The sequence below is a fragment of the Williamsia sp. Y721 genome (assembly GCF_059683565.1).
In genome coordinates, this window is the sequence record NZ_JCASNH010000002.1 from 226929 (window position 1) to 341053 (window position 114125).

General features: G+C 64.0%; 114 protein-coding genes, 5 tRNA genes and 1 other RNA gene (1 of these 120 only partly in view). 66 read left to right on the forward strand and 54 right to left on the reverse strand.

Features of this window, described 5'->3' with window-relative positions:
* Positions 1–5: 5 nt before the first annotated feature.
* The 3 genes from AC56PL_RS09765 to ffs form a co-directional block, all read right to left on the reverse strand.
* A complete protein-coding gene (locus AC56PL_RS09765) occupies positions 6–1349 on the reverse strand; it encodes a glycosyltransferase 87 family protein (RefSeq protein ID WP_497153701.1) in 1344 nt (447 codons plus the stop codon).
* A 30-nt stretch (positions 1350–1379) separates the two neighbouring features.
* Positions 1380–2660, reverse strand: coding sequence for an aspartate aminotransferase type Ic (locus AC56PL_RS09770; RefSeq protein ID WP_497153702.1), 1281 nt, complete (start codon positions 2658–2660; stop codon positions 1380–1382).
* Between the two features lie 82 nt (positions 2661–2742).
* An RNA gene (ffs, locus tag AC56PL_RS09775) (signal recognition particle sRNA small type) lies at positions 2743–2839 on the reverse strand.
* A 93-nt stretch (positions 2840–2932) separates the two neighbouring features.
* Here ffs and AC56PL_RS09780 point away from each other — a divergent pair.
* Positions 2933–3021 (forward strand) — tRNA-Ser (locus AC56PL_RS09780).
* A gap of 73 nt (positions 3022–3094) precedes the next feature.
* Here AC56PL_RS09780 and AC56PL_RS09785 read toward each other — a convergent pair.
* Positions 3095–4129: a non-homologous end-joining DNA ligase LigD gene (locus AC56PL_RS09785; RefSeq protein ID WP_495515941.1), complete on the reverse strand. Its 1035-nt coding sequence runs from the start codon at positions 4127–4129 to the stop codon at positions 3095–3097.
* Positions 4126–5166, reverse strand: coding sequence for an ATP-dependent DNA ligase (locus tag AC56PL_RS09790; protein WP_497153703.1), 1041 nt, complete (start codon positions 5164–5166; stop codon positions 4126–4128). The genes AC56PL_RS09785 and AC56PL_RS09790 overlap by 4 nt, the downstream gene beginning before the upstream one ends.
* Before the next feature lie 33 nt (positions 5167–5199).
* Here AC56PL_RS09790 and gluQRS point away from each other — a divergent pair, with 33 nt between their 5' ends.
* Entirely contained in the window at positions 5200–6117 is a 918-nt protein-coding gene (gluQRS, locus tag AC56PL_RS09795; RefSeq protein ID WP_497153704.1) for a tRNA glutamyl-Q(34) synthetase GluQRS, read from the forward strand.
* A gap of 136 nt (positions 6118–6253) precedes the next feature.
* Positions 6254–6919: an RDD family protein gene (locus AC56PL_RS09800; RefSeq protein WP_497153705.1), complete on the forward strand. Its 666-nt coding sequence runs from the start codon at positions 6254–6256 to the stop codon at positions 6917–6919.
* Here the strand turns inward: AC56PL_RS09800 and tgt are convergent, their stop codons facing one another.
* The 4 genes from tgt to AC56PL_RS09820 all read right to left on the reverse strand — a co-directional run bounded on the left by tgt (position 6920) and on the right by AC56PL_RS09820 (position 12159).
* Positions 6920–8182, reverse strand: a complete 1263-nt coding sequence (gene tgt, locus AC56PL_RS09805; protein WP_495513516.1) for a tRNA guanosine(34) transglycosylase Tgt — start codon at positions 8180–8182, stop codon at positions 6920–6922.
* 67 nt (positions 8183–8249) lie between these two features.
* Positions 8250–10595, reverse strand: coding sequence for an MMPL family transporter (locus tag AC56PL_RS09810; RefSeq protein ID WP_495513517.1), 2346 nt, complete (start codon positions 10593–10595; stop codon positions 8250–8252).
* Between the two features lie 49 nt (positions 10596–10644).
* Positions 10645–11268 (reverse strand): TetR family transcriptional regulator, encoded by a 624-nt coding sequence (locus AC56PL_RS09815; RefSeq protein WP_495513518.1) that lies wholly within the window; start codon positions 11266–11268, stop codon positions 10645–10647.
* Positions 11269–11364: 96 nt separating this feature from the next.
* Complete coding sequence (locus tag AC56PL_RS09820) at positions 11365–12159, reverse strand: enoyl-CoA hydratase/isomerase family protein (protein ID WP_497153706.1); 795 nt, start codon at positions 12157–12159, stop codon at positions 11365–11367.
* 125 nt (positions 12160–12284) lie between these two features.
* On the opposite strand from AC56PL_RS09820, the gene AC56PL_RS09825 reads away from it, so the two are divergent.
* The 4 genes from AC56PL_RS09825 to AC56PL_RS09840 all read left to right on the forward strand — a co-directional run bounded on the left by AC56PL_RS09825 (position 12285) and on the right by AC56PL_RS09840 (position 15854).
* A complete protein-coding gene (locus AC56PL_RS09825; RefSeq protein ID WP_495513520.1) occupies positions 12285–12788 on the forward strand; it encodes a hypothetical protein in 504 nt (167 codons plus the stop codon).
* A 137-nt stretch (positions 12789–12925) separates the two neighbouring features.
* A complete protein-coding gene (locus AC56PL_RS09830; protein WP_495513521.1) occupies positions 12926–13372 on the forward strand; it encodes a hypothetical protein in 447 nt (148 codons plus the stop codon).
* Between the two features lie 106 nt (positions 13373–13478).
* Positions 13479–14636, forward strand: coding sequence for an acyl-CoA dehydrogenase family protein (locus AC56PL_RS09835; RefSeq protein ID WP_497153707.1), 1158 nt, complete (start codon positions 13479–13481; stop codon positions 14634–14636).
* Positions 14637–14687: 51 nt separating this feature from the next.
* A complete protein-coding gene (locus tag AC56PL_RS09840; RefSeq protein ID WP_495513523.1) occupies positions 14688–15854 on the forward strand; it encodes an acetyl-CoA C-acyltransferase in 1167 nt (388 codons plus the stop codon).
* A 96-nt stretch (positions 15855–15950) separates the two neighbouring features.
* Here the strand turns inward: AC56PL_RS09840 and AC56PL_RS09845 are convergent, their stop codons facing one another.
* Entirely contained in the window at positions 15951–16760 is an 810-nt protein-coding gene (locus tag AC56PL_RS09845; protein ID WP_495513524.1) for a crotonase/enoyl-CoA hydratase family protein, read from the reverse strand.
* 198 nt (positions 16761–16958) lie between these two features.
* Here AC56PL_RS09845 and AC56PL_RS09850 point away from each other — a divergent pair, with 198 nt between their 5' ends.
* The 18 genes from AC56PL_RS09850 to AC56PL_RS09935 all read left to right on the forward strand — a co-directional run bounded on the left by AC56PL_RS09850 (position 16959) and on the right by AC56PL_RS09935 (position 36920).
* On the forward strand, positions 16959–19121 hold the full coding sequence (locus tag AC56PL_RS09850) for an MMPL family transporter (protein WP_497153708.1): 2163 nt from the start codon (positions 16959–16961) through the stop codon (positions 19119–19121).
* Positions 19122–19159: 38 nt separating this feature from the next.
* Positions 19160–19579, forward strand: coding sequence for a response regulator (locus AC56PL_RS09855; RefSeq protein ID WP_495513526.1), 420 nt, complete (start codon positions 19160–19162; stop codon positions 19577–19579).
* Between the two features lie 268 nt (positions 19580–19847).
* The gene (locus AC56PL_RS09860; RefSeq protein ID WP_482136980.1) at positions 19848–20243 is read left to right on the forward strand and encodes an NADH-quinone oxidoreductase subunit A; all 396 of its coding nucleotides are present in this window, start codon (positions 19848–19850) and stop codon (positions 20241–20243) included.
* A gap of 42 nt (positions 20244–20285) precedes the next feature.
* Positions 20286–20840 carry a NuoB/complex I 20 kDa subunit family protein gene (locus tag AC56PL_RS09865; RefSeq protein WP_482136979.1) on the forward strand — a complete coding sequence of 185 codons (555 nt, stop codon included), beginning with the start codon at positions 20286–20288 and terminating at the stop codon, positions 20838–20840.
* Complete coding sequence (locus AC56PL_RS09870; protein WP_495513527.1) at positions 20837–21532, forward strand: NADH-quinone oxidoreductase subunit C; 696 nt, start codon at positions 20837–20839, stop codon at positions 21530–21532. Before AC56PL_RS09865 ends, AC56PL_RS09870 begins: the two co-directional genes overlap by 4 nt.
* Positions 21532–22815: an NADH dehydrogenase (quinone) subunit D gene (gene nuoD, locus AC56PL_RS09875; protein ID WP_495513528.1), complete on the forward strand. Its 1284-nt coding sequence runs from the start codon at positions 21532–21534 to the stop codon at positions 22813–22815. The genes AC56PL_RS09870 and nuoD overlap by 1 nt, the downstream gene beginning before the upstream one ends.
* Positions 22812–23642, forward strand: a complete 831-nt coding sequence (gene nuoE / locus AC56PL_RS09880; protein ID WP_497153709.1) for an NADH-quinone oxidoreductase subunit NuoE — start codon at positions 22812–22814, stop codon at positions 23640–23642. The genes nuoD and nuoE overlap by 4 nt, the downstream gene beginning before the upstream one ends.
* A 1-nt stretch (position 23643) precedes the next feature.
* Positions 23644–24969 (forward strand): NADH-quinone oxidoreductase subunit NuoF, encoded by a 1326-nt coding sequence (gene nuoF / locus AC56PL_RS09885; RefSeq protein WP_497153710.1) that lies wholly within the window; start codon positions 23644–23646, stop codon positions 24967–24969.
* Entirely contained in the window at positions 24966–27371 is a 2406-nt protein-coding gene (locus AC56PL_RS09890; RefSeq protein WP_497153711.1) for an NADH-quinone oxidoreductase subunit G, read from the forward strand. The genes nuoF and AC56PL_RS09890 overlap by 4 nt, the downstream gene beginning before the upstream one ends.
* On the forward strand, positions 27368–28606 hold the full coding sequence (nuoH, locus tag AC56PL_RS09895) for an NADH-quinone oxidoreductase subunit NuoH (protein ID WP_495513532.1): 1239 nt from the start codon (positions 27368–27370) through the stop codon (positions 28604–28606). The genes AC56PL_RS09890 and nuoH overlap by 4 nt, the downstream gene beginning before the upstream one ends.
* A complete protein-coding gene (gene nuoI / locus AC56PL_RS09900) occupies positions 28599–29132 on the forward strand; it encodes an NADH-quinone oxidoreductase subunit NuoI (protein ID WP_495513533.1) in 534 nt (177 codons plus the stop codon). Before nuoH ends, nuoI begins: the two co-directional genes overlap by 8 nt.
* Before the next feature lie 33 nt (positions 29133–29165).
* The gene (locus tag AC56PL_RS09905) at positions 29166–29951 is read left to right on the forward strand and encodes an NADH-quinone oxidoreductase subunit J (protein ID WP_495513534.1); all 786 of its coding nucleotides are present in this window, start codon (positions 29166–29168) and stop codon (positions 29949–29951) included.
* On the forward strand, positions 29948–30247 hold the full coding sequence (nuoK, locus tag AC56PL_RS09910) for an NADH-quinone oxidoreductase subunit NuoK (protein WP_495513535.1): 300 nt from the start codon (positions 29948–29950) through the stop codon (positions 30245–30247). The genes AC56PL_RS09905 and nuoK overlap by 4 nt, the downstream gene beginning before the upstream one ends.
* Positions 30248–30254: 7 nt before the next feature.
* Positions 30255–32138: an NADH-quinone oxidoreductase subunit L gene (gene nuoL, locus AC56PL_RS09915; protein ID WP_497153712.1), complete on the forward strand. Its 1884-nt coding sequence runs from the start codon at positions 30255–30257 to the stop codon at positions 32136–32138.
* A complete protein-coding gene (locus AC56PL_RS09920; RefSeq protein WP_497153713.1) occupies positions 32135–33700 on the forward strand; it encodes an NADH-quinone oxidoreductase subunit M in 1566 nt (521 codons plus the stop codon). Before nuoL ends, AC56PL_RS09920 begins: the two co-directional genes overlap by 4 nt.
* Positions 33697–35298 carry an NADH-quinone oxidoreductase subunit NuoN gene (gene nuoN, locus AC56PL_RS09925; protein ID WP_497153714.1) on the forward strand — a complete coding sequence of 534 codons (1602 nt, stop codon included), beginning with the start codon at positions 33697–33699 and terminating at the stop codon, positions 35296–35298. Before AC56PL_RS09920 ends, nuoN begins: the two co-directional genes overlap by 4 nt.
* 48 nt (positions 35299–35346) lie before the next feature.
* A complete protein-coding gene (locus tag AC56PL_RS09930; protein WP_497153715.1) occupies positions 35347–36444 on the forward strand; it encodes an NAD(P)H-dependent amine dehydrogenase family protein in 1098 nt (365 codons plus the stop codon).
* Positions 36441–36920, forward strand: coding sequence for a carboxymuconolactone decarboxylase family protein (locus AC56PL_RS09935; RefSeq protein WP_495513540.1), 480 nt, complete (start codon positions 36441–36443; stop codon positions 36918–36920). The genes AC56PL_RS09930 and AC56PL_RS09935 overlap by 4 nt, the downstream gene beginning before the upstream one ends.
* Before the next feature lie 370 nt (positions 36921–37290).
* Here AC56PL_RS09935 and AC56PL_RS09940 read toward each other — a convergent pair whose 3' ends face one another.
* The 7 genes from AC56PL_RS09940 to AC56PL_RS09970 all read right to left on the reverse strand — a co-directional run bounded on the left by AC56PL_RS09940 (position 37291) and on the right by AC56PL_RS09970 (position 43792).
* Positions 37291–38661 (reverse strand): ABC transporter substrate-binding protein, encoded by a 1371-nt coding sequence (locus tag AC56PL_RS09940; protein ID WP_495515942.1) that lies wholly within the window; start codon positions 38659–38661, stop codon positions 37291–37293.
* A gap of 44 nt (positions 38662–38705) precedes the next feature.
* Positions 38706–39461: a 3-oxoacyl-ACP reductase FabG gene (locus AC56PL_RS09945; protein WP_495513542.1), complete on the reverse strand. Its 756-nt coding sequence runs from the start codon at positions 39459–39461 to the stop codon at positions 38706–38708.
* A gap of 41 nt (positions 39462–39502) precedes the next feature.
* Positions 39503–39712, reverse strand: a complete 210-nt coding sequence (locus AC56PL_RS09950; RefSeq protein ID WP_495513543.1) for a ferredoxin — start codon at positions 39710–39712, stop codon at positions 39503–39505.
* Positions 39709–40995: a cytochrome P450 gene (locus AC56PL_RS09955; RefSeq protein ID WP_497153716.1), complete on the reverse strand. Its 1287-nt coding sequence runs from the start codon at positions 40993–40995 to the stop codon at positions 39709–39711. The genes AC56PL_RS09950 and AC56PL_RS09955 overlap by 4 nt, the downstream gene beginning before the upstream one ends.
* Positions 40992–41471, reverse strand: a complete 480-nt coding sequence (locus AC56PL_RS09960; RefSeq protein WP_495515943.1) for a hypothetical protein — start codon at positions 41469–41471, stop codon at positions 40992–40994. The genes AC56PL_RS09955 and AC56PL_RS09960 overlap by 4 nt, the downstream gene beginning before the upstream one ends.
* Before the next feature lie 29 nt (positions 41472–41500).
* Entirely contained in the window at positions 41501–42847 is a 1347-nt protein-coding gene (locus AC56PL_RS09965; protein WP_497153717.1) for an aromatic ring-hydroxylating oxygenase subunit alpha, read from the reverse strand.
* A 330-nt stretch (positions 42848–43177) separates the two neighbouring features.
* Positions 43178–43792 (reverse strand): TetR family transcriptional regulator, encoded by a 615-nt coding sequence (locus tag AC56PL_RS09970; RefSeq protein ID WP_495513546.1) that lies wholly within the window; start codon positions 43790–43792, stop codon positions 43178–43180.
* A gap of 176 nt (positions 43793–43968) precedes the next feature.
* Between AC56PL_RS09970 and AC56PL_RS09975 the strand changes: the two genes are divergently transcribed.
* Complete coding sequence (locus AC56PL_RS09975) at positions 43969–44961, forward strand: NAD-dependent epimerase/dehydratase family protein (RefSeq protein WP_497153718.1); 993 nt, start codon at positions 43969–43971, stop codon at positions 44959–44961.
* 62 nt (positions 44962–45023) lie between these two features.
* Here the strand turns inward: AC56PL_RS09975 and AC56PL_RS09980 are convergent.
* The 4 genes from AC56PL_RS09980 to AC56PL_RS09995 all read right to left on the reverse strand — a co-directional run bounded on the left by AC56PL_RS09980 (position 45024) and on the right by AC56PL_RS09995 (position 46610).
* Positions 45024–45114 (reverse strand) — tRNA-Ser (locus tag AC56PL_RS09980).
* A 77-nt stretch (positions 45115–45191) separates the two neighbouring features.
* Positions 45192–45401 (reverse strand): CsbD family protein, encoded by a 210-nt coding sequence (locus AC56PL_RS09985; RefSeq protein WP_482136958.1) that lies wholly within the window; start codon positions 45399–45401, stop codon positions 45192–45194.
* Positions 45402–45626: 225 nt separating this feature from the next.
* Positions 45627–46085 (reverse strand): nucleoside deaminase, encoded by a 459-nt coding sequence (locus AC56PL_RS09990; RefSeq protein ID WP_497153719.1) that lies wholly within the window; start codon positions 46083–46085, stop codon positions 45627–45629.
* A 15-nt stretch (positions 46086–46100) separates the two neighbouring features.
* The gene (locus tag AC56PL_RS09995; protein ID WP_495513549.1) at positions 46101–46610 is read right to left on the reverse strand and encodes a tRNA adenosine deaminase-associated protein; all 510 of its coding nucleotides are present in this window, start codon (positions 46608–46610) and stop codon (positions 46101–46103) included.
* A gap of 94 nt (positions 46611–46704) precedes the next feature.
* Between AC56PL_RS09995 and AC56PL_RS10000 the strand changes: the two genes are divergently transcribed.
* Positions 46705–47664: a prephenate dehydrogenase gene (locus AC56PL_RS10000; protein ID WP_495513550.1), complete on the forward strand. Its 960-nt coding sequence runs from the start codon at positions 46705–46707 to the stop codon at positions 47662–47664.
* A 30-nt stretch (positions 47665–47694) separates the two neighbouring features.
* Here AC56PL_RS10000 and AC56PL_RS10005 read toward each other — a convergent pair whose 3' ends face one another.
* The 6 genes from AC56PL_RS10005 to AC56PL_RS10030 all read right to left on the reverse strand — a co-directional run bounded on the left by AC56PL_RS10005 (position 47695) and on the right by AC56PL_RS10030 (position 54456).
* Positions 47695–48246, reverse strand: coding sequence for a putative glycolipid-binding domain-containing protein (locus AC56PL_RS10005; RefSeq protein WP_495515944.1), 552 nt, complete (start codon positions 48244–48246; stop codon positions 47695–47697).
* A gap of 243 nt (positions 48247–48489) precedes the next feature.
* Complete coding sequence (locus AC56PL_RS10010) at positions 48490–49242, reverse strand: methyltransferase domain-containing protein (RefSeq protein ID WP_495513551.1); 753 nt, start codon at positions 49240–49242, stop codon at positions 48490–48492.
* A gap of 13 nt (positions 49243–49255) precedes the next feature.
* Positions 49256–50197 carry a hypothetical protein gene (locus AC56PL_RS10015; protein ID WP_497153720.1) on the reverse strand — a complete coding sequence of 314 codons (942 nt, stop codon included), beginning with the start codon at positions 50195–50197 and terminating at the stop codon, positions 49256–49258.
* A gap of 99 nt (positions 50198–50296) precedes the next feature.
* Positions 50297–51550, reverse strand: coding sequence for an alpha/beta fold hydrolase (locus AC56PL_RS10020; RefSeq protein WP_497153721.1), 1254 nt, complete (start codon positions 51548–51550; stop codon positions 50297–50299).
* Between the two features lie 54 nt (positions 51551–51604).
* Positions 51605–53101 (reverse strand): pyridoxal phosphate-dependent decarboxylase family protein, encoded by a 1497-nt coding sequence (locus AC56PL_RS10025; RefSeq protein ID WP_497153722.1) that lies wholly within the window; start codon positions 53099–53101, stop codon positions 51605–51607.
* A complete protein-coding gene (locus AC56PL_RS10030; RefSeq protein ID WP_497153723.1) occupies positions 53098–54456 on the reverse strand; it encodes an MFS transporter in 1359 nt (452 codons plus the stop codon). Before AC56PL_RS10030 ends, AC56PL_RS10025 begins: the two co-directional genes overlap by 4 nt.
* A 132-nt stretch (positions 54457–54588) precedes the next feature.
* On the opposite strand from AC56PL_RS10030, the gene gad reads away from it, so the two are divergent.
* From gad to AC56PL_RS10060, 6 genes are all read left to right on the forward strand, one after another.
* Positions 54589–55959, forward strand: coding sequence for a glutamate decarboxylase (gene gad / locus AC56PL_RS10035; protein ID WP_495513556.1), 1371 nt, complete (start codon positions 54589–54591; stop codon positions 55957–55959).
* Between the two features lie 121 nt (positions 55960–56080).
* On the forward strand, positions 56081–57145 hold the full coding sequence (locus tag AC56PL_RS10040) for a DUF6777 domain-containing protein (RefSeq protein ID WP_497153724.1): 1065 nt from the start codon (positions 56081–56083) through the stop codon (positions 57143–57145).
* A 49-nt stretch (positions 57146–57194) separates the two neighbouring features.
* On the forward strand, positions 57195–58490 hold the full coding sequence (locus AC56PL_RS10045) for a trypsin-like peptidase domain-containing protein (protein WP_497153725.1): 1296 nt from the start codon (positions 57195–57197) through the stop codon (positions 58488–58490).
* A 50-nt stretch (positions 58491–58540) separates the two neighbouring features.
* Positions 58541–59167, forward strand: coding sequence for a response regulator transcription factor (locus tag AC56PL_RS10050; protein WP_482136946.1), 627 nt, complete (start codon positions 58541–58543; stop codon positions 59165–59167).
* 3 nt (positions 59168–59170) lie between these two features.
* Entirely contained in the window at positions 59171–59779 is a 609-nt protein-coding gene (locus tag AC56PL_RS10055; RefSeq protein ID WP_495513559.1) for a Pvc16 family protein, read from the forward strand.
* Positions 59776–61815: an ATP-binding protein gene (locus AC56PL_RS10060; RefSeq protein WP_497153726.1), complete on the forward strand. Its 2040-nt coding sequence runs from the start codon at positions 59776–59778 to the stop codon at positions 61813–61815. The genes AC56PL_RS10055 and AC56PL_RS10060 overlap by 4 nt, the downstream gene beginning before the upstream one ends.
* Before the next feature lie 5 nt (positions 61816–61820).
* On the opposite strand, the gene AC56PL_RS10065 is transcribed toward AC56PL_RS10060, so the two are convergent.
* From AC56PL_RS10065 to AC56PL_RS10085, 5 genes are all read right to left on the reverse strand, one after another.
* Positions 61821–63725 carry a hypothetical protein gene (locus tag AC56PL_RS10065; RefSeq protein WP_497153727.1) on the reverse strand — a complete coding sequence of 635 codons (1905 nt, stop codon included), beginning with the start codon at positions 63723–63725 and terminating at the stop codon, positions 61821–61823.
* A 230-nt stretch (positions 63726–63955) separates the two neighbouring features.
* The gene (locus AC56PL_RS10070) at positions 63956–64348 is read right to left on the reverse strand and encodes an SRPBCC family protein (RefSeq protein ID WP_497153728.1); all 393 of its coding nucleotides are present in this window, start codon (positions 64346–64348) and stop codon (positions 63956–63958) included.
* A 133-nt stretch (positions 64349–64481) separates the two neighbouring features.
* Positions 64482–64838 carry a nuclear transport factor 2 family protein gene (locus tag AC56PL_RS10075; protein WP_495513563.1) on the reverse strand — a complete coding sequence of 119 codons (357 nt, stop codon included), beginning with the start codon at positions 64836–64838 and terminating at the stop codon, positions 64482–64484.
* Between the two features lie 11 nt (positions 64839–64849).
* Entirely contained in the window at positions 64850–65305 is a 456-nt protein-coding gene (locus tag AC56PL_RS10080) for an SRPBCC family protein (RefSeq protein WP_497153729.1), read from the reverse strand.
* Positions 65302–65643: a metalloregulator ArsR/SmtB family transcription factor gene (locus tag AC56PL_RS10085; protein WP_495513565.1), complete on the reverse strand. Its 342-nt coding sequence runs from the start codon at positions 65641–65643 to the stop codon at positions 65302–65304. Before AC56PL_RS10085 ends, AC56PL_RS10080 begins: the two co-directional genes overlap by 4 nt.
* Before the next feature lie 156 nt (positions 65644–65799).
* Here AC56PL_RS10085 and AC56PL_RS10090 point away from each other — a divergent pair, with 156 nt between their 5' ends.
* Positions 65800–66771: a cation diffusion facilitator family transporter gene (locus AC56PL_RS10090; protein ID WP_497153730.1), complete on the forward strand. Its 972-nt coding sequence runs from the start codon at positions 65800–65802 to the stop codon at positions 66769–66771.
* A 5-nt stretch (positions 66772–66776) separates the two neighbouring features.
* Here the strand turns inward: AC56PL_RS10090 and AC56PL_RS10095 are convergent, their stop codons facing one another.
* Positions 66777–67418, reverse strand: coding sequence for an eCIS core domain-containing protein (locus AC56PL_RS10095; RefSeq protein ID WP_497153731.1), 642 nt, complete (start codon positions 67416–67418; stop codon positions 66777–66779).
* A 164-nt stretch (positions 67419–67582) separates the two neighbouring features.
* Here AC56PL_RS10095 and AC56PL_RS10100 point away from each other — a divergent pair, with 164 nt between their 5' ends.
* The 14 genes from AC56PL_RS10100 (at position 67583) to AC56PL_RS10165 (ending at position 79593) form a co-directional block, all read left to right on the forward strand.
* A complete protein-coding gene (locus AC56PL_RS10100) occupies positions 67583–69115 on the forward strand; it encodes a phage tail sheath subtilisin-like domain-containing protein (protein ID WP_497153732.1) in 1533 nt (510 codons plus the stop codon).
* A gap of 34 nt (positions 69116–69149) precedes the next feature.
* Positions 69150–69602 carry a phage tail protein gene (locus AC56PL_RS10105; protein WP_482136936.1) on the forward strand — a complete coding sequence of 151 codons (453 nt, stop codon included), beginning with the start codon at positions 69150–69152 and terminating at the stop codon, positions 69600–69602.
* A complete protein-coding gene (locus tag AC56PL_RS10110) occupies positions 69595–70026 on the forward strand; it encodes a hypothetical protein (RefSeq protein ID WP_497153733.1) in 432 nt (143 codons plus the stop codon). Before AC56PL_RS10105 ends, AC56PL_RS10110 begins: the two co-directional genes overlap by 8 nt.
* An 11-nt stretch (positions 70027–70037) precedes the next feature.
* A complete protein-coding gene (locus AC56PL_RS10115; RefSeq protein WP_497154285.1) occupies positions 70038–70181 on the forward strand; it encodes a DUF6760 family protein in 144 nt (47 codons plus the stop codon).
* Positions 70181–72268, forward strand: a complete 2088-nt coding sequence (locus tag AC56PL_RS10120; protein ID WP_497153734.1) for a hypothetical protein — start codon at positions 70181–70183, stop codon at positions 72266–72268. The genes AC56PL_RS10115 and AC56PL_RS10120 overlap by 1 nt, the downstream gene beginning before the upstream one ends.
* Before the next feature lie 43 nt (positions 72269–72311).
* Positions 72312–72752 carry a phage tail protein gene (locus AC56PL_RS10125; RefSeq protein ID WP_495513571.1) on the forward strand — a complete coding sequence of 147 codons (441 nt, stop codon included), beginning with the start codon at positions 72312–72314 and terminating at the stop codon, positions 72750–72752.
* Positions 72749–73513: a CIS tube protein gene (locus AC56PL_RS10130; RefSeq protein WP_495513572.1), complete on the forward strand. Its 765-nt coding sequence runs from the start codon at positions 72749–72751 to the stop codon at positions 73511–73513. Before AC56PL_RS10125 ends, AC56PL_RS10130 begins: the two co-directional genes overlap by 4 nt.
* Positions 73514–73518: 5 nt before the next feature.
* Positions 73519–75225 carry a VgrG-related protein gene (locus AC56PL_RS10135; RefSeq protein ID WP_497153735.1) on the forward strand — a complete coding sequence of 569 codons (1707 nt, stop codon included), beginning with the start codon at positions 73519–73521 and terminating at the stop codon, positions 75223–75225.
* Between the two features lie 11 nt (positions 75226–75236).
* Positions 75237–75518, forward strand: coding sequence for a PAAR domain-containing protein (locus AC56PL_RS10140; protein WP_495513574.1), 282 nt, complete (start codon positions 75237–75239; stop codon positions 75516–75518).
* 6 nt (positions 75519–75524) lie between these two features.
* On the forward strand, positions 75525–75986 hold the full coding sequence (locus AC56PL_RS10145) for a GPW/gp25 family protein (RefSeq protein ID WP_495513575.1): 462 nt from the start codon (positions 75525–75527) through the stop codon (positions 75984–75986).
* A gap of 5 nt (positions 75987–75991) precedes the next feature.
* Positions 75992–77929 (forward strand): putative baseplate assembly protein, encoded by a 1938-nt coding sequence (locus AC56PL_RS10150; RefSeq protein ID WP_495513576.1) that lies wholly within the window; start codon positions 75992–75994, stop codon positions 77927–77929.
* On the forward strand, positions 77930–78475 hold the full coding sequence (locus tag AC56PL_RS10155; protein WP_497153736.1) for a phage tail protein: 546 nt from the start codon (positions 77930–77932) through the stop codon (positions 78473–78475).
* A gap of 181 nt (positions 78476–78656) precedes the next feature.
* Complete coding sequence (locus AC56PL_RS10160) at positions 78657–78968, forward strand: hypothetical protein (RefSeq protein ID WP_495513578.1); 312 nt, start codon at positions 78657–78659, stop codon at positions 78966–78968.
* 88 nt (positions 78969–79056) lie between these two features.
* Positions 79057–79593 carry a glutathione peroxidase gene (locus tag AC56PL_RS10165; RefSeq protein WP_495513579.1) on the forward strand — a complete coding sequence of 179 codons (537 nt, stop codon included), beginning with the start codon at positions 79057–79059 and terminating at the stop codon, positions 79591–79593.
* Positions 79594–79684: 91 nt separating this feature from the next.
* Here the strand turns inward: AC56PL_RS10165 and AC56PL_RS10170 are convergent, their stop codons facing one another.
* The 3 genes from AC56PL_RS10170 to AC56PL_RS10180 all read right to left on the reverse strand — a co-directional run bounded on the left by AC56PL_RS10170 (position 79685) and on the right by AC56PL_RS10180 (position 80374).
* On the reverse strand, positions 79685–80056 hold the full coding sequence (locus AC56PL_RS10170; RefSeq protein WP_495513580.1) for a hypothetical protein: 372 nt from the start codon (positions 80054–80056) through the stop codon (positions 79685–79687).
* Between the two features lie 98 nt (positions 80057–80154).
* A tRNA-Arg gene (locus AC56PL_RS10175) sits at positions 80155–80227 on the reverse strand.
* 55 nt (positions 80228–80282) lie between these two features.
* Positions 80283–80374 (reverse strand) — tRNA-Ser (locus tag AC56PL_RS10180).
* Between the two features lie 117 nt (positions 80375–80491).
* Between AC56PL_RS10180 and hisC the strand changes: the two genes are divergently transcribed.
* Positions 80492–81556 (forward strand): histidinol-phosphate transaminase, encoded by a 1065-nt coding sequence (hisC, locus tag AC56PL_RS10185; RefSeq protein WP_497153737.1) that lies wholly within the window; start codon positions 80492–80494, stop codon positions 81554–81556.
* 99 nt (positions 81557–81655) lie between these two features.
* On the opposite strand, the gene AC56PL_RS10190 is transcribed toward hisC, so the two are convergent.
* Positions 81656–82639 (reverse strand): alpha/beta hydrolase, encoded by a 984-nt coding sequence (locus tag AC56PL_RS10190; protein ID WP_497153738.1) that lies wholly within the window; start codon positions 82637–82639, stop codon positions 81656–81658.
* A gap of 141 nt (positions 82640–82780) precedes the next feature.
* On the opposite strand from AC56PL_RS10190, the gene AC56PL_RS10195 reads away from it, so the two are divergent.
* On the forward strand, positions 82781–83233 hold the full coding sequence (locus AC56PL_RS10195; protein WP_497153739.1) for an acyl-CoA thioesterase: 453 nt from the start codon (positions 82781–82783) through the stop codon (positions 83231–83233).
* Between the two features lie 15 nt (positions 83234–83248).
* Here the strand turns inward: AC56PL_RS10195 and AC56PL_RS10200 are convergent, their stop codons facing one another.
* From AC56PL_RS10200 to AC56PL_RS10210, 3 genes are read right to left on the reverse strand one after another with little or no spacing between them, the layout of a single operon-like run.
* A complete protein-coding gene (locus AC56PL_RS10200) occupies positions 83249–84502 on the reverse strand; it encodes a hypothetical protein (RefSeq protein ID WP_497153740.1) in 1254 nt (417 codons plus the stop codon).
* Between the two features lie 35 nt (positions 84503–84537).
* Complete coding sequence (locus AC56PL_RS10205) at positions 84538–85653, reverse strand: acyltransferase family protein (RefSeq protein WP_497153741.1); 1116 nt, start codon at positions 85651–85653, stop codon at positions 84538–84540.
* A gap of 10 nt (positions 85654–85663) precedes the next feature.
* Positions 85664–86989 carry a UDP-N-acetylmuramoyl-tripeptide--D-alanyl-D-alanine ligase gene (locus tag AC56PL_RS10210; protein WP_497153742.1) on the reverse strand — a complete coding sequence of 442 codons (1326 nt, stop codon included), beginning with the start codon at positions 86987–86989 and terminating at the stop codon, positions 85664–85666.
* Between the two features lie 79 nt (positions 86990–87068).
* Here AC56PL_RS10210 and AC56PL_RS10215 point away from each other — a divergent pair, with 79 nt between their 5' ends.
* A complete protein-coding gene (locus AC56PL_RS10215; RefSeq protein ID WP_497153743.1) occupies positions 87069–88157 on the forward strand; it encodes a D-alanine--D-alanine ligase family protein in 1089 nt (362 codons plus the stop codon).
* Between the two features lie 18 nt (positions 88158–88175).
* Positions 88176–89177 carry a CorA family divalent cation transporter gene (locus tag AC56PL_RS10220; protein ID WP_495513588.1) on the forward strand — a complete coding sequence of 334 codons (1002 nt, stop codon included), beginning with the start codon at positions 88176–88178 and terminating at the stop codon, positions 89175–89177.
* Between the two features lie 17 nt (positions 89178–89194).
* Here AC56PL_RS10220 and AC56PL_RS10225 read toward each other — a convergent pair whose 3' ends face one another.
* From AC56PL_RS10225 to AC56PL_RS10235, 3 genes are all read right to left on the reverse strand, one after another.
* Entirely contained in the window at positions 89195–89758 is a 564-nt protein-coding gene (locus AC56PL_RS10225; protein ID WP_495513589.1) for a dihydrofolate reductase family protein, read from the reverse strand.
* Between the two features lie 122 nt (positions 89759–89880).
* Entirely contained in the window at positions 89881–90924 is a 1044-nt protein-coding gene (locus AC56PL_RS10230; protein ID WP_497153744.1) for an isopenicillin N synthase family dioxygenase, read from the reverse strand.
* Positions 90925–91007: 83 nt separating this feature from the next.
* Positions 91008–91454, reverse strand: coding sequence for an Hsp20 family protein (locus tag AC56PL_RS10235; RefSeq protein WP_495513591.1), 447 nt, complete (start codon positions 91452–91454; stop codon positions 91008–91010).
* A 242-nt stretch (positions 91455–91696) separates the two neighbouring features.
* On the opposite strand from AC56PL_RS10235, the gene AC56PL_RS10240 reads away from it, so the two are divergent.
* Complete coding sequence (locus tag AC56PL_RS10240) at positions 91697–92413, forward strand: GAF and ANTAR domain-containing protein (protein WP_497153745.1); 717 nt, start codon at positions 91697–91699, stop codon at positions 92411–92413.
* A 15-nt stretch (positions 92414–92428) separates the two neighbouring features.
* Here AC56PL_RS10240 and AC56PL_RS10245 read toward each other — a convergent pair whose 3' ends face one another.
* Positions 92429–93343, reverse strand: a complete 915-nt coding sequence (locus tag AC56PL_RS10245; RefSeq protein WP_497153746.1) for an alpha/beta hydrolase — start codon at positions 93341–93343, stop codon at positions 92429–92431.
* A 96-nt stretch (positions 93344–93439) separates the two neighbouring features.
* On the opposite strand from AC56PL_RS10245, the gene AC56PL_RS10250 reads away from it, so the two are divergent.
* Positions 93440–93769, forward strand: coding sequence for a hypothetical protein (locus tag AC56PL_RS10250; protein WP_497153747.1), 330 nt, complete (start codon positions 93440–93442; stop codon positions 93767–93769).
* A 119-nt stretch (positions 93770–93888) separates the two neighbouring features.
* Positions 93889–95349 carry an aldehyde dehydrogenase family protein gene (locus AC56PL_RS10255; protein WP_495513594.1) on the forward strand — a complete coding sequence of 487 codons (1461 nt, stop codon included), beginning with the start codon at positions 93889–93891 and terminating at the stop codon, positions 95347–95349.
* Positions 95350–95421: 72 nt separating this feature from the next.
* On the opposite strand, the gene AC56PL_RS10260 is transcribed toward AC56PL_RS10255, so the two are convergent.
* Both AC56PL_RS10260 and AC56PL_RS10265 read right to left on the reverse strand, forming a co-directional pair.
* On the reverse strand, positions 95422–96378 hold the full coding sequence (locus AC56PL_RS10260; protein ID WP_495513595.1) for an antibiotic biosynthesis monooxygenase: 957 nt from the start codon (positions 96376–96378) through the stop codon (positions 95422–95424).
* Positions 96379–96386: 8 nt separating this feature from the next.
* Positions 96387–97817 (reverse strand): guanine deaminase, encoded by a 1431-nt coding sequence (locus AC56PL_RS10265; RefSeq protein ID WP_497153748.1) that lies wholly within the window; start codon positions 97815–97817, stop codon positions 96387–96389.
* A gap of 26 nt (positions 97818–97843) precedes the next feature.
* Here AC56PL_RS10265 and AC56PL_RS10270 point away from each other — a divergent pair, with 26 nt between their 5' ends.
* Both AC56PL_RS10270 and AC56PL_RS10275 read left to right on the forward strand, forming a co-directional pair.
* Complete coding sequence (locus AC56PL_RS10270) at positions 97844–98476, forward strand: TetR/AcrR family transcriptional regulator (RefSeq protein WP_497153749.1); 633 nt, start codon at positions 97844–97846, stop codon at positions 98474–98476.
* Between the two features lie 135 nt (positions 98477–98611).
* Positions 98612–99526, forward strand: a complete 915-nt coding sequence (locus AC56PL_RS10275) for an oxygenase MpaB family protein (RefSeq protein WP_497153750.1) — start codon at positions 98612–98614, stop codon at positions 99524–99526.
* 13 nt (positions 99527–99539) lie between these two features.
* Here the strand turns inward: AC56PL_RS10275 and AC56PL_RS10280 are convergent, their stop codons facing one another.
* A complete protein-coding gene (locus tag AC56PL_RS10280; protein ID WP_497153751.1) occupies positions 99540–100565 on the reverse strand; it encodes an alpha/beta hydrolase in 1026 nt (341 codons plus the stop codon).
* A gap of 249 nt (positions 100566–100814) precedes the next feature.
* On the opposite strand from AC56PL_RS10280, the gene AC56PL_RS10285 reads away from it, so the two are divergent.
* On the forward strand, positions 100815–101870 hold the full coding sequence (locus AC56PL_RS10285) for a beta-ketoacyl-ACP synthase 3 (RefSeq protein WP_495513600.1): 1056 nt from the start codon (positions 100815–100817) through the stop codon (positions 101868–101870).
* 37 nt (positions 101871–101907) lie between these two features.
* Here AC56PL_RS10285 and AC56PL_RS10290 read toward each other — a convergent pair whose 3' ends face one another.
* Positions 101908–102579, reverse strand: a complete 672-nt coding sequence (locus AC56PL_RS10290; RefSeq protein WP_497153752.1) for a GntR family transcriptional regulator — start codon at positions 102577–102579, stop codon at positions 101908–101910.
* 194 nt (positions 102580–102773) lie between these two features.
* On the opposite strand from AC56PL_RS10290, the gene AC56PL_RS10295 reads away from it, so the two are divergent.
* Positions 102774–104126 (forward strand): cytosine permease, encoded by a 1353-nt coding sequence (locus tag AC56PL_RS10295; RefSeq protein ID WP_497153753.1) that lies wholly within the window; start codon positions 102774–102776, stop codon positions 104124–104126.
* A 38-nt stretch (positions 104127–104164) separates the two neighbouring features.
* On the forward strand, positions 104165–104890 hold the full coding sequence (gene biuH / locus AC56PL_RS10300; protein WP_497153754.1) for a biuret amidohydrolase: 726 nt from the start codon (positions 104165–104167) through the stop codon (positions 104888–104890).
* A 73-nt stretch (positions 104891–104963) separates the two neighbouring features.
* Here the strand turns inward: biuH and AC56PL_RS10305 are convergent, their stop codons facing one another.
* The gene (locus AC56PL_RS10305; RefSeq protein ID WP_495515947.1) at positions 104964–105335 is read right to left on the reverse strand and encodes a DUF5997 family protein; all 372 of its coding nucleotides are present in this window, start codon (positions 105333–105335) and stop codon (positions 104964–104966) included.
* 47 nt (positions 105336–105382) lie between these two features.
* On the opposite strand from AC56PL_RS10305, the gene AC56PL_RS10310 reads away from it, so the two are divergent.
* The gene (locus AC56PL_RS10310) at positions 105383–106105 is read left to right on the forward strand and encodes a LysR family substrate-binding domain-containing protein (RefSeq protein ID WP_497153755.1); all 723 of its coding nucleotides are present in this window, start codon (positions 105383–105385) and stop codon (positions 106103–106105) included.
* A gap of 36 nt (positions 106106–106141) precedes the next feature.
* Here AC56PL_RS10310 and AC56PL_RS10315 read toward each other — a convergent pair whose 3' ends face one another.
* From AC56PL_RS10315 to AC56PL_RS10325, 3 genes are all read right to left on the reverse strand, one after another.
* Entirely contained in the window at positions 106142–107029 is an 888-nt protein-coding gene (locus AC56PL_RS10315) for an exodeoxyribonuclease III (protein WP_497153756.1), read from the reverse strand.
* Between the two features lie 197 nt (positions 107030–107226).
* Positions 107227–107311, reverse strand: a tRNA-Ser gene (locus AC56PL_RS10320).
* Between the two features lie 13 nt (positions 107312–107324).
* Entirely contained in the window at positions 107325–107810 is a 486-nt protein-coding gene (locus tag AC56PL_RS10325; protein WP_495513606.1) for a MarR family transcriptional regulator, read from the reverse strand.
* Between the two features lie 146 nt (positions 107811–107956).
* Between AC56PL_RS10325 and AC56PL_RS10330 the strand changes: the two genes are divergently transcribed.
* On the forward strand, positions 107957–108925 hold the full coding sequence (locus tag AC56PL_RS10330; protein WP_497154286.1) for an NAD(P)H-quinone oxidoreductase: 969 nt from the start codon (positions 107957–107959) through the stop codon (positions 108923–108925).
* Between the two features lie 87 nt (positions 108926–109012).
* Here AC56PL_RS10330 and AC56PL_RS10335 read toward each other — a convergent pair whose 3' ends face one another.
* Positions 109013–110209, reverse strand: coding sequence for a cysteine desulfurase-like protein (locus tag AC56PL_RS10335; protein WP_495513607.1), 1197 nt, complete (start codon positions 110207–110209; stop codon positions 109013–109015).
* Between the two features lie 92 nt (positions 110210–110301).
* Here AC56PL_RS10335 and AC56PL_RS10340 point away from each other — a divergent pair, with 92 nt between their 5' ends.
* From AC56PL_RS10340 to glfT1, 4 genes are all read left to right on the forward strand, one after another.
* Positions 110302–110844, forward strand: coding sequence for a proteasome activator (locus AC56PL_RS10340; RefSeq protein ID WP_495513608.1), 543 nt, complete (start codon positions 110302–110304; stop codon positions 110842–110844).
* A gap of 82 nt (positions 110845–110926) precedes the next feature.
* The gene (wzm, locus tag AC56PL_RS10345) at positions 110927–111763 is read left to right on the forward strand and encodes a galactan export ABC transporter permease subunit Wzm/RfbD (protein WP_495515949.1); all 837 of its coding nucleotides are present in this window, start codon (positions 110927–110929) and stop codon (positions 111761–111763) included.
* Between the two features lie 4 nt (positions 111764–111767).
* Complete coding sequence (gene wzt, locus AC56PL_RS10350; protein WP_495513609.1) at positions 111768–112565, forward strand: galactan export ABC transporter ATP-binding subunit Wzt/RfbE; 798 nt, start codon at positions 111768–111770, stop codon at positions 112563–112565.
* Positions 112558–113460, forward strand: coding sequence for a galactofuranosyltransferase GlfT1 (gene glfT1 / locus AC56PL_RS10355; RefSeq protein WP_497153757.1), 903 nt, complete (start codon positions 112558–112560; stop codon positions 113458–113460). The genes wzt and glfT1 overlap by 8 nt, the downstream gene beginning before the upstream one ends.
* 110 nt (positions 113461–113570) lie before the next feature.
* On the opposite strand, the gene AC56PL_RS10360 is transcribed toward glfT1, so the two are convergent.
* On the reverse strand, positions 113571–114125 hold the 3' portion of the coding sequence (locus AC56PL_RS10360) for an ester cyclase (protein WP_497153758.1). Its footprint extends 27 nt past the window's final position; only the last 555 of its 582 coding nucleotides appear in the window; the start codon falls outside the window, past its right edge; the stop codon is at positions 113571–113573.

A 114125-nucleotide genomic window follows, 5' to 3' on the forward strand; every position in this document is an offset into this window, starting at 1 on the left:
GAATGTTAGCCCGCTGACACCCGTTCGGCCCTGCGGCTTGCCGTGAGGCAGATGATGCTGACCACAGCGACCACCAGGAACATCCAGTTGTAGGGGTCGTAGGTGAACCACCGGAGCCAGGTGATCCCGAACTTGTGGAACAGTCCGGTGAAGTAGCCATTGGGTAGAACCCGCTCGATCTGAAGCACCGGATGGTCCAGGTAGGTGCGCCAGACGAAGGTGGTGAGCAGCATCGCCAGCGCACCCACCGCGGCGAGGATCCGGAGCGCAGGCGTCCGTGCAGACAGCACCAGGTGCACCACGATCACCAGCATCGGAACCACCCACACCCAGTGATGACCCCACGACATCGGCGACACCACCGTGCCCGTCATCCCGACCAGTGTGATCGCCAGCAGCTCGTGACCGGCGCGATGGGCAAGGGAGGCCGCGACCATGCCGAGTACCAGCGCCGCCAGCGCCAGCGTGCCCCACACGAGGATGTTCGGGCTGTCCGTCTGCCCCAGGTTCGCCAGGGCGCCGCGGATGGACTGATTGCCAACGGTATTGGGCGCGCCCACCCGCTCGGAGTCGATGAACGTCCCACTCCAGTACTTCCACGAGTCACGCGGCATCACGAGAAAGCCGATGACCACGGTGCCGACGAGTCCCGCGCAGGCGACGACCACCGACCGCCAGTTCCGGTTGATCGCCAGATAGAACACGAAGATCAGCGGCGTCAGTTTGATGCCTGCCGCGATCCCGACACCCAGACCGCGCAGCCGACTGTCCTTTTCGCGCAGCAGGTCCCACAGGATCAACAGCATCAGGAACACGTTGATCTGGCCGTACCACATCGTGGTGCGTACCGGCTCCATCAATGTGGAGATCAACACCAGCGACATCGCCATCGTCCGCACCGGCCAGGTGATCCGATAGCCGAGATTCTTGAAGCTGAGCGTCATCACGAAGTACAGCGCGATGAAGATGCCCGCCATCCACACGACCCGGGCCATCTCCACGGTCATCAACGCAAACGGGACGAACACGAACACCGACGCCGGGGCGTACGTGTAGTCCATGACTCCGACGAGCTTGGCCTCGTACAGCCGGTGCCCGTCGATGACGGCCTGGGCACCCTGCCGGTAGACCTCGAGGTCGAGCTGGTTGCCGAACAGGCCCCAATAGGGCTCGTCCAGCGGGACCGCCAGATGCTGAAGCCAGATCGCCAGCAGTCCGAGCACGACAGAGACCACCACGACGGCGGCAGGCCACGGCACGGTCCGTCCAGGATGGGATTTTCCTGCGGTTTTCTCTGCGTGCGACTCTGCGGTGACGGACTCGGAGTCCATCGGATTGTGCTCGCTCAACGACCTGTCCGGTCACCACACGCGTGCATGTCAGCCCTGCTGTTCGAGCAACTGCTCCGCCGACGCGAGCAGGACACAGGTCGCCACACCGTCCATGGCCACACGAAGCTCCTCGAGGCCGGGGAACGTCGGGGCCAACCGGATGTTGCGGTTGTTCGGGTCTTTTTCGTACGGGAACGCCGAGCCGGCACCCGTCAGCGAGATCCCGGCTTCCTTGGCCAGCGTGATGACGCGGGCCGCGGTGCCGTCGATGACGTCGAGGCTGATGAAGTAGCCGCCCTCGGGTTCGGTCCAGGACGCGACCTTGGCGCCGCCGAGCCGTTCTTCGAGGATCTGCAACACCATCGCGAACTTCGGCACCAGCAACTCGCGATGCTTGGCCATGTGGGCCCGGACGCCGTCGGCGTCCTTGAAGAAACGAAGGTGACGCAGCTGATTCAGTTTGTCCGGACCGATGGTCTTGATCGAGACGTGGCGCTGGTACCAGGCCAGGTTCTCCGCCGACGATCCGAAGAACGAGACACCGGCCCCGGCAAAGGTGATCTTGGATGTCGAGGCAAGGACCAACGGCCGGTTCGGGTTACCCGCAGCCGCGGCGAGCCCGAGGACATCGATCGGGGCCGGGGGCTCGTCGACGAGGGTGTGCACGACGTACGCGTTGTCCCAGATGATGCGGAAGTCGGGAGCTGCGCTCTTCATCGACATCAGACCGCGGGCGACCTCGGGACTGTAGGTCGCGCCGGTCGGGTTCGAGTACGTCGGGACGCACCACATGCCCTTGATCTGGGGATCCGATGCGACCAGGTCCGCGCAGAAGGCGACGTCGGGACCGTCGTCGTTCATCGGCACGGTGATCATCTCGATCCCGTAGGACTCGCTGATCGCGAAATGACGGTCGTAGCCGGGCGACGGGCACAGGAACTTGATCGGGCCGCGCCCCCACGGCTCGGCGGAATCGGGAGTGCCGTGCAGAAGGGCGAACACGACGAGGTCGTGCATGATCTCCAGGCTGGCATTGCCGCCTGCCAGGAGATTGTCGGTGGGGATACCGAGCAGTTCACCGAAGATCGCGCGCAGCTCGGGCAGACCGGTGACGCCGCCGTAGTTGCGGGTGTCGGTTCCGTTGCCGTCGCGGTAGTCGTCGGCACCGGGCAGTGACAGCAGTTCGGCCGACAGATCGAGTTGCGCTGGGGCAGGCTTGCCTCGGGTGAGGTCCAACTTGAGGCCGGCATCGACGAGCGCTTGGTACTTCGCACGCAGCTCGGATTGGGTGGCGGTCAGCTGGTCAGCACTCATCGAGTGGAAATTCACTACGGCCTTTCCCGGAACGACCCCGCCCCGGAACTGTGGTTGCGCGGAGGTACGCGCAGAACAGCGGATCTGCTCGGAAACAAAGTAGGGGACCCCGCGCACCCGGCAGAGCCCGCTGACCCTTGCTGCCTTCCGGCCCTGGGGGAGTTCACAGGATGCTCGCCGCGCGGGATCCAGAAACGAGTGTAGCGGGCCGACCGCAGAGAGCGAAAACTTACCCTCTGAGCAGCCCGTTTTTGGCGAGTGCGCCTGGAGCCGGTAAGCTGCCGGACGGAGGATTCGCCTAGTGGCCTATGGCGCTCGCCTGGAACGCGGGTTGGGTTAATAGCCCTCAGGGGTTCGAATCCCCTATCCTCCGCCAGAAGGACGAAATATCGAGATCGCCCCGTATTTCCATACGGGGCGATTTCGTTTTTCAGCTCCCCGCAAACGGGTCAGGTGTCGTCTCTGGCGCGTGATGGCTGCACCCGTTTGGGTTCACCCGGCATCTTCGGATAGCTCGGCGGATACGGCATGTCCCCCAATCCATCCCGTTCATCTCGCGCCACCATTTCGAGGAGCGGTTCGAGACCGCTGCGATGAGAGTCGATGTCGGACATGGGATCACCACGCCTGGCCAACAAGTCCGGGACGGTGGCGATGGTGCAATCCAACGGATCGACGTCAGAGAGCTCTTCCCAGGTGACCGGTGTCGAGACCGTTGCCGTCGGGGTGCGACGGGCCGAGTAGCCGGCGGCCATCGTCCGGTCACGCGCGTTCTGGTTGAAGTCGATGAAGATCCGTTCCCCGCGCTCTTCCTTCCACCACGACGTGGTGATCGCCGAACTGTCGCGGCGTTCGAGCTCTCGGGCCAGTGCGATGACGGCCCGCCGGGTCGAGATGAAGTCCCACTTCGGTTCGATCGGCACGAACACGTGTAGTCCGCGGCCGCCCGAGGTCTTCGGATAGCCGTGCAGCCCCAGCTCGTCGAGTAGCGGATGCAGGACGTCGATCGCCACCCGGCGCGCGTCCGAGAAATCGGTACCTGGTTGCGGGTCCAGGTCGATGCGGAGCTGGTCGGGGTGATCGTTGTCCGGTGCGATGGTGGGCCACGGATGGAACGTGATCGTTCCCAGGTTGGCGGCCCAGACGATATCGGGTGCGCTTTTTGTTCGGATTGCATCGGCCTTACGCCCCGACGGGAACGTGATCGACGTCGACTCCACGTGCTCGGGACGCTTGGCCGCGACCCGCTTCTGGTAGATCTCTTCGCCTTCGATCCCATCGGGGAAGCGCTGCAGGAACGTCGGGCGATCACGTAGTGCGGTCAACAGCGCACCCTGCAGCGCAACGGTGCGGTAGTACCCGACGAGATCGCGTTTGCGGCCACCGTTCTCACCGAGTTCCGGAAAGTAGATCTTGTCCGGATTCGACAGTCGCACAGGCGTTCCGTCGACATCGAGTTCCTCCGCCGGTGATCTGGCCATCAGTTCTGCCCCTCCAGTACGTCGAACAGGTCGTAGGTCAATGGCACCTCGAGTTGGTCGTAGCCGCAGCTCTCCGGTTCGCGATCCGGGCGCCAGCGCACGAACTGAACCGTGTGGCGAAACCGTTGCCCTTCCATCTGGTCATAGCCGACCTCGACCACGAGCTCCGGACGGATCGGAATCCATTGTGCCGAACCCTTTTCCTTCCACCGGCTGGGTTCACCTTCGGCGACGTTGTCCGGGTCCAGCCGCATCGGTTCGAGCAGTTGCTGCAGCTCGATCCGTTTGGCGTCGGAGAACGCTCCGGCCCCACCGACCATCCGCAATTCCCCCTCGTCGTACAGGCCGAGCAGCATCGAACCGAGTCCGGTTCCACTCTTGTGGACGCGATACCCGATCACCACGCAGTCGGCGCTGCGCTTGTGCTTGACCTTGACCATCTCGCGCTTGCCCGGAAGATAGCGGCCATCAAGGCGTTTGCTGACCACACCGTCGAGGCCGGCACCCTCGAACTCGGAGAACCATTGGTGCGCCAACTCGGCATCGGTGGTCACCCGGCTGACCCGGCAGCGACCGGCGCCGGGTATCGCTTCGAGCAGCGCCGCCCGACGGACCGCGAACGCCTCACTTGTCAGGTCCCGGTCCCCCATCGCCAGCGCATCGAAGCCGATGAACATTGCCGGGGTCTGCTCGGCAAGCATCGTCACGCGGGACTTGGCGGGGTGGATCCGGATCGACAACGCATCCCAGCTGAGGCGTCGGACGCCGCCCAGATCTGCCTGGACGCCGATCTCACCGTCGACAACAACCTTGTCGGGCAACTCATCTCGGGCCGCCTCGATCAGCTCCGGAAAGTAGCGGCCCAGGTCTTTGCCGCCGCGCGACCCGATGACCACCTCGTCGCCGTCGCGGAAGATGATGGCGCGAAATCCGTCCCACTTGGGCTCATGCGACCACACCTCGACGCCGGGCTCATCAGGGATCTTTACCGCGGCCTTGGCCAACATCGGCACCACCGGCGGCATCACAGGGAGGTCCATGACCGTCAATACTTCCACTTGTAGGCTCGTGGGGTGGACTATCGCGGGGGTGGACGGTACGCGCCGTCGCCGTCAGGAGACCTGCATGTCGGTAATCTTCGTACCGCCCTGTTGGCCTGGATGTTTGCTCGAACCACCGGCCGCACATTCCGGATGCGGATGGAAGACCTCGATCGGGTGGCCGCCGGATCCGCCGAGCGACAACTCGCTGACCTGGCCGAACTCGGTATCGACTGGGATCCGCCGATCATGTGGCAGTCGCAGCGGCTCGCCAATTACAACAACACGATCGCTGAGCTGCATGATCGCGGCCTGACCTACAACTGCTACTGCACCCGACGCGAGATCTCGGAAGCGCCATCGGCGCCACACGGTCTCGCGGGTGCGTACCCGGGAACCTGCCGGAATCTGACAACCGCTGCGGAGCAGGCCCACATCGACGCCGGACGACGACCGGCGATCCGACTGCGCGCCGACGTCACCGAGTTCACCGTGTCCGATGTGCTCAAGGGTCGGTTCACCGGGCCGGTCGACGATTTCGTGTTACGTCGCGGCGACGGGATCCCGGCCTACAACCTGGCGGTGGTCATCGACGACAACGCCCAAGCCGTCGATCAGGTTGTCCGCGGCGACGACCTGCTGAGTTCGGCGCCCCGGCAGAGTTATCTCGCAACAATGCTCGGGCTGACACCTCCCTCGTACGCACACGTCCCGATGGTCCTGAACACCGAGCGCAAACGGCTTGCCAAACGCGACGGCGCCGTCACCCTGGCCGATCTGGAGGCAGGCGGCGTGGACACACAGCGTGTCCTGTCGCTGATCGCGAACTCGTTGAATCTCGCGGATCCCGGCGAGTCGGTCTCCGCCGACCTGATGCTCGCCCGGTTCGTTCCGGCGAGCCTGCCATCCGAACCGTGGATTCTCGACCCTGCAGACCTCTTGCGCCACTGATACACGCGGGCTGGTCGACGGTCATTCAATCGGGATATCTATCGGTTCGGCTCTCGTTTCAGCCGACACTCCCGGCTTAAGGTCACTCATCAAATCGACAACCGACGGGGCATACCCCCCGCGAGAGGACGTTCCCATGAGTGGTCCCCAGTACCCCGGATCCGAGCCGTATCCCGGCCCCGGCCCGGACGCCAACCCTCCCCCGCTGCAAAAGCCGGGCTCCTACCCGCCGCCATCGAACGGTGGATCTCCCTACGGACAACCCGCGGCCCCCTACGGCGGGCCAGATCCCCAGTACGGTCAGCCCGGTCCCCAGTACGGTCAGCCCGGGCCGCAACCCGGTCCCGGTGCGCCTGCCGATGTGGGAATCCGCCTGGCCGCCAGGGTCATCGACTGGCTCATCGTCGCGATTCCGATGAACATCATCTACACGGCGCTCTTCTGGGTGGCCCCGTGGTTCATCGCACTGATCGTCGGTTTCGTACTGTCCTTCGCGGCGTACGCGTATTTCGTCTACTTCGAGACCCAGCAAGAAGGCGCCACTGTCGCCAAGAAGCTGCTGAAGCTCAAAGTGGTTGGTGCACAAGGCGGCATTCCGACCATCGACGAATCTGCCAAACGGAACGGCTGGATGCTCGTCGGCGTCCTGGCCTGGTTGCCGATATTCTTCCTGCCGCTGTTCCTCGGCTTCATCTGGATCGGTCTGGCCGTCTCCATCGCCGTCACGATCAACAGCGACCCCCGCAACCAGGGGTGGCACGACAAGTTCGCAGGCGGCACCTCGGTCGTCAAGACCGCCTGATCACTTGGCCGCGGCGCCCGCGTAGTACCGGCCGAGGAACTCGTCCCGGAACTCGAAATAGTTGCCGTCGATGATGGCCTGGCGCGCCCGCTCCACCAGCGTCACGATGAAGTGCTCATTGTGAATGGTGCAGAGTGTGGCCGCCAGGCCTTCTTTGGCCTTGAACAGGTGATGAATGTACGCACGCGTGTATTGCGTTGTGTAGTTCTGCATCTCAGGGTCCAGCGGCGTGAAGTCGCGGCGGAACCGGCTGTTGGTCACGTTGTAGCGACCATCGAGTGAATAGATCGCACCGTTGCGTGCCACGCGGGACGGTGAGACGCAGTCGAACGTGTCGATACCGCTTTCGATCGCGGTGAAGATGTCGTCGGGTTCGCTGATACCGAGCAGGTGCCTGGCCTTGTCGACCGGCAATTCCTCGTTGACCCACCGGACGATGGTGCCGAGATTCTGCTTCTCGAGCGCACCGCCGATGCCGTAGCCACCAAATCCGCGGCCGCCTTCGGCGACATCTTTTTCGCTCATCGTCACCAGGTCGCGGGCCGCTTTACGGCGCAGGTCCTCGTACTGCGCACCCTGGATGACACCCCACAGCGACTGCAACGGGCGGTGGCTGCGCTCGGAGGTGAGCCGATTGTGTTCGGCCAGACAGCGAATCGCCCACAGTCGGGTCCGCTCCAGCGAAGTCTCTTGGTAGGCGCGGGTATTCATCAACGTGGTCAGTTCGTCGAACCCGAAGATGATGTCGGCACCGAGCTGATGCTGGATCTGCATCGAGACCTCCGGCGTGAACCGATGGGTCGATCCGTCCAGATGTGACTTGAACGTCACACCGTCATCGTCGACGCGGGCCAGTCGTTCTTTGCCCTCGGCGATGACGTCGTCGTTCTGCATCCCGGTCAGGTCCATCGCGATGACCTTCTTGAACCCGGCACCCAGTGACATGACCTGGAAGCCACCACTGTCGGTGAATGTCGGTCCGGGCCAGTTCATGAACTTTCCGAGACCACCGGCCTCGTCGATGATGTCCGGGCCCGGCTGCAGGTACAGGTGGTAGGCGTTGGCGAGCACCGCCTGCGCACCGAGGTCGCGGACGGCTTCCGGCACAACGGTTTTGACGGTCGCCTTGGTACCAACCGGGACAAACGCCGGCGTCTTGATCTCCCCGTGTGGGGTGCTGATCACACCGGTACGGCCGAGGGTGCCGGGCAGGGTGGCCCCGACCGTGAAAGTACGGTCGGGGCCTTCGTCGATATTGCTCACCGCTGCATCCTCGCAGCCGGTGACCCTGCCCGGCAAAACAGACTCCTGCGCCGGGATCTGACGCGGGTCAGATCTTCACCTCGGCATCCGCCTCGCGGGCGGCCTCCTCGGCAGCCAGCGTCTTGTTCAGCTTTTCGCCTTCGATGTCGACGTCGGGCAGGATCTTGTCCAGCCACTTCGGCAGCGACCAGGCCTTGTCACCGAGTAGTGCGAGCACTGCCGGGATCACGGTCATGCGGATGACAAAGGCGTCGAAGAAGACCGCTGCGGCCAGCGCGAAGCCCATCGCCTTGATGAAGACCATGTCCTGCAGCATGAATGCGGCAAACACCGAGATCATGATCGCGGCTGCCGCAGCCACCACCCGGGCGCTGTGACTGAAGCCGTCAACGATGGAGTCCTTGGCAGACTTCCCGTGCACGTACGCCTCCCGCATACGACTGACCAGGAACACCTGATAGTCCATCGCCAGGCCGAACACGATGCCGATCAGGATGATCGGCAAGAAGCTGACCAGCGGTTGCGGATTGCCCACCAGCCCCAGGTCACCGTCCGTGAAGATCGCCACCGTGGCACCGAAGGTCGCGCCGATGCTGAGAAGGAAGCCCAACGCGGCGGTCAACGGCACCAGGATCGACCGGAAGACGATCATCAGCAAGATGAACGCCAATCCCACGACCACGATCAGATATGGGACGAGCGCCGACGAGAGCTTGTCGGAGACATCGATCTCGATGGCGGTCTGGCCGGTGACGCCATAGGTCAGCCCGGTGCTCTCGGCGACGTCGGACTCCATCCCGCGCAGGTCCTTGACCAGGTCCGTGGTTGCGTCGTCTCCGGCAGCACTGTCCGGGATCACCGAGATGATGGCGGTTTCGGTGTTGCTGCTGATGTCTCCGGGGCTGATCACGGCAGCGGAGACATCGTCTACGCCGCGGATCTGGTCGACCAGACCGTCGAAAGCCTCGATCCGCTGCGATTCACCCTCGATACCGCTGCCGTCGACGACCACCACAAACGGATTGTTCACGCCCGGCCCGAAGCCTTCGGAGACCATGTCGTAGGCCTGGCGCTGTGTGGTGCTCGGATCACCGTTGCCATCGTTCGGCAACCCCAGTTTGAGTCCGGTCATCGGGATCGTGATCAGCGCCAGCAGCACAATGCCACCGATGGCGAAGACCGCCGGGCGCCGGACGACCTGATTGATCCAGCGCTGACCGTTGTGGCGGCGAGCCGGGTCGTGCGGTGTCACATCCGGCGGGTTGAGCGACTTGATGCGTCCGCCGAACACCTTCTCGCCGAAGATGCCGAGGATGGCGGGAAGCAGGGTCAACGCGACGAGAACGGCAACCAGGACGGTGCCTGCCGCGGCCAGACCCATCGCCGTCAGGAACGGGATGTTGACGATGAACAGCGCCGCCAGGGCGATGAACACGGTGGCACCGGCGAACACCACTGCCGATCCGGCCGTGCCGACAGCTTTGCCGGCAGCCTCGGCGCGGGTCTTGGACCGATGAACCTCATGCCGGTACCGCGACAAAATGAACAGTGCGTAATCGATACCCACCGCCAGGCCGATCATCGTGGCCAAGATCGGGGTCTCGGAGCTCAGATCGAAGAAGAACGTTGCTGCGGTGACGCCCATCATGCCGATGCCCACACCGATGATCGCGGTGATCAGAGGCATGCCCCACGCAACCAGCGATGCGAAGGTCAGGATCATCACGATGGCACCTACGGCGACACCGATCAGCTCGGACGTCATACCCATTGCCGACTGGGGCAGTGCGGTGCCCGACATCTCGACGGTCAGACCACTGGCACGGGCCTGATCGGCGATCTCATCCATCTGGGTGTGGGCGGTTTCGCTGACGTCGGCTGCGGCCTCGGCATCAAACGCGGCACCCAACTGGACCATGGTCGCGTCGGCATTGATCGGCGAGGTCACCTGCGCGTCGGTCTGCGCCTCCTGCGCCGGGGTACCAAAGGTCTGCTCGTTGAACTGCACCACCGCGTCACGCCCGGGTCCGGGGTTCTGCTGCGTCCCATAGGTGTCAAACGGGTTCGCGATCGACTCGGGCGCCTTCACGCCGTCGAACTGCTTCATCTGATCAACCATGGTGTTGATCGCAGACTGGTACTGCGGCTCGGTCAGCGTGCTACCGGCAGGCGCCTGCACCACGTAGCTGATCGAGATGTTCTCGGAGAACTTCGGCTTCTCCGGGAAGGCCTCGACCATCTCGTTCTGGGCCGTGACCGACGGGACACCGGGAATGGTGAAACTCTCTGACGTCGGCTTCGAGAGCGTTGCGGCGGCCACGCCCATCCCGACGAGCACAAGCAGCCAGATCGCCACCATCTTGAATTTGTTCAGATAGGCCCATCTGCCTATCCGGTAAAGATATGTAGCCACGTGCGGGGCTTCCTTCCATCGGGATTTTCGTTTCAGGAGGTTTTTGGGGTCAGGGTTTGGCGGGACCCGGCGCCGGTCCGGTAAAACCGGCCTTCGTCACCGCGAACGCCTCACCGAGGAATCGCCGCAGATCGTCGTGCGGAGCGGCTCCCTCGGTCCACATCTCCAGAGCCACGCGCAGAGTGCAGAGTGCGTTGGTGAAGACGAGCCGTTCGACAAGCCCGAGAGCAGTTGTCGGGCCGCGTGCGGTGACGACCTCGGTGAACCGGGCCTTCTGCACATCGGTCATGTCGCTGTGCTCCTTGTGCGCGACCAATGTCGGCTCGGTCTCGAGCAGCCGGATCAGGGTGGCGAACTGGCCCGGTACCGCGTCCGTATCACAGGCAATCTCGGTCAATCCGTATTCGACTGCATCCCACAGGGATTCATCAGCCGGTCGGGATTCGATGTGGTCGGCCATCCGCCCGAGGACAACACCGACAAAGTAGATGAGCGCATCCTCTTTACCGGTGAAGTAGTTGTGGAAGGTCCGCGCCGAGACGCCGACCTCAGCCGCCACGGTGTCGACCGAAACCGATTCCAAACCACCATCAGCGGCGTGACGGAGCACCGCGGTCGCCAAGGCGAGCCGCGTGGCGGCCTTCTTGGATTCACGAAGTCCCATTTGCTCCATGCAACCCACCGTACGGAAATTGCAGTGTTCTGAAAATTTTCTGACGGGTGCAATATTGACGGATCAGTCACACGCCAGGTGCGTTGGTGACCCGCGTCACCGACCGCGGAAGTGGGCCGGTCTCTTCTCCCGGAATGCCGTCACACCCTCGGTGAAATCGTCGCTCTGCCACAGAGCAACGTGATTCTCGACCTCATCGTCGAGAACATCCGACCGATCGCGCGCAGACTTCCCCATCTGCGACTTGATGGCCGCCAGCGCCAGCGGCGGCCCCTGCGCAAGGCGATTCGCATCTGCCAGAGCAGATTCCAGCGACGTTCCGGGATCGACCACCGAGTCGACCAGCCCCAGGCGGCCGGACTCTTCACCACCGATGCGACGCGGCAACATCAGCAACTGTTTCGCTGCAGGCATGCCGATCCGGGCAGGCAAGCTGACGAAGATGCCCATGTCACCGGCGAGGCCGACAGCGGTGAAGGTCGTCCCGAATGAACTGTCACGTGCAGCCACCACCCGATCGCAGGCAAGCGCCAGCGCTGCCCCGGCGCCGAACGCCGGTCCCTCAACCGCTGCCACAACGGGTTTCGAGCCGTTCCAGATCGCCCGGACCACTCGCGCGGCCGCCTGACCACGGCTTCGGGCCTGGTCAGGGGACAACGGACCCATCGTGGAGATGTCCCCGCCCGAACAAAAGAAGCCTCCGGCACCGGTGATCACCACTACCCGGACACCGGAATCGTCCATGGCCGATTCGATGGCCTCGGCCAGTGCGATTCGCAACGGGAGGTCGATGGCGTTGCGGACGTGTGGGCGGTTGAGAGTGATCAACCGGACCGCGTCAAGGTGCTCGACCAGAACCGGTGCACCATCGATCGTCGACGAACCACTCATCGCGTGTTGTCTCCCTGCGTCTTCCGCTTCGGACCTACCTATTGATTCCTAGCAGCGCACGATCTGCGCCGGACCCCGTTCCGGCTTTCGGCGAGCAAGTACCCACGGTTCGCTACGGTTGGCGCATGCGCGCAGCGATCTCCAAACTCCTCGGGGCCACGATTGTTGCCGGAAGCCTGGCACTGGCACTGACCGCCTGCTCCGACGACGACTCCGCACAATCGGATGATTCGCCACCGTCGTCGGCACAGGTTGTCACCACCGACACCTCGGCTGCGATCCCGCCTGCGACCGGCAGTACGGCCGTTCAGAATTCGAACGCGCCTGCCGTCCCGGGGCCGTCGTTGCCCCCGGCAACATCGATCCCGGAATCGAAACTGCTGCCCGACCTCGATGGCACCCGTTGCGACACCGTGAACGGACCGGACGGGGCGTTGCACGTCATCATCCTCGAAGGCAGCTCGATCGACTGCGCCGTGGCGATGCCGATCGCCGACGAATACGCACCCATGATCGCGACCGGTAAACCCCAGCAGGTCCAGGGGTGGGACTGCGGCCCCTCACAAACCCGCGGAGTGCTTTCCAACTGCACCAGTGGCGCCGACACCATCTCGTTTTCGATCGAGTAACCCACGGAGACTCGACCTTCACTCGAAGTCCAGTTCGAATCGGTTTAGAAATCCGATATTTCAGGAAACCCATCTACATCTGGCGTCGTCACGAAGCCCCTGTGCCCGCCAGAACGCACCAGATGAGGAGTATTTCCATGAATCGAATTGCGCGCACGACCACAGGTGTTCTCGCCGCTGTCGCAGGTAGCGCGGCATTGGCCTTTGCCGCTGCACCGGGGGCATCCGCCGCCCCGGTGTCCATCTGCCCGGCCCTACCAGGGCAATCAGCCACAGCCGAGGACTGCTCGGCCGCTTCCGGGCCGACCGGATTGACCCTGGCCATCACGCTTGACGATGGCACCGCCTATGCAATCGGAGACAACTTCGCCGGACCCGCAGCCATCGCCATCGGTCCCGGAGCAGAGGTAAACATGGAAGGCGTGAAACCGGGTCTCGCGATCGGTATCGCCGGCCCCGGTGGCCAGGTCACCGTGGACGGAGTCAACCGTGCCACCTGCACAGATGGCCCCGGCTTCGCGGGGGACTTCCAGACACTGACCGGCTGCTTCAACGACGGGACCATGCAGATCCCGCTGGGCTGACCGTTCACTTAGCCCTATCGCTCCATCCCCAGGTGCTCTATGTTCGAATTCGCCGCTGTGTGCTGTCGGATCTCCCGGAGCACGGGCATCTGGGGATGGAGGCACAGTGCTTCGGACAGTGTTCAACGAAGAACATGAAGCTTTTCGCAAGGTGATTCGCGATTTCATCAATCGCGAGGTCGTTCCGGTGCACCACGAGTGGGAGGTGCAGGGGCATCCGCCCCGCGAGTTCTACAACCGACTCGGCGAGTTGGGCATCCTCGGCATCGAAGCCCCCGAGGAGTTCGGTGGCGGCGGTTCGGACTCGTTCAAGTTCACGGCGATCGTCACCGAGGAGGCCGCCCGCGCCGGCGTCACGTTCGGCTCGTATTCGGTGCACTCCAACCTGATCCTGCCGTACCTGGTCGAATACGCGACCGAGGAGCAGAAGAAGCGTTGGCTCCCCGGATTCATCTCCGGTGAGATCATGACCGCCATCGCGATGACCGAGCCGGGCACCGGATCGGACCTGGCCAACATCGCCACCACTGCCAAACTGTCAGAGGACGGCGAGTACTACACCCTCAGCGGTTCCAAGACGTTCATCACCGGTGGCGCGCTCGCCGACCTCATCCTGGTGGTCTGCCGGACCGCATCCAGCACCTCGGAGAACCGGCGCGCGGGGCTGACCATCCTGTGCGTCGACACCACGTCGGAGGGTTTCTCGGTGGGTCGCAAGCTCGAGAAGATCGGGCTCAAGGCCTCGGACACCGCCGAGCTGTCGTTCGACAACGTCCGGGTGCCGGTCACCGATCGCCTCGGTGAAGAGGGCGAAGGTTTCAACTACCTCACCCACAATCTCGCCCAAGAGCGTCTGACCATCGCGCTACAGGCTTCGGCCTCCGCCCAGGCAGCCCTGCAACACGGCATCAACTACGTCAAGGAACGCACCATTTTCGGTAAGCCGTTGGCGTCGTTCCAGAACTCCAAGTTCGTTCTGGCCGAGTGCGCCACCGACGTCGATGCCATCGTCTTGATGGCCGACCACGCACTCGAATTGCACGACCAGCGACAACTCAGCGTTCCCGACGCCGCGAAAGCCAAGCTCTTCTGCACGGAGGGCGCCGGCCGGGTCATCGACAAGTGCCTGCAGCTGCACGGCGGCTACGGATACGTCACCGAGTACCCCATCGCCCGCCTCTACGCCGACACCCGTGTCTCGCGTATCTACGGCGGAACCAGTGAGGTCATGAAGACCATCATCGCGAAATCCCTTGGTATCTAGCCAACTTCGTTCATCAATCAATAGCCCTCTCACCTCAGGAGACATACGCAGATGCGTGATGCAGTGATCGTCGATGCCGTCCGCAGCCCGGTGGGCAAAAGGAACGGCGGACTGGCCGGAGTCCATCCGGTTGACCTGTCGGCCCAGGTTCTCCAAGCCCTGGCCGCCCGCAACAACCTCGACCCCGCCACCGTCGACGACGTGATCTGGGGTTGTGTCTCGCAGGTCGGCGAACAGGCCGCATGTATCGGCCGATACGCGCTGCTGGCCGCAGGCTGGCCCGAAGAGGTTCCCGGTTTCACCGTCGACCGCCAGTGCGGCTCGTCGCAACAGGCCGTTCACCTCGCGGCGGCCGGTGTCATCGCAGGCCACTACGACATCGCCGTCGCCGGTGGCGTCGAGTCGATGTCACGGGTTGTCATGGGGGCGACGCGTGCGGGCGGACTCCACGGGGAGCCATACGGCCCGATGGTCCGGGCACGGTATGACAACTTCGCGTTCAATCAGGGCACCGGCGCGGAGATGATCGCCGACGAATTCGGGCTCAGCCGTACCGATCTCGACCAGCACGCCCTCGACTCGCACGAGCGTGCGGCCACCGCCATCGACGAAGGTCGTTTCACCGACCAGATCGCGCCGATCACGGTGACGGGCGAAGACGGGACCACCACGGTGGTGACCACCGACGAAGGCGTGCGCCGTGGCGGCACACTCGAAAAGCTCGGTGCGCTCAAGACCCCGTTCAAGGAAGACGGCGTCGTCTCGGCGGGCAATGCCTCGCAGATCTCCGATGGGTCTGCGGCACTGCTGGTGACCACCAGCGAGATCGCGGCGGCCAATGGTTGGACACCGTTGGCACGCGTGCATTCGGTGGCCGTGGTCGGTGCTGATCCGATCACCATGCTCAAGGGCCCGATCCCGGCCACGGCAAAGGTTTTGGCGCGCGCCGGGATGTCGATCGACGACATCGGGACCTTCGAGATCAACGAGGCGTTCGCCTCGGTATCACTCGGATGGCAGCGTGCCACGGGTGCCGACTACAAACTGCTCAATCCCGAAGGTGGCGCGATGGCACTGGGCCATCCGCTCGGCGGATCGGGCGCGCGCTTGATGACGACCATGATCCACCGCATGCGCAGCAACGGAATTCAGTTCGGTCTGCAGTCGATGTGCGAGGGCGGCGGCATGGCCAACGCGACCATCATCGAACTGGTCTGAGTCGTCCCGCATCCCTTGCCCGTGCAGGCTTTTCGTCCGCATACCGGAGTTGCACAGTGCCGGTGAGTGATCGGAAGAGCCTGCACGCCAAGGGGATCATTCTCCGGTGAAGTCCCCCACGCGTCGATCGTTGAAGGCTGCCAGCGCTTCTCGATGATCCTCGGTCGGATGCGACAGGGCCTGCAGGGCCGCCGACAGTTCCAGGAATCCGTCGAAATCCTGCCGACCCGATTCGCGCAGTAGCCGCTTCGTGGCGCGCAGTGCATGCGGCGGGTTCACGGCGACCCGCGCGGCGAGTTCCCGGGCGGTGGTCAGCAGGTCCTCGGGTTCGACGACCCGCGAGACCAGCCCCCAGTCCAATGCGGTCGCGGCATCGACGCGATCGCCGGTGAACGCCATCTCGGCAGCCCGCGCGGCGCCGACAGCCCGCGGCAACAGCCACGCGCCGCCGTCACCCGGGATGATCCCGAGCTTGACGAAACTCTCCGCGAAGAACGCCTTCGTGGAGGCGACGCGCATGTCGCACATCAGCGTCAGGTCACAACCCGCGCCAACCGCCGGGCCGTTGACGGCCGCGATGATCGGCACTTCGCAGGTGTACACCGCACGTGCCAAACGCTGGATCCCACGCCGGTAGCCCTGAAAGATCTGATGCGGCTTTCCGCCGAACATGCCGTTGCGATCGACCATGTCCTTGACATTGCCGCCCGCCGAGAACGCACTGCCCGCACCGGTGAGGATCACCACGCGGGTCTGCGGATCGGTGTTCGCGAGCTGAACCAACTCGACCAGCCGATCCACCACCTCGTCCCCGGAGATCGGGTTGCGGCTCTCCGGCAGGTTCAGCGTCCAGGTGGTGACGTGACCCTCGGTCTGGGCAAGGACAACATCGTTCGCGGCAGTCATCACGCGATCCTATCCACCAGACGATGGTCGGCTACCCGCGCGCAGCCGAATATTCAGTAAGCACACTCGCCGAATTGGAATCACGTTAAAATTGGCCAGCTCTGATGCGTCGTCGCACCGCGCGGCGGGTCGCCTCACCCGGCGGCAACAAGTGGCCACCCGAAAAAGACAGACACGTTGTCAGCGAACAGGATTCGAATGTTTGCATTCATCGCACGCGTCGTTGTCGGTCACCCGTGGCGAGTGATTGCGGGTTGGGCCGTGATCGCGTTGCTCATCATCGTGTTCTCGCCCAGCCTCGGGGATCACACCAGCGGCAACAATCAGGATTTTCTTCCCAAATCGTTCGAGTCGGTGAAGGCGCAAAAACTCGCCGACGAATACTTTCCCGCCTCTGCAGGCGCCACCGGCACGCTGGTGATCTCACGGACCGATGGTGCTCCACTGTCGACCACGGATCAGCAGACCGCCCTCGGACTCGCCACCACGTTGCAGAACGAGAAGATCCCGGGCGTCACCGCGGTCACCGGCAGCGAAGAGTCCTTCTCGCCGGATGGAAAAGTGGCCGTCCTGCAGGTGTCCTTTGCCGGCCAGGCAGGCGCCGACGACGTCGATGACGCGGTGCCAAAGGTGCGCAAAGCCGCCGACAAAGCGCTGGAGGGCACCGGCCTTCGAGCCGGCCTGACGGGCAACGCCTCGATCCTGGTCGACACCGACTCGGCATACGACAATGCCGAGAACATCATCACCATCGCGACCGTCATCGTCATCGTGCTCACCCTGGGTCTGGTCTTCCGCAGCCCGATCATCGCGGTGGTACCCATCGTCGTGATCGGCATCGTCTACCTTGCGGTTCGCGGCGTGACCGCCTTTGCCACCGATCTGTTCGACTTCAAGGTTCCCAACACCCTCGATGCCATATTGCTGGTGGTTCTCTTCGGAGTTGGTACCGACTACATCGTGTTCCTGCTCTTCCGATATCGGGAACATCTGCGACAGGGCGCCAACCACCACGAAGCGCTACTCCAGTCGACCAGGGTGATCGGACGGGTGGTCGCTTCATCCGCCATCACCGTGATCGGCGCGTTCGCCGCCCTGTTCCTGGCCAGGCTCGGCTTGTTGAATTCGCTTGCACCCGGGCTGATCATCGCCGTGGCGCTCATGCTGATGACCGCCCTGACATTGATACCCGCACTCTGCGCCGTGCTGGGCAAGTACCTGTTCTGGCCGCTGGGTCCGGGCACCGAGTCGAAGCGGTCGCCCTATGGTCCCATCAGTCGATTTGTCGGACACCGCCCGGCAATTGTGGTGGTGATCGTCGCCGCCGGGCTGATCGTGTTGACGGTTTTCGCGCCGTCATACAAATCGACATACGACACGCTCAACGAAATGCCTTCTGACACCCCCTCTCTCGAGGCCTACAACACCCTTTCCGCATCTTTCCCCCAAGGTGCACTCAGTCCCACTCAGGTGTACGTCAAGACCGAGGGGCCGGTTCCACAAGACGAATTGGCAACGCTCAGCAGCAATCTCAGCAAGGTCCCCGGTGTGGCATCGGTGTCGGAACCCAGGATCAGTACGGACGGCACAGCAGCGGTGATGGAGGTCATCCTGACCGACGGGCCATATACATCCGGCGCACTCGATCTCGCCAAAGGTCCACTCAACAAGGCCGCCCAGAGCTCGATACCCGATGCCGAAGTACTCGTCGGGGGCGAGTCGGCGACACTCGCGGACGTCCGCTCGCAACTCGATTCGGATAGCAAACGGGTGTTCCCGGTGGCCGTGGTGATCGTGGGCCTCATTCTCGGGTTGCTGCTCCTATCCGTGCTCGCACCACTCAACCTGCTCGTCTGCGTGGGTCTCACCTTCGGTGCCACCCTCGGAGCGGTTGTCATCGTCTTCCTGTTCGCCGCAGGACTCGACGGGATCGACTTCACAACGCCGATCGTCCTCTATCTGTTCGTGGTGGCCATCGGGACCGACTACAACATCCTGCTGAGCGAGCGCATCCGAGAAGAGTTCCTGAACGGCCATCGACCTGCCGAGGCCGCCAGGATCGCCGTCGCGGGCAGCGGACCCACGGCCGCCGCAGCAGGCACCATCCTCGCGTTGACCTTCGCCTCGCTGATCCTCACCGGGCTGGACAATCTGCGGGAACTCGGGACCGGCGTGGCAATCGGTGTACTGCTGGCCTCACTGGTGATGGCGCCGATGTTGGTCCCCGGACTCTCGGTGTTGCAGAGGAGCGCATTCTGGTGGCCGACGAAACGATCCAAACCGCCTGCGGCTGACGCCGATGCAGACGCACCCGGCCCGGGAGGCGACGGACCGAAGTCGCCAGAACCTATTGTTCATTGACCAAATCCGCAGGCTCCCCGACGAGTAGCATCGGCCCCGTGACCGAAACACCGGTACGCACCAACAATCGCCTGGATGCCAAACGTGTACTCGTCTACAGCGACGACGCGAGCACCCGCAGGCAGATCATCGCTGCCCTCGGCGACTTCCCGCCTGACGGCCTCGACCCCTTCCTCTACGTGGAGGTGGCCACCGGCCCCGGAGTGATCCGCGAGATGGACGCCGGGAGCATCGACCTGGTGATCCTCGACGGTGAGGCGGCTCCGGCCGGCGGGATGGGCATCGCGCGGCAACTGAAGGACGAGATCGTCGACTGCCCGCCGATCATCTTGCTCACCGGCCGTGTGGAAGATCGATGGCTGGCGTCGTGGTCGCAGGCCGAGGCCGTGGTTTCCCGCCCGATCGACCCCTTTGCGCTCACGAAAGCCGTGGTTACGGTACTGCGTTCACGCCCGTAGACCCATCTTTTGACCTCTCATCGTTCCCGTTTCCACAGTTCACGCCGTCCGTCCTTTTATGAGCGATCCAGATAACTGCGATTACAAATCAGCACGGCCGTCCCAGCCCGTAACGGTGTCGCCGCAGACCCGGCCGAAGGTAGTGTGTGTCTCAGATCACACACGGTCCCCTGGGTGATCCGAGCACGAACATCGACCCCTGAATCGGCCCTGTCCGAGCGTCGCCGCCACTCCGCAACCACTCGCTGGGAAGGAGCAACTCGCACACGTGAACCTGTATGTGCCGATATTTGTACTCGGTCTGATCGCAGTGGCATTCGCGGTCGGGTCAGCTGTTCTCGCGGGCGTCGTCGGCCCCCGCCGATACAATCGCGCCAAACTAGAAGCGTACGAGTGCGGCATCGAACCTATCCCAAATCCACTGGGCGGCTTGGGAACCGACATCGATTCGGGAAGTGTTACCAGACAGCGCATCCCGGTGAAGTACTACCTGACCGCAATGCTGTTCATCATCTTCGACATCGAGATCGTGTTCCTGTATCCGTGGGCGGTCTACTTCGACTCGCTCGGCGTGTTCGGCCTGATTGCGATGGCGCTGTTCATCTTCAATGTCTCGGTGGCGTACGCCTACGAATGGAGGCGCGGCGGACTGAGTTGGGACTGACCGGCTCGAACCGAGCACGCTGCCCGAAAGAGAGTGTCCATCATGGGTCTTGAAGAAAAGCTCCCCAGCGGATTCCTGCTGAGCACGGTCGAGGGCCTGGCCGGGTACATGCGCAAAGGCTCACTGTGGCCGGCAACATTCGGTTTGGCCTGCTGCGCCATCGAGATGATGGCCACCAGCGGTGGACGTTTCGACATCGCCCGCTTCGGGATGGAAGCCTTCCGCGCCTCGCCCCGCCAAGCAGACCTGATGATCGTCGCCGGCCGGGTCAGTCAGAAGATGGCGCCGGTTCTCCGCCAGATCTACGACCAGATGGCGGAGCCGAAATGGGTTCTGGCCATGGGTGTTTGTGCATCATCGGGTGGGATGTTCAACAACTACGCCATCGTCCAGGGCGTCGACCATGTCGTCCCTGTCGACATCTACCTACCGGGGTGTCCGCCGCGGCCCGAGATGCTGCTGCACGCAATCCTCAAGCTGCACGAAAAGATCCAGGAGATGCCGCTCGGTGTCAATCGCGACGAAGCGATCCGCGCAGCCGAACAGGCCGCACTGTCGGCCACCCCGACCATCGAGATGAAGGGGTTGCTGCGATGACTCCCCCGACACCAGAGAAGGACTCCGGACGCGAGGTGATCGGCACCCGCCGCGGACTGTTCGGTGCGAGTGGCAGTGGTGACACCTCCGGGTACGGCCGCCTGGTCAGCCCGATCTTCATGCCCGAGCGCACATCCCGGCCCTACGGCGGCTACTTCGACGACGTTGTCGACCAACTCGGTCGGACTCTGACCGCACGGGGAGGACCGGATGCCGACGTGGCCATCGAGAAGGTCGTGGTGTTCCGCGACGAACTGACCATCCACGTGCGCCGCGAACATCTACCGGCGATTGCCGGTGCGCTCCGCGACGAACCCGGCCTGAGGTTTGAACTGTGCCTCGGTGTCAGCGGTGTGCATTACCCCGACGAGACCGACCGCGAACTCCATGCCGTCTATCCACTGCTGTCGATCACCCACAACCGCCGGATTCGAATCGAAGTTGCTGTGCCGGACGCCGATCCACACATCCCGTCCCTGTACGCGATCTATCCGACCTGCGATTGGCACGAACGGGAAACCTACGACTTCTTCGGGATCGTCTTCGACGGCCATCCGGCGTTGACCAGGATCCAGATGCCCGACGACTGGGAGGGTCATCCGCAACGCAAGGACTACCCACTCGGAGGTATCCCGGTCGAGTTCAAGGGTGCTCGCATCGCACCGCCCGACCAGCGGAGGTCGTACAACTGATGACCACCTACAACGCGACCGGACAGGATTGGGACGAAATCGTCAGCGCCGCTGCCGGCGCGGGCGAGGAGCGGATCGTCGTCAACATGGGACCGCAACATCCATCGACCCATGGTGTGCTGCGTCTGATCCTCGTGCTCGAAGGCGAGACCGTGATCGAAGCCCGCTGCGGTATCGGCTACCTGCACACGGGGATCGAGAAGAACCTCGAATTCCGCAATTGGACCCAGGGCGTCACGTTTGTCACCCGGATGGACTATCTGTCCCCGTTCTTCAACGAGACCGCCTACTGCCTCGGGGTTGAGAAACTTCTCGATATCACCGACGCGATCCCCGAGCGGGTCAACGTCATCCGGGTGATGCTGATGGAACTGAACCGGGTCTCGTCCCATCTGGTGGCGCTCGCGACCGGTGGCATGGAACTCGGCGCGGTGACCGCAATGCTCTTCGGTTTCCGCGAACGGGAATTGATCCTCGACGTCTTCGAGATGATCACCGGTCTGCGGATGAACCACGCCTACATCCGGCCCGGCGGGCTGGCCCAGGACCTGCCCGACGGGGCGGTCGAGAAAGTCCGCGAGGTGCTCCGCGTACTACCCGGGCGCCTGCGCGACATGGAAGATCTGCTGAGCGAGAACTACATCTGGAAGGCCCGGACCCGCGGCGTCGGCTATCTCGACCTCACCGGATGCATGGCCCTGGGTGTCACCGGACCGATCTTGCGGGCCACGGGACTGGCCCATGACCTGCGTCGGTCCTCTCCGTACTGCGGCTACGAGAAGTACGAGTTCGACGTCATCACCGATACCGCCTGCGACTCGTACGGCCGCTACCAGATCCGGGTCAAGGAGATGAAGGAGTCACTCAAGATCGTCGAGCAATGTCTCGACCGGCTTCGTCCGGGCCCGATCATGGTGGAAGACAAGAAAATAGCGTGGCCTGCCGAGCTCACCGTCGGCGACGACGGTCTGGGAAACTCCCCGAAACACATCTCCGAGATCATGGGTTCGTCCATGGAAGGTTTGATCCACCACTTCAAACTGGTCACCGAAGGGATGCGGATTCCGCCAGGACAGGTCTATATCCCGGTCGAATCTCCCCGCGGCGAACTCGGTGTCCACATGGTTTCCGACGGTGGCACTCGCCCCTATCGGGTTCACTTCCGGGATCCGTCGTTCACGAATCTCCAAGCGGTGGCGGCGATGTGCGAGGGCGGGATGATCTCCGACGTGATCGCCGCCGTGGCCGGGATCGACCCCGTGATGGGGGGTGTGGACCGATGAGCGCCGAACCGGTCTTCATCGACTTCGGTACACCGCGCGATGTTGCCGCCGAATCCCACCGATACCCGGACGATGTGGCCGCTCGCCTGACCGGTGACGCGATGCAGATCATCGCCCGGTATCCCAGCGCGCGGTCGGCCCTGCTTCCGTTGCTCCATCTCGTGCAGAGCGAGGACGGATACATCACACCTGCCGGAATCGGTTTCTGCGCAGACCAACTCGGACTCACCCCCGCCGAGGTCACGGCGGTATCCACCTTCTACTCGATGTATCGGCGCGAAGAGACCGGTGACTACCTCGTCGGGGTCTGCACCAACACGCTGTGCGCCGTGATGGGCGGTGATCAGATCCTTGCCGACCTGCACGAACACCTCGGAGTGGAGATCGGACAGACCACTCCCGACGGCTCGATCACGTTGGAACACATCGAATGCAACGCGGCCTGCGACTACGCGCCGGTGGTGATGGTCAACTGGGAGTTCTTCGACAACCAAACACCCGGATCCGGTCGCGACCTGGTGGACGCACTGCGCCGGGGTGATCCGGTGACACCCAGTCGCGGTGCGCCACTGTGCACGTTCCGCGAAACCGCCCGGATCCTGGCCGGATTCGGCGACCCTCGCGAGGGGGCATCGGATGCGGCCGAACCGGGTGCTCCGACGCTGGCCGGGCATCGCATCGCCAAAGAACGCGACATGCAGGCTCCGGAGGCCACGGCTTCTGACGACGTCGCAAGCCCCGACGACGAACAGGCGGCCGCGGAGTCGAAGGCCGACAAGCCTGCCCCGGCACCGTCTGCCGACGTGCCTCCCGGAAAGGCGAGCTGAGATGCCTTTGACACCAGTGCTGTCCCGCCACTGGGATGAACCCCGATCCTGGACCCTCGACGCCTACCGGAGCCACGAGGGCTACGACGCGCTCGATAAGGCCCTGGCGATGGACCCCGACGACCTCATCGCGACGGTGAAGGCCTCGGGTCTGCGCGGACGCGGTGGTGCCGGATTCCCCACCGGGATGAAGTGGTCCTTCATCCCCCAGGGGGACGGCAAACCGCACTACCTCGTTGTCAATGCCGACGAATCCGAACCCGGAACCTGCAAAGACATACCTCTGCTCCTGGCCACACCTCATGTGTTGATCGAGGGCATCATCATTGCGGCGTACGCGATTCGGGCCTCGCACGCATTCATCTACGTTCGTGGCGAAGTGATTCCGGTGCTGCGTCGCCTACAGACCGCGGTCGCCGAGGCATACGGGGCCGGCCTCCTGGGCAGCGATATCCTCGGGTCCGGATTCGACCTGGAACTGGTGGTCCACGCCGGAGCCGGCGCCTACATCTGCGGCGAAGAAACCGCACTGCTCGACTCCCTCGAAGGCCGCCGCGGCCAACCCCGTCTGCGTCCCCCTTTCCCGGCGGTTGCCGGTCTCTACGCCAGCCCCACGGTGGTCAACAATGTCGAGTCGATCGCCAGCGTGCCCCCGATCATCCTGCGTGGCAACGACTGGTTCCAGAGCATGGGCACAGAGAAGTCACCCGGTTTCACGCTGTACTCACTGTCCGGGCACGTCACCACCCCCGGCCAGTACGAGGCCCCACTCGGCATCACCCTGCGTGAACTGCTCGACTACGCGGGCGGCGTCCGAGCCGGCCACCAACTCAAGTTCTGGACGCCTGGCGGTTCTTCGACGCCCCTGTTCACCGCCGAGCACCTCGACGTCGCCCTCGATTACGAAGGCGTCGGCGCGGCCGGTTCGATGCTGGGTACCAAGGCATTACAGATCTTCGACGACACCACCTGCGTGGTCCGAGCGGTTCTGCGATGGACCGAGTTCTACGCCCACGAATCCTGCGGTAAATGCACGCCGTGCCGCGAGGGCACGTATTGGCTGGTTCAGATTCTGCGCGGGTTGGAGAACGGAACCGGCACCGGCGCTGATCTGCAGAAGCTCCTCGACATCTCCGACAACATCCTCGGAAAGTCGTTCTGTGCTCTCGGCGACGGTGCGGCCAGCCCGATCATGTCTTCCCTCAAGTACTTCCGTGATGAATACATCGAACACCTCCACGGTGGTGGATGCCGGTTCGATCCGGCCAGGTCAACCCTGTTCGAACCGGCAGGCCCCGCGCTGTTCGACCAGGTAGGTGCATCATGACGCTGACCAACAATTCGGCCCCCGACTCAGCCGTGACCGACCTTGTGGCGATCACCATCGACGGCACCGAACTCAAGGTTCCCAAGGGCACGTTGGTCATTCGTGCCGCGGAGCTGATCGGTGTGCAGATCCCCCGATTCTGCGACCACCCGCTCCTCGATCCGGTGGGCGCCTGCCGACAGTGCCTTGTCGAAGTCGAGGGTCAACGTAAACCCCTGGCCTCGTGCACCACCACGGTCTCGGACGGGATGGTGGTCCGGACGCAATTGACATCGCCGGCTGCGGAGAAGGCCCAGCGCGGCGTCATGGAGCTGTTGCTGATCAACCATCCCCTCGATTGTCCGGTCTGCGACAAGGGTGGTGAATGCCCACTGCAGAACCAGGCCATGTCCAGCGGGGCGGCCGAGTCGCGGTTCGAGGGCGTCAAACGAACGTTCCCCAAGCCGATTCCGCTGTCATCGGAGGTACTTCTCGACCGCGAACGGTGCGTGTTGTGCGCGCGCTGCACCCGGTTCTCGGATCAGGTTGCCGGTGATCGGTTCATCGACTTCCTCGAACGCGGCGCCCAGCAACAGGTCGGGATCGCCGAAGACGAACCCTTCGAATCGTATTTCTCCGGTAATACGGTGCAGATCTGCCCGGTCGGCGCACTGACCGGGGCGGCATACCGGTTCCGGGCCCGCCCTTTTGATCTGGTGTCCAGTCCCAGTGTGTGCGAGCACTGCGCCGATGGCTGCGCGCAACGCACCGATCATCGGCGCGGCAAGGTGCTTCGACGCCTGGCCGGAGACGACCCCGAGGTCAACGAAGAGTGGAACTGCGACAAGGGCCGATGGGCCTTCACCTACGAGACGTCACGGGACCGGATCACCACGCCGATGATCCGCAACGCCGAGGGCATCCTGGTCGCCGCATCCTGGCCGCAGGCCGTTGCCGTTGCCGCGGCCGGTCTGAAGTCGGCAGGTACCCGAACCGGGGTACTGGTCGGTGGCCGCGCCACCGCGGAGGACGCCTACGCGTACGCGAAGTTCGCCCGAACGGCATTGGGTACCAACAACGTCGACTTCCGAAGCCGGGCACACTCGGCCGAAGAAGCGTCTTTCCTGGCCTCCCGGATCGCCGGCCGCCCCATGGCCCTGACCTATTCCGACCTCGAGAAGGCGCCGACCGTACTGCTCGCGGGATTCGAACCGGAAGAAGAATCGCCGATCATATTCCTGCGGCTGCGCAAGGCGGTTCGTAAACGCGGACTGACCGTGATCTCGATCGCGCCCTTTGCCGGCAATGGCCTGAGGAAGATGTCGGGTGGTCTGGTCAAGGTCGCGCCCGGCGGCGAACCTGCTGCGCTGAAACAACTCCAGGGCTCCGATCTGCTTCGCAAGCCGGGTGCGGTCATCTTGGTCGGCGAACGGTTGGCCCAGGTTCCCGGAGCGTTGACCGCCGTGGGCGCACTCGCCGACGCCACCGGGGCGTCGATCGGATGGGTACCGCGACGGGCGGGTGAACGGGGAGCTCTCGAGGTCGGTGCGCTCGGAAACCTCCTCCCCGGCGGTCGACCGGTCCACGACGGCATCGCACGCGCCCAGGTGCGTCAGGTCTGGGGTACCGAGCTGCCGCCTACGCCGGGGCTCGATACCGGTGAGATCCTCTCGGCCGCCGCAGCAGGCGATGTCGACGCAGTGGTGGTCGGTGGTGTGGAACTCGCCGACCTGCCCGATCCCGACGCTGCGCTCGCGGCACTTGTCGCCGCGCCGTTTGTGGTGAGCCTGGAGATGCGGGAAAGCGACGTCACCGCCCACGCGGACGTCGTGTTCCCGGTCTCGCCCGTGGTTCGCAAAAGTGGCACGTTCGTGGATTGGGAGGGACGTCCACGCTCGTTCGAGGCCGCCCTGCCCAGTGACGGTGCGATGCCCGATCAGCGGGTCCTCGACGCGATCTCGCGCCAGATGGGCCGCGACATCGACCTTCCCGACGCGGCCAGTTCACGCGACGAACTCGGTCGGCTCGGCGCCTGGGACGGCGCCTTCGAAACAACCTCCGCAACAGCAGCTGCCGACGTGGCCGAGACCTCACCGGGCCGGGCTGTCCTGGCCGCCTGGCGAATGCTGCTGGACTCCGGGCGCCTGCAGGATGGTGAACCGCACCTGGCCGGCACCGCACGCCGTCCGGTGGCGCGGCTGTCGGCAGCCACCGCTGCCGAAAACGGCGTTCATGACGACGACTTGGTCACGGTGAGCACCGAGCGCGGATCGATCACGCTGCCACTGGAGATCACCGACCTGCCCGATCGTGTGGTGTGGCTGCCCTTGAACTCACCGGGCAGCTCGGTCTATTCGGCACTGGGCCCGGCTGTGGGACAGTCCGTTCAGATCACCCCGGCAGCCAGGGTGGAACGCTCATGACCGACCTGTCCGCCTTCGGCCACGACGCGTGGTGGCTGATCATCATCAAGGCCCTGGCGATCTTCGTCTTCCTGGTGCTGACCGTCCTCGTCGGCATACTCGCCGAGCGCAGGGTGATGGCCTGGATGCAGACCCGCGTCGGGCCGAACCGGGTCGGTCCGATGGGTTTGCTCCAAAGCCTTGCGGACGGGGTGAAACTCGCACTGAAGGAAGGGATCATCCCGGCCGGGGTCGACAAGCCGATCTATCTGCTCGCACCGATCATCTCGGTGGTACCGGCCATCATGGCGTACGCGGTCATCCCGTTCGGTCCGCAGGTGTCGATCTTCGGGCACCAGACGCCGCTGCAACTGACCGATCTATCCGTGGCCGTCCTCTACATCCTCGCGGTCACGTCGGTGGGGGTCTACGGGATCGTGCTCGCTGGCTGGTCGTCCGGATCGACCTATCCCCTCCTCGGCGGCCTGCGGTCGAGTGCGCAGGTGATCTCCTACGAGATCGCCATGGGCCTGACCTTCGCCGCGGTGTTCCTGGACGCCGGGACCATGTCGACCTCGGGCATCGTCGCGGCGCAGGACGGCACCTGGTACGTATTCCTGCTGCTGCCCTCGTTTGTGGTCTACGTGATCTCGATGGTCGGCGAGACCAACCGCGCACCCTTTGATCTCCCCGAGGCCGAGGGTGAACTCGTCGGTGGTTTCCACACCGAGTATTCGTCGCTACGGTTTGCGATGTTCATGCTCGCCGAATACATCAACATGGCCACCGTCTCGGCGCTGGCGGCCACCCTCTTCTTCGGCGGATGGCATGCACCGTGGCCGATTTCGCTCTGGGACGGCGCCAACTCGGGATGGTTCCCGCTGATCTGGTTCGTGGCCAAGGTCTGGGGATTCCTGTTCTTCTTCATCTGGCTGCGCGCCACCCTGCCGCGGCTGCGCTACGACCAGTTCATGGCGCTGGGCTGGAAGATCCTCATCCCGGTCTCTCTGACCTGGGTGATGGTCGTCGCCACCGTCCGCGCGCTCCGCAACGAGGGATACAGCAGCGCCACCGCCGTCATCAGCGTGGTCGGGGTGGTCGTGGCACTGGCCCTGATCGCGGTGTTGTGGAAAGTGTTCCGAGGCATGCGCGATCGCCGTCGCGCTGAACCCGAACTCGTCGAACGCATAGAACCCTTCGATGCCATGGCGGGCGGATTCCCGGTCCCACCGATCAAGGAGAGCAGCGATGCGTAACCCATTCGAGCCCCTGGCCGGTTTCGGTGTGACCTTCCTGTCGATGTTCAAGAAGAACACCACCGAGCTCTATCCCGAGGTCAAGAAACCCACTGCCGCGCGATACCACGGGCGCCACCAACTCAACCGGTACGCCGACGGACTGGAGAAGTGCATCGGCTGCGAATTGTGCGCCTGGGCCTGCCCGGCCGACGCGATCTACGTCGAGGGCGCCGACAACACCGACGACGATCGCTACTCACCGGGTGAGCGTTATGGCGTTGTCTACCAAATCAATTACCTACGGTGCATCGGCTGCGGACTGTGCGTGGAGGCCTGTCCGACACGCGCTTTGACGATGACCAACTTCTACGAGATGGCCGACGACAACCGGGCCGACCTGATCTATGACAAAGACCAACTCCTCGCCCCACTTGCCGACGGTATGACGCCACCACCGCACGCGATGGCACCCGGGAGCACCGACGAGGACTACTACCGCGGCAACGTCATCGGTGAGGTGATGCCACCGAGCACGCCCCGGTGACACCCCGCCGATGACACCCGAAGGAGAATCGCAATGAACAGCCTGTTGTCCGCATCGACACTTGTCACGCAGCCGCTGACCGAGACGTCAACCGCTGAGGCAGTGCAGTTCTGGATCCTCGGCACGATCGCCGTCCTCGGCGCCCTCGGCGTGGTGTGTTCGGCCAAAGCGGTGTACTCGGCGGTCTTCCTGGCGATGACCATGATCATCCTTGCCGTCTTCTACATTGCACAGGGTGCGATGTTTCTCGGCGTCGCGCAGGTGGTGGTGTACACCGGCGCGGTGATGATGCTCTTTCTGTTCGTCCTCATGCTCGTGGGTGTCGACTCGACGGATTCATTGGTCGAAACCATTCGGGGACAACGCCTCGGGGCAATCGTGGCCGGACTGGGATTCGGAATCCTCCTCATCGCCGGTGTCGGCAGCGCCTCGGTCACCACGTTTGCCGGAGTCGAGGCGGCCAACGCGGGTGGCAACGTCGAAGGTCTGGCCGAGATCATCTTCATCCGATACCTGTGGGCGTTCGAACTGACCGGCGCGCTGCTGATCACCGCCACCCTCGGCGCGATGGTGCTCGCCCATCGGGAACGACTCGGCCCCAAGGCAACCCAGAGGGAGATGTCCATCAACCGGTTCCGTGACGGTGAACGCGCCACACCCCTGCCCAATCCCGGTGTCTACGCCCGCCACAATGCGGTCGACATGCCTGCGCGCCTACCCGATGGTTCCTATTCCGACCTGTCGGTCAGCGACGTCCTCGTTCCCCGCGACCCAACCGGTCCGGGTCCCGGAATCCGCGACACGGAGCGCCGATCATGAATCCGGAGAACTACCTCTATGTTTCTGTGCTCCTGTTCACCATCGGGGCCGCGGGTGTTCTGGTCCGCCGGAACGCCGTCGTGGTGTTCATGTGTGTCGAGTTGATGCTCAATGCCTGCAACCTCGCGTTTGTCACCTTCGCCCGTATGCACGGCAATCTCGACGGCCAGGTGATCGCGTTCTTCACCATGGTCGTCGCCGCCGCGGAAGTTGTTGTCGGCCTGGCGATCATCATGATGATATTCCGCACCCGTCGTTCGACCTCGGTCGACGCCGCCGATCTGCTGAAACTCTGAGCCGGCCATGGACAAACTCATCTGGGTTCTTCCGGCACTGCCGCTCGCCGGGGCCGCGGTTCTGTTGCTGGGCGGTCGGCGCACCGACCGGTGGGGACATCTACTCGGCTGCCTGATGGCATTGGCGTCATTTGCGTTTGGCGTCGCCGCATTCATCGACATGCTCGGCAAGTCCACCGACGACCGGTCGATGGGTCAGACCCTGTTCACGTGGGTCCCGGTCGGAGAACTGCAGGTCGACTTCGGATTACAGCTCGACCAGCTCTCCATGTGTTTTGTCCTACTCATCACCGGCGTCGGGTCGCTGATCCACATCTATTCCGTCAGCTACATGGCGGACGATCCCGGAAAACGCCGGTTCTTCGCGTATCTGAACCTCTTCCTGGCGGCAATGCTGTTGCTGGTGCTCGCCGACAACTACCTCGGCCTGTACCTGGGGTGGGAGGGCGTCGGCCTGGCCTCGTACCTGCTGATCGGTTTCTGGCACGAGCGGCCCGCTGCGGCAGCCGCCGCCAAGAAGGCCTTTGTGGTCAACCGGGTCGGCGACATGGGTCTGGCGATCGGCATGATGATCATGTTCGCGACGTTCGGCTCGGTCGGCTTCTCCGAGGTGTTCGGTAGCGCCGGAGAGGCCGGCGAAGGAACTCTGACCGCGCTGGGACTCATGCTGCTACTCGCAGCCTGCGGAAAATCGGCCCAGGTCCCACTGCAATCCTGGCTCGGTGACGCCATGGAGGGCCCGACACCGGTCTCCGCGCTGATCCACGCGGCCACCATGGTCACCGCAGGCGTCTACCTCATCACGCGCTCGGGACCGATCTTCAACCTGGCCCCGAATGCCCAACTGGCCGTGGTGATCGTCGGCGCTGTGACCCTGCTCTTCGGCGCGATCATCGGTTGCGCGAAGGACGACATCAAGAAGGCACTGGCAGCATCGACCATGAGCCAGATCGGCTACATGGTCCTCGCCGCCGGGCTGGGGCCGGCCGGCTACGCGTTCGCCATCCTGCACCTGATCACCCACGGGTTCTTCAAGGCCGGACTCTTCCTCGGCGCCGGTTCGGTGATGCACGGCATGAACGACGAGACAGACATGCGCCGGTACGGCGGACTGCGGACCCTGATGCCGATCACGTTTGTCACCTTCGGCCTCGGATACCTCGCGATCATCGGCATCCCACCGTTCTCCGGCTTCTTCTCCAAAGACAAGATCATCGAAACCGCCTGGGCGGCAGGTGGTGCCAAGGGCATCATCCTCGGTACCGTGGCGGTGCTCGGCGCCGGGATCACCGCGTACTACATGACGCGCGTGATGCTGTTGACCTTCTTCGGGGAACGGCGGTGGGCACCCGACACGCGCCCCCATGAGTCGCCGACGCTGATGACCGCCCCGATGATCGTGCTTGCACTTGGCTCGGTCGGGGCCGGCGGACTCCTGGTACTCGGCAGCTCGTTGCAAGACTGGCTGGAACCCGTTGTCGGGGAACACCACGGACACCTCGGAGTGCCGGTCTGGGTGATCACCGTCAGCACCCTGGCCGTGGTGCTCGTCGGGGTGGGGATCGCCTACCGCCAGTATGCCGGGCGCACCGTTCCCGAAGTCGCCCCTGACGACGTGACACCGTTGACCGAGGCCGCCCGCCAGGACCTCTACGGCGATGCATTCAACGAGGAAGTGTTCATGCGTCCCGGCCAAAAGCTCACCACCACACTGGGTGTGGTCGACACCAGAGGTGTTGACGGTATCGTCCGCGGCGTTGCAACCGCGGTGTCGGCGGTCTCGACGGGCGCGCGTCACCTCCAGACCGGTTTCGTCCGTTCGTACGCGCTGTCGGTGTTTGCCGGCGCCGCTCTGGTGGTCGCGATGATGATGGTGGTGAGGGTGTGGTGAGCGACGTTCCCTGGCTGACACTGTTGTGGGCGGTACCCGCCGTCGGCGCCGTCATCATCCTCGGCTTGCCGCCACGGATGCGCGAGCACGTGAAGTGGATCGCCCTGGCCACCTCGGCGGTGGTACTCGCCATCTCCATCGGCCTCGCGATCGACTTCGACACCGGGGGTGCACAGTTCCAATTCGTCGAATCCAGATCGTGGATACCGGCTTTCGGAGCCACATACTCGCTGGGAATCGACGGGATCGCGTTGGCCCTGGTCATCCTGACTGCGGTTCTGTTGCCGCTGTTGCTGATTGCCGGCTGGCATGACGCCGATCCGGAGCGCAGGCGGGCCACACACCGCTACGTGGCACTGATGCTCCTGGTCGAGGCGATGGTGATGATCTCGTTCACCGCACTCGACATCCTGCTCTTCTACATCTTCTTCGAAGCCATGCTGATCCCGATGTACTTCCTCATCGCCGGATTCGGTGGTCCCCGCGAGGCCGGAGAACGCACGCGCGCGGCGGTGAAGTTCTTGCTCTACAACCTAGTCGGCGGCCTGGTCATGCTGGCGGCGGTGATCGGGCTGTACGTGGTCACCGCCGATCACGGCGGTGGCACCTTCGATTTCCGCGAGATCGTAGCCGCGATCTCGTCGGGCGCACTCGACATCGATCCCACCGTGGCCAAGGCACTATTCCTCGGATTCATGTTCGCCTTTGCGGTCAAGGCCCCGCTCTGGCCCCTGCACACCTGGTTGCCCGACGCGGCCGTTCAGGCGACACCGGCCAGTGCTGTGCTCATGATGGCCGTTGTCGACAAGGTCGGCACGTTTGCGATGTTGCGCTACTGTGTCCAGCTGTTTCCTGATGCCACTAGGTATTTCACGCCGCTGATCATCACACTTGCCGTGATCGGCATCGTGTACGGCGCGATCCTCGCGATCGGGCAGACCGACATGATGCGACTCATCGCGTACACGTCGATCTCCCACTTCGGCTTCATCATCCTGGGTATCTTCGCGCTGACCAGTCAGGGACAAGCCGGGTCGACGCTGTACATGGTGAACCACGGGATCGCCACGGCCGCACTCATGCTCATCGCAGGCTTCCTGGTGACCCGGCGAGGCACCCGCAACATCGCCGACTACGGCGGGGTCCAGAAGGTCGCTCCGGTCATGGCCGGGACGTTCCTCGTCGCGGGGCTTGCCACCCTGTCACTACCGGGCCTGGGACCCTTTGTCAGCGAATTCCTGGTCCTGATCGGCACTTTCACGCGCTATCCGGTGGCCGCGGTCTGCGCCTCGATCGCCCTGGTCCTGGCTGCCCTCTACGTGCTGTGGATGTTCCAGCGCATCATGACCGGTCCGGTGTCGAAGGGCAACGAACAGATAGGCGACCTCAAGCGACGTGAGCTCATGGTCGTGGCACCGCTCATCGCCCTGCTGCTGGTGCTCGGCATCTATCCCAAACCTGCCCTGGACGTGATCGATCCCGCTGTCGGCCACACCCTGACCGTCATCGACGAACAAGATCCGGCGCCCGCTGTCGCCGAACCCGACGGAGGACCACGATGAACTCCGCTGCAGACGTGTTGCCCGCACCGTCCATCGAATACGCCCAGCTCTCACCGATGCTGATCGTGTTCGGCGTGGCAGTGGTCGGCGTGCTGGTCGAAGCCTTTGCACCGGCCCGTCACCGCTATGTCGGACAGCTGGTGTTGAGCATCGGCGGCCTGGCCGCGGCGTTCATAGCTGTTGTGGCACTTGCCGGCACCAATGCATCAGCAGCGGTGGGTGCGGTTGCCGTCGACGGCCCGGCGCTGCTGATGCAGGGCACCATCCTGGTCGTGTCGGCATTGGCCATCCCGCTCATCGCGCAGCGGACGTCGGCCGGAGTTGCAGCGGCCGCCGGGGTGGGCACCGCCGCATCGGGCGGACGAAGTGTCCTGGACGCGTTCACCTCTGCCGCCGCGACCGTACCCGGCAGCGAGAACGAGCACACCGCAACGCGGGCCGGGATCATCCAGACCGAGGTCTTCCCACTGGTCATGTTCGCGGTCGGCGGGATGCTGCTGTTCCCGGCATCGAACGATCTGCTGACGATGTTCATCGCCCTGGAAGTGCTGTCGCTGCCGTTGTACCTGCTGTGCGCGCTGGCCCGCCGGCGTCGGTTGCTGTCGCAGGAAGCAGCACTCAAATACTTCCTGCTCGGCGCCTTTTCGTCGGCGTTTTTCCTGTTCGGCGCCGCGTTCCTCTACGGGTACGCCGGGTCTGTTCAGCTCGATGAGATCGCCGCAGCCGTCGACGCCGACACCGCCGATCGGACTCTGGCGCTGATCGGTGCCGGACTGGTGTCGGTGGGGCTGCTCTTCAAGATCGGCGCCGTGCCGTTCCACTACTGGATCCCCGACGTCTACCAGGGCGCTCCCACCCCGATCACCGCCTTCATGGCCTCGGCCACAAAGATCGCTGCGTTCGGTGCGGTCCTGCGGGTCTTCTACGTCGCGCTACCGGACCTCAAGGATGATTGGCGTCCGGTGATGTGGGCGGTGGCGATCGCGACCATGGTCCTCGGTTCCGTTGTTGCGATCACCCAGACCGACATGAAGAGGATGCTGGCCTATTCCTCGGTGGCCCACGCCGGATTCATCCTGACCGGCGTGATCGCAATCAGCCGAGATGGCCTGTCGTCGACCATGTTCTACCTGGTGGCCTACGGCTTCAGCACGGTGGGAGCTTTTGCGGTACTGACGTTGGTCAGGGACAGTGCGGGCGAGGTGACCGCCATGTCGCGCTGGGCCGGACTCGGTCGGCGTTCGCCGATGGTGGCAGCAGTGTTCGCACTGTTCCTGCTGGCTTTCGCCGGAATCCCATTGACCAGTGGATTTGTCAGCAAGTTCGCGGTATTCGAAGCTGCTGCCTCCAGCGGGGCCGTACCACTGGTGATCGTCGGTGTACTCAGCAGTGCGATCGCCGTGGTCTTCTACATCCGGGTGATCGGGTTGATGTTCTTCACCGAACCCGATACCGATTCCGATACCCCGACGGTGGTGGCACCCAATCTCGCCGCCACCGTGACCATCGGAATCAGCGCCGCCGCCACCGTGTTGATCGGCATTTTCCCGCAACCGCTACTCGATCTCGCCGACAATGCCGCGGTGTTCTATCGCTGACATCTCGGACCGCCGGAAAAAGTGGAACGTGTTCTATATTCTGGCCTGATGAGTAGTCCGAGCGCGGTCCGGACCGTGGTGTGGGGAACCGGAAATGTCGGGCGGGCCGCGATTCGCGCGGTTGACGCCCATCCCGATCTCGAACTCACCGCGGTCATCGTGCACAACCCCGACAAGGTCGGGCGAGACGCCGGCGACATCGCCGACGTCGGCCGCAGTCTTGGGGTGATGGCCACCGACGACGTCGAGAAAGCCCTGGCCGGCGCCGAGTCCGTTGTCTATGCGGCGTCCGGCGACGTCAGACCCGACGACGCTCTCTCCGACATCACCCGGGCGATCCGGGTCGGCGCGACGGTGGTCAGCCCGTCGCTCTATGCGCTCTACGACCCCACCTCTGCCCCCGCGCAGCTGCGCGACCCCGTACTCGCCGCCATCGACGACGGCGGTGGATCCCTCTTCGTATCCGGAGTCGATCCCGGGTGGGGTAACGACATCCTGCCGATCCTCGCGAGCGGTTTGGCGTCGACCGTGGATCAGGTCCGCTGCCAGGAGATCTTCGACTACACAACCTACGACCAGCCCGACTCGGTGCGTTATCTCATCGGGATGGGGCAACCCATGGACTACGACCCGCCGATGGTGGCGCAAGGTGTCCCGACGATGGTGTGGGGTGGGCAGATTCGGCTCATCGCCCGCGCCCTCGGGGTCGAGGTGGATGAGATCCGGGAAACCCTTCTTCGCCGGCCACTGGAAACCACGATCGAGACCGCGCAGATGGGGACGTTCGTCGCGGGCACCCAGGGAGCCCTGCGTTTCGAGATCCAGGGCATCGTCGACGGTGAACCGCTGATCGTCATCGAACACATCACCCGGATCCACCCCTCCTGCGCACCGGACTGGCCGATGCCGCCCGACGGTGGGGACGGCGCGCACAAGGTGATCATCGAAGGTCGTCCGCGGATAGAGATCAGTGTCGAGGCGACCGATGAGGGCGGCAACCGTGCCGCCGGTGGAAACGCCACGGCGGTGGGCAGATTGGTGAACTCGATCAATTGGCTCCGCGCGGCCGGCCCCGGCCTGTACGACGCACTCGACGTTCCACTCACGCCGGCTCTCGGCAAACTGAAGAGAAAGACACCGACATGAGAATCGACGTACCCGACGGCAAAGACCCGATCTCCTACGTTTGGGGTGAGATGGTGCCCGCGATCGGTGGTGCGGCGGCCAACTTCTCGATGAAGGTCTATTCGGATTCCACACTGGGTCTTCGGGAGTTCGAAGCGGCCCGCCTCCGGATCGCTCAGATCAACGGCTGCGTGTTCTGCCAGGACTGGCGGACCGAGCGGGACGGCGTGAAGGTGGAGCCGAACTTCGACGATGCGGTCGAGAATTGGCGCACCACTGACGCCTTCGACGTCCGCACCCGCCTGGCGGCCGAGTACGCCGAGCGGTATGCGGTAGACCATCACGGGCTTGACGACGAGTTCTGGTCACGGATGACCGCCGCCTACGAGCAGCGTGAAATCGTTGAGCTGAGCATGTGCCTGGGTTCGTGGCTGGCCTTCGGTCGCCTCAACCGCGTTCTCGGCCTGGACACCGCCTGCGTGCTGCCGAACCACTGATCGCAAGCTTTCGGCGTTCAGACCACCCAGGGAAGCCCGACTATCGACCGAAAGTCCGAACTCGCCAGCTTGATACGCCACCGATTTTTCTGTGACATGACGATGGCATGGAGCCTGGCCCCGCCCTCCCCGATAAGCGTCGAGGGACCCATCGGCGGATTCGAGTAGTACAGGCGTTCGGCCACTGCAACATCTCCTATGCGGTCAGTCATCACCAGGCGAGCAAGTCAGGGGTTGCACTGGACGAGAATCAAGCTGTGATTCAGTGCACCCGACGTTGCTGCTGTGATTCAGAGCACAAGTGTAACGGGAAATCGGACAACCGCAAGACCACGGCGATACGGTCCCCTGCCCGGCAACAGTTCGGCACCTACTTGATGTCGGCCATACTCTTTCCGACATCCGCCAGTGTCATCGGCTGACCGAAGTCGGTCGTGTACTTCAGCGGCGGGATATCGCAGCGGTAGAGGCCATCGACATCCGGTCCGAAGTCCGCGGCCTCCCAGCCCTGCGGCCGTGCCACCTCGACGTTGAAGCAGGGCGACGGTGGGATCGGCTCGGCCAGGTTGTGCGGCACGTGCAAACCGCCCCCGGTCCACGCGGTCTCGGTCTTGGCCGCCTCATAGACGCAGGTCCGGGTCAGATCGTCGCCACAGGATGCCGCCGCCTTCGCGAAGAGCAACCACGAGGACATGGCCCTGATCGCAGGCAGCGTCAACAGGGAATCCGGGGCGTACTCAGCCTGCAGGGCCAGCAATTCCTTGATCGCCGGAGCATCACTGTTCAACGGTGCATTGCCACCGAGATCCAGATAGTTGTTCTGCGCCTCGGCGGACGTGCCCAGCAGTCCGATGAACTCTTCGCCATAGGCACTGTTGTTCGTGTCGATCCAGTCGAGCTTGTAGTCCATCGAGGTCAGCACGGATTCGAGTTTGGCCAACTGCCGAAACTCGCCGTACCAGATCAACCCCTTCACACCCTTGCTCTTGATGGTTTGCGCATAGGGCGTCCAGTCCGAGACGCCCATCGCGGGATACAGGTCGTTGTAGACGAAGCTCCCTCCGGCGGCCTCCACGGCTTCAACCGCCTGCTCGCCCATCAGTTTGGTCACCGGGGAGTCCCCGTTGATGATGCCCACCAGGTTCTTCGAACCCGGATAGGCGTCGTTGATCAGCCAGGATCGGTAACCGTAATACGGGTCATAACCCGGGGTCAGGCTCGGATCGGCACTGATCTCCAGATCGGCGCCTGCGGACGCCACCTGGGCAACCTGAGCGGTGAATGTCGGTAGCCCACAGCTCAGCCGCTCCTTGACGCCGAGTCCGTCGAGCCCGGCGCCGCCTCCGACGAGCGCGAAGTCGGTGGCGCAGGCCTCGACCATCTGCTTGCGGACATCCATGAACTTGGTATCACGTATGTTGGCAACGATCTCGCGGCCATTGATACCACCGTTGTCATTGCACCAATCGCTGAAAATCTGTGCGGCGGCGACAAATTCCTCGTTCTTTGTGAAACCGACGTCCGAGAAGACACCGACCTGAATCTGATCGTCGGTCACCCCCTGAGTCGGAGAGCCCTTCGCGTCGCCTTCCTGACAGACGTCGGCGAGGTCGCCGAAGCTGCTGGAAACTGTACCGGCAGCAGCCGTTTCGCCTCCACCCCCGGCCTCCTCGGCACCGCCGCCGCCACGGTCGCTACATCCGGCCACCAGCAGCACGGATGCCATCAGGGCGATCAACATACGATGGGTTTTCACGTTCGTTGTTCCTTTCATGTACACGGCGCTCATGTCCTTCGACCACCATTGACACCGATGACCTGGCCCGTGATGTACGACGACTCGTCCTGGCAGAGAAAGACCGTCGCGTTGGCGATGTCTTCGGGCCGACCGGCGCGCTTGACCGGGGTGATCTTGGCGAAATGCTCCAGCGAGGCGGTGAAACGCCCTTCCGCGATTGCCTTCTCCAGTAGTGGCGTCACCACCATTCCCGGTGGAACCGTGTTGACGGTGATGCCGAACCTACCCAGCTCCAGCGCCAAACTCTTTGTCAGACCGATCAACCCGGCCTTCGAGCTGACGTAGGCCGCCATCTGCGACTGTCCGCCCTGCGCACTCGACGAGGAGATGTTGACCACCCGTCCCCACTGCGCCGCCTTCATGTCGGGCAGCGCTTCCTGCGTACAGATGAACGGTCCGCGAAGATTGATCGCCATCACTCGATCCCAGAACTCGTCTGAGATCTCGTCGAACTTCCCGAACTGTTCGATCCCGGCGTTGTTGATCAAGATGAGCACCGGTCCGAAGTCGAATCGCACTTGTTCCATTGCGGATTGGACCTGGCCGCGATCAGAGACATCGACCACGTAACCGTTGACCGTGGCTCCCGCTTCTCGCAGACGCTTGACCTCGAGTTCGAGCTGTTCGGCTTGGATGTCGAAGATGGCGACCTGAGTTCCGCGGGCGATCAGACCCTCGGCGATGGCCAGGCCGAGACCCGACGCACCGCCGGTCACAACCGCAGTGGTTCCCCCAAAGGGCATGATCTGTAGTCCTTTCAGACACTGAATCGGATGAACACTTTCTATTCCGCTGCAGCGGTGGACGATCCCGGCCGGATTGCCTGTTCCGGGCAATGACTCCGGGCCTGCCCCGCCAGTTCGGCGAGCTCGTCGGGAATCCGATCCATCACCACCTCCGCAAAGCCGTCGTCGGCGAAGGCGAAAACCTCAGGGCAGGTGGCAACACATGCCCCGTGACCGGCGCACCGATCGGAGTCGACGTGAAGGATCACGAGCCGCCACCAGCCGGGCTGAACCCGATGTGCAAGTGGGTCAATCCACGCAGGACAAACGTCGGAAGGTAGCTGTACCGGCGATCCCCGGGGGGACCGTGATGCTCCTCGTCGATCCAGATGTCAGCAGTCCGGTCGAGAAGGCGCTCCAAACTCACCACGGCCTCGGCCCGGGCCAAGGGTGCGCCCGGGCAGCTGTGGATACCGCGGCCGAACGCAACGTGGCTCCGCGCGTTCGACCGATCGACGTCGAATACGTCGGGTTCGGGGAACTTTCGGGGATCCCGGTTCAACGCCGCGTTGATCAGCATCAGGGTGGTCCCGGCCGGCACATCGACTCCGCCGACATTCACCGGGACCTTCGACAACCGAAAGTCGCCACGCACCGGGCTCTCGTAACGCAGCGCCTCCTCGATGAATGCCGGGAGAAGGCTGCGGTCGGCGCGCAACCTGGCTTGGAGCTCGGCGTCCTCGGCGATCATCTTCACGGCTGAACTGAGCAGACGCACCGTCGTTTCCTGGCCTGCAGCAAAGAGATTCGCTGCGACGGCCACTGCATCGGACACCTCTGGAACACTCCCGTCCGGGAATGTTGCCGAGGCGACACCGGTGAGGACGTCGCCGCGCGGAGCACTGCGACGGTCCTCGATGTACTCGGTGAACTTCTCGTAGAGGTACCCCAGCGGGGAATGCTCCATCGCGTCACCGGTGCTGCTCCCGATGGTCGGTCCACTGAGCAGCGCGTCGCGGAACTCGTCGTGCGAGGCCTCCGGCACACCCAGGAGATCGGCAATGACAAGCATCGCGAACGGTGTGGCAAATCCGCCGTTGAACTCACATCGGCCATCGACGAGCACCTCATCGAGCTGGCGATCCGCCAGTCTCCACATGAACTCCTCGTTCTCCTTCAACCGCTTTGGTGTGATCATCCGCAAAAGCAGTGCCCGGTGGGCGGTGTGAACGGGCGGATCCATCGTGGGCAGTTGATCATTCATGATCAGCTGGGGGCGATGCTTCTCGATCAGCTCCGAAATATCATCGCCTTCAAGGGGTACCGGGAAGCCGGGGAAGGGCCCGGCGACCGAGATGCACGACGAGAAGCGTGCGGGGTCGTTGTAGATCTCCAGGGCCTCTTCGTAGCCGGTGATCATCACCACGTCGTGGTGGCTCTCTCTCCGTACCGGACATTCATTGCGGACGGCCGCGAGATAGTCGTGCGGATCCGACAGCAATTCGTTGTCGATGAAGAAGTCGACCTCATCGAGGTTCTCGGGTGCACTCACTCTGAAATCGTCACCCCCTCATAGCTACCGAACATGTCACCCTCCGGCAGCGCCATCTGCAGATACACGTCGATATGTGTGACCTTTCCCGATTCGTCGAATTCGTAGACCGACACGGAGTTGACAACGCTCTTGAACTCCCCGATCGTGCTGCGCTCCTCGAGCTCCAGGAATACGGTGCTTCCGCTCTCGGTGACCCGCTTGAATGAGCAGTCCCAGTCGGCATTGCCGGCCCAGGCGGTCAGAAAGTTCACATAGTCGGTCCAGTTCATGACCTCTTTGAAGTTGCCAACACGCTCGAAGACGTCAACCGCGATCAGGTCAGCCAGGGGAGCCCAACTATCGACCGAAAACCCGGGCTCCTTGGCTGCTCCCGCCACGATCTCCTTTGTGACGAGACCATATTCCAAAGCCTTGCGCGATAGCCCGGTGTAATTGTCGATAACATCGTTGACGTCCTTCAAAGACACTGTCATTTCTTCTCCAATTCGAGGCATGTCAAACTTCACAGGCCTGCGATGTGTTTGTTCAGAACAGAATGGAAGTGGGAGACGACGATTTCCTCTCGCACCAAGGACATGTACTTGAGCCCCTTGTTCTTCAATCCCCGCTGCTGCCTGGGCATCTGCTCGTAGTCCTGTTGCAGCGCAAGGAAGTACTTGTAACTGCCGGGTTCATCGACCTCGATCAGCTCCGCCTTGTACACATCCCGCAACTCCTCGGGCAACCACATGAAACTGGCCACGTGCCAGATGCACCAGTTGGGATCACCGTCGGGATCAGGGACTGCCATGACCACATGCGCCTCGCCGGCCCGAACTGTCATGAAAAAGTTCGGGAACAGCACCCATCCGTGGTTGTCACTCATCTGCGCTTCGGTGAGCCCACTGACGTCGAGACCCATGCCGGTGAAAGTGTCACGGGTGGCCTGCTGCAAGATCGTCCGGCCGGTCACCCCTTCAGGGAAGCTGACTTTCCCGTCCGCACCCTGATAGGCGCTGACCAGTTCATCGAAGCGCGGCAACACCGCCGCGGTTCCCGGGAAGGTCTCCGGAAGTGCCTTGATTCCCATGATCTCGTCATCCGCAGAGATCGAGTTCGCCACATCAAACGGCGCGCAGGCCACGCTGTGATTCTCGAAGAAGCGGTATCGGCTCGTTTTCGGGTCCAACGCAATGACATTCAGCAGTTCGGGATGGATACCCGAGATGTGGTAACCCTCCTCGAAGGCGTCCATGACAACTTTCCAGTTGCAATTGATCCGCTCTCGCACGTTCATGACCGTGGTCATCTCTTCGAGGGAGTACGGCTCCAGCAGCTTGGAAACCTCGGCACCGAGATAGTCCGACAGCGGCGCGGCGTCGGGGTCGGGATTGAGAAAGATGTAGCCACCGAAGGTATCCACCGGCACCGAGACCAGTGACAGGTCATCCTTGTCGACCTCACCCTGCGAATTCTCGCGGAGCATGCCGCGTAGCTTGCCTTCCAGGTCGTAGGACCAGAGGTGGTACTGACAGAGGAATCCGCGCTTGGCGTTACCGGCGCCCTGGCACAACACATTCCCGCGATGCCGGCATGCATTTACGAATCCGCGGATCTGGCCGTCCTTGCCGCGCACGATGATGTAGGTCTGGTCGAGGACCTTGTACTCTTTCCAGTCGCCGACATTGGGCAATTCGCTTACGCGACCGGCGAATTGCCAGACCTTCATCCAGATCTTGTCGCGCTCCTGCTCCTGGAACTCAGGAGAGGTGTATTCGGAATTCGGAATCTCGGTGGGAAACCCATGGGACTCGTACTCGGCAAGCCCGCGGGCCTCGTCGACCCATTCTCCGGTCCTCGCTGTTTCCATTGGTTCACGCTCTCTTCGTCGGTGGTGACAGCCGAGCGGTCCGAGCGACATCGATATGCGAGTGCGGTCATCGCGCGCCACCCGTTGACCGGTGCGCGCTGAGTGAACCTTCGTGGCGAGATGTCGATCGGAACATTGGCTGCTGTGTATGGCCGGGATCATGGGCTAGCTGTGATCCACAGCACTATTGTACAAAGATGTACATAAAGTGCAAGACCGTCTTTTTGGGAACATTTCCGCAGGTAGAGGGGTATTCGAATCAAAAAAAGGCCACCTGCGTTGGAACCGCAGGTGGTCTGGACTTCGAGTGAGGCCGATCGGCCGGGGCATCTACCCGCCGCTGGGCGGCACGATGCTGGAGACGACCATCTGCAAAAAGGGACGGTAGAGGTCTTCGTCGTCGACGCTGCTGTTGAGCGTCACGGCATCATTGGTCGCGATGATCACGTGCGCCAACGTTTCCGCCGGAATGGTCAGGGTGGCGCCGATCCGGGTGACATCCCTTGTGATGTATTCACCCAAGGACCGGATCGCCTCGAGCCGCTGGGCCGCAACGCGCTCGCGGGCATCGGGATTGCGCAGCAAGAACAGGGTGAACTCGTACCCCAGCGCAGCCCGATCCGGGCCGTCTTGACTCAGGCTCAGCTCGCGCCAACGGTCCGCGAGGACATCGAGATTGAGATCATCCAACCGATGCAGGGACGCGATCAGGTCGGTGAAGCCATCCAGGAACCGCTCCCGACTGCGCTGGATGACGGCGACGAAAAGCTCGGACTTGGTACCGAAGTGTGAATAGATCGCACTTCTGGTGTATCCCGCGGCTTCCGCGATGTCCTCCAGCGGCGTGGAGCCAAAACCCTTGCGCGCAAACAGCTCTTCGGCCGCATCCAACAAAAGACCGCGAGTGTGTTCGAGACGTCGCTCGCGTGTCCAACGTTCGACCATTCGCTCATCCTCGCATACGGGCAGGTGACGGATCAGAACCGCCACCCGCCACCCTTGACACGCCACAATGTGACCCGCATCATAGGCAACACGATTTGATCAATCGATCAAATCGTGTTGCCTCCCCTCTCCGACCCCCGCCAGTCGCGGGTCGATCAACAACGCAAAGGCATTCAATGGCAAAGAAATTGGTGATCGGGGCCAGCGGCTTCGTTGGCTCGAACGTGACCAGGAAACTGGTCGAGCGCGGCGAGGACGTCCGAGTGATGCTTCGCAAGACCAGTTCAGTGAAGGGCATCGAGGATCTGGACGTCGAGCGCTGCTACGGCGATGTCTGGGACGCCGAGGCCCTGCGCACCGCGATGGCCGGGTGCGACGTCGTCTTCTATTGCGTCGTGGACGCGCGGGCGTGGCTGAGAGATCCGGCGCCGCTGTTTCGCACGAACGTCGACGGATTGCGCAACGTTCTCGATGTCGCGGTCGACGCCGAACTCGAGAAGTTCGTCTTCATGAGCACCATCGCGACACTTGCGGTACGCACCGACGGCACAGCCGTGACCGAAGACGATCCGTTCAACTGGTACGACGAAGGCGGCGCGTACACACAGTGCCGGGTCGACGCAGAGAACTTGGTGTTGGGCTATGCCGCGAACAAGGGACTACCGGCGGTTGCACTCTGCATCTCCACCCCTTATGGGCCCCGCGACTGGCAGCCGACCCCGCACGGCGGCATGTTGGCGAGGATCTCGGCCGGCAAGGCACCGTTCTACTTCCGCGGTCTGCGGCACGAGGTCGTCGCGATCGACGACGCCGCCGAAGCGATGGTGCTGGCGATGCATCATGGCCGTAACGGGCAGCGCTACATCATTTCTGACACATACATGACCTCGCGCGAACTGCACACCCTGGCAACTGCGGCCGGCGGGAAGCGAGCGCCGTGGCTCGGATTGCCGTTGCCTGTGGTCTTGGCAACTGCGTCAGTTCTACAGGTGATCGGCAAACTGATCCGGCGGGACATCATCTTCGTCAGACGGGCGTTCAACATGTGGGACTACATGTGCGCACTGGACCACAGTAAGGCCGAACGTGAACTCGGCTGGAAGACCACGCCATTCGAGGATTCGGTACGCGACGCCGTCACCTTCTACCGCGCAAACGACATCGGCTGATCCCCGACCCCAAACACATCGAAACCAAGAATCCCCCCACCTGAGAGGTGGGGGGATTCTCATGGCGGTGGCGGAGGGATTTGAACCCTCGGTACGGGGTTACCGTACACAGCATTTCGAGTGCTGCACCTTCGGCCGCTCGGACACGCCACCGCGGAAGACATTACCGCAGCGGCGGCCTAGGACTGCAATCGGCTGGTCAGGGCCGGTTTTTGCAGTCTGCTCGACTTTTAGTGGCCGGTGAGCTTGTTCTTGAGGTCGTCAGCCTTGTGCTTGACCGCGTCGGCAGCGTCGGTGACCTTCTGCTTGGCGCTCGCGCTGGCCTGGTCGCCTTTGCCTTCGGCCTTCAGCTCATCGTCGCCGGACAGGCTTCCTGCGGCCTCTTTGCCGCGGCCCTTGAGATCTTCTGCCTTGTTTTTTGCATCGTCGCTAACACCCATGACAATCCTCCTTCAGGTTCGATCAGATGGCCGTGTTCTTCGGCATGCAAGTCGCATACCCAGCCGACCGGTACCCGTAAACACCTGGGTACCGAATTCCAACGTGCCACTTTCGGGGTCATCTGGCCACCGCCCAGCCGTCACAACAGGCCGCGGATGTGATCTGGACAGCCGACCGCGCCGGTTCGATGCCCGCTTCAGGAAGATCGCGTTCCGGGAACCAGGTCAGGAAGGTCTGTGGGAGGCGAAGAAATCGCGCAGGACGTCAGCGCATCTGTCCTCCAGAACACCGCCACGCACCTGTGGCCGATGGGTGTTGCGACGGTCGCGGACAACGTCCCAGAGCGACCCCACAGCGCCCGTCTTGGGCTCCCAGGCGCCGAACACAAGCCGCTCCAGCCGAGCCAGGGTAATCGCGCCCGCGCACATCGTGCACGGCTCGAGTGTGACTGCAATGGTGCATCCGGTCAGCCGCCAGCCATCGCCCAGCACTGCGACAGCCGCCCGGATGGCAAGGACTTCGGCATGCGCCGTCGGATCAGAGGTGGCTTCGCGCGCATTCGCCGCGGAGGCGATCACATGCCCCTGCGGATCAAAGATCACCGCGCCCACCGGGACATCCCGCGGATCGGCGTGTGCGGCTGCGGCGAGCGCGGCCTCGATCAACTGCTCATCGGTGTTCATGCTCGCCCCAGAGGTCTAATGGCCCAGACCCTCAAGGGTTTTCGCGAGCTCGTCGGCAAAGCCCAACCGCGCTGCGATCATCCCGATCTGCTCATCGGCGTACAGGTCGGTGTCGCCGACGATCACACTCATCACCGAGTCGGGTAGTCCGAGGTCCGAGAGGATCGCGAGATCGCCCTCTTCCCACGGCTCGACGTCGGCGAGTTCGTCGGGATCGATGTCCGGGATGTCGACGTTGAGGACCTCGAGCACATCGGCGGCGATGTCGTAATCGATGGCCGCGGTGGCGTCGGAGATGAACAGTTTGGTTCCCGAGGGCGACGGACGCACGACGATGAAGAACTCGTCGTCGACATCGAGCAGACCGAACACCGCGCCCGCACTGCGCAGGCCACGCAGGAGATTCTCGGTCTCCGTCAGTTCACCGAGGGAATTGCTGTCCAATGCGGTGAGGGTCCACTTGCCGTCCTCTCGGACGACCGCAATGGCAAACCCATCTACTTCATCCGCGCGCGCACCAGCCATAGCGGTCACGGTAGCGGGCGGCGCGGGTAAACCCAACTCCCTTGACCAGCGCCACCCGGCATTGCCGGAAGCCGCGATATGCGAATCTGAACAGGTGACACACACCGCTCCGACACATCGGCCACAAATCTGCGTTCTCGGCCTCGGCCTGATCGGCGGTTCCCTGCTCCGCGCCGCGGCGGCCGCCGGTCGGACCGCGTTCGGATACAACCGGTCCCAGGAGACGGTGGACGCCGCCGTCGCCGACGGCTTCGACGCCTCGTCTGATCTCGTCGCGACGCTGCTGCGGGCCGCGGACAGTTCTGCTCTGATCGTGCTGGCGACCCCGGCCCCGACGATCGACGCACTGGTCGCGCAGGTGGCCGAGCATGCCCCTGACTGTCCGCTGACCGACGTCGTCAGCGTGAAACAACCTGTTGCCGACGCGGCGCGCACTCACGGCCTGGCCCACCGGTTCGTGGGTGGACACCCGATGGCCGGTACCTCCGAGTCCGGATGGCCTGCCACCGACCCCGAGCTGTTCACCGGCGCGGTGTGGGTGGTCGGAACCGATGACGGCGCCGATCCGCAGGTCTGGCAGACCGTCGCGCACCTGGCTCTCGATGTCGGATCACGGGTGGTCGCGGCGGCCTCCGACGAACACGACCGGGCCGTCGCCGGGATCTCGCACCTGCCACATCTGACGGCAGCGGTCACCGCCGCGGTCGGCGCGGGCGAGGGCGAGTTGGCTCTGCGATTGGCAGCCGGATCGTTCCGGGACGTCACCCGCGTGGCCGGGACGTCGCCGACGGCGCAGCGGGCCATGCTCGAGGCGAATTCGACAGAGCTGCTGATCGCACTCAGCGAGACCATCGATCGGCTGACGTATGCGCGCGACCAACTGCGCGACGAGGGCACCGTCGAGACGCTGGTGGCCGACGGGCATCGGGCCCGCAAACACTACGACAGGGTCAACGGAGTCGACGGACCGCCGGTGTCGGTGTCCATCGGGGCGCCCGGCTGGGAGGCCGAGCTGCGTAATGCGGCCCGCGACGGGGCCATCTGGACCGGCTAGTGCCGAGAGGGTGAAGTCTCGTGGCCGGTACTAGATGCGCTCGGCCAGGCCGGGGTAGTCACGGACGAAGCCGTTCTCGTCGACGGTGATGGTGGCCTGGGCCATCGGCGAGACGATGCCGATTCCGGTCTCGCCCGGGGTGTACTGCAACGATTCCGCCGAGAACTCGCCGGACGGAATGTAGAGGTATGCCACCGGCACCGTGGTGGGCGCCGTGGACGCCTCCTGCAGGCCGAGGCGACGGATCGGCAGCGCGTTCAAGAAGGGGCTCAACGCCAGATCGACGTCCTGGGCACCGCCGAAGTCGCTGCGCTGCATACCGCGAGCGGTCTGGACCAGCCACACGTCCTGCCCGTCTCGGGTGATGGAGATCTGCGTGTCGCCGCTGGCCCGCACCAGGTGAAGGGACAGTCGCTTGGTGAGACCGGCGTCCGTGGTGATCAGGTCGTAGGAGGCACTGAATGCCTCATGATCGGCGGTGGCCGCGGCGATGATCCGGCCATAGGCCTTGATCCGTTTGCCGGTCACCGTCACCCGGACCTGTTCCAGGCGTTCGGCACCGATGCCGCGCCAGGTCATCATGGTCTTGAAATCGCCATTGCCCGCCACCGTGGGCGCAGGCTCAGCGGGCACTTGGGACACGTCTGGGGAACTCACGACTCCACGGTAGGCGACCGGGTTGTCGGTTATCGACCCAACCGGGGATAAGTGCCGATCAGACCCTCGAAACTTTGCCCGCTCGTCCGCGCCGGCGGCATCGAGGGCAGCGTGCCCTCGGGGTACCAGACCAGGGGATGAATCCGGCGAACGCTGCTCGAGCGGTGCTCATGCCTGCGGCGGATTCAATTCAGAACGGTAGGTATGCGTGAGGTAGGGCAGGACGATGGTCCCGGACTCATCGGCCACCTGGTCGGCCAGCACTTCGACCTCGGACAGTATCCGGGCCCGGTCGGGGCCGGTGGCGGTGATGACCGCGCTACGGGAGGCCACCATGGCCATCAACTGTCCGGCGGTCAACGTGCGGTCCCATCGGGAGATCCGGTGTACCAACGGCCCGAATCCGCCGCCCAGTTCGGGGACGCCGGCGGCCACATACAGTTCGCCTTCGCTGGCCGCCACGATCCCGGTCAACTCGCGCACCCACGGCACGGATTCGTCACGGATGTTCCAGATCAACCCCACTGTGCCGCCGGGCCGCAGAACCCGCTCGGCCTCGGCCACCGCCTCGTCTGGACGGACCCAATGCCACGCCTGACCGAACACGAGGGAGTCAGCGATGTTGTCCGCCAACGGGATCTGCTCGGCCGTTCCGATCAGCGCGTGCACCGTCGGCAGGCGCGCCGTCAATTCATCGAGCATCCCCGCATCTGGCTCCACCGCATACACCGTGCGACCCGATTCGATCAGGGATGCAGTGAGTTTGCCTGTGCCGGCACCGATGTCAGCGACGACCCGCGCACCCGGGTCGAGCAGTTCGGCGACTGCCTCGGTCGGGTAGTCGGGTCGTCCCTGACTGTACGCACGCGCCTGTTCCCCGAAGGAGGTCGACATCTGCGCGCGCTTGTCCGGATCCGTCACGAGTTCGGTTGCCTCACCAGTCCAGACTCACGCAAGCTGCCAGCGGGCCCGTCTCCTCGGAAACCGTTTTCGAACCGACCTTGATCGTGCACGTGACATCGCTGCCATCGATTGCAATCGCACCGAGTACAAGGGGTTCTTCCGGATTGCCTTCGAACGACTTGGTCCACGGCAATGTCGGGTCGTCGTCCGTCTGCTCGACGCCTTCGGCATCCGTGTAGGTGATCACGAAGGCATTGCCGGTGACCTCATACGTGACGTCGCCCGACTGTTCTTCGCTGGTGGTTGTGGTTTCTGTTGTGGTCGTGTCGGTTTCGGTCTCATCGGCCGACGTCGTGGTCGATGTGGCGACCGACGACGATCCGGCGGTCGAATCGTCACCGTCATCGCCGGACAACGCCACCGCGGCGAATATGCCGCCAAGGACGAGCACCAGAACGGCAACAACCGCCGCAATGATCAATACGGCCTTCTTGTTTCCGCCGTTGCCCGGGGGCTGACCACCGTTTCCGTAGCCGCCATACGGGGGTTCACCGTAGGGTGGGCCACCTCCGCCGTACGGTGCGTTCGGGTATTGCTGGCTGTAGTCGGGTTGCTGGCTGTAGGCGGGCTGGCCACCGACAACCGGCCGACCGTATTGATCGCCACCGTGTTGGGGGTCGCCGTACTGATCGCCACCGTATTGGGGTTGCCCGTATTGCGGTTGCCCGTATTGCGGTTGTCCGTACTGCGGATCCTGCCCGTATTGCGGTTGTCCGTACTGCGGTTGTCCGTACTGCGGATCCTGCCCGTACTGCGGATCCTGCGATGGCATCTGGGTGGTGCCGCTCGGCCCCTGGCCCTGCGGGTCCGGTGGCGCACCCCAATACGGTTGCTGCGGTTGCGCAGGGTCCTGCCCACCACCCCAAGTCGGCTGGTCAGGATTCTCGGGATCGTTTCCGTTTCCGGGACCCATGCGTGCACTCCTCACGTCGGTGGTCTGGGTTCAGACATTACCGGCGCTTGACGTTTGTGCCGTTGCCCAGCCGTCGCGGGGACAACTCCGCCACCGGGATCAGACGGTGGCGCAGTTACCCTCGACCGGCAGTCCGGCCAGCCGGTCGCGTACAAACTGCAGGCCCGTGGGGTAATCGGCGACCACCGGGGCGAGGTGGTTGTTGCCGCTACCCGGATTGACCGCGGGGATCCGATCGGTGTTCAGGACGACGTTCGCACCTCGGGCACACCAGTCACGAACCAGCGTGGCGGTCTGCGCATAGGGAATGAAGTCGTCGTTCTCCGCACCGGTGACCATGATCGGCGCGGCGGGCGTTCGGCGGCCGATCCGCTGCTCGTCGGCCACGGCCCTGGCCGCAGGCAGGTCTGCGATCACCTCGTCGAGCCTGCGCCCGTCGGTGGTCCACCCGGCGGTGCTCTGTTTCCCGTACTCATTGCGGGAGTCGAGCAGGCATTGTTGGGCGACATCGGCGAGCACCGCGCGGCCGTGGTCGTTCAAATGTGCATCAAGAGGGCCGCGCAATTCCGGATAGCGCGCCAGAAATCCGTTGATGGTGTAGCCGATAGCCGCCATCAGCCCGGTACCGTCGATATGCCGTTGCACCGCAAGGAGATCTGCCGGTGGCGAACTCGCATAGCCGGCAGCGATATTCAGGTCCGGCGCATACTCCGGCGCCAGTTCGGCCGCGGCCGCGGTGGCAGCTCCGCCCTGCGAATGTCCCCACAGCACAACCGGACCGGTCCCGGGAGACGCTGCGCGCGCCCCGTCGAGCATCGCGTGCGCGGCTTCCGCACGGTTTGCATAAGTGTGTACACCGGGAGTTCCCAGCCCCACATAGTCGGTCACGAAAACCCGGAATCCCTGCGCGAGGAAGCTCGCGGCGAAGAATCCCTCATAGTTGGCCTGAATACTGGTCGTGCCGCCGATATCGGTTGTCCCGAATCCCTTTTCGAAGTTCCTCGACGGTGCGCACTGATCGCCCTGACCCTGCGTTCCGGGCCCGATCACCACCAATGGCACTGGGCCCGGACCGGTCCACACCGCATCCGGTTCGAGCGAGGTACCGGATACGAGGATCGGTGCGCCGAAGGTGTCGGTGGTCGAATAGAGCACCCGATGTCCCGCGCCCAGCCCACCGAACGGCACCAGCGCCTCCCGCCGCACAACCGTCCCCGGTTCACCGGGCGTCACCGAGCTCGTGTTGTAGAAGTCCCCCGGCGCAGCGACAACCGGCGGTGCCGCGGTGATCACCCCGGCGGCTGCAATGGTGAGCAGGGCGAACAGGGCACCGAAACGTCTGGGCTGCGACACCCGGTGGACGCTACCGGTGAACACAGCCCGTCGTAAGAGAAATGTTCACGGTGATCAATTCGGGGCCACCAGACCTGCGAGGAACTCCACCAGCATCTTGGCGGTGACCTCACGCGGCAATGCCTCGACGGCAGCGAGCACCGTCGCCATGTCGAGCTCGCCGTCGCCCTGCGGGTCGAGCCCGGCCGCGGCCAGCGCCTCACCGACAGCAGCGCTCGGCAGCGCCAGAATATCGGAAACCGCCAGGTCACCACGGTCGATGGCGGCGGCAAGTTCCCGCAACGCCTCCGGCGGCCCGGCAGCGGACTGTCCCCGCACGGCGTCGGCTCCGGCGGCAAGAGCCGCGACCAGCTCCTCGAGGACGGCTTCGGTCACCGGGGTCACCGTGAAGTGTGTGGTCGCCGGCAGCACCGAGCCATCGGTCTGGGTGAACGACGGCTGCATCTGCAGGGTGAAACCACGTTCACGCACCGCATTTGACCATCGGTGCGGATCGACCGGCGCAACCGCGGCAGTGTCCGCCGCGACCGCGAACACCGGACCGATAGGTTCTCCGACCACACACAGTCCGTCAATACTCTCGATCGCCCCGAGCAGTGCGTCGGTGCAACGCCTGATCCCGGCCACCAGCGCGGCATAACCCTCGACGCCGAGTGTCTGGGTGATCGCCCAGGCCGCGGCCGTCCCCGCCACCGACTTCGAGCCCAGGAGCGTCGGATTGACCACCGGATAGCCGGGCCAGTCGGTGATTCCGAAGTACTGGGCCCGGTGTCGGTCACGATCACGGTGAAGCAGCAGTGAAGCACCTTTGGGTGCGTAGCCATACTTGTGGAGGTCGGCAGAGATACTTGTGACCCCGGGTACGCGAAAATCCCAGGGCGGCACCGGGATGTCATCGGTCTCCCACCAAGCCAGGGCGAATCCACCGAGGCAGGCATCCACATGCAGCGGAATGCCCTGCTGCGAGGTGACTTTCGCGATGTCGGCGACCGGGTCGATGGCACCTGTCGGGTAGTTGGGCGCCGAGACCACCACCAGGACCGTATCCTCGCGGATCGCTGCGGCGACGGCGGCAGCGCTCGCACGCGTGGTGTCGGGGTCGACCGGTACCCGGATCAGCTCCAGGGACAGCAGCGCTGCGGCTTTGACAAAGGCCGCGTGCGCCGTGCTCGCGATCACCAACGAGCCGGTGCCGCGCGGACGGGCAACGCTGTCGCGGGCCGCCTTGACCGCCAGCAGGCAACTCTCGGTACCGCCGCTGGTCACCGTGCCGACCATGGTGTCATCACCATGGAATACGTTGCGACCGAAGGCGATCAACTCGCGCTCCATCACTGCGACCGAGGTGAACACCGTGGGGTCGAGGCCGTTCACCGGCTGCACCTGACGAGCGGCGTCGGCGGCAATCCGGTCCAGTTCGGCCAGCCCGCTGTCGTAGACATAGGACAGGATCCGGCCGCCGTGGGTCGGTGCGTCGTGTGCCCGCAGGTCTTCCAACCGTCGTAGCACTGACCGGCCCCGGTCCGCGATCGGTATTTCCGGCGTGATCATTTCCTCTCCTCCACGGCGGCGTCGCGATAGCCGCGGAGCACCCACAGACTTCCGGCGACCAACACGGTGGGTAGCAACGAGAATGCCAGCGCCATCGCCGTGACGGCCGAGTCGGGTTGCGGGACCGGATCGTCCCCGTCCGACGAGACGAATCCGGATACCGCGAGCACTCCGAGGAACACGGCCGGGCCCAGTGCCAGGCCCGCGGTCTCGGTGGCGGTCCACACACCGGCCAGGGCGCCGCCCCGCTCGCGACCACTCCGTTGCGCGTCCTCGTCGATGACGTCCGGCAGCATTGCCAGCGGAAACGCCTGCATCCCGGCGTATCCCACCCCGGCGAGGCCGACCACCGGATACACCCACCAGCCCGGCGCCCAGACCAGCAACGTCAACAGCAGGGTGGCGCACATGAATATCGCTGAGGCCCAGATCAATCCGGCCGTCTTTCCGCGGGCATGGGCCAGGCGATACCAGAGCGGCATCACCAGCAGTGCGGGCGCGACCAGCGCTGCGAACAGGATGCTCAGAGCGCCTTCGTTGTCGAGCACATAGGTCGCCACATACTGCGCACCCGCCAGCATGACGGCCGTCGCCAGCGCCTGGATCACGAACACCGTCACCAGCACCCGGAACCGCCGGACGTCGCGCAGCGCATCCAGACCATCGCGGTAGGCCACGAAGGTGGAGATCATCTGCCCGGACTTCGCCGGTGGCAATGCTTTTCGGGCTGCGCCGAGCGTCGCGGCAAGCATGCCCGCGCAGATCACCACCGCGACCACGGCAGCCATCGCGAGGTAGCCCGCGGCGTTGCCGCCGAGACCGTCCCGGATCGCCGGTCCACCGGCGCCCACCAACAGAATCGTCAAGGCCAACACCGCGATGCGCACCGAGATGAGCCGCGTGCGTTCGTGGTAGTCGGCGGTGAGTTCTGCAGGCAGCGCGATGTACGGAACCTGGAAGAGGCTGTATGCGACCGCAGCGAGCAGAAAGGCCACCAGCACCCACATCGCACCCGCCGCCGGTCCGAGCAACGTCGGCACCGAAAAGATCGCGATGAACAGCAATGGCAGGGCAAGTGCACCGATGAGCATGAGCCGCACGCGGTTACCGTCGCGACCCACCATCCGATCGCTGATCGCCCCGATCCACGGGTCGAGCAGCACATCGGCGATCCTCGGGATGATCACCACCAGCGAGGCCAACGCGGCGGCCACACCCAATGTGTCCGTGAGGTAGTACGCGAGTACCAGTCCTGGCAGGACACCAAACCCGCCTGTTCCCACACTGCCTGCGGCATACCCGGCAACCACGCCGCGGTCGAGGCCGGGCGCATGGGTCTCTGATCGCACGATCACGCTCACACAGTAAGCCCTGAAATCGCAATGCGGTTGCCTGATTCCCCTGCTGACCGGCGGAGGCGGCGGTAATATCGGGTGGCTCGACGCTCAGCCTTTCCCATTCATCTGCCAACGATGGAGTTCACTGAGATGTCAGACCTCGACCGCGGAGTCATCACTCCCGCCTATACCGGCCGCTTTGCGGTTTCGGGCATACCGGCCCTTCAGATGCCCGCCGAATCGATGGATCCTGAAGTCGCGTACCGATTCATCCACGACGAGCTCATGCTCGATGGAAACTCTCGCCTCAACCTCGCCACGTTTGTCACCACGTGGATGGACCCCGAGGCCGAGAAGTTGATGGCCGAGACGTTCGACAAGAACATGATCGACAAAGACGAATACCCGCTGACCGCGGCCATCGAAGAACGCTGTGTCGCCATCGTCGCCGACCTGTTCAACGCGCCGGGCCTCGATCCGGTCGACGCATCCAGCGCCACCGGCACTTCCACGATCGGCTCCTCCGAAGCGGTCATGCTCGGCGGACTGGCCCTCAAGTGGCTCTGGAAAGCCAAGCGCACCGCAACATCCGGCACGCCGAACCTGATCATGGGCAGCAATGTGCAGGTTGTGTGGGAGAAGTTCTGCCGCTACTTCGAAGTCGAACCCCGCTACCTCCCCATGGAGAAGGGGCGGTACGTAATCACCCCCGAGCAGGTTGTCGACGCCGTCGACGAGAACACCATCGGTGTGGTCGTCATCGCCGGTACCACCTATACCGGCGAACTCGAACCCGTCAAAGCGATCGCCGACGCCCTCGACAAGCTGGCCGCCGACGGTGGCGTAGACGTGCCGATCCATGTCGACGGTGCCAGCGGCGGCTTTGTGCTCCCCTTCCTGCATCCCGAACTGGAATGGGACTTCCGTGTCCCCCGGGTGGTGTCCATCAACGTCTCCGGACACAAATACGGCCTGACCTACCCCGGCGTCGGATTTGTTGTCTGGCGCAGCCGCGATTGGCTGCCCGAGGACCTCGTTTTCCGGGTCAACTACCTCGGCGGCGACATGCCGACGTTCACCCTGAACTTTTCCCGGCCGGGCAATCAGGTCATCGGGCAGTACTACAACTTCTTGCGCCTGGGCCGTCAGGGCTACACCGACATCATGCAGTCGCTGTCCGACACCGGCCAATGGTTCGCCGCGGAAATCGCCAAGGAAGACGAAATCGAGATCATCACAGACGGTTCGGCCATCCCTGTCGTGACGTTCAGACTCCACGAATCCTGCGAGTTCACCGCTTTTGACATCAGTCACGCCTTGCGCGCCTATGGCTGGCAGGTGCCTGCCTACACGATGCCCGACAATGTCTCCGACCTGGCGGTTCTGCGGGTGGTCGTCCGTGAGGGCTTCTCCCGCGACATGGCCCGGGTCCTGCACCAACACCTCGTCCAGGTCATATCCGACCTCCGCAAGCTCAAGGCCAGCGGCCACCTTCCTCAGAAAAAACACTTCGCACACTGAACCGGCCGGGGCGACCACCCGGGTCGCCACGGTCATACGCGGTCCGGCGGTGAAAGGCCCCCGCATATTCGGGTAGTGCGCTACTCGCGTATCGGACACGCCGCCGGACCACGATCAGTGCATGTCCCGACAAACCGGCACCCCGCAAACGTCACTTCTGGTTCTCCTGAAGTCGTCGACGGTGACTCTCGCAGTGCTCGTCGCCGGCATCGTCATGATCGTCGCGGCTTGCTCCAAAGACGTGCCGTCCGAGGCGAATCAGGTTGTCCTCGAGGCAGCTCAGTCCAGTGGCGATTCGCCGTGGACCGAGTCGGTGACCGCTCCGGTGGATCTGTCCGCCACCGCCGACACACTTGATTCGACGACCGTTACCCCACTTTCCGGGGAAGACACCTCGCAGGTGTCCGGCGATGAGCCCGGCCTGTACGGCGGTTCCAGCGAATTGTCGGTCTGCGATCGCGCACAGCTCGAGAGTTTCTTGGCGTCCAATCCCGAGCAGGCGCAGGCCTGGTCCGATGTCGTCGGGACCGACGACGCCACGGCCTATGTCGATGCGCTGACCCCCGTGGTCCTGACCACCGACACCAATGTGACCAATCACGGCTACTCCGACGGCCAGGCACAGCCTTTCCAATCGGTTCTCCAGGCGGGGACCGCAGTCCTCGTCGACAGTCATGGTGCCCCCAAGGTTCGATGCGAGTGCGGCAATCCGCTGGCCGAGCCCGAATCCGATCGGGAGACCGCCTCCTACGTCGGCCAGGCCTGGCCGAAGTTCGACCCCGCGCTGGCCATCACGGTGACCCCGGCACCGTCCGCAGCGCCGAATATGACCGTCCAAGAAGTTGCCGTGGTCGACGGCGCCGTGGTCGCAGAAGGCCAGACGACGGACGTCGAGACCGGCACGGATCCCGCCGAACCCGAGGACGCCGCTGTCGATTTGGACGACTCCGGAGGTACCGACGATCAGGTGGATCCGGGTGCCGAACAGGACGCGCCCGCCGTCGAACCCGATGCCGAAGAGACTCCCGAAGAGATTCCCGGCGACGGTACCGAGAACGGAACCGGAGGCGGAACCGACGAGGGGGACGGTACCGGCGGACAAAAAGGTCAGTACCCGGACACCGGCGGAACCGACGGACAAACCGATGTCCAGGTCGAACCCGGACAACCACCCGCCACCGAATAGCAATTGCGTTCTTCGGAGAACACTTCCCGGACCGGACAAAGGAAAACCATTGCACGCCGACCGGATCACCGCAGTATCAGCAGTCGCCGCGATCACCGCCACGCTGAGCATGTTCGGGGGTGGTGCTGCTTCGGCAGAGCCCACCAGCACCCCGGAGACCAAAGCTGCTGCGGTGATCCGGCCCGCCATCGTCTACCTCGAGACCGCGGTGACGGCCAGCGGCTATCAGGCGGTGTCCCGCTGTACCGGGTTCGTGGTGAACTCCGGCGGGTACATCGCCACCGCCGGTCACTGTGTTGACGCCACGTTCCACGCCGACGACATCGCCAACGCCTCCGGCACCGACTCGTCCGCCGTCCTCCGGGAGATCGACCAGAGCGGCATCACGGTCTCGGTACTCGGCGCCGGCCAGTCCGGCGAGAACGTCGAACCCGTTCCCGCCACGGTGCTCGACGCACGACCGCTGGGTAAAGGTGATGTCGCCCTACTGAAGGTCGAAGCCGACAACCTGCCGTCCGCCGAGCTCACAGACGGAAGCGACCCGTCGGTCGGTACCGCGGTGTTGGCGGTCGGATATCCCCAGAGCACAGATGAGGTAACTGATTTCAGCCTGGAACCGACTGCGAAGAGCGGCACCATCAGTGCGATCAAAACCGTTGAAACGGCGCCTGTCTACGAGGTGAGCGCTGCCATGTCGAAAGGGATGAGCGGTGGTCCCACCGTCGACCTGGACGGGCGGGTGTTGGGGATCAACAGCTTCTCCCCCGCCGGTGAAGAAGAGTCCTTCAATTACATCGCCCCGGTCAGCGGACTGTTGGAAATGCTCGCCGACGCCGGAGTGGAACCCGAATTGTCTCCGGCAGATGCCAGTTACCGCGCCGGGGTCGACAACTACTATGCAGGCGACTACGCCGGTGCCGTCGAAAACTTCGACTCCGCACTCGAATTGGCACCCACTTACCCCCAGGCCTTCGACATGCGAACCGATGCAGTTCGGCAGCGAGAACAGGCCGGCGACACGACGTCTCGTGGCTTTCAACCCTGGATGCTGGTGGTCATCGGTGTTGTCGTGGCCGGACTCGCCGCCGCCGGATTGATCTATTACCTGCGCACCCACCGCACCGGTGGCCCCGACGCCGACATCCCCGGGGGCGCTCTGCCTGCCGGCGCGGCGCCCACACCTCCGTCCCCGATGGCAGGTGCCGCTCCGGCCGGACCGGCACCTGGCGGTGCGGGATCCACTGCGACGCTTCCCCAGAGCTCCGGAATCCGCTGCACCAATTGCGGATTCGACCTCAGCCCAGGACAGACCTTCTGCGGTCGTTGCGGAAAGTCCCAACAATGACCACCCACGAGCCACCACAATCAACGTTATCGTCAGCCGGGAGTCGACACATGCAACATCGCATCCTCACCTACGTGTACTCGAACGACACCATCCTGCAGGCCGGAGTCGCCAGCCAACTCCACATGCGTCCAGAGATCCGATTGGTCGACGAATCCGACGTCGATTCCGCCGAGGTCGCCATCGTGGTCGCGGACTGCTTCGACGACGCCGTCAAACGCAACCTTCGCGCGCTGCAACGCGGCGGTATTCCGCGAACGATGTTGGTACTCGGCGTCCTCGACGACACCACCGTCGTGGCCGCCGCCGAATCCGGGGTCAGCGGCCTGGTACGCCGCGCCGACGCGAACGCGGACGCACTGATCGCCCAGATCCGCCGGGTCGCTGCCGGCGGCGGCGTGGTCCCGGCGGATCTGCTCGGCAGCCTGCTCGATCAGGTCGGCCGGTTGCAACGCCAGGTATTGGCCCCGCGTGGCCTCCGGTTCTCCGGCCTGTCCGAACGCGAGGTCGAGGTCCTCAAGCTGGTCGCCGAGGGTCTCGACACCACCGCGATCGCCCGGCAATTGTGCTTCTCCGAACGGACCGTGAAGAACGTATTGCACGATGTGACAACGCGATTGCAACTGCGGAATCGCTCGCACGCGGTCGCGTATGCGATGCGTGAGGGGTTGATCTGAACGGTGATTGCCGATGTCGACCAGGCGCTGCGCGCCATCATCGAAGACGATGCACTGCACGGTGCCGGCGTAGAGGTCACCTTCGACGCCCCCACCAAAGAATGGGCGGGCAAACGCACCGGACCCACCGTCGACGTCTTCCTCTACGACATCCGTGAGGATCTGCGGCGCCGGGAAAGCGGCATGGTCAACGAGTATTCGGGCAATCACGTCACCGCCCGCCACCTGCCGCCCCGCTACTTCAAACTGTCCTACCTTGTGGCGGCATGGACTCAGCGCGCCGAGGACGAACACGGCCTACTGGCCCGGCTGCTGACGTGTTTCCTTCAATACCAATCGATTCCGACCCGGCATGTGGAAGGTGTGCTCGCCGAGACCGGACTCCCCGTCCCGATGTCGGTGGCGCTGCCGCCACCCGAGGACCGGTCGTTCGCCGATGTGTGGAGCGCGCTCGGTGGAGAGCTGAAACCGTCACTCGATGTGGTGATCACCGCACCGCTGGCGGTACCGCGCCCGTTCCCGGTCGGACCGCCGGTGCTCCACCCCACCGTTGTGGTCGCCGAAGGCCTCGGTGGCTCGCCGGCCCGCGAGACCCATCGCCGGTCGCCGTGAACACCGAAAGCGCCCGTTACCTGCTGGCCCGGGCGCGGCTGGTGGAGAACCGGATTCGGGAGGTCGTCCACCATCGGCGCAGTAACGACCCGACACCCGACGATCCGTTTCGTGGCCTCTATCTCGGTGACGACGCGGTCGATCGACTACTGAGCCCCCACCCGGACCCCGGCATTGCCGACGACGGGACCAGGAGCGCCGCCGAAGCGGCCGCGGTGGCCGCCGAGAAGTCCGGCGCGGTGATCCGGCTACGTGAATTGTCCGCGACCGCAGGCCTGTCCGAACTCGACACCGAACTGCTCGTCATCTGCCTGTTGCCCGACCTCGATTCACGATTCGAGCGTTTGTACGGTTACCTCAATGACGACGTGTCACGACGGCGGGCGACTGTTGATCTGGCTCTCACCTTGGCCGGGGTCTCGGCAATATCGGTGTCGGCCCGGATGCGCCTGACCCCCGGTGCGCCGTTGATCGACCACGGCCTGATCGACGTCGAAGAGATCGACCGGCCGTTCCTCACCCGTGCGTTGCGGGTTCCTGATCGTGTCACCGCACATCTCCTGGGCAACAACACTTTCGAGCCGGTCCTGCAACACGTGGCCTGCGACTACGGCCACTTCTCGACCCCGATGGCCGATACCATCGCCACGGCCATCACCGGCGGGTGCTCTCTCATCTACATCCGCGACCAGACCGGGGGCGCCGGTGCCGCGGTGGCCGCAACCGCTGTGGTTTCGGCAGGCCGCAGTGATCTCGGGATCGACGCGGAACGTTTCGGGTCCGAGGACCTCGCCGAAATCCTTCTCGCGGTCCGGCGGGAGGCCCTTCTCCGTGGCGCGGTTGTCGTCTTCGCGCCGGCCGATGCGCTGGGCGACAACATCGCAACGGTCGTCGGACAACTCTCGCAGTTCACGATCCCTGTCATCATCGTGGGGCGGGCACCATGGAATCCGTTGTGGTGCGACAAGGTTCCACTCGTCCTGAATGCGCCCCGCCTGACCGAGTCGGATCGGTTGTCGCTGTGGACAGCTGCCCTCGGAGACACGTCCTCCGCGGTTCCCGCCGAGGAGGTGGGCGGTCATTTCGCGTTGACGCCGGTCCAGGTCCGTCGAACGGTGACATCGGCACAGATCGCTGCCCGCGCCACCGGCGACGCTGTCTCCGCAACGCACCTGCAGGCCGGGGCCCGTGCCCAGAACGCCGCCGGGCTCGAACGTCTGGCCCGCCGGATCACACCCGCCGTCGGATGGACAGATCTGATTGTTCCTGCGCCGGTGGAAGACTCGCTCCACGACCTCGCCGCCCGGGCCCGGCACCGCGACCGCGTCCTGACCGAATGGGGCATGCGCCGAGGCGGTGCCCGCGGTCGCGGGGTGATCGGTCTGTTCGCGGGCGAATCCGGAACCGGGAAAACCTTGGCCGCCGAGGTGATCGCGGCCGACCTGGGACTCGAGATGTACACGGTCGGGTTGTCGAGCGTGGTGTCGAAGTGGATCGGCGAGACGGAAAAGAACCTCGACAAGATCTTCGACGAGGCCGAATCGGTCAACGCTGTACTGGTTTTCGATGAGGCCGATGCATTGTTCGGCAAGCGCAGTGAGGTTCGGGACGCGCAGGACCGGTACGCCAACATCGAGACCGCGTACCTGCTTCAGCGGATGGAGTCGTTTGACGGTCTCGCGGTGTTGACGACCAACCTGCGGTCGAACCTCGATGATGCGTTCACCCGCCGACTCGACGCCCTGATCGATTTCCCGCAACCGGATTGCGACGCCCGCCTCGATTTGTGGCAGCGGTGTCTGCAGCCTCCGGTGCCGGCGTCCCCGGATATCGACCTGGACCATTGCGCGCGGGCATTCACGTTGGCGGGCGGCAATATTCGATCGGCGTCGGTGACGGCGGGCTACCGCGCGGCTGCGGAGGATCGCTCGATCACCACCGCCGACGTCGTGGCGGCGATCGCCCATGAATATCGTAAGCTGGGGCGTTTGATCGGTGAACGTGAGTTTGGCGGGTACCTGGCCGACCGAGCCTGACCCGTTCAGCGATTGCGGATGCAGAGTCCGCCGAGCCCGCCCAGGACCGCCCCGGCAACCACGAGGATGGCACCGTACATCGGTCCACCGGTGCCGTACTGCACCGTGAGGTAGACCAGGTAGCCGATCACCGTCGTGGCCAACAGGATCGCCGAGGTCCGGGTCAGCTTGCCGGTCTTCCCGGTGATGCCCCACATCATCAGTCCGGCGAGCACGAGGACGGCGAGGCGTGCCGCGGGTTGTGACTGCTCGACGAAGTCCGCCTCGGCGCTCGGGTTCAGGAGTCGGTCGAAGTAGTAGTCGGGCAGGTTGATCGTCCAAGGGGCAAGCGCACCGATGATTGCGGTGAGACCACCGAGAACGGTGAGGACAACCCGCGCCACCGGCATCCAGTCCGAAGTGTGTTGCACGAGTGTGCCTTCGGCGGATATCCGGCCCCTGCCGTCCGAGGCCTCCACGGTCAGCGATCTCTCGATCTTGCCTCCCGGCTCCGGTTGACTCGCGTTCACCGACAACCACGCCCACATCGATTGGCCGGCAGGAACTTCGAAACGTGCCGGACTGAAGGCGAATCGCACTTCCGCCTCGGGATCGGATCCGGCGAGTTCGACATTGAGCGGTCGACTCGATCTGGCGTTGTCCACGATGACCTTGAACCGTGCCGAGCCGCTGTTCCGACGCTGAACTCTGGCCGGATGCAGCCGCAACGATGCGGTGGTGATCGAGGAGGTCGAGGTGATCAGCGTCAATGTGCCGTTCACCTCCAGTTCCTCGTTCTCATCGGCGGCCATGACGGTGAACGGCTTTGAGACTTCCTCGCCCTCGGGCGGTGGTGTCGATTGCACATTCAGACGGACAACCGCGATCTCCCCGGCAGGCACATACAACGATGTGGTGGCGAAGTTGAATCGAACCTTGTTCTCCGGGTCCCGACCGCCGAGGGTGAGTTGCCGGTCGGCGCTGCCCCGCCGGTTGTCGATGACCACGTCGAGGTCGGCCGCGGGGTAGTCGGTGACCCGTAGGACGCTGGGTTCCAGACGCAGTTCCGCCGGTACGTCTTCGGGAGCCGGTGATCGCTGCTGGTTCACCGTGATCTGGGCATCGGTGGAGTCCTCGCCGCTGCTGGCGGTGACCGTGAGCTGTCGCGAGGTCTGGGTTCCGTAGTCGAGTACCGGGGTCTCGAAACGCATGTCGACACTGGATGTCCCCCCGGCTGGGACCTCGACCGAGGGGGGTGTGAACGAAAATCGCACCACGCCTTCGGCATCGGTGCCGCCGAGTATCACCGTCTGCGGGTAGTTGCTGGCAGTGTTGTCGAGATCGATGCGGGCGGTCCCGGCCGTCTCGTCGACGAGCCGGACCAGCGTGGGGTGGGCGCTGAGCGCCACCGCCCGACCGGCCCGCGGGATCACGAGTTCGATCTCGGCATCGGTGAACTTCTCCGGATCGGTCAGAGACCGCACGCGCAGCGGCACGCTGATCGTCTGCGCCACCACAACACTCCCCTCGGCGAGGGCGAACGTCACCGGGATCATCGAATCCGTGTGGGGCATCAGCCGGATCTCACCATGCTCGACCATCAACCACTCTGGTGCCGTGAGTAACTCGACGCGATAGCCGTCGACGATGGGAGAAGGGTTGTACATCCGAAGCTCGACCGTCACCCCGGTGTCTGGTTCCAGAGTTGCTGTGGTCGTGCCCGTTTCGACAGTCGGGACAACTACTCGGCCGGCGTCCGGCGAGGTCCGCGGCGCCGTCGTGGTCCCGGCGGGCGGTGCTCCAGACGATGGCGTGACCGCTGCCCGCGCCGACGGTGCCGTCGTCCAACCCAGGTAGGTGTCACACTCCACACAGAACTGGGTGCCGGGCGCGTTGCCGGATCCACATTCTGGGCAGGCCAGGGTGCTCATGGCCCACCGTCGGCGTCGACTCGGTATTCCGTTTCTGCGCATCGCATGCGACAAGCGTGCCTGGCATCGACGAGTGGTCCCATCACGAAAGAGCCAAGACACGTTGCCCTTACGGGCAGGGTTCTCGGCACTGATGGCAGGAGCCATCCCGACGTGTGGCTTCAGACGCATGGCAATTACCGGACGTCGTTCTGCCGCAACACAGAATCAAGCCGGCAGCCTGCCCGACCTCATCTGGTCGTGAGAAGTTCGCCCAAGCGAGCGAGATCTGCTTCCACCAACCGACAGTCACGGTCGAACTCGTCGTCGCTCAACTCGATCTGTCGGATGGTGAACACGACCTCGGACCCTTCGGGATGGGCCAGTACCCGAATGGGATTGTTGACCGTCGTCCCGGAAGGCAGTATCACGTCATGGTCCAGGATGCCGTACTCATTGTGGGGTACGAAACGGACGGCCACCGTGCCCATCGGGGAGTCCGCGAACAGCGTGTCACCGTCACGGGTCACTTCGGACTTCGCAAGTCCGGCCGCCCATTTGGGCAGGTTGTCCGGATTCGATGCAAACTCATAGACATCGGCGGCCTGGGCCGGGATCACCCGGCTGAGGTGGCGACTACGCACTGCGAAACCCCTTCATCTCTGTCCGGTACTGGGCGGTGTTCTCCAACAGCTCTCGCTCACTGCCGGTGAACGGTCGACCGGGATCCAGGGCGCTGGTCATTTTCTCCTCCTCTGTACCTCTGATCCGCTCGGATCAGGAAAGCGGAACGACGTAAGAGTCCACCCGGGCGATGAGACCGTCCCGGAAAGTGAACATGTCGTTGAAGGCGAACTGAAACGGGCCGTGCTCAACGGACGCCCCGCCACCTACGCCAGTCGTCACCACCACCTGCCCGTCTTCATACACGCGTTCGAGGTCGAGTGTTGGGCTGCCCGTGAACGCCGGGTTCTCGATCTCCCCGTCGAACTCGGACTTGCCTCGGGTGGTTCGGTGACCGTGGATCACCCATTCCACATCGTCGGTGAGAGTTGCCAGGATGCGTGGGTGGTCGCTCTTGCGAAACCCTTCGAAATATTCGGCAACCAGGTCTCGTTGGCCGGTCTTGGTCATTTTGTTCTCCATCATCTCGTGATCGATCCGGGGGACAAGTACACGGCGAGCGCATCAAGAATCGAAGCGAGCCCCTGTGCCGCCTGTGCGGTCTGAAGCTCTGCCGGGAGACGCTGCTGATGAATGGTCAGGTCAGTTCCGGTGGCGGTGACGCCCATGCGGACGGTGGTCCGGAGCCCCGTGACGGGTTCGTCGAACACGAGCTCCGAGCGGTCGGTGACGCTGACATATGTGAAGCGAAGTCGACTGGTCGTCCCGCCCGATCCGCGGGTGTCCATTGAGAACTCACCCCCGACGCGTAGGTCGATGATCACCGAATCGACTGGCACCGTGGCGTGAGACCCACCCCAGAACGCCGCAACGCCCGCCGGTGACGTGAAGGCCTCCCATACCCGGTCAACGTGTACCGGCAGGCTTCGCTGTGCGATCAATTCGTCGCCGATGAGTTGCGATGTGGCGTCGGTCAACGGACCTCTCCCTCGTTCACCAAGTGCGTCTCGAGCACGTTGAGTCTGTCGTCCCATATGCGGCGCTGGTCGTCGATCCACGTGCTCATCGCAGCCAGGCGGGCGGTGCTCAAAGTGCAGGGCCTGCGGGTGCCCTCCCGCCGCTGCTCGACCAGGCCGCATTTCCGCAGGACACCCACGTGGTGCGAGATCGCCTGCTGGGTCAGATCAAAGGGCTCCGCGAGTTCGCCGACCGTGGCGTCACCGAGCGCCAGACGGGCGATGAGCGCACGCCGCACCGGATCCCCGAGCGCGGTGAACGCGGAGTCGAGGTGTTGAACGGCCATTGAGGAACTCACGTCGCCACGTTAACACAAACCATTATTTGCACAAAGGTGTATTTGTTGAATGACGGTTCGCCCGTCCGCTCGGGCATGCCGTGTTCGCCAGGGTCGAAGATCTGGAGATCGTCCCCAACCCGACGACGGCGAATACCCTCGGAACGGGAGGTTCACATGACGAAGCCGACTGAACGGATCGACTCCTCCGGAGCCGGCCAGAGCGAGAGCTTTCTGACGGTGCTCATCGCCTTCATCTCGAACCTGCTGGTCGCCATCGCGAAAACCGGCGCAGCAGTGATCACCGGATCAGCTTCGATGGTGGCCGAGGCGGCACACTCCTGGGCCGACACCGGCAACGAAATCCTGCTGCTGATCGCCGAACACCGCTCCCACCGAGCCCGGGATGTCCAGCATCCACGGGGATACGGCAACGAGGCTTACATCTGGTCGATGTTCGCGGCGTTCGGGCTCTTCACGGTCGGTTCGGCAGTCTCCATTCAGCACGGTATCTCCGAGCTGCTCTCACCGGAGCCGGCACGCGACTACGGGGTGGCATACGTCGTTCTCGCCATTTCCGCCGCGCTCGAGGCCATTTCGTTCCTGCGGTCCTACCATCAGGCCAAACAAGGGGCGGAGAAACGTCGAATCAGGTTGCTGGACCAGGTCATCCGGACATCCGACCCGACATTGCGGGCCGTGTTCGCCGAGGATTCGGCCGCGTTGATCGGCCTGGCCATCGCATTTCTCGGCGTATTCCTGAATCAGGTCACCGGTTCACCAACCTACGACGCCCTTGGCTCTGTCCTGGTGGGAATCCTGCTCGGTGTGGTCGCCGTGGTCCTCATCAACCAGAATCGTCGGTTCCTGCTCGGTCAAACCGTCGACAACGCAACCCGCCGGCGGGTGCTCCGCAGGCTCCTCGCGCACCCCGACGTCGATCGGGTCACCTACCTGCACATCGAATATGCCGGGCCCGCTGCACTATTCCTGGTGGCCGCGATCGATATCACCGGCAACAACGACGAATCCTCGGTTGCCATCGCCCTGCGGAGAATCGAGGCCGAACTGGAGAACGACCCGCGTGTCATCGAAGCGGTGTTGACGCTCGCGACACCCGACGAGCCCGATCTGATTCCCGATTCCTGACGGTCTCATTCGCCGTCGAGGTCCGCGCGCTGGTCCTCGGCACGTTGTACCGGCGGCGCGTCCGCGCCGGCCACCCGATCGGCATTCGCGACTGCTTCCTGCTCGAAGCGATCTGACGGGTCGGAGACGCTGATCCCGTCGGACGTCGGTGTCCCGTCGACGGGTCCGTTGCGCTGTTGCACCACATGGGTGAGTTCATGGGCCAGCATCACCCGCCCATTGGTCGAGCTCGGGTCGTAGAGGTCTCGCTGGAACACAACGTCGGATCCGACGGTGTACGCGTGGGCATCGACCGCTGTCGCCGATTGATGCGCAGCCCCGTCGTCGTGGATGCGAACATCCCCGAAATCATGCCCGAGCCGTGATTCCATGTCGGCCCGCACCGCAGGCTCCAACGGTCGGCCGCCTCCAGCACCGATGACACCGTCGATCGGCGACCGACCCTCGAGCATCTCGGTGACGGCCGCGTTACCCGCGGTACGTTGCAGGTCTCGTAATCCGGCGCTGCCCAGTACTTCCTCACGGCTGACGCCACCTGTCCGGATCGGATCGGCCCGCCGCTCCGGTCGGCTCGCACTGGCCGGTCCGAGACCCGACGCGTGTTCACTGTGGTGATCGGCCATCACTGCTCCAGTCGTCGAAGTCACCTTCTATCACCAGATTACGACCGGACCGGGCAACATCCGACGTCGTCGGGCAACTCTGCCCTTTTGTGCACACCGCCCTGCCTTCATGGGAGTCCGAAGGCCACTTATGCCATCGATCCGGCGCGGCAATGATCAGGACATCAACTGCCCAGCAAGGAGTCGCAATGCCTTCCTACCTCTCCCCCGGTGTGTACGTCGAGGAAGTCGATTCGGGATCACGCCCCATCGAGGGGGTGGGGACCGCGGTTGCCGCCTTTGTCGGTCTCGCCGAATCCGGTCCCTTCGACACACCAACCCTGGTGAGCAACTGGACACAGTTCACCAACACGTTCGGCGGATATCTCGGCAATGCTGCACTGGCACAGTCGGTTTTCGCCTACTTCCAGAATGGCGGCGGCAACTGTTACATCGTCCGCATCGGAAGATCGCTGTCCGAGGGCGACGGATCCGGCAACAGAGCACTGGAATCGCCTGTGCCACAGGCAGAGATCGGGAATCTGAAGGTGACGGCAATCGATGCCGGCGCGGTGGACGGAAGTCTGCGTGTCGACATCGTCGAAGCCGACGGTGAATCGCCGCCCGAGGGGAGCATGAAGCTGCTCATCCGGCGCGGCAACGAAGTGGTCGAAGAACACAATGGGATCACCACCGGTCGCGGGCAGACCAGCGTGAAAACCGTGGTCAACGCCGCGTCGAAACTCGTCAAGATCGATACTCTCTCTGGAAAGTCCTCCGACGAGTTGTCCCCCGGCCAGAGCGCAACACTTGTCGTGCCGGCACCCACCGCGATCGTCCCGTCGACGCTGTCCACCGACGACTACGTCGGCGATGTGGCCGCGCGGAGCGGTTTCTCCGGACTCGAGGCCATCGACGAGGTGACGATGGTGTGCATCCCGGATCTGATGACGGCCCATCAGCAGGGCGCCATCGACGTCGACACCGTGAAAGCCGTTCAACTGGCCATGATCTCGCACTGTGAGTTGATGGGCGACCGGATGGCGATCCTGGACACCCCGCCGGACCTCACCGCGCAACAGGTCAAACAGTGGCGAGTGGATACCACCGGATACGACTCGAAATATGCCGCCCTGTACTGGCCCTGGGTCAGCCCGGGCAAGGGAGTGTTCCTCCCGCCGTCCGGTTTTGTTGCCGGGATCTGGGGTCGCAACGATGACACCCGTGGCGTCCACAAGGCGCCGGCAAATGAAGTTGTCCGGGGTGCGGTAACCCTACAGACCCAGATCACCAAAGGTGAGCACGATCTGCTCAATCCGGTGGGGATCAACTGTATTCGGGCCTTCCCCGGACGCGGGATCCGCGTCTGGGGTGCCCGAACGATGTCGTCGGACCCGGCCTGGCGATACCTGAACATCCGCAGGCTCTTCAACTACCTCGAAGAGTCCATCTTGGACGGCACCAACTGGGTGGTCTTCGAGCCGAATGATCCCGCGCTGTGGGCAAAACTCCGGCGCACGATCAGCGCGTTCCTGGTCAACGAGTGGCGGCGCGGCGCCCTGTTCGGCGGGACACCGGACGAGGCCTTCTTCGTCAAGTGCGATGCGGAGACCAACCCCGCCGAGGGCATCGACGCGGGCGAGGTGGTCTGCCAGATCGGCGTCGCACCCGTCAAACCCGCCGAGTTCGTGATCTTCCGGTTGTCCCAGTACTCCGGCGGCACCAGCCTTGTTGCCGAATAGCCCAATCCACCACTGCTGAAAGCGAAGTGACACCATGGCCCTCCCCGAATTCGACAGCTCCGTCGGCCACTCCTTCGGGCTCGAATTCGATGGCATCCAGATCAAGAGCATCACCGAGGTCACCGGCCTCAAGATGGAACAGGATGTGATCGAGTACAAGTCGAACACCGCCGCCGACGGCAAGTACACCGTCAAGAAGCTCCCCGGCCGGTGGAAGGCCGGGGAAGTCACACTCACCCGGCCCCTCACCGAGGACAACAGCTTCGACAAGTGGGTCAAAGACTCACAATTGGGCAAGATGAGCGACGTCCGCAAGGGCGGGGCGATCGTGGTCTACGACTACGAGGGCACTGCGGTCAAGCGCTACAAGGTCACCAATGCCTGGCCAAAGAGCCTGGAGATCAACTCCCTCAAAGCGGGCGACACCAGCGTGCTGACCGAAAAACTCGTCCTCACCTACGAGCGCGTGGAGGTCGACGGTGCGTAGAACCAATGCTGTCGCGGTGATCGATCGCTCCGACGAAAACTCCTCGGGTGGCGATGAATTGCGTACCGAGTTCGCATTTGTGCTGCCGAGGGGTTATGTCGATTCAGCGGGGACCATCCACCGTGAAGGAACAATGCGACTGGCAACCGCTCGCGACGAGCTCGTCTCCCAACGCGATGACCGCGTCCGCGAGAACCCCGGCTACCTCACGGTGATCCTGATCAGCCGCGTGGTGACCCGCATCGGTGGCATCGATGACGTCCACGCCGGACTGGTGGAGAACATGTTTGCCACAGATCTGGCGTTTCTGCAGGACATGTATCGCCGGGTGAACCAAGAGGGGCACACCCGGGCCGGCGTCATCTGTCCGAACTGTAACGCCGAGTTCTCCGTCGACCTTTCCGGTGGGCGCCTGGGGGAATAGCGACGTACGGGATCGAACGACTCTATGCCGAGGTCTCGTACGTTGCCTACCACTTCCATTGGGCCAGAGCTGAACTGTTCGATCTGGAACACGCTGAGCGGGCGAAGTACGTCGCACAGATTGCTCAGCTGAACAACGACGAAGGGAACCGATGATGCCGACCTGGTGGCCTCGGGGGCGCACTGCCCACACCCCCGCAACACCCGCGACATCCGTGTATGCGGTCCCCGTGCAGCGCGCCCGGCACCTGCCGCCGCCGGTCCGGACGACGACATCACCGATCGCCACCACCACCGACGTCGGCGGGTTCACCTCGTCACTGACGACGTCGGCAGATCCATGTTTCGGACATCCGCTGTGCACCACCGTCGATCTGGCGGACGATCCGGCCATGCTGGCCCCAGAGACCACACCGGAACCGACTCCCCCCGCGGCACCGACAGCTCCCGCACTCCGACCTCCCCCAATGGCGAAGCCTGCATCTACCACTCGAGGGCCCTTGCAGCGCATGGCCATCCCTACACCGGCCATCACGACCAGGCCGCCCGTCGAAGGCCAGGCAGCCCGAGAGACGCCCGTGGTGACCGATCTCGACTCGCACAGCGACAACACACCACCGGTACTTGCAGGAGTGATCGTGGACGACATCGCCGCACCGGCCTCACTGCCGGTGAGCGCCGCGCCCGTGCCTCGTGCGGCACCCCTGCCCATCCAGCGCTCAGCCCAGACATCTTTCACCACCCCCATCCCCACCCCCGCTGCCGACCGCGTCGCAATCACCACCGACCGTGCCGAAAAGACCCTCCAGCGGGCCCACCAACCCCTCGAACGTGCCGAACACACCGTTCAGGGGGTCGAAACGACTGCCAAGCGTTCTGAGCCACCCACCGAGCGCGCCGAAGACACCATCCGGTGGGCCGAACCGACCACCGAGCGTGTCCATCAGACCATCCAGCGTGCTGGTGTTGACGCCGCGCGGACCAATCCGGTCAGTGGACATATGACCAGTCCGCGCCATTCTTCGGCGGTCCAGAAAGTCCATCGAGGTTCCGCCGATGCTGCCCCGCCCGCGGTCGTACCGACTACGCCTCAAGCCAATGGCCTCGCTCCCCGACCACCGGCGTTGGTGCCGAGACCAACGAGCGCGAATGACACGGCGCATCCCGAACCCCCTGATGTGCACAGCACGGTACGCACCATTGACACGGTGCCCAGTGATTTCGGCACGGTCAGCGGCAATTTGGGTGCCGCCGAGAGTGATTTGCGCATGGTCGACGGTTCACCGAACACCACACCCGCCATCTGGCGCGCAGTGGGCAGCGCGATGCAACGAACTGTGACCGACGCACCATCGCCGTCCGGAACCCCTTCATCCCCGGCCCCCGAACCCGCGCCTGTGTATCAACCCAGTTGGACGCGTGCCACACCCCGGCCGTCTTCGAATACGTCCCTCCATCCACCCGACAACGCGCAATCTGCTCAAAACATCCGCCCGACAACAACTCCGGTCAAACATGCAGACGCCATCGCGTCCGTTCAGCGCATGACATCATCACCGGGTCGTCGAAGCGCTGTCGGACGCCCGGTATCCCGGACTGTCGATACGGCACCTGAGCACACATCAGGTCCTGCTCCCAGCGTGCAACGCTCGATGTTCCCATCGCTACCGTCGCTGCCATCGAACCCGGTCCCACTGGCGGAGATGTTCTCACCGGCCAATCGATCGGCCGGCGTTGCAGATCAGGTGAAGCGCACTCTCCCGGACGTACCGACAATGCCGACCGGTCTGCCCACCGCAATTCCGAACCACCCGGAAATGCCCCGGATCCCGGGTCTCCCGGGCATTCCAGGTATCCAAAACATTTCCGGTGTACCGGACATCCCAGGTATCCCAAAGATGCCCGAACTCCCCGGGGCTCAGTATCTCCCGAATCTGCCCGACGTCTCAGACCTGCCAGGAGTCCCCGATGCCGCGGGAGTACTCGATGGGTTGATCGATCGCGCGACGCAGGCGACCTCCGATGCCTCGGGTGTACCCGCATCAGCGCTGTCCGCAGCCCGATCGGTGGCGCAGGGTGCGGGAGCGGCCGCTGCTCCCGCACCCGCACCGGCAGTCGCACCGGCAGTCGCGGCACCTGATATCGAAGAGCTGGCGCGGCAACTCTATGAACCCCTCACCGCACGCCTTCGCGCCGAGCTCTGGCTCGACCGTGAAAGAAGCGGACTGCTGACCGAACGATGACCATCGAACACCGACATCCAGCACGGGACAGGAGAATACGACGATGACCGACACCGATCCGGCGGTGAGCGTCTGCTTCACCGTCGACGTCGACAGCGCACCACTCGGCGACTTCGCGAGTTGCGAGGGGCTCGGTCTGGAGATTGTCGTGGAGCAACGTGAAGAGGGTGGCAACAACGGCATGGTGTGGCAGCTCCCGACCCGTATCAAGTTCACGAACATCAAACTCACCCGGCCGGTCTCGAACGACAGCCACAAGCTCGTGAAGTGGGTGACCGATGTGGTGAGTGGCTACACACCAGGGACCGCAACGATTGCGGCCCGGAACTCTGCCGGGGAGATCGTCGCGGAGTGGGCTCTCGAAGGCGTCCTGCCGGTCCGCTGGACGGGACCCACTTTGAACCCTGACACCCCCAAGGTCGCCACCGAGACCCTCGAGCTGACGCATCGCGGCATCACCGGAGTGAAAGGCAGTGCCGCATGAGTGATTCCATCGCATTGCGGTCCGCGGCCCCGGCGTCCAAAGACTCGGCCGGTGGTGGTTCGCCGTCCGTGGTACACGCCGAACTCGAATTGTTCGAGGCCAAGAAGGCGCCCGGCGGCGCCAAACCGGGCGGAAAGCTCGGAGCGATCGAGTTCCAGTTCAATCCCAAGGAGGTGACGATCGCGAAATCGGCGAAGTGGGAGAGCAAGCCCGCCAAAGGCGCTGCCAAAGCCGGGGCCGCAGAGTTCATGGGTGCCGAACCCTGCAAGCTGTCGCTGGAGATGTTCCTCGATGCCGGTGCAAAGCAGGACAACTCGGTGATGGAAAAGGTCGACAAACTGATGTCGTGCTGCGTTCCCACCGCCTCGACATCGGGTACGGCCACCGCCATCCCACCCCTGGTGGTCTTCAAATGGGGTGGGCTGACCAGTTTTCCGGGTTTCATCACCAAGGTCAGTGCAAAGTTCACACTGTTCTCGACGAGCGGTACCCCGCTACGCGCCGTGTGCACCGTCGAGCTGGAGGAGATGCCCGGTGGCAAAGGTGGCCAGAATCCGACGTCGCGGGCGGCCTCCGCCCGCCGCACCCATGTCCTCGTTGCCGGGGAGACCTTGGCCGGCTTGGCGTTCTGCGAGTATGGCGACCAACATCTCTGGCGGCGCATCGCCGATGTCAACCAGATCGACGACCCGATGCGGGTGCCCAGCGGTACCGTGCTCCGCCTGCCCGCCAAAGACGATCTCGCCGCGGCGCGGGGGTGACGTCAATGGCCACCACCGGCGGGTTCACCATCACCATCGACGGCTCGGTACTTGCGGCCGACCTGAGCACTTCACTGGTATCCGCGCACGTCGACACCAGCACCACGTTGCCCGACGCGTTCACCCTGAGATTCCGCGATCCGGGACGCACGGTCCTGTCCGAGGCCGGGGCGAAGATCGGCGCAGTCGTTCTGATCTCCGTGGTCACCGACCACAACCCGGAACCGGCGCCGTTGATCAGCGGCGAGGTGACAGCGGTGGAGGCAGACTTCGAGAAGTCGGGCACGTTCACCACAATTCGTGGCTACGACCAGTCCCACCGCCTGTTTCGCGCCCGGCACACCGCCTCGTACACGCAGGCGACGGCTGCGGATGCCGCCACACAATGTGCCCGGCGGGCCGGCCTGAAGCCTGGCCGGATCGAACCCTCACCAACGGTCTTCGAACACATTTCACAACGGGGCCGGACAGATTGGGAGTTCCTCAATGCGCTGGCCCGCGACATCGGGTACGAAGTGGCCGTCCGCGACGGCGCGCTTGACTTTGCGCCACCGGCACACGCCGACACGGCGCCGTCAGGCGATCCGGAGAATCCTCTGGTCTTGCAGTACGGCACCGACATCACGCGGTTGCGGTCCACCCTGACCGCCGGCCAGCAGGTCAGCAAGGTCGAGATGCGTGGCTGGGACGTGGCCACCAAACGACCCATCGTCGGGACGGCAGAGGCCACCACCACCAGCGCACAGGTCCCCGGCATCGACCCCGCACAACTCGCGTCGACCTTCGGCGGTCCCGTCTACGTCGGCAACGACTCCGGTCTGCGCACCCAGGCCGAGGCCGACACGGCTGCCTCGGCCCGATCTGCCTCCATAGCAGGAGCTTTCGCCGAGATCGATGCCGTCGCATACGGAAACCCGAAGCTCCGTGCCGGCAGCTCGGTATCCCTGGAGAACCTGGGCGAGCCCTTCGACGGCAAGTTCGTGGTGAGCAGCGCCCGCCACCGATTCGATCCCGCAACCGGATTCACCACCGCGTTCACCGTCTCGAGCAGCCATGACCGCAGCCTGTTGGGACTGACCGCCACGCCCGGCAGCGGAGTCGGCAACGGCGTCGTCATCGGCCAGGTGACCGACGCCAACGATCCGATGTCCGCGGGCCGTGTCAAGCTCACCTTTCCCCAGCTCTCCGACGACTACGTGAGCGGCTGGGCCCGCACAGTCCAGGCCGGAGCGGGCAAAGACCGTGGGGCGCTGATTCTTCCGGAAGTCGGAGATGAGGTACTGGTCGCCTTCGAACAGGGCAACGCCGACCATCCCTATGTGCTCGGTGGTCTGTTCAACGGAGTCGACACCCCGGACGCCAAGGGCGTCACACTCATCGACCCGGGATCAGGAATGGTCAATCGGCGGTCATTCGTGTCACGCCTCGGCCACCGAATAGACCTGAACGACCAGGCTGGGCGAACCGAAGGCGTGGTCCTGTCCAGCGCTTCGGAATCGGTGCGAATCGAACTCGACGCCGTCGGTTCCGCGGTCACCGTGCACAGCGACGGCAAGGTCCACATCGAGGGCAAGACCGGTGTGGTCATCGACGCCGGTGCCGGTGAACTCGAACTCCGTGGACAGCGAGTCTCGGTGAAGGCGGGCGCCACAGCAGAACTTTCGGCGTCAGGCCCTCTCACCATCTCCGGCACCCCGATCAAGCTGAACTGAGAGGACCGAACATGCCACCTGCAGCACGGGTTTCAGATCCCACCGGACATCCCGGGGTCGTCGGGCCACCCGGAGTGCCCACCGTCCTCATCGAGGGCCGCCCCGCCGCGACCGTCGGAACACCCCACATCTGCTCGTTCCCGCCACCGGCGGTGCATCCGCCCAGCGCCATCGTCCCGCCCGGATCTCCGACGGTACTGATCGGCGGCCGCCCCGCGGCCCGGGTCGGCGACATGTCCGCGTGCGGCGCACCCATCGTGGCCGGCGCCCCAACCGTCCTGATCGGCGGGTGATCTCGGATGTCCACGACTGGTGCAGATTTCATCGGCGCGGGTTGGGCTTTTCCGCTCCGCACCGACCCGACCGGAGCGTTCGCGCTGGCGACCGGCGGCACCGACATCGAGCAGGCCATCGAGATCATCCTGCGAACCTCACCTGGCGAACGCCCCATGCGCCCGGAATTCGGCTGCCGCGTCAACGATCACATCTTTGCGCCTGCCGGATCGGCGACCGCCGCCGCCATCGCACGCGATGTACGTACCGCACTCGAGGACTGGGAACCGCGCATCGATGTCGAAGACGTGATCGTCGATTTCGACGGGACCGACTCGGGGACGTTCTACATCGACGTCGGCTATCGCATCCACGGCCGCAACGACATCCGGAACCTGGTTTTCCCGTTCTATGTCATCCCCGACGAGCCAGATCACACCCCCGCCGTCTCCCCGGAGACTGGCTCCAACAGCCAGAAAGCCAGGTGACCGTCATGCTCCCGGCCCCGAATCTCGACGACCGCGGATTCCAGAACCTGGTGGACGATGCCCGCCGATTGGTGCGACAGCGATTCCCCGAGTGGTCCGATCACAACATCTCCGATCCCGGCATCACGCTGATCGAAGCGGTCGCGCACATGGTCGACCAGCTCATCTACCGCCTCAACCGGGTCCCCGAACGCAACTACCTCGAGTTCCTGGATCTACTGGGCCTGGAGATGCGTCCGGCGTCCTCGGCCCGGACCAGGGTGACGTTCTGGCTGTCGGCACCGCAGACACAAACCGTCACCGTACGGTCCGCGAGCGAGGTCAGCACCGACCGCACCGATATCGCAGAGCCCGTTGTGTTTTCGACCGACCGCGCGCTGGACGTGGTGCCCTGCTCATCAGAGCAGGTCTTCTCGGCGCCATCGGGCGGCGAGGTCATCGACCGCACCCTGTCGTTGGGACACGGCGGGTTCGACTGCTTCTCCGCCTCGCCGACCCCCGACGATGCACTGCTCGTCGGCCTGAGCAATCCGGTGCCGTCCTGCGCGGTACTGCTACGGATCTCCTGCCGGGTTTCCGGAGTGGGTGTCGACCCCCGTCGGCCCCCACTGCGATGGGAGGCACTCACCGAGCGGGGTTGGGTCGACTGCGACCTCGACCGTGACGACACCGGAGGATTCAACGAGCCCGGGGATGTCATCGTCCATGTGCCAGAGGATCATTCGAATGCTCTGATCGCCGGCCACCGCGCGGGGTGGCTGCGTTGCCGTCTCCTCGAACCGCTTCCCGATCAGCCGACCTATTCCAGATCGCCGCACATCGACGCGATCTCGGCGTGCACCGTGGGCGGCACGGTTGCCGCGGCTCATTCACGCTCGGTGACCGGCGAGGTCCTCGGCCTATCGGACGGCACTGCCGCACAACGGTTCACGCTGCAACAACAACCCGTCGTGCCCGGCACCCGGCCAGGGGTGCTCACCGTCACCGATGGGCAGGAGAGGACCGAATGGCATGCGGTGGACGACTTCGCTGATTCCGGTGACGACGACCGGGTGTTCCACCTCGATGCCGTATCCGGTGAGGTCGTGTTCGGACCGTCGGTCCGCAACGCCGATGGCACGGTGCGCGGGTTCGGTGCGATTCCTCGAAAAGGTGCGGTCCTGGGGCTGCGCGAGTACCGGATCGGCGGCGGAACGCGAGGAAACGTGGGTGCCGGCCAACTTCGGGTTCTCAAGACAAGCGTCCCGTACATCACCCGCGTGGAGAACCGAACCGCCGCGGTCGGTGGCGCGGCGCCCGAGACGGTCGAAGAGCTCAAACTCCGGGGACCGGTGGTGCTGCGATCACGCGGACGTGCCGTGACTGCAGAGGATTTCGAGGAGCTCACCCGACAGGCGGCACCAGAGATCGCCCGGGTGCACTGCCTGACCGCCGATGCCGCGGCCGGTGAGGTGCGGGTGCTGGTGGTGCCACATGTCGCCTCGGACGAACTCGGCCAGATCCGGCTCGGGGATCTGACGCCACTGCCGGAGACGATGGATCGGATCGCGGAGTATCTCGACCGCCGACGACTGATCGGCACCCGTTTGCTTCTCGAGCCACCGCAGTACATCGGGCTCACCATCGTCGTGAGTGTGTCGGCACTGGCCGGATTCGACAAGCAGACGGTCCAGCAGGATGTGCTTCGCGCGCTGTACCGGATGTTGCATCCACTCGTCGGCGGCCACGCGGGCACCGGCTGGCCCGTCGGACGACCGGTGGGCATCCCGGAGATCAGCGCAACACTGGCAGCGGTCCCCGGCATCGACATGGGCGGCGAGGTGACCGTTCAGCTGTTTCCGGTGGGCCCGGCGACGGGCCGACGCGGTCAGCCGACCGACCGGCTGCAACTGCCGGCGAACGGGCTGGTCCATTCACATCAGCATCAGGCCAGGGTGTTGTAGATGCGCGGGCGGCTCGCATCTCTTCAGACCCCGATCCCCGTTCTCGGGACCCTTCCGGGGATCTATCACGACGACTTCTACGCCCAGGGACTCTGCGAGTCGTTCGACGACATGCTCGCGCCGGTGTTCCTGGTACTCGATTCCTTTCCCGCCTACCTCGATCCGGCAACCGCACCTCCCGAGACCCTGAACTGGCTGGCCGGCTGGATCGGCCTGACCCTGCAGGGCCACGAAAGTGCGGACCGCAAACGCGAGCTGATCTCGGCAGGTGCCGAGGCGCTGCGCTGGCGCGGGACGACCACGGGGCTGCGCGATTCCGTAACCGCCGCGTTCGGGGTGATACCCGAGATCGACGAGACCGGAGGCGTGGTCAGTTCAACGTCTCCCACCTCGACCGGCACCCCGGCCGGGGAAGTATCTGTGACTGTCACAGTGCGGGTCGACGACCCGTCGACTATCGATCAACGTCGTCTCGACGCAGTCGTTGCGATGGTGAAACCGGCTCACATACACCATCGCGTCCAAGTGACCTCGGAGTCCAACTGAACAACATTTGTTATTCACCATACTTTTGGACATGGTGACTATTAACTCAATGAACGCTCATCTGTGTTTGCGCGCACTAAAACTCCGTCAATAGTGGCTTGACCTGCAACGAACACACCCCTCCCGTGCGACGGTCAATATGTTGGCCAAGCGGCCAACTCCCATCGCACAGGAGAGTCCCATGCATTCGATCACCTACCCGCCATCAGCCGCAGATCAGCAGACGCCCGTCCAGAAGCTGGATGGCGTACCCGGAGTCAAGGATCCCAAAGAAGTCCTCCGGATCGCGAGCGCCATCGACGAGCATGGAGATTGGACGCGGACTATCCAGGGATGTTCGATGGGGATGTGGTTTGCGGTCGCGGTGCGACCGGGGGCATGCGGTTCACTGCTGAGCGGATTGGCCTCGATGTACTTTCCCGACACCAGGGTCTTCGGCGGGCCCGGCCGCGAGTTCGCCGCGGCGGTACAGGCAGCTCTCGTGTCCAGCTGAGCAACGTTCAACGCATCGGGATGTCAATCTCCACGCTAACGTGGAGTGCACTTGCCCACCAGATTCAGATGTGAGGAAACAGAACTCGATGAGCACTCATGATTTCGCCGCCACCACTGCCGATGGCGGCACACAATCACTGAAGGACTACGAGGGCCAGGTTCTTCTGGTTGTCAACGTGGCGAGCAAGTGCGGGTTGACCCCGCAGTACGAAGGTCTCGAGGCGCTGTACCGCGACAAGAAGGACAAGGGCCTGCAGATCTTGGGCTTCCCCTGCAATCAGTTCGGTGGCCAGGAGCCCGGAACGGCAGACGAGATCGCCGAGTTCTGCAACGTCAACTTCAACGTGACCTTCCCGATCTTCGCCAAGGTCGAAGTCAACGGAGAAGATGCCGATCCGCTGTTCACCTACCTGCGCGCCGAGGCTCCCGGAGAATTCGGCCCGGATGCCGGCTTCCTCTACGACCACGTCAAGAAGTCGCGTCCCGAAGCAATCGGGACCGATGAGGTCAAATGGAACTTCACCAAGTTCCTCGTCGGCCGCGACGGCGCCGTCATCAAACGCTACGAACCCACCGTCACGCCCGAAGAGATCAGTGCGGATCTCGAGAGCGTGCTTTCCTGATCGAAAGTGTCACCTGACACCCAACTTCAAATCCGAAGCCACCGCGGTCAATTGATGACCGCGGTGGCTTCGGTCTTTACGTGGTACGGGACTACCCGGCCTCAGCGTCCTCATCGAAGTCGTCTTCGAACTCTTCGTCACCCTCATCGAAGACCCCGTCCGAGGTACTGAGTTCGAGATATGGCCGCCCGAACGCTCCCGGTGTCACCTCATTCGGATCGTCCTCGGTGATCTCCACAAACGCCACCTGCCCCCAGTTGATGACAAACGCGGCATCGGCGGCATCGAGTGCGATCACCAACGGGGGCACGACCTCCTCGAAATAGTCCGTGGTCCCCGGCACCTCGATCGTCTCCGTCGCACCGACGATGCTGCGCTGGATCTCGCGGGCGACCTCATCGCGGTCGACATCCTCGAACGTCAGGATGTAGGGAATCTGCGGACTCGAGACATAGATGGTCATCGCCCAATTGTTGCTGACATCACACCAATTCGCGTATCGACCCACCCCGTTGCACATACAGAAAATCCCGGTGATGATCATCACCGGGATTTCCGTTGTGCGCCCGAAGGGATTCGAACCCCTAACCTCTTGATCCGTAGTCAAGTGCTCTATCCGTTGAGCTACGGGCGCGTGCTGTGTTCAGTTGTCCAACGGTCTAACTGGTCGTGCATCCATTCGGTCGTACTGGCGGAGGCGAGAGGATTTGAACCTCCGGTCTCGTTTTAGCGAGACAACTCATTAGCAGTGAGTCCCATTCGGCCGCTCTGGCACGCCTCCTGGTGGAGTCCTTTCGAACTGCCGGACCAAAGATTACACACGCTTCACCGAACGGAGCAAACCGTCTGATCAGCGGCACTTTCTGGCGACGTGACGTCGCAGCGCTAGATTGGATCGGTGACCCCGCGTATTCGTCCCGACCTAGCCGATGTGCCCGCCTACGTCCCGGGCAAGAACATCCCCGGCGCCCTCAAGCTGGCGAGCAACGAAACCACGTTCGGTCCGCTGCCCAGTGTGGCTGCGGCCATCGCCGAAGCGGCGTCGCGCGTCAACCGCTATCCCGACAACGGCGCGGTCGCGTTGACGGAAGAACTGGCCAAGCACCTCGACGTCGCCCCCGAGAACGTGCAGACCGCTTGCGGATCGGTGACGCTCTGCCAGAACCTGATCACCATCGCCACCCGTCCCGGCGACGAGGTGCTCTTCGCGTGGCGGTCGTTCGAGACCTATCCGCTGGCAACCCGGGTGGCCGGGGCCACGCCGGTGCAGGTGCCGCTGAACGACGATCTGGTGCACGATCTGCCTGCGATGGCTGCCGCGATCACCGAGCGCACCCGGATGATCTTCATCTGCAACCCGAACAACCCGACCGGCACCGTGGTCGAAACCGCCAGCCTGATCGCCTTCCTGGACCGAGTCCCGTCCGATGTCCTGGTCGCCCTCGACGAGGCCTACTTCGAGTACATGCGGCCTGACGAGTCCCTACGCTACGACGCCATCGAACTGCACCGCCGGTATCCGAATCTGGTTGTGCTGCGGACCTTCTCGAAGGCCTACGGCCTTGCCGGCCTCCGCGTCGGCTACGCGGTCGCCGACCCCTCTGTCACCAATGCACTGCTGAAGGTCCACGTGCCGTTCAGCGTCAACTCACTGGCGCAGGCCGCTGCCATCGCGAGCCTGCACGCCAAGGAAGAACTTCTCGCGCGCACCGGTTCGGTCGCTCTCGAACGTGACCGTGTCACCTCCGAATTGCGGTCGGCCGGCTACCGCATCCCGCCGAGCCAGGCCAACTTCGTCTGGCTCGATCTCGGCTCCGACTCGCTGCCCTTTGCCCGGGACGCAGCAGAGGCCGGCGTCATCATCCGGCCGTTCGACGGCGACGGCGTGCGGGTGACCATCACCGAGGAAGGCGAGAACAACACATTCCTCGACTTCGCCCGCGCTCGAGCCGCACGCAGCTAGCCGCAGCCGCCGTCGGAGGCCCTGGGGCAACCTCGGGGATGCACAGGCAACCTCCGGCGCCGCAGCGGCCGACTCAGGCGCACGAGTAACGACCTCCGGTCAGAGCCCGCGGGCCAGTACCGGCCACATCGCCTTGAGATCCTGCTTCCAGTACGGCCACGAATGGGTGCCGACGGCGCGGAACTTCGACGTGGCCTCCACCCCACTGGCCCGCATCAGCACCGCGAACTCAACCGAGCAGCGGTAGGCACCGGCTTCGAGAGTCACGCCTGCGGCGATCATCTGTTCCCGGGTCAGACCCTCGTCGAGCTTCGTCGTCTGATCCAGCGGACCCGGGATCCCAGAGCCCGCGGAGATGAAGAGGTTCTTGCCGCGCAGCGCGTCGAGCCGATGCGATGGGTCGTGGTCGGTCCATCCCGATGAACCGAATGGCCCCCACATGTTGGTGGCGTCGGCGCCGTCCTTGGCCAGCGTGGTGCGCACATAACTCTCGTTTACCAGGCCCGTCACCGGCGGGCAGCCACTGAGCGACCCGGCACCGGTGTACAGATCCGGCTTTCGCGCGGCGAGCGCGTAGGCGGCCTGCCCACCCATCGACAGTCCGGCGATCGCGTTGTTGCCATTGCCGTTGAACGTCGCGTCGATGAGCGGCGGGAGCTCCTTCGTGAGGAAGGTCTCCCACTGGGGTTGGCCGAACACCGCGTCGCGACTCTGCCAGTTCGTATAGAACGCGCCTTCACCCGAGGGCAGGACGGCGGTGACGTCTTTGTCCGCGAAAAACTCCTCTGCACCGCCCTTGGTCAGCCAGTCACTGACGCGGTCCTTGGCACCTGCACCGTCGAGCAGATACAGCGTGCCTCGCGGGCTGGTCAGATCGGCGGGTGTGAGCACGCTGATCTTGACGTCACCACCCATGGCCGGCGAAGCGATCGTCAGGTCTTGCCTCTGTGGACCGACCTGCGTCACGGTCTCGATCTCGGCCGTCGGTGGTGCCGCGGTCACCACTGCAGCCCCCGACGTGGCCAACGCGGCAGACGCCACCAGTCCACCCATAGCCTGAATCACACGTGCAACGCGCTCCATGAATTGACCACTCCCCTGTTGTCGAATCCCCGGACCGAAGGCTACCGAGGGTACAGAACGATGGAAAACTCTCAGCCAACTCACAGAGCCATTTTCGGGCGAGGGTTCCAGTTCAGAAATGCGGCATGGATCATGTGAGATATGGAAAATCCGACGAATACCTCAAATGCCGCAGACTCATTCGCCTATGTTGCCGAGGTCCCCGTGCGGTGGTCGGACATGGATGCGTTTGGTCACATCAATCACGCCCGGATGGTCACCCTGATGGAAGAAGCCCGGGTGGCCTGGCTGATGAGCGCCGGTGAACAGTATGCACCGCTCATCAAGAGCGCGATGATCGTCACCGTCGAGATCCGCTATCAGGCACAGCTCCGACACGAGGACAGCCCGTTGCGGATCAGCATGTGGATCAAGGGTTTCCGCTCCGTGGACTTCACCATCGGATACGAAGTTCGTTCGGCACACGCCGAAGCCACCGGCAAACCGGCCTGCGTGGCCAGCACCCAGATGGCAGTTGTCGACGTGGAAAAACAACGCCTCCGCCGGCTCACCGACGTCGAGAAGGACTACCTCAGGCAGTGGTCCCGGGACTGAACATGCTGCCCGCGTTCAGTTTTCGATCTGCTTACGCGGACCTGCCGCCCGCGGCGGCGCCGGGATGGGCGGGACCGCAGCCGAGGAGCCTTCGTCGGGAAACGGAGTCACGTTTCCCTGCAGGATGTTTCGGTAGTCACGTAGATGCTCCCGTCCGGCACCGAGCTGCTCACCGAGACGCCGTGTGTTCTCCGCCGACAACTCCCGCTCACCCGACCGGGCGATGAGGTGGTCGATGCGCTGGTCGATGGTTCCGGCGTAGTTCACCTGATCGAGAACCTTCAGCTCCACCGCCGCGGCGGCCACCGCATCGGCAACGTCCCAGAGCGCCGCCACCCGATCGATCAGTTGCGACCAGACGGGCCGCAACTCGGCCTCCCGCGACCGCAACTGCTCGGCAAGACGTTGGTCCGAATTGGCCACGGCCCGAACACGATCGAGTTCGATACGAACGGTTCGCAGGTTGATGACATCGGTTGCGATCTCGGCGATCTCGGCATGCACATTGATCTGGCCGCGCTGAACCACGAAATGGTCACTGTGCCAGACCGGCGAACGCACGATCCGGTCATACGCGTTGCCCGCAACGTAGAGCAACGTCTCGTATCCATCGACGAACCGAGAACTGCCAGAAGATGTTTCATCTTGTTCGGCGTCGTCGAAGGTTGCTGCTTTCCCGGCCACCCATTGGCCGGCCTTCGACCGGTTGTCGGTCAGCTGCCCGATGACGCCCGCCGCGGTACTCGCCGCCATCGCGGTGGCACGCCGCAGGTAGTTGACGTCGAGCGCGTTGGGGCAAGGTGTGAACAGCAGCCCGTTGAACAACCGCTCCCGGTCACTCAAGTCGAGGTGAAGGCCCTCCCGGCGTTCGCGCCGGATGCCGCGGACCGTTCCGGCAAAAACCGGTTTCGATGCCGTCACGAGGTTACGAGCGGCATCCCGCCGCCGCGTGAGGGCCACCACCCGCGAGCGCACCACCAGCGCCGCGACCCTGGGGACCCGGGGATTGCGCAATTGATCCTCGAGCTGTCCGACCTCACGCTGCAGACGCCGCAACTCACCGAACCCACCGATCCCCGGGACCGCCAGACCGGCGGTGCTGCGACGGACAAGTACTGCCCGGGCCTGGTCGGACAGGAATCCGGACGCGATCAGGATGGCCGCTGGATCGGACAGATCGGGTTGCCTGCCCGGCATACGAGAGTTCTCGCACCAGCGGCGAATGTTCGCGGCACCGCCTGAGGCGGCAAAGGCAGAACTGTCGACCATCGGGGCCTCCGGGAGTTGCGGGCTTTCAACCAGTATTACCGGATGCGCTCGAGCGAGGCCGTTTCCCGACGCCAGAGCGGTGCGGTCACCCGATGAAGCGCCCAGGCAACCGGGGTCGACAGGACCGACGTGACGATGAACACGCCGACCACCGAACCGCTGAAGAGCGAATATCCGAGCAGATTCATCGCCAGTTCCATCACGATGACGTGCACAAGAAAAAACTCGTAGGAGATCTCGCCGAACCAGACCACCGCCGGCTGTGACAGCGTCCGGTCCCACCAGTGTCCGCGCGGGCCGATCGCCAATGGCGCCAGCAGGGCCAACGCCACGATCAGGTAGAGCACCGACTTCACGATCGTCGCCGAGGTGGATGCCGGGGTGATGGTCGGTTCCCCCGCAATCGACGTACAGGCGATCTCGAACGCGACGAGCCCCACCAGCACCGACAACGTCGGCGGCCAGATCGTGACCACCCGGGCGAGTACGGCCAGCAGCATCCCGCCGGCGAACCACGCGAGGAAGGCAGGTGGCCACAATCGCGCGGTCACGTCGATACCCCCGCCGGCCGTGATGAGCGCCCACACAGGGGTGATCATCATCAGCCCACCGATGGTCACGATCATCCGGCCCGGATGCCAACCTCCACGGCAGATCAGATGTCCGATCAGCCACGCGAACACCGGGAGCATCAGGTAGAAGGCGACTTCTACGACGAGGCTCCACATCTGCGTCAAACCCGAATGGAGATAACCGAATCCGTACGTCTGCGTGAGTGTGAGATTGCGGAGGAGCCCGGTCGGCCCGTGCCCGACATCAGAGATGTCGTCACGCCACACGAAGATGAGGTAGACACCGAGAACCGTGAGCCAGTAGGCGGGCAGAACACGCACCGCGCGGCGCCAGAAATACCGCAGCACATCAGGTTTGGGATCACCTTGCTGGAGCGATCGCACCCAGGGTGTGAACAGCAGGTAGCCCGACAACACAAAGAAGATCGTCACACCGACCTCGAGGCGGGCGAAGAACCAGCCCTCGAAGTCGTTGGTGTACTTGCCCGTCCAGAATGCGGCGTGGGTGGCGCACACCAGCATCGCCGCCAATCCCCGGATTCCCGTGAGTGACGGGGTGAATCCGGGGCGCGGTGTCATCAGGCCTGGGTCAGAGGGCCGACAAAGCGTCGGCCACCCGCTCGAGGGCCGCGACGCGACTTCCCTTGACCAAGACCGCATCTCCGGATCGCAGATCTCCGAGGGCGGCAACGGCTGCGTCGACGTCGACGACGTGGGTGGCATCCGGTCCGTAGTCGGGAGCCGCCACTGCGATCACCTCGATACCCAGCCCCCGGGCCCGCTCGGTGATGGCCAGGTGTTCGGCCGCTGCCGATCCACCGAGTTCTGCCATCACGCCGAGCACCGCAACCCGACGCCGGGCATCGAGGGTGGCAAACGAATCGAGTGCGGCCGACATCGATGTCGGGTTCGCGTTGTAGGCGTCGTTGAGGATCTGCACCCCGGCGTCGGTACGGCTCAGTTCCATCCGGAGTCCGGAGATGGCCGCACCGCCCAGCCCGGCGGCGATCTGCTCGATGCCCACGCCGATGCCACCGGCCGCAGCAGCGGCGGCCAGTGCATTGGCGACCTGGTGTTCTCCACGGGCCTCCAACGCGACCTGCGTGGTGCCCCACGGTGTGTGCAGCGTGAAACGCGCCCGCAGTTCGGCGTCCATCACGATGTCGTCGGCGTACACATCGGCGCTCGACGACAGCCCGAAGGTGAGCACCCTGGCGGCGCTGCGCTGCGCCATCGCAGCGACCACCGGATGGTCGGCGTTCAGCACGGCCAGTCCGTCGGCGGGCAGCGCCTCGATCAACTCGCCCTTGGCGCGCGCCACCGAATCGAGATCTCCGAACAATTCGAGGTGCACACCTTCGACGCGGGTCACGATGCCGACGGTCGGGCGAGCGATGTCACACAGCAGCTCGATATGACCTATGCCACGGGCGCCCATCTCGACGACCACCGCTTCGGTGTTGTCGGGGGCACCGAGCAGTGTCAGCGGCAGTCCGAGCTCGTTGTTGAACGAACGCTCGTTGGCCGCGGTCACGAACGTGGTCGCCAGGACCGCCGCGAGCAGGTCCTTGGTCGATGTCTTGCCCACCGAACCGGTCACGCCCACGACCGGACCCGTCAGCCGGGCCCGAGCAGCGCGACCGAGGTCAGCCAGGGCCAGTGCGGTGTCGGCGACCTTGATGGCTGCGGTCTGGGCATCGCCCTGGTCAACCGCCCGCGCGGTCAGGTACGCCGTCGCGCCGGTCGCAAGCGCGCCGGGGATGAAGTCATGTCCGTCGCGTTCGGCAACAATCGGCACGAACAGCTGGCCTGGCCTGATGCCGCGAGAATCGATACTCGCGCCATCGATCTCCAGATCGGGGCCGAAGAGTTTTCCACCGGTCGCCGCTGCCACGTCACTCGCCTTGAATCGCACGCATCGACGCTACCGGGCGGGCGGGCGTGACCACCAACCACCGGCGATGTCCGGTTCGGCGCTGGCCTATCGTGGCCGCATGGCCAATCCCGCATCATCCGACCGCATCCGTCTTGTTGTGCTGTTCGGTGGTGTCTCCGCGGAGCACGACGTGTCGTGCATCACCGCGGCACACGTCCTCGCCGCGGCCGACCGTTCGAGGTACGAGCTGATCCCGGTGGGCATCACCCGCGACGGGAAGTGGATCCGAAACGACAAGGCGATCGCGACACTGGCCGACGCCACACTGGAGTTGCCGGGCGTACTCGAGCCCGAAGGCACTGAGATCGACCCGCTCTCGGCACTGCAGCGCGCCGACAACGAGACGGTCGTGGTGTTGCCACTGCTGCACGGACCGCACGGCGAGGACGGCACCGTCCAGGGCATGCTCGAGTTGGCCGGCGTCCCCTACGTCGGCGCCGGGGTTCTCGGCTCGGCTGTGTGCATGGACAAGGCGATGGCCAAGGTCGTCACCGCGCAGTCCCAGATCCCGCAGTGCAAGTGGGTCGAATACCGTGCCGGTTCCGGTGATGTCGACGACCTGATCGAACGGGCGATCGACACCCTCGGCCTGCCGGTCTTCGTCAAACCTGCCAATCTCGGTTCCTCGGTGGGCATTTCGAAGGCCACCGACCGCGCCGGGTTGGCCACCGCGATCGAGCTGGCGTTGCGCTACGACGAGGTCGTGGTGATCGAGGAGGCGGTGACCGCCCGCGAGATCGAGGTCGCCGTCCTGGGCAACCGGGAGCCGAAGTCGTCGGTACCCGGCGAGATCCTCCCCGGCGCAGAGTTCTACGACTACGAGGACAAGTACGTCACCGGTGCAGCCGGTCTGGTCATCCCGGCGGAACTGCCCGATCACCAGATCGCAGAGGTCCGCCGGCTGGCCGAACGCGCATTTCTTGCGCTGCGGTGTTCCGGTATGGCCCGCGTCGACTTCTTCTATGAGGAGAACGGTCGCGGCTGGCTTCTCAACGAGATCAACACGATTCCCGGGTTCACCCCGGCCTCGATGTATCCGAAGCTCTGGGAGGCCTCCGGCCTCGGCTACAGCGACCTGATCAACCGGCTTGTCGACCTCGCACAGCAGCGACACCAGGTGCGGTCGGGGTTCTCCACCGACCACTGAGGTAGCCCGGATGGCACGATGAAAAGTGTGATCGAAAACGTGCGCGGCCGGATCTGGCGAAACGGCAAACTCCAGGACGGTTTCGACATCGAATCACTGTCCGACTGTCTGGCCGACGACACCACGCTGGCCTGGGCCGATCTGGTGAATCCCAGCCATGAAGCCCTCTGCAAGCTGGCCGATGAACTCGATCTGAACACCTGGGCCGTGGAAGACGCCCTCGCCGATGCCGAGCGCGTCAAAGCGGTCAGCTATCCGCACCACAAGTTCATGACCGTCTACGGCGTGGACATCCACGAAGATCCGTCGCTGTCCACCAACGGCGCCTTACACATCCACCGGATCTCCATGTTCATCAAGGAAAACGTGTTGATCACGGTGCGGTTGTCGGAAGACTTCGATATGGATGTGGTCACACAGCGCTGGGATGCGATGGATGACGAGAAGCTCGGCATCGGGGTGCTGGTCCATGGACTCCTCGACGTCGTCGTCGACGGTCACTTCGACGCGGTCCAGATGCTAGACGACAGCATCGAGGATCTCGAGTCGTTGCTCTTCGAGGAGAACAACAACAGCCAGGACCTCCAGCGACGCACATACCGGGTACGCAAGAACCTGGTCAAACTCCGCCGGGTGGTGCTCCCGATGCGCGAAGTGGTCAACCTGATCCAGCGAAACCGACTCGAGAACAGGGCCAATCCGGCGCTCGATGCGAGCTTCACCGACCTCTATGACCATGTTCTACGCGCGACCGAGTGGACAGAGTCGTTGCGCGACATGGTGACAACGCTGTTCGAGACAAACCTGTCACTACAGGATGCCCGGCTGAACTCGGTGATGAAAAAGTTGACCTCGTGGGCCGCCATCATCGCGGTGCCGACGGCGGTGACCGGGTTCTTCGGTCAGAACGTCAGATTCCCGGGATTCGGCAACACGTTCGGCCTCACCATCAGCGTGGTCATCATCGTCGCCTCCGTGACGATTCTCTACATGCTCTTCCGGCGTAAGGACTGGCTCTAGTCGGAGCCGCCGGCGGCTCAGCGTGTTCGGTAGCGCGCGTAGATCAGTCCGCTGTTGTCGAAAGCGCGCTCCTCGACCAGCTCGAGATCCAGTCGCACACCGTCGGGGAAGAACCGTTTGCCACCGCCGACCACGCTCGTGGTGATGAACAGGTGGTATTCGTCCACCAGTCCGGCTGCGATCGCCTGGGCCGCGAGGTTCGGGCCGTCGACGGTGAGGTCCCGATCAGCCTCGGCCTTGAGCTTGCGCACCGCGTCCGGGTCGAAGGTCCGCTCGATCCTGGTCTTCGCGCTGGACACCGATTCCAGCGTCGTGGAGTACACGATCTTCTCCGCGGCCTGCCAGTCGCGGGCGTACTGCACGATGTGCGCAGGCGCGTCGGGCTCGGTATGCGCGGTCTCCCAGAAGACCATCGTCTCGTACATCCGGCGTCCGTAGAGATACGTGCCGACTGGGCGGAAGAGGTCGTTGATGAAGGTATGCACCTCTGGGTCGTCGGCGGCCCCGACGCCGAGGTCGCCCTCCGCCGCCTCGGCGTAGCCGTCGAGCGAGGTGAGCATCGAGTAGATGAGCTTTGCCATGCGCCTCCTTCAGGGTTCTGAAGGAAAGTCTGTCCTGCGCGCTCCCGATAGTGTGCCCTTTTGGCGAACAAACGCGCAGGTGGCCGCCGCCAAAAGGCCACATCATCGGGGTGCGATCGGGGTCAAGTCGTGGCAGAAGCCCGGACGCGGGCGGCCTCTCGTTCGGCCGCGGCATTGGCCACCCCGGCACGTGATCCGGCGAGCTTGGCCGCGAGGTGATCGGCCACCGTCACCGGCTCGTATTTGCTGCCGTCGCCGATGCACGACGGCAGGGTGCTGATCGTCGCGTCGATGTTGCCGTCGTGGAAGAAGGCCGCCGAACGTCGACGTTCGATGACGCCGTTGACAATTGGCGGTTTCACCCGGTGCAGCGTGGACATCCAGCGTTCGTTGGTCCAGCGCGCCATCAGATCGCCGAGATTGACCAGCAGCGCACCGTCGGCGGGTGAGACGTCGTGCCAGATCCCGTCGTGGTCGAGGACCTGAAGACCTTTCACCTGGTCAGCCCACAGGACGGTGACGATCCCGTAATCGGTGTGCGCACCCATCCCGGTCAGCTCACCGTCGACGTCGATCTCGCCGGGGGGCAAGGCGTAGTTGTTCATCCGCAATACGTCGAGGGAATGGTCGGTGAACCCGGCGAAGAAGTCAGGCTCCAGATCCAGGGCATCGGCAAAGATCCGGGTGAGCGTGCGTGCCACCCTGGCCGCCTCGGCATAGTAGGCCGATACCCCCGCCTCGAACTCCGGAGCTTCTGTCGGCCAGAGGTTTTCGGCGTAGTCGTCCTGCGGGAGGTGATGATCGGGATAGTCGGCCGCACAGGACCCCACGTTGAAGGCCTCGAAGAAGTCGTTCATTCGATCGGCGGACTCGACACCGAGACTCAGCGACAGGGACTCCGACTTCGGCGCGGTGTAACCGCGATTGATGCGCGGAGGTGTCCGATACGCCTTCTTGACCTCGAGCGGCAAGGCGAAGAACCCGTCCATCGCGGCAGCGAAGACATCCGTCACCCCGGTCGAAATACCGTGTCCGACAATCTGAATGAAACCGACCGCCGAGCAGGCCGCGTCGATGCGCTCAGCGACGCCAGCCCGCTCGGCGGCAGTTCCCCCACTCACGTATGCCATGATGTCGACAGTGGGGACCACAAAATCAGATGTCATCCGAACTCCTCCGCAGCGCTTGCGTCAACGTTAGTTCAGCGCCCACGGAGCCCGCATGTCGAGCGACGATCTCTGGCGAGTTGTCAGCCGCTGGACTCGATCGAGCGAACGTTGTCGGAGTGTTCGATCTCGATGCGGCGAGGCTTGGCCTTTTCTGCGATCGGGATGGTCACGGAGAGAACACCATTGTCGTAGTGCGCGCTGATTCCGGCGGTGTCGATTCCGTCACCCAACGACAGTTGGCGACGATAGCTTCCGAAGAACCGTTCATTGGTCAACCACTGCACGCCGTCATCGGACCGGGCGGTGCGCTGCGCCGAGAGCGTCAGGACACCGTTGTCGACGTTCACATCGACCGAACCCGGATCCACGCCGGGGAGATCAGCCGTCAGCAGATAATGCCCATCGAGTTTGCACAGATCCATCGGCATGAACCGGGGAGTTCGCGAAGATCCCGCCCCCTCGGTTCGGGCACCCAGCAATCCGCGGGTCAACGCATCAACATCACTGAAAGGATCGAATCGAAGCACAGCAACCCACCTCCTACGTCGCTCATGGCCCGCCACCCTGGCGGGCGACCAAATCACTGTGCCCGATAGTTTTAGCACTCCACAGGCGGGAGTGCCAAGCCCTTCCGCGCAAAAATTTTTCTGCCGGGAGCTGCTGCCGCACAGACCTATTGGCCATATTCGGCAGAAGGGGTGCATCGCGGGAACCGGCCGTCAGCGAGCTAATATCGACAGCCGGAATTCGTGCAGCGCGAAGGATGGCCATGAACGAGAACGCAAAAACCCTCCCCGTGGATCTGGCCGCGATCGCTCGGGAACTCCACGCAGAACGCGGTGATATTCGTGCACTCGCGGAGGCGATTTCAACGAAGGCGAAGCATCTCATGCCGACCGCCGACGGTGTCAGCATCGTCATCGCGAGCAAGGAGACGATCGAGCGAACCGTAGCGATCGACGGGTTCGCAAGCACCTGCGACAGTCTTCAGGTGAGCCTCGAGGAAGGGCCCAGCCTGCACTCGGTAACCCACCACGAAACCGTGCTGATCGAGGATGTCTCCCGCGACGCGCGGTGGGGCCGATTCTCTCGATCGGCAACCGCGGCCGGTTTGGGTGCCATGCTCTGCCTGCCATTTGACGCGGGCGTGAACAGGATCGGAACCGTGAACATGTACAGCCGCACCGTCGGCGGATTCAATGCCGATTCCAAGCTGATCGGCGAGTTGTTCACGGCCCACGCAGCTCTCACCTTCGCCGCCTCACGCGAGAACGAACAGTTACAGCTCGCGGTCGAGAGCCGAGACGTGATCGGGCAGGCCAAGGGCATGATCATGGAACGGTTCGGCATCGATGCCGATCAGGCCTTCGCACTTCTCCGGAGGTTCTCGCAGGATTCCAACATCAGACTTGCCGTGCTCGCTCGCCAAGTGGTGGAGGCCGGTTCCGACATCCTCCTGCCGGAGGCAGACACATCCGGCGTGTGACACACCGGACGACGCTCACCCGTCGGTGACCGCTGTGACCCGTTCGGCAATCAGCCCCAACGCCTTGTCGGCCGCGGGCAGGATTCCCGGGAACTGGGCGAACCCATGCATCTGTCCGTCAAAGATGTTGAGTTGCACCGATACTCCCGCATCTCCGAGGGCCACGGCGTACGCCTCACCCTCGTCTCGCAGCACATCGTATTCGGGTATCAGCATCAGCGCCGGCGGCGATCCGGCCAGAACTCCCCGCAATGGAGACGCGTCCGCCTGGCTCCGGACGTCCGGATCGGGTGCGTAGTGATTCCAGAACCAGATCATCGAATCTCTGTCCAGAAGTAGTTGATTCGCGGGATCAAGGTAGCTGACCGTATCCAGATCATGATCGGCGATGGGATATATCAGGACCTGCAACACAATGAGGGGACCGGATTCACGGACAGCGCGTTGCGCGACGACCGTGGCCAGGTTGCCGCCTGCGCTGTCCCCCGCGACGATCAGCGGCAGACTGGGCCAACTCGCTGCGGTCCAATTCGTCACGTCCCACGCGTCATGTGCAGCAGTGGGATATGGATATTCAGGCGCCAGGCGATAATCAGCCGACACCACAACACAATTGGCGACCGCGGCCAGCCGCCTGAGGGTGGAGTCATATACCGCGGTGGATCCGAGCACCCAACCACCACCATGGAAGTAGACGATCACCCCACGAGGCTGCTCGGTCGCGCTGTAGACGCGCACCGGAATCCGGTACCCGTCATCGGCCACCACGGTGTCCTCGGCAACCGCATATACATCTGGCCCCGGCTCCAAGTACTCGGCGAGTGCGGCGAAGACCTCGCGCGCCTGCGGCACCGGCAGTTGATCAATCCGCGCTTCACCGGCCTCCGCCAAGCGGGCCAGTAAGGCCGAGGTCGCATCATCGACTGCCATCGGCCCAATGTACTGCGCCGCGATGAACCTGCACGTGAGACCAAATTCCGCGGTGCGGGATGTTTTGCGACCACCGTGGGCGGGCACGCTGCAGACATGAGTATCGAAGACGGACCCGGAGACACCCTGAACCCCAGCGAAAGCCTGGACCCGGACGAGCGAAACCTCGACGACGACGGCGTCGTGGATCCGCCGGACAACTGGCAGGAGGCCGATAAGTTCGGCACCACACCCAGCGAACAAGCCGAGGGTGAGTCTCTGGACCAGAAATTGGCCGAGGAGGTACCCGATGTCGAGATCGAAAATCAGCCCGACATCCCGGTGGCCATCGCGCCAGAAAACACGCTGTCCGAAGAAGTCGTCGACGCGGAGCTCGAGGAGGACGGTCCCGAGGTGATTCCGGACATCGATCACGGGAGTGAATGAGGAAACCGATCTTTGCTGATCAACAACCTGTGGGACCAATTTATGTAAACCGGCATTCTCGGCTGCGGAGCATGGCACACTGACGTCGATTGCAGACCCGCATCGCAAGGAGTTCGATCATGACCCGTGCCGCCGAGGCCGTCCACGTCAGTTCGCTGTTCATCGACGGCAAGTGGGCCACACCCTCGACCACAGATCGAATCGAGGTCCTCTCCGCGAGCACGGGCGCACCGATCGGTTCTGTTCCACATGCCGGCCCGACCGATGTGGACGCCGCCGTGGCTGCTGCCCGCCGGGCATTCGACGATCCCACCGGGTGGCGCACCTGGGAGCCGGCAGCGCGCGCCGATGCCCTCGACCGACTGGCCACCGAGATGACGGCGCGGGCAGGACAGATCGCCGCGCGGGTCTCCGAGCAGAACGGCATGCCGATCTCGACGGCCGGCCAGCTCGAAGGCGGTTTCCCGATCGCAACGGTGAGCTACTACGCGTCGCTGCTCCGCGAGTCGATCGCAGAGGAGACCAATCCGCACATGCTGGGCGGCACCTCGACCACCCGCAAGGAACCGATCGGCGTGGTCGCGGCAATCGCTGCGTGGAACTTCCCGCAATGCCTCGCCGCGTTCAAGTACGCGCCGGCCCTGGCCGCCGGGTGCACCGTGGTTCTCAAGCCCTCACCGGAAACCGTTCTCGACTCCGAGTTGTTGGCGCAGGCCGCCGAAGCTGCCGGTTTGCCGGCCGGCGTACTCAACATCGTGACCGGCGGCCGCGAGACCGGCGCCTATCTGGTGCAGCATCCCGACGTGAACAAGGTCGCATTCACCGGTTCCACCGGTGCCGGCCGTGCGATCGCGGAGGTCTGCGGGCGGCTGCTGCGGCCGGTGAACCTGGAATTGGGCGGCAAGTCTGCCGCCATCGTTCTCGACGACGCCGACCTCGACCTCACTGTCATCGGCGAGAAACTCTTCGGCGCGACCATGCTCAACAACGGTCAGACGTGCTTCCTCGGCACCCGCATACTCGCGCCGCGGCGCCGCTACGACGAGGTCGTCGGCGCCTTCGAGGCGCTGGTCAGCACCCTGGTGGTCGGTGATGCACTCGATCCGGCGACCACGTTGGGCCCGATGGTGAGCGCGCAGCACCGCGACCGCGTCGAGGGCTACATCGCCTCGGGCAAGCAACAGGGTGCACGGCTGGTCACGGGCGGTGGCCGGCCCGCCGGTCTGGACGACGGCTGGTTTGTCGAACCCACCGTGTTCGCGGACGTCGACAACAGCTTCAAAATCGCGCGGGAAGAGATCTTCGGCCCCGTCTTGTCGATCATTCCGTTCGACGACGACGCCGACGCGATCCGGATCGCCAACGATTCGCCGTACGGCCTCGGCGGATCGGTGTGGACCACCGACGAAGACCGCGGCATGGATGTCGCCCGGCAGATCCAGACCGGGACGATCGGGGTCAACACCTACCTGATCGACATGTTCGCACCATTCGGCGGGGTGAAGGACAGCGGCTTCGGTCGCGAACTCGGCCCCGGTGCGATGTCCGCCTACCAGAACATCAAGACCATTTTCCGCTGATCCCCCAGACCAGTGCCTGGTCGGGCGGGGAGGCCCGGCCAGGCACTACCCAAGTGCCGCCGCAGTTATCGCTCAGGCATAGTCCCAGAATTGCAGCCACCGTACGTTGGCAAACAACGTGAGGGTGGCGGCGTAGAGCACAAGCACCGCGAGGACACCGACGAGCGACATCTTGAGTGACGATCCTCGAAAAGGATCCAGCCAGAACGAGAACGCCGCGGTGGCCATCGGCATGAAGAGATACGTCAGCAGTGACACCGACAGAATCTGGCTGAGCCACATGGACAACCAGGGCTCGGCGCCCCACTGGTCGAAGTACGGCCCCACGAAACGCGACAGCACCATCACTGTCGGGTAGAGCACCAGCAGCACCATCATCCCGACTTTCCATTCGGGTGTTGCCGCCGATCGGCCGTCGGCGACCCGCACGATCGAACCGAACGAGTTCGCCTCGAACGACGAGGAGAAGTCCTCCTCGAGACTCGACCTCAGTTCACCAAGGGCCTGCGCGCGTTCCGGAGCATCACGCCACCGGTTCAGCAGAGCGTCGGTGCGGAACTTGACCACGGCGGTCCACTCTTCGATTCCGTCGGCGGCGAGACGTGGTCCGGTGAGAATCGAGTACTCGAAACCCGGTGCGGCTGCACTCAGATCCATCAACTTGCTCTGCGCTGCAATAAATCCGGCCAGGTTATCCGGTTCCACCCGGTGGACGAAGATGCCAACACCGGATGGCGGTTGCTCACCGTCGACGGTGACCAGATCACTGAACTCGCGGCGGATGCCACGGCTTGTCCCCACCTTGAGCAACCGGCACCACTCCGGTGAGTCCAGCCACGCCTGCAACACTGCCTCGTCGGCAAACGTCAACGCCATCGCCGGTTGCCGTTCCTCGGCCACCGCGAGATGCCGATAGCCCACCGCATTCTCCGCGACCGCCCGCACCTGCCCGGACCAATCCGCGAAGTCGTTGTCGGAGTCCGGGTGAAAGGCAACAAAAACGGTTGCCTCACCGGATGTATCGATCATCTACGGAATCAGTCCTCGTCGATCTTGCGACCCTGGACGTACACCGTGGCGATGGCAGGTTCACGCAATTGCATGAGGAGCGCAAAGAGCAACTGATCCCGGGCCAATTCGGCGTCGTCAGCACGAACACCGTGGGTGACCGCGTTGTACAGCGGCGGCCACCGCTCGGGATCGATCACGATGAAGTCGGCTTCCTTGCCGATGTCGAAGTTGCCGAACCGGTCCTCCATGTCGAGCGCGCGGGCACCGGCAAGGGTTGATACGAACAGCATCTCCGCCGGATGCATCGAAACGCCGGCATCACCGGGCTCGGTGATGTGAACCTTGAAGGCGTCGTTGACGACTCGCGAGATCAGCCATTCGTCGCCGCCACCGTGATCGGTTCCGAGGGAGATGTTCACTCCGGACGCCACGGTCCGCAACCACGGCATGGTGCCCGACCCCAGGAACAGCTGCGAGGTCGGGCAATGCGAGATCGAGGTTCCCGTCTCCGCCATGCGGGCCAATTCCCCGTCCTGGCAATGCACCGAATGCGCCATGATCGTGCGCGGTCCGAGGAGCGAGTCGCCACCGATCTTGGAGCCCGGCAAGAACTTTCCGTCATAGGTGTCGAGATAGTTGTCGACCTGATAGACAGCCTTGGTCGCGTCGACCTCACCGGTACCCGGCCGATTGTTCTCGTTCAGGTGCGTGTGGACGTACACGCCCTTCGATCGCACGTCGGTGTACAGCTCACCCAATGCGGCCAGCGTTGTCGGTGTCACCGACAGTGAAAACCGCGGCACCAGTGCGACATGCAACAGTGCGGTCGCGACGTCTCCGGTGTCGGCGCCATGCCACTTGTCGACCTCTGCCGCGGTCAGCTCGATCGCCTTTTCTTCACTTGTCAGCAGAGGACCCGCGGAATCGGGTCCACGGGTTTGGATTCCACGGCCGCTGACGATGCGGAGCCCCCGTCGCTGCGTCTCTTCGAACAACGCGTCTTGCGCGTGGGGGTACGCCGACCCGAACACCATCGCAGCGGTGGTCCCGGCCCGGACCCGCCTGCGCGTGAACTCGGCGGCGGCCAGCTGCCCGAACTCGGGATCACCGAGTTTCGATTCGGAGGGAAAGATGCACCGCTCGAGCCATTCCAGCAATTGCCCACCGCCATACGCGTCACCGGCGAATGTCTGCGGGAAATGAATATGGGTGTCGACGAAACCAGGGAGAATGAATCCGGGCCGATGGTCGACGACCACCGAATGATCGTGTTCATCTGGGAGCGAGGAGAATTCACCGCACCAGGAAATGGTTCCGTCTTCTTCGACCACAAGAGCACCGTCTTCGATGAAGACAAGGGCGTCGTGCGCTGTGGTCACTTTCGGCGAACCGGCGATATGAAAGATCTGTCCGCGGTAGAGGTGTTTCACCGAATCACTAAAGCACCCCGGCGCCATTCGCGCTCGGCGGTCACCATAATTAAATGTCGTCAATCACTGACCAACGTCTGATCGGTAGGGTTGAAAAGGTGCAACGCACCAACGCAACCCACCAGGAACAGGAAGAGGCGATCCTCACGGCGGCAGTCGCGGAGTTCGCCTCCATGGGCGTCCGCGGCGCCAACGTGGAGCGGATCGCACAGCAGGCCCAGGTCAGCCGGAGCACCCTGTACCGCCGGTTTCCCAGCAAAGAAGATCTCCTCACGGCCGTCGGAGCGCGGATGCAAGCAGACTTCATGCGCGGTGTGGCAGCTTCGGTTGAGGGCCTCGACCCCCGCGCTGCCGTGGTCGAGGCCTTCACCCAGACCATCGAGGCTTTCCGTACCAACCCGCTTGCCCGGCGACTGATCGCGGACGAGCCCGAAGCGCTCGACCTGTTGATCGGATTCGAGCGGTCGCAGTCCGACGCGGTCATCGACTCGTTCAGCGATGCCATCGCGCACACATTGCGCAAGGCCGGTGCGTCCATGCCGGCCGGCGACCTCAGACTCGCCGCCGAGTTGCAGATGCGCCTCGTGGCGTCCTTCGCGATGTCCCGCTCCCGCGCACTCGATCTGACCGACGCCGCCGCCACCCGTCAGTTCGCAGAGAAGTTTCTTGCACCGATGATCTGGTGACACACTTCGCGGCTATCCGTTCCACACCCGTCGCACGGTCACCCCACTTTGCTCGCACGACCGCCGATACAAACTGCTATCGTCACTTCAGTTGGAACGTATTCACAGATTTGTGTCAGCACAGGGGGCGTCGCCATGACAGCATTCGACAGCGCGGTTCGTGAGGCCGCACCCATGCCGATCGATGATCGAGACGCCACCTCGGCGCCGCCGCTGGGGCCGGACTCATTGGTCTGGAAGTTCTACGGGGACATCCGCAGCGCCTTCTGCTTCCAGCGCACCGCAGGCACCGAGAACTGCATCGAACAGCTCGCCAAAGGCGTCGAAGACCACTCGGTGATCTTCTCCGATTTCACCGGCCGCGCACAGCGCACCGTGCCCCCGATCATGAACACCATCTACAGCGCGAACCCCCACGAGTGGGGCCGCCGGGTCCGCGACTTCCACAAACCGATCAAAGGCACGATCGACAGCGACGGATCGCGCTATCACGCACTCAATCCCGAGCTCTTCTATTGGGCGCACGCAACATTCATCGACCAGGTCATCTACGCGGCCGACACTTTCATCCGTCGGCTGACAGACGCCGAGAAGGCGCAGATCTTCGAAGAAGGCAAGGCCTGGTACCGCCTCTACGGTGTCAGCTCGCGCAACGAGCCCGAGACCTACTCGGAATTCTGCGAGTACTGGGACTCGATGCTGGACCGCTTTGTGCCGACGAAGACGATCACCTACGCCACCGGATACCTCCGCAAAGGCCTGCCCCGCCCGAAATCGATTCCGGCGCCCATCTGGATGGTGCTGTCACGTCCGTTGAACGCGGTCGTCCGCACCGTGGTCATCGGCACCGTGCCCCAGCAGATGCGCGATGTCTGTGAGCTGGAGTGGAACCCGAAGATGCAGAAGCGCTACGACCGCTTCACCGCAGCCCTGCGCGCGGCGAATCCGATCTTCAACCGCCTTCCGGTGCGCTGGCTGTACATCAAGTACGCGGCAGCCGGTTGGGAACGCGAAGGTGTCGACCCGCGCCGCATCCACAACGGCCGCTGAGTCACCGAAAGCCTCAGACCGCAATACCCATCGACGCTGCCAGCGTGGGCCAGGACTTGCGCAGGTCCTCTTCCCAGTAACCCCAGGAATGGCTGCCGGGCTGATCGAGATCGGTCACCGCCGGAATCCCGAGTTCACTGAGCCGGTCTGCGACCTGCCGGGTGCACAGGCCGGTCGCGGCCTCGATACCGCCGCCGAGGATGATCTGGTCCGTAAGGCTGTCGACCTGGCCGTTGAGCCGCACGTTGTCTTCGTTGTCGTACTTGCCGGGAAGCCCGTTTCGGCTCGACAGATAGATCGCCTTGCCGCGGAGCTTGTCTGCGTTGAGGTACATGTCGTGCTCGGCCCACAGTGGGTTCTCCGGCTCGCCCCACATGTTCGTCATGTCGCCCTTACCGCGGGTCTCGACGACCAACTTCATGTACTCGCGTCCGACGACATCGGTGGTCCGGGCGCACCCACTGAACGATGCGACGCCCTGGTAGAGGTCGCCGTTGAGCGCGGCCAAGAACAACGAGGACGAGCCGCTCATCGACATACCCATGATGGAATTGACGCCCGTGGTGCCGAGTTCGGCGTCGATGACCGGCGGCAGTTCCTTCGTCAGGAACGTTTCCCACTTGTTGTGACCGAGTTCCGGGTCATCTTTGATCCAGTCGGCGTAGTAGCTGAATGTGCCGCCTCGTGGGGAGACCACGTTGACGTCCTTGTCGGCGAAGAAGTCGACAACGTCGGTGGCCTCGAACCAACCGGATTTCTCCACCGCACCCTGGCCGGCGCCGTTGAGCGCGTACAGGGTTGGGCTCGGCCCACTGCGGTCGGCAGGGACGAGCACATCAAGCGCTTCGATGGAGTCCATCGAAGGCGAGTACACGTTGATCACCCAGTGCTGATCTGTGAGGGTTTCGATGCTGGTTATGTAGGCCTGCGAATCGGCATCGTCGGTGTCAGCCGAAGCGGTACTCGTGCCGAATGTTGCAGTTGTCAGAGCGACGAGTGAAGCCAGAGCGAGAGCCCCGACTGTGGAGGTGATGCGCATCGAGGTTGGTCAGCCTTTCGAAATGCTCGATGCACTACGCACCGAACCCCCACCCCTTTGCAGAATGTAGCCGACGGGTGGGTACGTCTCCACCCAGACGCCCTACGATGACAGTTGGCGCGCAACCGATCACATTTGCTTCGACAGGAACTGAAAGGCGTAGCGCCTCCCCCGCACAGGCACTGAGAGCGCGTACCCTGCGAAAAATCGATGAACTCGGTGAACCGATCGAAGGGGCTCGGATCAGGCATGAACATCGCGGCAACCACTGGCCATCGCAACGTCTCGATTTTGGGGATCGGCGCGTACCGACCGAAACGGATCGTCACCAATGACGAGGTGTGCGAGATCCTCGACTCGACGGATGAGTGGATCTTCGAACGCAGCGGTATCCGGAGTCGCCGGTGGATCAGCGGAGACGAGACCGCACGATCGATGGCCGTCGCAGCTGCCGATCGTGCCATCAAGAACAGTGGCATCGACCGCCAGGACGTCGACGCCCTGATCCTGGCGACCGGCAGCTGGAAGACAAAGATTCCCCATGGCGGCCCGGTGGTGGCTCTCGATCTCGGGATCAACGGGATCCCGGCCTTCGACGTCGCTTCGGGCTGCGGTGGTTTCGGCTACGGCCTGGGCTTGGCGACCGACATGATCCGGTCCGGCTCGGCCCGGCATGTACTGGTGATCGGGGTCGAGACGATGTCGGTGGTGATGGAACCCACCGACCGCAACACCGCTTTCATCTTCGGCGACGGCGCCGGAGCGGTAGTGGTCGGTCCTAGTGCGGAAAACGGCATCTCCCCCACCGTCTGGGGCAGCGACGGCGAGAACAGCGACGCCATCTCGCAGAACTACGACATCCCCGAGTACATGAACCGCGCCGAAGAGTTCCAGTCCAAGGACCCCGAGACCGACCCGATCGGGCGGATGGTCGTCGAGATGCAGGGCAGTCGCGTATTCCGCTGGGCGGCAATCACTCTGCCCAAGGCACTCGGCAAGGTCCTCGAACAGTCCGGCGTTGCGAAGGAAGACATCGAGATCTTCATCCCGCATCAGGCCAACGCCCGGATCAACACGCTGATGAAGGCCAACCTCGGTCTGCCCGACGACGTTCCCGTCGCGAACGACATCGAGACCACCGGAAACACCTCGGCGGCATCGATCCCGCTGGCCATCGAAGAGATGCTGGTGACCGGGAAAGCCAAAGGCGGCCAGACTGCATTGCTCCTGGGCTTCGGTGCCGGTCTGAGTTACGCCGGCCAGGTCGTCACCCTGCCCCCGGCGCCGGTCGAGGCCAGCTTCTAGCCGGAATCGGTGGCTTTGGCGAGGCCCACCTGAACTCTTACTCGCCGAAAGCCGCCAATTCCGCGTGTGATTCGAGCCGCCGCGAGGCGTCATCGCGGGTGTCGCGGATGTGCTCGGTCAGCAACGCGGCAGCCTCCTCTGGTCTGCGATCACGAATTGCGGCGAGGATGGCACGGTGCTCGGACACGGAGTCACCACGCCGACTCCCAGCCGCAGGCAGATAGAAAAAGCGCACCCGCTTGTTGAGGTCGGTGACCATCGACGACAACACTGCGTTCTGTGCGCAGGACGCCATGGCGACATGGAACTCCGCATTGATCGCGGCCAGGACTGCGGGATCTTCGGCGACGGCCTGCCGTGCCACGATCTCTTCGAGCTCCGTCAGCTGTTCTGAGGTACGGCGCTGCGCCGCCAACCGGGTCGCCTGATGTTCGACGATGAGCCGCGCCTCGAACAGGTCGGCCATCTCATCGCGGTCCCGTTCGCGAACGAACATGCCCCGATGGTGGCGCCGGACAACCCACCCATCGGCCTCCAGCGCACGCAATGCCTCCCGGACCGGGATGTGACTGACCCCGCGAGCACGAGCGAGCTCGTCCGCATTCACCTTGCTCCCCGGCGTCATCCGGCCGGTGAGAATCTCTTCCTCCACGTCCGCCCTGATCAGGTCGGCGACCGGCACCGCGTCGGCAGGCGTCTTCGATGGCATGCCGCGAATCCTATATGTAACTGCGATCACCCGCGGGCTTCTCAGTCGGCTAAACCACGACCCCGAAACCCGGCAAGAACACTCAAACACTGCCCACACTCGGTTTAACAACCAGTTCACAAACGTGAAACCAAAGACGACAGCAAGGACTGTTTCCTATAGGAAATCGCACGCACCTTCTCGGAAGGATCTTCATGACCCCCCACGCGAGCACGGTTGACGCCCATTCGGGAGCCGACCTGCCCAACGACACACTCGAGACCCTGCCACCCATCGATCCCTTCGAGGAGTACGAGGACCGACCGGTTCCGACCGCAGCACGAAAGTCACTGTTCTCCGTGTCGGCGGTATGGCTCGGCTTTCCGATGATCCTGACCTGCGCGGTCTTCGGCGGCATGGTGGTGTATTCGCTCGGCTTCTGGCTCGGCATGGCAGCCATCCTCACCGGCAATCTGATCCTGATGGCCTACGTCGGCATACTGAGCCACCAGGCAGGCAAGACCGGCGAGAACTTCGCACTGATGGCGGCCCGCACCTTCGGTGCCCGCGGCTACCGCATTCCGGCCGCCTTCTTGGCCACGGTCGTGATCGGCTGGTTCGCCTTCCAGACCGGCCTGACCGGGTCGACGCTCGAGAGCGGCATGGGCTGGAACGCCACCCTCATCGCGCTCATCGCCGGAGTCGGCTATCTCCTGGCCACACTCCTGGGCATCCGCGCACTGACGGTCATCGGGATCATCGCGGCGCCGCTGTATCTCGTGTTGGGGATCGTGGCGATCGTCAAGGCGTCCTCGACGCCGGGTGCCTCCGATTTCGCCTCGTACTCAGGTGGGGCCGGTGCAAGCGCGCTCAGCTTCGGTGCCGCCGTCACGCTGGTTGTTGCGCTGTTCGCAGACTCGGGCACGATGACCGCCGACTTCACCCGCTGGTCGAAGAACGGCCGTGAAGGTTTCCTCGCCGCATTCAGCGCTTTCCCGGTGGGCAACACCATCGCATTGGCGATCGGCGGAGTGATCGTGGCCATGGGTGCCTCCGACGATCCCGGTACCGCCGGTGGCAGCTTCCTGAACATCCTGATCGATCACGGCGGCGTACTCGTCCCACTGGCCGTGGCATTCGTATTCATCAATCTTGGGTCGGTGTGCACGCATTGCCTGTACAACGGCGCGGTCGGCTGGAGTCAGCTGACCGGTGTCCGCATGCGGCCGTTGACCGTGCTGCTGGGTGCGATCGGCGTCGTCCTCGCGGTGGCAGGAGTCTGGAGTCACTTCGAGGAATGGCTGAACCTGCTCGGTGTCGTCGTGCCGCCACTCGGCGCGGTGTTGATCACCGATCAGATGTTGCGCCGCAAGGCTTCCCGCAGTTCGGACCGGGCCTGGGAGGCCGGCGCCTTCATCGCATGGGGTCTCGGCGCGGCCGCTGCTCTCGCCGCGCACTACCTGCTACCCGAACTCTGCGTGGTCGTTGTTGGCATTGTGGTCGCCGCCCTCATAGCCCTCGCGCACGATCGCATCGTCCGGAAGACTAACGTCCCGTCCGCCGCGTGACCACCGATCACACCACCCGATCTCGTCAAAGGAACTCTGTGACAACCGCTTCCGCTTTCCCCACCCTCCCCGGCGCCACCCCATACGCCTGGCCGTACAACGGTTCGTTCCGACCGGAGTCGACCGCCCTGCTGTGCATCGACTGGCAGACCGACTTCTGCGGCCCCGGCGGGTACGTGGACGCGATGGGCTACGACCTTTCCCTCACCCGCACACCATTGGAGCCGACGGCCCGGGTGCTGGCGGCCGCCCGCACCGCGGGACTGACCGTCATCCATACCCGCGAAGGACACCGTCCCGATCTCTCCGACCTGCCGGAGAACAAACGCTGGCGGTCCGCACAGATCGGGGCAGAGATCGGGGCCGAAGGCCCCTGCGGCCGGATCCTGGTGCGCGGTGAAGAAGGTTGGCAGATCGTGCCCGAAGTCGCACCCATCGACGGCGAGGTGATCATCGACAAGCCGGGGAAAGGCGCGTTCTACGCCACCGATCTCGACCTGGTGTTGCGCCGCAACGAAATCACGCACATCATCCTCACCGGAATCACCACCGATGTCTGCGTGCACACCACGATGCGCGAGGCCAATGACCGCGGTTACGAATGCCTTGTCCTCTCCGACTGCACCGGAGCAACGGATCCGTCGAATCACCGCGCGGCCCTGCAGATGGTGACCATGCAGGGTGGCGTCTTCGGCGCGGTCGCGTCGTCGGACGACCTTCTCGCGGCCCTGGGTTCTCAAACCGTCGCTGCGGTCGCCGGGTAGGGCCAACGGTGGTGGCTTTTGGCCAGGCCCACCTGGGGCTTTTACTCGCCGAAAGCCACCATCATCGGGATACTTATTTCCTTCGTCGTGCGCGCGGCCGGTCGGCAGGCGCCGGCTTCGGGTTGGCCGCTTCCTTGCGAACCTCGATCTGGGTGGCACGCTCGGCCTCGAGCCAGTCGGGCATCTCGGACAGGAGGGTGTTGATCTGCTCAGTGGTCAGCGCCTCGGTGATGCCGTGGCGCACCAGAGCGCCCTTCGAGATCCCCAGTTTCATCGCCACCAGGTTCTTCGGGTGAGGCCCATTGACGCGCAGATCGCGCAGCCATTCCGGCGGGTCCGCCTGCAGCGCATCGAGTTCCGCCCGGGTGATGAGGCCCTCCTGGAACTCGGCGGGCGTCGCCGGCAGGTACACGTCCAACTTCTTGGCGGCGGTGGCCGGCTTCATCGACTGCGAACTCATATGTCGAGGGTATCGGGCGGTAGCCTCTTGGCGTGACCACACCCGACGACGCCCCCTCATTTCGGCTGGCGTACGTGCCCGGCGTAACACCCGGCAAGTGGGTTCGCACCTGGAGTGAACGAATCCCGCAGACACCTCTCGAACTCGTCGCGATGGACGTCGCCGCGTGCGCCGACGCAATCCGCGACGGGCGGGTGCAGATGGCGATCACACGTCTTCCCGACGCACTGCGCCACGGCGATCCGGGGCCGCACCACACGATCGAGCTCTACGAGGAGACGACCGTCGTGGTCGTGCCGAAAGACCACGTCTTCACCGTTGGCGATGAGATAAGCGTTGCCGACCTCGCCGACGAACAACTCCTGTGGCCGCTCGACGAGCCCATCGTGATGTCGAATCGGCCGGGAACAGCTGTGGACCACCAACCGGAAACCACCGGCGACGCAATGGAACTCGTCGCGGCGGGTACCGGCATCATCCTGGTCCCGCAGTCGCTGGCCCGACTGCATCATCGCAAGGATCTGGTCTTTCGTCCGGTGACCGACGCACCGGCCGGATCCGTCGGTCTAATGTGGCCGGCCCCTACCTCTGAGCTCGCCGACGAGTTCATCGGCATCGTGCGGGGTCGCAAATCCAGCTCGTCGCGGGGAAGCTCTGCCCCCGCCCCCAAGCGCTCTGCCAAGGAGAAGTCATTGGCCAAACAGGCCCGCCGCGAGGCCACCGGGAAGAAACCCGGCAAGGGCCGACGCCGCTGATCTCACCCCTCGCTCGCGTCACAGCCCGAGCGAGGGTCAGTCCTCCGAGCGAACGTCGTCGTACCCGACGATCAGCGGGGCGTGATCGGAGAGCCGGAGTTGGGGCGTGGATTCCTTGTCGACGGTGACCCGACGTGCGCGCCGGGCCAGGCCAGGGGTGGCCAGCTGGTGATCGACGCGCCAGCCGACGTCCTTCACGAACGACTCCCCTGCCCAGCTCCACCAGGTGAGCGGGCCCGGACGGTCACCGTGCAGAGTGCGCACCACATCGACCAGCCGACGCGGTCCGGTGATCTCATCGAACCAGGCCCGCTCCTCCGGCAGGAAGCCTTCCATCTTGCGGGCGGCACGCCAGTTCGTCACGTCATGTTCGGTGTGCGCCACGTTGAGGTCGGCCAGCAGCAAGAACTCCCGTCCGGCCTGCCGCGCGGCCCGACGGTTGCGCTCGAGCTCGCGGGCGAATCCGGCCAGAAACCGTTGCTTCCGAGCATATTTGACTCCCCCGTCGGGTTGCTCACGCATCGATCCGGGGCGCTGGAGTTCGGCGGGCAGGCCGCCTTTGGGGAGGTAGAGATTGCCGATGGTCAGCGGCCGATCGGCCAGATCGACCTCGATGTAGCGACCCTCGGCGGCGAACTCCGACAACCCCCGGGCCTTCGGCGGATGCGTCAACCAGGTGCGCACGGCGGCGGGTTCGTGCCGGGTCAGGATCGCCACCCCGTTGCGTCCCGGAATCGAACCGACGTCGATCGACGCGATGTGGTCACCGAAGTCGCCGACGTCATCGATGCCGCACCGTAGTTCCTGCACCCCGACCACGTCCGGGGCGCGCTGGGCCAGCCAGTCATCGAACCCGCGGCGCCGGGCCGCACGGATGCCGTTGACATTGAACGATGCGACGGTGAAACCACCGGTGGGTGTCACTGTCGCCTCCTCGATCACATCTGTCCCGCAGTCGCGGGGCGAGAATACCGCGAGAGGACTTCAGCAACGACGGCCCACCTCACACCTCGACCAGCAGGGCGCGATGGTCGGAAACCTGTGCGTGGTGATTTTTCCCGTGTGCGCCCGAAACCAAAGGGACCCCGGCATCTGATCTGATACCGGAGCCCCTTGAACTGCGGAAGCGGAGGGATTTGAACCCCCGGTGGTTTCACCCACGCTCGCTTTCAAGGCGAGTGCATTCGGCCGCTCTGCCACGCTTCCTTCGGCACAGAGCCTACTTCACGCGGGCCTGAGGGTTCTCACGCAGCCACGTATCGACCTTCAGGAAGGTTGTCGCCATGGCTTCGCGCTCGTGATCTTCGAGGTGATCGAGTAGGTAGGTACGAACCGCGACAACGTGACCTTTGGCGGCGTCGTGGAGTTTGATCCGGCCCGACTCGGTGATCCGGCAGACGCGATTGCGCTGGTCCTTGTCGTGATCCTTGGCCATCCGCTCGACCCAGCCGGCTTCGGCCATCCGGTCCACACGTCGCGAAATGGTGCTCTTGCTGCTCAACGCACCATCGGCGAGAGCGCTCATCCGCATCGATTCCGACTCCGACAGCAACACCAGAATCCGGTAGTCGGCAAAGGTGAGACCAGCGGTTTCGACCAGGGCGTCATTGATCGCGTCGAACAGGCGCTGCGATCCATTCATGAACGATCGCCACGCAAGTTGTTCAGAGTCATCGAGCCAGGGCACAGCTGTATTGTCTGTCATTTCTCCCCCGGACTACGACTTTTGACCCAACAACGCCAGGATTGAGCGTTTACAAATCGGGACCTTACCGCCATTAAATGCGCGGCTTACGGACACCACCTACCGCCCAACGGCATCCGCCGAGTAAAGGTAGAGGCATGACCTCAATGCGCGCAGTCAACGTGACCGAGTTCGGTCCGGCCGAGAACCTCACCGTGGCCGAGGTCGACAAACCCCGCCCTGGCGCGGGAGAGGTGCTGATCAAAGTGGCCGCGGCCGGCGTGAATCGGGCCGACCTGCTGCAGCGGCAGGGCAACTATCCACCACCTCCCGGCGCGAGCCACATCATCGGCATGGAGGTCTCCGGGACCATCGACGAACTCGGCCCCGGTGTGGCCGGCTGGACCACCGGCACGGATGTCTGCGCGCTGATCGCAGGTGGCGGCTACGCCGAGTACGTCGCGGTCGCAGCCGAACACCTGCTGCCGATCCCGGACTCCGTGAATCTGATCGAGGCCGCGGCGCTACCCGAGGTGGCCTGCACCGTGCTGTCCAACCTCAAACGAACCGCCCACTTGGCGCCGGGTGAACTCGTCCTGCTCCACGGAGGCGGAAGTGGCATCGGCACCCACGGGATCCAGTGGGCCAAGGCGTTGGGCGCAACGGTTGCCGTGACGGCAGGCTCGGACGACAAGCTCGAACTGTGCCGCGACCTCGGCGCCGACATCACCATCAACTACAAAACCGACGACTTCGTCGAGGTGATCAAGGAGCAAGGTGGTGCCGACGTGATACTCGACATCATCGGCGCAAAGTACCTGGGCCGCAACGTGTCTGCGCTTGCCAAAGACGGCCGCCTGGTGATCATCGGCATGCAGGGTGGTGTGAAAGCGGAATTGAACATCGCCGAACTGCTGAGCAAGCGCGGTACCGTCCACGCCACCGCGCTGCGCGGCCGGGACCAGTCCGACAAGGCCGCCATCGTCGCCGACACCATCGCCACCACCTGGCCGCTGATCGCCGACGGCAGGATCAAACCTGTTGTCGGAGCGACATTTCCGCTGGCCGAAGCCGGCGCCGCCCATGTCCTGCTCGAGTCGGGTGAGGTGTCGGGCAAGATTCTGCTCACACTCTGAGCGCCCGCCGATTTCGTCCCCTGCAGAGGTGCCCAAGGGAGCAATGTTCCCTCGGGCGCCCACTGTGGGGCCGAAAAATGGCGAAAGTCAGCCCAGCGATCCCAAAGTGCGCACCAGCTGGTCGATTTCGTAAGGCGTTGTGTACGGACCGAGGCCGATGGTGACGGCACCGCCCACGTCGTTCACGCCGATGCCACTGAGCACCCGGCTGTTCACGTCGGCGAGTGCGCAGATTCCGTTGTCGGCCAGCCGTCGAACCACCTTGTCGGCGGTCACCCCGGTCACGGTGAAGCTGACCACCGGAATCCGTACGGCGGCCGATCCGACCAGATTCACCAGGTTCAACTGCCCCAACGATCGCAGCAGGTACTGCAGCAGTCGCTGTGAGTATTCACTCAGCGCCGTCATCGAGGTGACCAACCGCTCACGCCGGGTACCGGTGGCCGATTCGTCGAGTCCGGCGAGGTGTTCGATCGATGCGACCAAGCCGGCCAGCAGGGCGTGCTGATGTCCGTCGACCTCCAGCCGGGACGGACCTTGCGCGTCCGGGTCCAGCGACATCGACCGCACCCGGGACAACATCTCGGGGTCGCGGAAGATCAACGCTGCCGTCGCCGGTCCACCCCAGCGGTCGGCACTGACCACAAGGACGTCGGCGCCGAGCGCCTCGATGTCGAGCAACGTGTAGGCGGCTGCGCTGGTCGCGTCGACAACAACAAGTCCGTCGATCGCATGGACAACCGCGGCTGCGGTGGCGACGTCGACCACAGAGCCGATCGTCGACGACGCCAGGGGCATGGCCACCACGCTCGTCGACCGACTGACTAGCCCGTCGTACTGCCAGACCGGCAGTTCACCGTTTTCGATGTCGACCTCGGCCCATTTCACCTTGGCGCCGAAACGATCGGCGGCACGCAGCCACGGCAGTACGTTCGCCTCGTCGTCGAGCCGGCTGACCACCACTTCCGATCCGAGCCACACCCGGGTGTTGAGACTCTCGGCGAGCACGTTCAGCAGGTGTCCACGGGACGGTCCGAGCACCACTCCGCGGGGATCGCCACCGACCAGATCTGCCACCGCCGCACGAGCGGCATCGATGATCCCCGCCGACTTGCGGGCCGCGGGGTAGATGCCACCTGGCTGGGAGACCAGGGATCGAAAACCCTTCGACACGGTTGTCGCCACCGAGTCGGGAATTTGCATTCCTGCCTGCGGATCGAGATGTATCCAACCATCACCCAGCGACGGGAACAGTCCCCGAACGCGGGCGACGTCATAAGCCATGGCAGCCACCATAGACGGTCCCCGCGACACCGCAATGCCCCTCGTCTGGGCAACTGCGTGCAATCGCCGCTCAACATCAGGAGAATGAACGGATGACCGATGAAAATCTCAACAAGCGTCCGATCGCGGGTATCAACGACGACGACGGCATCCTTGTGGTCCCGTCGGCCGATTCAGAGGGCACCGGCGATGACGACGAGGGCATGCGCGCCATGGTCGAGCCCGCGAAGGTGATGCGGATCGGCACCATGATCAAGCAGTTGCTGGAAGAGGTACGGGCCGCACCGCTCGACGACGCCAGTCGCGCCCGGCTCAAACAGATCCATCGGTCGTCGATCCTCGAGCTCGAGGACGGGCTCTCGCCCGAGTTGCGCGACGAGCTCGAACGGCTCGCACTGCCGTTCACCGAGGACGACGTCCCCTCCGATGCCGAGTTGCGGATCGCTCAAGCGCAGCTCGTCGGCTGGCTCGAAGGCCTGTTCCACGGTATCCAGACCGCGCTGTTCGCCCAGCAGATGGCCGCGCGTGCCCAGCTCGAACAGATGCGGCAGGGCCAGCTGCCCCCGTCGGGCCCCTTCGCAGGCGGTGGTCCCGGCGGACCGCACGGGGCGGCCGGTACCGGTCAATACCTCTGACGCTCGACCCCATGGGAGCGAGAGCCCCGGTGCGGTGACGGTAGGCTCGACTCTCGTGTCAACAGCAGCCGACGAAGTACCTATGCGGCCCCCATCAGCGGAGTCCGATTCGCGGTCGCTCAGGCGGGCCTTCGGCGACCTCTCGTCCGGCTTCAAACATTCCGAACTCTGGCTGCTCCTCGGCTGGCAGGACATCAAGCAGCGTTATCGCCGGTCATTGCTGGGTCCGCTGTGGATCACCATCGCCACCGCGGTCACCGCCGTCGCGATGGGTTTGCTCTACTCGCAGCTCTTCGGCAACGAGATCCACGACTTCCTGCCGTACGTGATGCTCGGATTCATCTTCTGGAACTTCATCCAGGGATCGATCCTCGAAGGCGCCGAACTCTTCTCCAGCAACGAAGGCCTGATCAAGCAGATCCCGGCTCCGCTGAGCGTGCACGTCTACCGGCTGACCTGGCGTCAGCTGATCATCTTCGCGCACAACATCCCGCTGTACCTGGTCCTGCTGATCATCTTCCCGCAGCCGGTGACCTGGACCGTGATCCTGGTCATCCCCGGCATCGCGCTGCTGGTGGTCAACGCGATCTGGGTGGCCATCGTGTTCGGCATCCTGTCGACCCGGTTCCGCGACATCGGTCAGTTGCTCACCACCGCTGTTCAGCTCATCTTCTTCATGACACCGATCATCTGGAGTGCCACCGACCTCGAGAAGAACGTCGGCGCCGACTCCAGCCGGGTCAAGCTCGTGCAGCTCAACCCGATGTTCCACTACCTCGAGATCACCCGCGGACCACTGCTGGGCGAATCGGTAGCGCTCTATCACTGGCTGATCGTCATCGCATGCACCGCCGCCGGATGGGCAGTGGCGTTGCTGGTTTTGCGTAATTACCGTGCCCGCGTTCCGTATTGGGTGTGAGGTCATGAGTCAAGTACGAGTCGATACCTGGGATGCCTGCGTGGATTTCCCGATCTTCGACGCCAAGACCAGGTCGTTGAAGAAGTCAGTCCTCGGTCGGGCCGGCGGTGTGATCGGATCCAACGAATCCAACGTGATCGTGGTCGAGGCCCTCAAAGACATCAACTTGCATCTGTCGCATGGTGACCGGATCGGCCTGGTCGGGCACAACGGTGCCGGCAAGTCGACACTGCTGCGGCTGTTGTCCGGCATCTACGAACCCACCCGTGGCGCCTGCGCGATCAAGGGCCGCGTGGCACCGGTCTTCGACCTCGGCGTCGGCATGGATCCCGAGATCTCCGGCTACGAGAACATCGTCATCCGCGGCATGTTCCTCGGGATGAGCCGCCGCGAGATGCTCAAGAAGATGGACGACATCGCAGAGTTCACCGAGCTCGGCGACTACCTCTCGATGCCACTGCGCACCTACTCCACCGGCATGCGGGTGCGGGTTGCGCTCGGTGTGGTCACCTCTATCGACCCCGAGATCCTGATCCTCGACGAAGGTATCGGCGCCGTCGATGCCGAGTTCATGAAGAAGGCCCGGGTCCGGTTGCAGGAGTTGGTGAAACGGTCCGGGATCCTGGTCTTCGCCAGCCATTCCAACGAGTTCCTCGCCCAGCTCTGCGATCGCGCCCTGTGGATCGACCACGGAGCGATCCGGATGGACGGCGGCATCGAAGAAGTGGTCGGCGCCTACGAAGGTCCCGAGGCTGCCCGGCACGTGCGTGAAGTGCTGGCCGAGGTCGAAAAAGATGCCTGAACCCAAGGTCATCGCCGTGGTGGTGACCCACCGTCGACTCGAACTCCTCGAGCAGTCGCTGATCGTGCTGACCAACCAGACCCGCCCCATCGACCACCTGGTGGTCGTGGACAACGACAACGACAACGACGTCGCCGACCTCGTTGCTGCCCAACCGGTTCCGGTGACCTATATCGGATCGGCCCACAACCTCGGTGGCGCAGGCGGTTTCGCGCTCGGCATGCTGCAGGCCCTGGCGCTGGGCGCCGACTGGGTCTGGTGCGCCGACGACGACGGCCGCCCCGAAGGCCCCGAGGTGCTGCAGAAGCTGCTCGATTGCGCCACCACCCACCAGCTCGACGAGGTTTCGCCGGTTGTCTGCAACATCGACAACCCTGAAACCCTGGCGTTCCCGCTGCGTCGCGGCCTGGTGTGGCGCCGCAAACGGTCCGAACTCTTCGCCGACGGCGAGACCTCAGATCTGTTGCCGGGCATCGCATCCCTGATGAACGGCGCCCTGTTCTCGGCTGCGGCCATCGACGCGGTCGGCGTGCCAGATCTGCGCTTGTTCGTCCGCGGCGACGAGGTCGAGATGCATCGTCGCCTGGTGCGGTCCGGACTGAATTTCGGAACCTGCCTGACCACGGCATACCTTCATCCGGACGGCAGCGGCGAGTTTCGCCCCATCCTCGGTGGCCGGATGCACACCCAGTACCCCGACAACGAGACCAAACGCTTTTTCACCTACCGCAATCGCGGCTATTTGATGAGCAGGCCCGGGATGCGGAAACTCCTGCCCCAGGAATATGCCCGATTCGGATGGTATTTCCTTGTGCAGCAACGTGATGTGGCCGGGTTCAAAAACTGGCTGCGATTGCAGTCACTCGGACGTCGCGAGCGTTTCGGCAAGCCCTGAACGACCGACAGCGTCGCACCTTTCGACGAACACGACGATGTTCGTAAGAGTCACCAGGATGGGTGCACCTCCGACGGAAGTCGGAGCTGCACCCATTGACCCAGCGCCCTTCAATCAGGGCTGCGGAGCGAGCTCGACGCCGAGTGGCGCAGGAACTCGACGTTGTCATACTGCACCCATTCCTCGGCTAGCTTGCCGTTGTCGTTGTCGTTGTAACGGAACATGTTGATCAGCGTCAGCGTGACCTGGCCGCCATGCGGCTTGATCGTGCCGAACGGCGAGGGGTCGAAGGGTCCGTCAAAGACGCCGCCAATTTCGGTGCGGCAACCGACCATCAGCCCTGACGAGACGATTTCTCTACGCTCGCAATAGTATTCGCTGAATGCGGAACGCATCTGGCCGAAGAAGATCTCGAGGCCTGTGAAGTCGAGGTCGACACCGGGACCGTGAAAGGTGAAATCTTCGCTGAAGTACTCCTTCAACGCGGCAGAGTTCTCCCGAGCAATGGCCTCACGGCCGATACGCACAAGTGAACGTGAACGATTGTCGTATCGGGCATCGTCGGGTTCGATGAATACGGACATGTGTTTCCTTACGTTGGCAGTCGAGAACACTGGCCCACGCGAACCGAAGATCGAGCTTGGGGTGAGCCAGTCAGGCCACTC

Bases quoted from the DNA above. Each gene is read 5' to 3' on its own strand.
- AC56PL_RS10135 (WP_497153735.1), top strand. From the start codon at position 73,519: ATGGCCACCACCGGCGGGTTCACCATCACCATCGACGGCTCGGTACTT.
- AC56PL_RS09800 (WP_497153705.1), top strand. From the start codon at position 6,254: ATGAGTGGTCCCCAGTACCCCGGATCCGAGCCGTATCCCGGCCCCGGC.
- AC56PL_RS10325 (WP_495513606.1), bottom strand. From the start codon at position 107,810: ATGACAGACAATACAGCTGTGCCCTGGCTCGATGACTCTGAACAACTT.
- AC56PL_RS10065 (WP_497153727.1), bottom strand. From the start codon at position 63,725: ATGAGCACCCTGGCCTGCCCAGAATGTGGATCCGGCAACGCGCCCGGC.
- AC56PL_RS10190 (WP_497153738.1), bottom strand. From the start codon at position 82,639: ATGGAGCGCGTTGCACGTGTGATTCAGGCTATGGGTGGACTGGTGGCG.
- AC56PL_RS10230 (WP_497153744.1), bottom strand. From the start codon at position 90,924: ATGACATCTGATTTTGTGGTCCCCACTGTCGACATCATGGCATACGTG.
- AC56PL_RS10050 (WP_482136946.1), top strand. From the start codon at position 58,541: ATGCAACATCGCATCCTCACCTACGTGTACTCGAACGACACCATCCTG.
- wzt (WP_495513609.1), top strand. From the start codon at position 111,768: ATGAGTCAAGTACGAGTCGATACCTGGGATGCCTGCGTGGATTTCCCG.
- AC56PL_RS10130 (WP_495513572.1), top strand. From the start codon at position 72,749: ATGAGTGATTCCATCGCATTGCGGTCCGCGGCCCCGGCGTCCAAAGAC.
- AC56PL_RS10040 (WP_497153724.1), top strand. From the start codon at position 56,081: ATGTCCCGACAAACCGGCACCCCGCAAACGTCACTTCTGGTTCTCCTG.
- AC56PL_RS10025 (WP_497153722.1), bottom strand. From the start codon at position 53,101: ATGATCACGCCGGAAATACCGATCGCGGACCGGGGCCGGTCAGTGCTA.
- AC56PL_RS10295 (WP_497153753.1), top strand. From the start codon at position 102,774: ATGACCCCCCACGCGAGCACGGTTGACGCCCATTCGGGAGCCGACCTG.
- AC56PL_RS10280 (WP_497153751.1), bottom strand. From the start codon at position 100,565: ATGCGCATCACCTCCACAGTCGGGGCTCTCGCTCTGGCTTCACTCGTC.
- AC56PL_RS09890 (WP_497153711.1), top strand. From the start codon at position 24,966: ATGACGCTGACCAACAATTCGGCCCCCGACTCAGCCGTGACCGACCTT.
- gad (WP_495513556.1), top strand. From the start codon at position 54,589: ATGTCAGACCTCGACCGCGGAGTCATCACTCCCGCCTATACCGGCCGC.
- AC56PL_RS09850 (WP_497153708.1), top strand. From the start codon at position 16,959: ATGTTTGCATTCATCGCACGCGTCGTTGTCGGTCACCCGTGGCGAGTG.
- AC56PL_RS09865 (WP_482136979.1), top strand. From the start codon at position 20,286: ATGGGTCTTGAAGAAAAGCTCCCCAGCGGATTCCTGCTGAGCACGGTC.
- AC56PL_RS10240 (WP_497153745.1), top strand. From the start codon at position 91,697: ATGAACGAGAACGCAAAAACCCTCCCCGTGGATCTGGCCGCGATCGCT.
- AC56PL_RS10305 (WP_495515947.1), bottom strand. From the start codon at position 105,335: ATGAAGCCGGCCACCGCCGCCAAGAAGTTGGACGTGTACCTGCCGGCG.
- AC56PL_RS09960 (WP_495515943.1), bottom strand. From the start codon at position 41,471: ATGACAGTGTCTTTGAAGGACGTCAACGATGTTATCGACAATTACACC.
- AC56PL_RS09940 (WP_495515942.1), bottom strand. From the start codon at position 38,661: ATGTTGATCGCCCTGATGGCATCCGTGCTGCTGGTGGCCGGATGTAGC.
- AC56PL_RS09945 (WP_495513542.1), bottom strand. From the start codon at position 39,461: ATGCCCTTTGGGGGAACCACTGCGGTTGTGACCGGCGGTGCGTCGGGT.
- AC56PL_RS10005 (WP_495515944.1), bottom strand. From the start codon at position 48,246: ATGATGACCTGGCGCGGCATCGGTGCCGAACGCCTGGAACAGGTCCGG.
- AC56PL_RS09935 (WP_495513540.1), top strand. From the start codon at position 36,441: ATGAGAATCGACGTACCCGACGGCAAAGACCCGATCTCCTACGTTTGG.
- nuoN (WP_497153714.1), top strand. From the start codon at position 33,697: ATGAACTCCGCTGCAGACGTGTTGCCCGCACCGTCCATCGAATACGCC.
- AC56PL_RS09870 (WP_495513527.1), top strand. From the start codon at position 20,837: ATGACTCCCCCGACACCAGAGAAGGACTCCGGACGCGAGGTGATCGGC.
- AC56PL_RS10215 (WP_497153743.1), top strand. From the start codon at position 87,069: ATGGCCAATCCCGCATCATCCGACCGCATCCGTCTTGTTGTGCTGTTC.
- AC56PL_RS10160 (WP_495513578.1), top strand. From the start codon at position 78,657: ATGCATTCGATCACCTACCCGCCATCAGCCGCAGATCAGCAGACGCCC.
- glfT1 (WP_497153757.1), top strand. From the start codon at position 112,558: ATGCCTGAACCCAAGGTCATCGCCGTGGTGGTGACCCACCGTCGACTC.
- AC56PL_RS10140 (WP_495513574.1), top strand. From the start codon at position 75,237: ATGCCACCTGCAGCACGGGTTTCAGATCCCACCGGACATCCCGGGGTC.
- AC56PL_RS10170 (WP_495513580.1), bottom strand. From the start codon at position 80,056: ATGACCATCTATGTCTCGAGTCCGCAGATTCCCTACATCCTGACGTTC.
- AC56PL_RS10285 (WP_495513600.1), top strand. From the start codon at position 100,815: ATGAACATCGCGGCAACCACTGGCCATCGCAACGTCTCGATTTTGGGG.
- nuoK (WP_495513535.1), top strand. From the start codon at position 29,948: ATGAATCCGGAGAACTACCTCTATGTTTCTGTGCTCCTGTTCACCATC.
- AC56PL_RS09995 (WP_495513549.1), bottom strand. From the start codon at position 46,610: ATGGCTGGTGCGCGCGCGGATGAAGTAGATGGGTTTGCCATTGCGGTC.
- AC56PL_RS09790 (WP_497153703.1), bottom strand. From the start codon at position 5,166: ATGGACCTCCCTGTGATGCCGCCGGTGGTGCCGATGTTGGCCAAGGCC.
- AC56PL_RS10145 (WP_495513575.1), top strand. From the start codon at position 75,525: ATGTCCACGACTGGTGCAGATTTCATCGGCGCGGGTTGGGCTTTTCCG.
- AC56PL_RS09985 (WP_482136958.1), bottom strand. From the start codon at position 45,401: ATGGGTGTTAGCGACGATGCAAAAAACAAGGCAGAAGATCTCAAGGGC.
- AC56PL_RS09845 (WP_495513524.1), bottom strand. From the start codon at position 16,760: ATGACTGCCGCGAACGATGTTGTCCTTGCCCAGACCGAGGGTCACGTC.
- AC56PL_RS10205 (WP_497153741.1), bottom strand. From the start codon at position 85,653: ATGACACCGCGCCCCGGATTCACCCCGTCACTCACGGGAATCCGGGGA.
- AC56PL_RS09970 (WP_495513546.1), bottom strand. From the start codon at position 43,792: ATGGTCGAACGTTGGACACGCGAGCGACGTCTCGAACACACTCGCGGT.
- nuoL (WP_497153712.1), top strand. From the start codon at position 30,255: ATGGACAAACTCATCTGGGTTCTTCCGGCACTGCCGCTCGCCGGGGCC.
- AC56PL_RS10150 (WP_495513576.1), top strand. From the start codon at position 75,992: ATGCTCCCGGCCCCGAATCTCGACGACCGCGGATTCCAGAACCTGGTG.
- AC56PL_RS10125 (WP_495513571.1), top strand. From the start codon at position 72,312: ATGACCGACACCGATCCGGCGGTGAGCGTCTGCTTCACCGTCGACGTC.
- wzm (WP_495515949.1), top strand. From the start codon at position 110,927: ATGCGGCCCCCATCAGCGGAGTCCGATTCGCGGTCGCTCAGGCGGGCC.
- AC56PL_RS10265 (WP_497153748.1), bottom strand. From the start codon at position 97,817: ATGGCGCCGGGGTGCTTTAGTGATTCGGTGAAACACCTCTACCGCGGA.
- AC56PL_RS10105 (WP_482136936.1), top strand. From the start codon at position 69,150: ATGGCCCTCCCCGAATTCGACAGCTCCGTCGGCCACTCCTTCGGGCTC.
- AC56PL_RS09975 (WP_497153718.1), top strand. From the start codon at position 43,969: ATGGCAAAGAAATTGGTGATCGGGGCCAGCGGCTTCGTTGGCTCGAAC.
- AC56PL_RS09990 (WP_497153719.1), bottom strand. From the start codon at position 46,085: ATGAACACCGATGAGCAGTTGATCGAGGCCGCGCTCGCCGCAGCCGCA.
- AC56PL_RS10290 (WP_497153752.1), bottom strand. From the start codon at position 102,579: ATGCCATCGAAGACGCCTGCCGACGCGGTGCCGGTCGCCGACCTGATC.
- AC56PL_RS10155 (WP_497153736.1), top strand. From the start codon at position 77,930: ATGCGCGGGCGGCTCGCATCTCTTCAGACCCCGATCCCCGTTCTCGGG.
- AC56PL_RS09930 (WP_497153715.1), top strand. From the start codon at position 35,347: ATGAGTAGTCCGAGCGCGGTCCGGACCGTGGTGTGGGGAACCGGAAAT.
- AC56PL_RS09820 (WP_497153706.1), bottom strand. From the start codon at position 12,159: ATGAGTGGTTCGTCGACGATCGATGGTGCACCGGTTCTGGTCGAGCAC.
- AC56PL_RS10015 (WP_497153720.1), bottom strand. From the start codon at position 50,197: ATGGGTCCCGGAAACGGAAACGATCCCGAGAATCCTGACCAGCCGACT.
- AC56PL_RS10255 (WP_495513594.1), top strand. From the start codon at position 93,889: ATGACCCGTGCCGCCGAGGCCGTCCACGTCAGTTCGCTGTTCATCGAC.
- AC56PL_RS10340 (WP_495513608.1), top strand. From the start codon at position 110,302: ATGACCGATGAAAATCTCAACAAGCGTCCGATCGCGGGTATCAACGAC.
- AC56PL_RS10100 (WP_497153732.1), top strand. From the start codon at position 67,583: ATGCCTTCCTACCTCTCCCCCGGTGTGTACGTCGAGGAAGTCGATTCG.
- AC56PL_RS10195 (WP_497153739.1), top strand. From the start codon at position 82,781: ATGGAAAATCCGACGAATACCTCAAATGCCGCAGACTCATTCGCCTAT.
- AC56PL_RS10275 (WP_497153750.1), top strand. From the start codon at position 98,612: ATGACAGCATTCGACAGCGCGGTTCGTGAGGCCGCACCCATGCCGATC.
- AC56PL_RS10250 (WP_497153747.1), top strand. From the start codon at position 93,440: ATGAGTATCGAAGACGGACCCGGAGACACCCTGAACCCCAGCGAAAGC.
- AC56PL_RS09840 (WP_495513523.1), top strand. From the start codon at position 14,688: ATGCGTGATGCAGTGATCGTCGATGCCGTCCGCAGCCCGGTGGGCAAA.
- AC56PL_RS10220 (WP_495513588.1), top strand. From the start codon at position 88,176: ATGAAAAGTGTGATCGAAAACGTGCGCGGCCGGATCTGGCGAAACGGC.
- AC56PL_RS10200 (WP_497153740.1), bottom strand. From the start codon at position 84,502: ATGGTCGACAGTTCTGCCTTTGCCGCCTCAGGCGGTGCCGCGAACATT.
- AC56PL_RS10335 (WP_495513607.1), bottom strand. From the start codon at position 110,209: ATGGCTTATGACGTCGCCCGCGTTCGGGGACTGTTCCCGTCGCTGGGT.
- nuoD (WP_495513528.1), top strand. From the start codon at position 21,532: ATGACCACCTACAACGCGACCGGACAGGATTGGGACGAAATCGTCAGC.
- nuoH (WP_495513532.1), top strand. From the start codon at position 27,368: ATGACCGACCTGTCCGCCTTCGGCCACGACGCGTGGTGGCTGATCATC.
- AC56PL_RS09825 (WP_495513520.1), top strand. From the start codon at position 12,285: ATGCGCGCAGCGATCTCCAAACTCCTCGGGGCCACGATTGTTGCCGGA.
- nuoF (WP_497153710.1), top strand. From the start codon at position 23,644: ATGCCTTTGACACCAGTGCTGTCCCGCCACTGGGATGAACCCCGATCC.
- AC56PL_RS09965 (WP_497153717.1), bottom strand. From the start codon at position 42,847: ATGGAAACAGCGAGGACCGGAGAATGGGTCGACGAGGCCCGCGGGCTT.
- AC56PL_RS10090 (WP_497153730.1), top strand. From the start codon at position 65,800: ATGACGAAGCCGACTGAACGGATCGACTCCTCCGGAGCCGGCCAGAGC.
- AC56PL_RS09830 (WP_495513521.1), top strand. From the start codon at position 12,926: ATGAATCGAATTGCGCGCACGACCACAGGTGTTCTCGCCGCTGTCGCA.
- AC56PL_RS10075 (WP_495513563.1), bottom strand. From the start codon at position 64,838: ATGACCAAGACCGGCCAACGAGACCTGGTTGCCGAATATTTCGAAGGG.
- AC56PL_RS10260 (WP_495513595.1), bottom strand. From the start codon at position 96,378: ATGATCGATACATCCGGTGAGGCAACCGTTTTTGTTGCCTTTCACCCG.
- AC56PL_RS10245 (WP_497153746.1), bottom strand. From the start codon at position 93,343: ATGGCAGTCGATGATGCGACCTCGGCCTTACTGGCCCGCTTGGCGGAG.
- nuoE (WP_497153709.1), top strand. From the start codon at position 22,812: ATGAGCGCCGAACCGGTCTTCATCGACTTCGGTACACCGCGCGATGTT.
- AC56PL_RS10225 (WP_495513589.1), bottom strand. From the start codon at position 89,758: ATGGCAAAGCTCATCTACTCGATGCTCACCTCGCTCGACGGCTACGCC.
- AC56PL_RS10120 (WP_497153734.1), top strand. From the start codon at position 70,181: ATGCCGACCTGGTGGCCTCGGGGGCGCACTGCCCACACCCCCGCAACA.
- AC56PL_RS09905 (WP_495513534.1), top strand. From the start codon at position 29,166: ATGAACAGCCTGTTGTCCGCATCGACACTTGTCACGCAGCCGCTGACC.
- AC56PL_RS10270 (WP_497153749.1), top strand. From the start codon at position 97,844: ATGTCGTCAATCACTGACCAACGTCTGATCGGTAGGGTTGAAAAGGTG.
- AC56PL_RS09815 (WP_495513518.1), bottom strand. From the start codon at position 11,268: ATGGAGCAAATGGGACTTCGTGAATCCAAGAAGGCCGCCACGCGGCTC.
- AC56PL_RS10330 (WP_497154286.1), top strand. From the start codon at position 107,957: ATGCGCGCAGTCAACGTGACCGAGTTCGGTCCGGCCGAGAACCTCACC.
- AC56PL_RS10165 (WP_495513579.1), top strand. From the start codon at position 79,057: ATGAGCACTCATGATTTCGCCGCCACCACTGCCGATGGCGGCACACAA.
- nuoI (WP_495513533.1), top strand. From the start codon at position 28,599: ATGCGTAACCCATTCGAGCCCCTGGCCGGTTTCGGTGTGACCTTCCTG.